The 115343-nt window shown below is 69.5% G+C and carries 89 protein-coding genes, 5 tRNA genes, 3 rRNA genes and 1 riboswitch (2 of these 98 cut by a window edge); of the genes, 44 read left to right on the forward strand and 53 right to left on the reverse strand.

Annotated features, from left to right (window positions below):
- From hrpA to OG787_RS25510, 4 genes are all read right to left on the reverse strand, one after another.
- A protein-coding gene (hrpA, locus tag OG787_RS25495) for an ATP-dependent RNA helicase HrpA (RefSeq protein ID WP_405536485.1) crosses the window boundary here: on the reverse strand, window positions 1-890 show its beginning. 3142 nt of this gene lie to the left of the window's left edge; 890 of the gene's 4032 nt are visible here — the first part of the coding sequence; its start codon is at window positions 888-890; its stop codon lies beyond the left edge, outside the window.
- A gap of 442 nt (window positions 891-1332) precedes the next feature.
- On the reverse strand, window positions 1333-1650 hold the full coding sequence (locus OG787_RS25500) for a hypothetical protein (protein WP_405536486.1): 318 nt from the start codon (window positions 1648-1650) through the stop codon (window positions 1333-1335).
- 127 nt (window positions 1651-1777) lie between these two features.
- Window positions 1778-1851, reverse strand: a tRNA-Phe gene (locus OG787_RS25505).
- Window positions 1852-1882: 31 nt separating this feature from the next.
- Window positions 1883-1957, reverse strand: a tRNA-Asp gene (locus OG787_RS25510).
- Between the two features lie 302 nt (window positions 1958-2259).
- Between OG787_RS25510 and OG787_RS25515 the strand changes: the two genes are divergently transcribed.
- Complete coding sequence (locus OG787_RS25515; RefSeq protein WP_369037251.1) at window positions 2260-2451, forward strand: CsbD family protein; 192 nt, start codon at window positions 2260-2262, stop codon at window positions 2449-2451.
- A gap of 260 nt (window positions 2452-2711) precedes the next feature.
- On the opposite strand, the gene OG787_RS25520 is transcribed toward OG787_RS25515, so the two are convergent.
- The gene (locus OG787_RS25520) at window positions 2712-3389 is read right to left on the reverse strand and encodes an ANTAR domain-containing protein (protein WP_405536487.1); all 678 of its coding nucleotides are present in this window, start codon (window positions 3387-3389) and stop codon (window positions 2712-2714) included.
- A gap of 133 nt (window positions 3390-3522) precedes the next feature.
- Between OG787_RS25520 and OG787_RS25525 the strand changes: the two genes are divergently transcribed.
- Window positions 3523-3894, forward strand: a complete 372-nt coding sequence (locus OG787_RS25525) for a helix-turn-helix transcriptional regulator (RefSeq protein ID WP_369037249.1) — start codon at window positions 3523-3525, stop codon at window positions 3892-3894.
- A 78-nt stretch (window positions 3895-3972) separates the two neighbouring features.
- Entirely contained in the window at window positions 3973-4236 is a 264-nt protein-coding gene (locus tag OG787_RS25530; protein WP_369037248.1) for a hypothetical protein, read from the forward strand.
- Between the two features lie 81 nt (window positions 4237-4317).
- Here the strand turns inward: OG787_RS25530 and OG787_RS25535 are convergent.
- Both OG787_RS25535 and OG787_RS25540 read right to left on the reverse strand, forming a co-directional pair.
- Window positions 4318-4390, reverse strand: a tRNA-Glu gene (locus tag OG787_RS25535).
- Between the two features lie 60 nt (window positions 4391-4450).
- Complete coding sequence (locus OG787_RS25540) at window positions 4451-6055, reverse strand: metallophosphoesterase (protein ID WP_405536488.1); 1605 nt, start codon at window positions 6053-6055, stop codon at window positions 4451-4453.
- Between the two features lie 127 nt (window positions 6056-6182).
- On the opposite strand from OG787_RS25540, the gene OG787_RS25545 reads away from it, so the two are divergent.
- The 10 genes from OG787_RS25545 (at window position 6183) to OG787_RS25590 (ending at window position 18358) form a co-directional block, all read left to right on the forward strand.
- Entirely contained in the window at window positions 6183-6533 is a 351-nt protein-coding gene (locus tag OG787_RS25545; RefSeq protein ID WP_369037246.1) for a metallopeptidase family protein, read from the forward strand.
- Window positions 6534-7117: 584 nt separating this feature from the next.
- Window positions 7118-7678, forward strand: a complete 561-nt coding sequence (locus tag OG787_RS25550; RefSeq protein WP_405536489.1) for a hypothetical protein — start codon at window positions 7118-7120, stop codon at window positions 7676-7678.
- Between the two features lie 231 nt (window positions 7679-7909).
- Complete coding sequence (locus tag OG787_RS25555) at window positions 7910-10168, forward strand: DEAD/DEAH box helicase (protein WP_369037244.1); 2259 nt, start codon at window positions 7910-7912, stop codon at window positions 10166-10168.
- 211 nt (window positions 10169-10379) lie between these two features.
- Complete coding sequence (locus OG787_RS25560) at window positions 10380-12464, forward strand: LamG domain-containing protein (protein ID WP_405536490.1); 2085 nt, start codon at window positions 10380-10382, stop codon at window positions 12462-12464.
- 88 nt (window positions 12465-12552) lie between these two features.
- Window positions 12553-14088: an amino acid permease gene (locus tag OG787_RS25565; RefSeq protein ID WP_369037242.1), complete on the forward strand. Its 1536-nt coding sequence runs from the start codon at window positions 12553-12555 to the stop codon at window positions 14086-14088.
- Window positions 14089-14208: 120 nt separating this feature from the next.
- Window positions 14209-14281: transfer RNA gene (locus OG787_RS25570), tRNA-Lys, on the forward strand.
- Between the two features lie 403 nt (window positions 14282-14684).
- Complete coding sequence (locus tag OG787_RS25575; RefSeq protein ID WP_369037241.1) at window positions 14685-14888, forward strand: cold-shock protein; 204 nt, start codon at window positions 14685-14687, stop codon at window positions 14886-14888.
- 292 nt (window positions 14889-15180) lie between these two features.
- On the forward strand, window positions 15181-16707 hold the full coding sequence (locus tag OG787_RS25580) for a DEAD/DEAH box helicase (RefSeq protein WP_369037240.1): 1527 nt from the start codon (window positions 15181-15183) through the stop codon (window positions 16705-16707).
- Window positions 16708-17017: 310 nt separating this feature from the next.
- Window positions 17018-17326: an SCO5918 family protein gene (locus OG787_RS25585; protein WP_405536491.1), complete on the forward strand. Its 309-nt coding sequence runs from the start codon at window positions 17018-17020 to the stop codon at window positions 17324-17326.
- Window positions 17327-18019: 693 nt separating this feature from the next.
- On the forward strand, window positions 18020-18358 hold the full coding sequence (locus OG787_RS25590) for a MerR family transcriptional regulator (protein ID WP_369037238.1): 339 nt from the start codon (window positions 18020-18022) through the stop codon (window positions 18356-18358).
- Window positions 18359-18393: 35 nt separating this feature from the next.
- On the opposite strand, the gene OG787_RS25595 is transcribed toward OG787_RS25590, so the two are convergent.
- From OG787_RS25595 to OG787_RS25620, 6 genes are all read right to left on the reverse strand, one after another.
- Entirely contained in the window at window positions 18394-18486 is a 93-nt protein-coding gene (locus tag OG787_RS25595) for a hypothetical protein (protein WP_405540587.1), read from the reverse strand.
- Window positions 18483-18644, reverse strand: a complete 162-nt coding sequence (locus OG787_RS25600) for a hypothetical protein (RefSeq protein WP_405540826.1) — start codon at window positions 18642-18644, stop codon at window positions 18483-18485. Before OG787_RS25600 ends, OG787_RS25595 begins: the two co-directional genes overlap by 4 nt.
- Before the next feature lie 32 nt (window positions 18645-18676).
- A complete protein-coding gene (locus OG787_RS25605; protein WP_405536492.1) occupies window positions 18677-19168 on the reverse strand; it encodes a hypothetical protein in 492 nt (163 codons plus the stop codon).
- A 104-nt stretch (window positions 19169-19272) separates the two neighbouring features.
- A complete protein-coding gene (locus OG787_RS25610; protein ID WP_405536493.1) occupies window positions 19273-20208 on the reverse strand; it encodes a YihY/virulence factor BrkB family protein in 936 nt (311 codons plus the stop codon).
- A gap of 60 nt (window positions 20209-20268) precedes the next feature.
- Window positions 20269-20919, reverse strand: a complete 651-nt coding sequence (gene ribA, locus OG787_RS25615) for a GTP cyclohydrolase II (RefSeq protein WP_369037234.1) — start codon at window positions 20917-20919, stop codon at window positions 20269-20271.
- A gap of 141 nt (window positions 20920-21060) precedes the next feature.
- Window positions 21061-21585, reverse strand: a complete 525-nt coding sequence (locus OG787_RS25620; RefSeq protein WP_369037233.1) for a MarR family winged helix-turn-helix transcriptional regulator — start codon at window positions 21583-21585, stop codon at window positions 21061-21063.
- Window positions 21586-21692: 107 nt separating this feature from the next.
- Here OG787_RS25620 and OG787_RS25625 point away from each other — a divergent pair, with 107 nt between their 5' ends.
- From OG787_RS25625 to OG787_RS25645, 5 genes are all read left to right on the forward strand, one after another.
- Window positions 21693-22832 carry a dihydrofolate reductase family protein gene (locus OG787_RS25625; RefSeq protein WP_405536494.1) on the forward strand — a complete coding sequence of 380 codons (1140 nt, stop codon included), beginning with the start codon at window positions 21693-21695 and terminating at the stop codon, window positions 22830-22832.
- A 67-nt stretch (window positions 22833-22899) separates the two neighbouring features.
- Window positions 22900-22973 (forward strand) — tRNA-Met (locus tag OG787_RS25630).
- 207 nt (window positions 22974-23180) lie between these two features.
- The gene (locus OG787_RS25635; RefSeq protein WP_405536495.1) at window positions 23181-24299 is read left to right on the forward strand and encodes a PP2C family protein-serine/threonine phosphatase; all 1119 of its coding nucleotides are present in this window, start codon (window positions 23181-23183) and stop codon (window positions 24297-24299) included.
- A 271-nt stretch (window positions 24300-24570) separates the two neighbouring features.
- A riboswitch (cyclic di-AMP (ydaO/yuaA leader) is annotated at window positions 24571-24728 on the forward strand.
- 11 nt (window positions 24729-24739) lie between these two features.
- Entirely contained in the window at window positions 24740-25810 is a 1071-nt protein-coding gene (locus OG787_RS25640; RefSeq protein WP_405536496.1) for a M23 family metallopeptidase, read from the forward strand.
- Window positions 25811-25925: 115 nt separating this feature from the next.
- Window positions 25926-26891 carry an aldo/keto reductase gene (locus OG787_RS25645; RefSeq protein ID WP_369037229.1) on the forward strand — a complete coding sequence of 322 codons (966 nt, stop codon included), beginning with the start codon at window positions 25926-25928 and terminating at the stop codon, window positions 26889-26891.
- Between the two features lie 726 nt (window positions 26892-27617).
- Here OG787_RS25645 and OG787_RS25650 read toward each other — a convergent pair.
- The 4 genes from OG787_RS25650 to OG787_RS25665 form a co-directional block, all read right to left on the reverse strand.
- Window positions 27618-28997 carry a PrsW family glutamic-type intramembrane protease gene (locus tag OG787_RS25650; protein ID WP_405536497.1) on the reverse strand — a complete coding sequence of 460 codons (1380 nt, stop codon included), beginning with the start codon at window positions 28995-28997 and terminating at the stop codon, window positions 27618-27620.
- 96 nt (window positions 28998-29093) lie between these two features.
- Complete coding sequence (trmB, locus tag OG787_RS25655) at window positions 29094-29849, reverse strand: tRNA (guanosine(46)-N7)-methyltransferase TrmB (RefSeq protein WP_405536498.1); 756 nt, start codon at window positions 29847-29849, stop codon at window positions 29094-29096.
- A 216-nt stretch (window positions 29850-30065) separates the two neighbouring features.
- Window positions 30066-31274 (reverse strand): L-2-hydroxyglutarate oxidase, encoded by a 1209-nt coding sequence (gene lhgO / locus OG787_RS25660; protein WP_405536499.1) that lies wholly within the window; start codon window positions 31272-31274, stop codon window positions 30066-30068.
- A 191-nt stretch (window positions 31275-31465) separates the two neighbouring features.
- Complete coding sequence (locus OG787_RS25665) at window positions 31466-32890, reverse strand: MFS transporter (RefSeq protein ID WP_235477049.1); 1425 nt, start codon at window positions 32888-32890, stop codon at window positions 31466-31468.
- Between the two features lie 881 nt (window positions 32891-33771).
- On the opposite strand from OG787_RS25665, the gene OG787_RS25670 reads away from it, so the two are divergent.
- A complete protein-coding gene (locus tag OG787_RS25670) occupies window positions 33772-35940 on the forward strand; it encodes an asparagine synthase-related protein (protein WP_369037921.1) in 2169 nt (722 codons plus the stop codon).
- 497 nt (window positions 35941-36437) lie between these two features.
- Window positions 36438-39815 (forward strand): AfsR/SARP family transcriptional regulator, encoded by a 3378-nt coding sequence (locus OG787_RS25675; RefSeq protein ID WP_405536500.1) that lies wholly within the window; start codon window positions 36438-36440, stop codon window positions 39813-39815.
- Window positions 39816-39831: 16 nt separating this feature from the next.
- On the opposite strand, the gene OG787_RS25680 is transcribed toward OG787_RS25675, so the two are convergent.
- Both OG787_RS25680 and OG787_RS25685 read right to left on the reverse strand, forming a co-directional pair.
- Entirely contained in the window at window positions 39832-41796 is a 1965-nt protein-coding gene (locus OG787_RS25680; protein ID WP_405536501.1) for a sigma-70 family RNA polymerase sigma factor, read from the reverse strand.
- Between the two features lie 187 nt (window positions 41797-41983).
- Window positions 41984-42775, reverse strand: coding sequence for a TetR/AcrR family transcriptional regulator (locus OG787_RS25685; protein ID WP_369037735.1), 792 nt, complete (start codon window positions 42773-42775; stop codon window positions 41984-41986).
- A 380-nt stretch (window positions 42776-43155) separates the two neighbouring features.
- Between OG787_RS25685 and OG787_RS25690 the strand changes: the two genes are divergently transcribed.
- From OG787_RS25690 to OG787_RS25700, 3 genes are all read left to right on the forward strand, one after another.
- Window positions 43156-44547 carry an NAD(P)/FAD-dependent oxidoreductase gene (locus OG787_RS25690; protein ID WP_405536502.1) on the forward strand — a complete coding sequence of 464 codons (1392 nt, stop codon included), beginning with the start codon at window positions 43156-43158 and terminating at the stop codon, window positions 44545-44547.
- 228 nt (window positions 44548-44775) lie between these two features.
- Window positions 44776-46455, forward strand: a complete 1680-nt coding sequence (locus OG787_RS25695) for a SpoIIE family protein phosphatase (protein ID WP_369037736.1) — start codon at window positions 44776-44778, stop codon at window positions 46453-46455.
- 62 nt (window positions 46456-46517) lie between these two features.
- A complete protein-coding gene (locus OG787_RS25700; RefSeq protein ID WP_405536503.1) occupies window positions 46518-47348 on the forward strand; it encodes a class I SAM-dependent methyltransferase in 831 nt (276 codons plus the stop codon).
- A gap of 31 nt (window positions 47349-47379) precedes the next feature.
- Here the strand turns inward: OG787_RS25700 and OG787_RS25705 are convergent, their stop codons facing one another.
- Complete coding sequence (locus OG787_RS25705; RefSeq protein ID WP_405540589.1) at window positions 47380-48654, reverse strand: MFS transporter; 1275 nt, start codon at window positions 48652-48654, stop codon at window positions 47380-47382.
- Window positions 48655-48801: 147 nt separating this feature from the next.
- Here OG787_RS25705 and OG787_RS25710 point away from each other — a divergent pair, with 147 nt between their 5' ends.
- The 5 genes from OG787_RS25710 (at window position 48802) to OG787_RS25730 (ending at window position 55833) form a co-directional block, all read left to right on the forward strand.
- A complete protein-coding gene (locus OG787_RS25710) occupies window positions 48802-49350 on the forward strand; it encodes a MarR family winged helix-turn-helix transcriptional regulator (RefSeq protein ID WP_369037739.1) in 549 nt (182 codons plus the stop codon).
- A 676-nt stretch (window positions 49351-50026) separates the two neighbouring features.
- A 16S ribosomal RNA gene (locus tag OG787_RS25715) occupies window positions 50027-51553 on the forward strand.
- 305 nt (window positions 51554-51858) lie between these two features.
- Window positions 51859-54981, forward strand: a 23S ribosomal RNA gene (locus tag OG787_RS25720).
- Window positions 54982-55070: 89 nt separating this feature from the next.
- Window positions 55071-55187 (forward strand): 5S ribosomal RNA (rrf, locus tag OG787_RS25725).
- The 16S, 23S and 5S rRNA genes sit together here, the layout of an rRNA operon.
- Before the next feature lie 88 nt (window positions 55188-55275).
- Window positions 55276-55833 (forward strand): GNAT family N-acetyltransferase, encoded by a 558-nt coding sequence (locus tag OG787_RS25730; protein ID WP_405536504.1) that lies wholly within the window; start codon window positions 55276-55278, stop codon window positions 55831-55833.
- Here the strand turns inward: OG787_RS25730 and OG787_RS25735 are convergent.
- The 7 genes from OG787_RS25735 to OG787_RS25765 all read right to left on the reverse strand — a co-directional run bounded on the left by OG787_RS25735 (window position 55822) and on the right by OG787_RS25765 (window position 64821).
- Window positions 55822-57282 carry a type IV secretory system conjugative DNA transfer family protein gene (locus OG787_RS25735; RefSeq protein ID WP_405540590.1) on the reverse strand — a complete coding sequence of 487 codons (1461 nt, stop codon included), beginning with the start codon at window positions 57280-57282 and terminating at the stop codon, window positions 55822-55824. The genes OG787_RS25730 and OG787_RS25735 overlap by 12 nt on opposite strands.
- Before the next feature lie 5 nt (window positions 57283-57287).
- On the reverse strand, window positions 57288-58721 hold the full coding sequence (locus OG787_RS25740; protein ID WP_369037431.1) for an ATP-binding protein: 1434 nt from the start codon (window positions 58719-58721) through the stop codon (window positions 57288-57290).
- A 13-nt stretch (window positions 58722-58734) separates the two neighbouring features.
- Window positions 58735-60294: an SCO6880 family protein gene (locus tag OG787_RS25745; protein ID WP_369037430.1), complete on the reverse strand. Its 1560-nt coding sequence runs from the start codon at window positions 60292-60294 to the stop codon at window positions 58735-58737.
- Window positions 60291-61625, reverse strand: coding sequence for a hypothetical protein (locus tag OG787_RS25750; protein ID WP_405536505.1), 1335 nt, complete (start codon window positions 61623-61625; stop codon window positions 60291-60293). Before OG787_RS25750 ends, OG787_RS25745 begins: the two co-directional genes overlap by 4 nt.
- Window positions 61615-62496, reverse strand: a complete 882-nt coding sequence (locus OG787_RS25755; protein ID WP_405536506.1) for a hypothetical protein — start codon at window positions 62494-62496, stop codon at window positions 61615-61617. The genes OG787_RS25750 and OG787_RS25755 overlap by 11 nt, the downstream gene beginning before the upstream one ends.
- Before the next feature lie 228 nt (window positions 62497-62724).
- Window positions 62725-63042 (reverse strand): hypothetical protein, encoded by a 318-nt coding sequence (locus OG787_RS25760; protein ID WP_235477065.1) that lies wholly within the window; start codon window positions 63040-63042, stop codon window positions 62725-62727.
- 405 nt (window positions 63043-63447) lie between these two features.
- On the reverse strand, window positions 63448-64821 hold the full coding sequence (locus OG787_RS25765; protein WP_405536507.1) for a peptidase S8: 1374 nt from the start codon (window positions 64819-64821) through the stop codon (window positions 63448-63450).
- Between the two features lie 446 nt (window positions 64822-65267).
- Between OG787_RS25765 and OG787_RS25770 the strand changes: the two genes are divergently transcribed.
- From OG787_RS25770 to OG787_RS25780, 3 genes are all read left to right on the forward strand, one after another.
- Window positions 65268-66053, forward strand: coding sequence for a trypsin-like serine peptidase (locus OG787_RS25770; protein WP_405536508.1), 786 nt, complete (start codon window positions 65268-65270; stop codon window positions 66051-66053).
- Window positions 66054-66140: 87 nt separating this feature from the next.
- Complete coding sequence (locus tag OG787_RS25775; RefSeq protein WP_369037425.1) at window positions 66141-67148, forward strand: NlpC/P60 family protein; 1008 nt, start codon at window positions 66141-66143, stop codon at window positions 67146-67148.
- A gap of 271 nt (window positions 67149-67419) precedes the next feature.
- Window positions 67420-68133, forward strand: coding sequence for a phosphatase PAP2 family protein (locus OG787_RS25780; protein ID WP_369037424.1), 714 nt, complete (start codon window positions 67420-67422; stop codon window positions 68131-68133).
- 140 nt (window positions 68134-68273) lie between these two features.
- On the opposite strand, the gene OG787_RS25785 is transcribed toward OG787_RS25780, so the two are convergent.
- The gene (locus tag OG787_RS25785; RefSeq protein ID WP_405536509.1) at window positions 68274-71474 is read right to left on the reverse strand and encodes an alpha-L-rhamnosidase; all 3201 of its coding nucleotides are present in this window, start codon (window positions 71472-71474) and stop codon (window positions 68274-68276) included.
- Window positions 71475-72004: 530 nt separating this feature from the next.
- Between OG787_RS25785 and OG787_RS25790 the strand changes: the two genes are divergently transcribed.
- Both OG787_RS25790 and OG787_RS25795 read left to right on the forward strand, forming a co-directional pair.
- Window positions 72005-72844 carry a CAP domain-containing protein gene (locus tag OG787_RS25790; RefSeq protein ID WP_369037422.1) on the forward strand — a complete coding sequence of 280 codons (840 nt, stop codon included), beginning with the start codon at window positions 72005-72007 and terminating at the stop codon, window positions 72842-72844.
- 83 nt (window positions 72845-72927) lie between these two features.
- On the forward strand, window positions 72928-73779 hold the full coding sequence (locus tag OG787_RS25795; protein ID WP_369037421.1) for a fructosamine kinase family protein: 852 nt from the start codon (window positions 72928-72930) through the stop codon (window positions 73777-73779).
- 58 nt (window positions 73780-73837) lie between these two features.
- Here OG787_RS25795 and OG787_RS25800 read toward each other — a convergent pair whose 3' ends face one another.
- Window positions 73838-75400, reverse strand: coding sequence for an FAD-binding oxidoreductase (locus OG787_RS25800; protein ID WP_405536510.1), 1563 nt, complete (start codon window positions 75398-75400; stop codon window positions 73838-73840).
- Between the two features lie 422 nt (window positions 75401-75822).
- Between OG787_RS25800 and pstS the strand changes: the two genes are divergently transcribed.
- The 4 genes from pstS to pstB all read left to right on the forward strand — a co-directional run bounded on the left by pstS (window position 75823) and on the right by pstB (window position 79971).
- Window positions 75823-76950: a phosphate ABC transporter substrate-binding protein PstS gene (pstS, locus tag OG787_RS25805; protein WP_405536511.1), complete on the forward strand. Its 1128-nt coding sequence runs from the start codon at window positions 75823-75825 to the stop codon at window positions 76948-76950.
- A 110-nt stretch (window positions 76951-77060) separates the two neighbouring features.
- Window positions 77061-78068: a phosphate ABC transporter permease subunit PstC gene (gene pstC / locus OG787_RS25810; protein WP_369037418.1), complete on the forward strand. Its 1008-nt coding sequence runs from the start codon at window positions 77061-77063 to the stop codon at window positions 78066-78068.
- Window positions 78065-79117 carry a phosphate ABC transporter permease PstA gene (gene pstA, locus OG787_RS25815; protein ID WP_369037417.1) on the forward strand — a complete coding sequence of 351 codons (1053 nt, stop codon included), beginning with the start codon at window positions 78065-78067 and terminating at the stop codon, window positions 79115-79117. Before pstC ends, pstA begins: the two co-directional genes overlap by 4 nt.
- Before the next feature lie 77 nt (window positions 79118-79194).
- Window positions 79195-79971: a phosphate ABC transporter ATP-binding protein PstB gene (pstB, locus tag OG787_RS25820; protein WP_369037416.1), complete on the forward strand. Its 777-nt coding sequence runs from the start codon at window positions 79195-79197 to the stop codon at window positions 79969-79971.
- A gap of 699 nt (window positions 79972-80670) precedes the next feature.
- On the opposite strand, the gene OG787_RS25825 is transcribed toward pstB, so the two are convergent.
- Both OG787_RS25825 and OG787_RS25830 read right to left on the reverse strand, forming a co-directional pair.
- A complete protein-coding gene (locus tag OG787_RS25825) occupies window positions 80671-81669 on the reverse strand; it encodes an anion permease (RefSeq protein ID WP_369036129.1) in 999 nt (332 codons plus the stop codon).
- 7 nt (window positions 81670-81676) lie between these two features.
- Window positions 81677-82297, reverse strand: coding sequence for a DUF47 domain-containing protein (locus tag OG787_RS25830; protein ID WP_235477082.1), 621 nt, complete (start codon window positions 82295-82297; stop codon window positions 81677-81679).
- 274 nt (window positions 82298-82571) lie between these two features.
- Between OG787_RS25830 and OG787_RS25835 the strand changes: the two genes are divergently transcribed.
- The gene (locus OG787_RS25835) at window positions 82572-82892 is read left to right on the forward strand and encodes a metal-sensitive transcriptional regulator (protein WP_235477083.1); all 321 of its coding nucleotides are present in this window, start codon (window positions 82572-82574) and stop codon (window positions 82890-82892) included.
- A 53-nt stretch (window positions 82893-82945) separates the two neighbouring features.
- Here OG787_RS25835 and OG787_RS25840 read toward each other — a convergent pair whose 3' ends face one another.
- The 11 genes from OG787_RS25840 to mshD all read right to left on the reverse strand — a co-directional run bounded on the left by OG787_RS25840 (window position 82946) and on the right by mshD (window position 93028).
- A complete protein-coding gene (locus tag OG787_RS25840; RefSeq protein WP_405536512.1) occupies window positions 82946-83134 on the reverse strand; it encodes a hypothetical protein in 189 nt (62 codons plus the stop codon).
- Window positions 83135-83303: 169 nt separating this feature from the next.
- Window positions 83304-84149, reverse strand: coding sequence for a hypothetical protein (locus OG787_RS25845; protein WP_405536513.1), 846 nt, complete (start codon window positions 84147-84149; stop codon window positions 83304-83306).
- A 393-nt stretch (window positions 84150-84542) separates the two neighbouring features.
- Complete coding sequence (locus tag OG787_RS25850) at window positions 84543-84965, reverse strand: NUDIX hydrolase (protein ID WP_369036131.1); 423 nt, start codon at window positions 84963-84965, stop codon at window positions 84543-84545.
- Entirely contained in the window at window positions 84962-86071 is a 1110-nt protein-coding gene (locus OG787_RS25855) for a CHAD domain-containing protein (protein ID WP_405536514.1), read from the reverse strand. The genes OG787_RS25850 and OG787_RS25855 overlap by 4 nt, the downstream gene beginning before the upstream one ends.
- Window positions 86052-88283, reverse strand: coding sequence for an RNA degradosome polyphosphate kinase (locus tag OG787_RS25860; protein ID WP_369036133.1), 2232 nt, complete (start codon window positions 88281-88283; stop codon window positions 86052-86054). The genes OG787_RS25855 and OG787_RS25860 overlap by 20 nt, the downstream gene beginning before the upstream one ends.
- Window positions 88284-88581: 298 nt before the next feature.
- Window positions 88582-89577, reverse strand: coding sequence for an ABC transporter permease (locus tag OG787_RS25865; protein ID WP_369036134.1), 996 nt, complete (start codon window positions 89575-89577; stop codon window positions 88582-88584).
- Window positions 89574-90578, reverse strand: coding sequence for an ABC transporter permease (locus tag OG787_RS25870; RefSeq protein ID WP_405536515.1), 1005 nt, complete (start codon window positions 90576-90578; stop codon window positions 89574-89576). The genes OG787_RS25865 and OG787_RS25870 overlap by 4 nt, the downstream gene beginning before the upstream one ends.
- Window positions 90575-90721 (reverse strand): hypothetical protein, encoded by a 147-nt coding sequence (locus tag OG787_RS25875; RefSeq protein ID WP_405536516.1) that lies wholly within the window; start codon window positions 90719-90721, stop codon window positions 90575-90577. The genes OG787_RS25870 and OG787_RS25875 overlap by 4 nt, the downstream gene beginning before the upstream one ends.
- Entirely contained in the window at window positions 90718-91617 is a 900-nt protein-coding gene (locus OG787_RS25880) for an ABC transporter ATP-binding protein (protein ID WP_405536517.1), read from the reverse strand. The genes OG787_RS25875 and OG787_RS25880 overlap by 4 nt, the downstream gene beginning before the upstream one ends.
- Window positions 91614-92000 (reverse strand): GntR family transcriptional regulator, encoded by a 387-nt coding sequence (locus tag OG787_RS25885; RefSeq protein WP_369036138.1) that lies wholly within the window; start codon window positions 91998-92000, stop codon window positions 91614-91616. The genes OG787_RS25880 and OG787_RS25885 overlap by 4 nt, the downstream gene beginning before the upstream one ends.
- Window positions 92001-92092: 92 nt before the next feature.
- Window positions 92093-93028 carry a mycothiol synthase gene (gene mshD, locus OG787_RS25890; RefSeq protein ID WP_369036139.1) on the reverse strand — a complete coding sequence of 312 codons (936 nt, stop codon included), beginning with the start codon at window positions 93026-93028 and terminating at the stop codon, window positions 92093-92095.
- A 190-nt stretch (window positions 93029-93218) separates the two neighbouring features.
- On the opposite strand from mshD, the gene OG787_RS25895 reads away from it, so the two are divergent.
- The 3 genes from OG787_RS25895 (at window position 93219) to OG787_RS25905 (ending at window position 97430) form a co-directional block, all read left to right on the forward strand.
- Window positions 93219-95033 (forward strand): bifunctional UDP-sugar hydrolase/5'-nucleotidase, encoded by a 1815-nt coding sequence (locus OG787_RS25895; protein WP_369036140.1) that lies wholly within the window; start codon window positions 93219-93221, stop codon window positions 95031-95033.
- A gap of 395 nt (window positions 95034-95428) precedes the next feature.
- Window positions 95429-95557 carry a hypothetical protein gene (locus OG787_RS25900; protein ID WP_369036141.1) on the forward strand — a complete coding sequence of 43 codons (129 nt, stop codon included), beginning with the start codon at window positions 95429-95431 and terminating at the stop codon, window positions 95555-95557.
- A 94-nt stretch (window positions 95558-95651) separates the two neighbouring features.
- Window positions 95652-97430, forward strand: coding sequence for an ABC transporter ATP-binding protein (locus OG787_RS25905; RefSeq protein ID WP_405536518.1), 1779 nt, complete (start codon window positions 95652-95654; stop codon window positions 97428-97430).
- Here OG787_RS25905 and OG787_RS25910 read toward each other — a convergent pair.
- Complete coding sequence (locus OG787_RS25910; RefSeq protein ID WP_369036143.1) at window positions 97388-98110, reverse strand: response regulator transcription factor; 723 nt, start codon at window positions 98108-98110, stop codon at window positions 97388-97390. The genes OG787_RS25905 and OG787_RS25910 overlap by 43 nt on opposite strands.
- A 172-nt stretch (window positions 98111-98282) precedes the next feature.
- Window positions 98283-100388, reverse strand: a complete 2106-nt coding sequence (locus OG787_RS25915; RefSeq protein WP_405536519.1) for a pectinesterase family protein — start codon at window positions 100386-100388, stop codon at window positions 98283-98285.
- A gap of 166 nt (window positions 100389-100554) precedes the next feature.
- On the opposite strand from OG787_RS25915, the gene OG787_RS25920 reads away from it, so the two are divergent.
- Entirely contained in the window at window positions 100555-101532 is a 978-nt protein-coding gene (locus OG787_RS25920) for an AraC family transcriptional regulator (protein WP_405536520.1), read from the forward strand.
- A gap of 174 nt (window positions 101533-101706) precedes the next feature.
- Here the strand turns inward: OG787_RS25920 and OG787_RS25925 are convergent, their stop codons facing one another.
- Window positions 101707-101907, reverse strand: a complete 201-nt coding sequence (locus OG787_RS25925; protein ID WP_405540827.1) for a hypothetical protein — start codon at window positions 101905-101907, stop codon at window positions 101707-101709.
- Here OG787_RS25925 and OG787_RS25930 point away from each other — a divergent pair.
- Window positions 101872-102108 carry a DUF397 domain-containing protein gene (locus OG787_RS25930; RefSeq protein WP_405536521.1) on the forward strand — a complete coding sequence of 79 codons (237 nt, stop codon included), beginning with the start codon at window positions 101872-101874 and terminating at the stop codon, window positions 102106-102108. The genes OG787_RS25925 and OG787_RS25930 overlap by 36 nt on opposite strands.
- Before the next feature lie 101 nt (window positions 102109-102209).
- Complete coding sequence (locus OG787_RS25935) at window positions 102210-103070, forward strand: alpha/beta fold hydrolase (RefSeq protein WP_405540591.1); 861 nt, start codon at window positions 102210-102212, stop codon at window positions 103068-103070.
- Between the two features lie 23 nt (window positions 103071-103093).
- On the opposite strand, the gene fxsT is transcribed toward OG787_RS25935, so the two are convergent.
- From fxsT to OG787_RS25975, 8 genes are all read right to left on the reverse strand, one after another.
- A complete protein-coding gene (fxsT, locus tag OG787_RS25940) occupies window positions 103094-107149 on the reverse strand; it encodes an FxSxx-COOH system tetratricopeptide repeat protein (protein WP_405536522.1) in 4056 nt (1351 codons plus the stop codon).
- The gene (locus OG787_RS25945) at window positions 107139-108446 is read right to left on the reverse strand and encodes a TIR-like protein FxsC (RefSeq protein WP_405536523.1); all 1308 of its coding nucleotides are present in this window, start codon (window positions 108444-108446) and stop codon (window positions 107139-107141) included. Before OG787_RS25945 ends, fxsT begins: the two co-directional genes overlap by 11 nt.
- Window positions 108447-108488: 42 nt before the next feature.
- Window positions 108489-109325 carry an aminoglycoside N(3)-acetyltransferase gene (locus tag OG787_RS25950; protein WP_405536524.1) on the reverse strand — a complete coding sequence of 279 codons (837 nt, stop codon included), beginning with the start codon at window positions 109323-109325 and terminating at the stop codon, window positions 108489-108491.
- Window positions 109322-111487, reverse strand: a complete 2166-nt coding sequence (locus OG787_RS25955; protein ID WP_405536525.1) for an FxsB family cyclophane-forming radical SAM/SPASM peptide maturase — start codon at window positions 111485-111487, stop codon at window positions 109322-109324. Before OG787_RS25955 ends, OG787_RS25950 begins: the two co-directional genes overlap by 4 nt.
- Window positions 111488-111865: 378 nt before the next feature.
- Window positions 111866-113311: a sensor histidine kinase gene (locus OG787_RS25960; protein WP_405536526.1), complete on the reverse strand. Its 1446-nt coding sequence runs from the start codon at window positions 113309-113311 to the stop codon at window positions 111866-111868.
- Entirely contained in the window at window positions 113308-114045 is a 738-nt protein-coding gene (locus tag OG787_RS25965) for a response regulator transcription factor (RefSeq protein ID WP_235477107.1), read from the reverse strand. The genes OG787_RS25960 and OG787_RS25965 overlap by 4 nt, the downstream gene beginning before the upstream one ends.
- Before the next feature lie 110 nt (window positions 114046-114155).
- Entirely contained in the window at window positions 114156-114353 is a 198-nt protein-coding gene (locus OG787_RS25970; RefSeq protein ID WP_389351330.1) for a hypothetical protein, read from the reverse strand.
- A 46-nt stretch (window positions 114354-114399) separates the two neighbouring features.
- A protein-coding gene (locus OG787_RS25975; protein WP_405536527.1) for a trypsin-like peptidase domain-containing protein crosses the window boundary here: on the reverse strand, window positions 114400-115343 show its 3' portion. The gene runs 253 nt beyond the window's last position; the window shows 944 of its 1197 coding nt (coding positions 254-1197); its start codon lies off the right edge, out of view; the stop codon is at window positions 114400-114402.

A 115343-nucleotide genomic window follows, 5' to 3' on the forward strand; every position in this document is an offset into this window, starting at 1 on the left:
TCGCCCTGAAGCTCCTCGACGGCGTCGCAGATGGCGGTGATCTGATCGCGGTCGGAGTCGTCGGAGTCCTCTTCGAGGAGGGGCCGGTAACGGACTTCGACGGGATAGGTCCGCCCGGAGACCTCGACGATGGGCGCATCCCCGAAATGCCGGGAGAAACGCTCGGGATCGATGGTCGCGGACGTGATGACGACTTTGAGGTCCGGCCGCTTGGGCAGCAGCTGGGCGAGATACCCGAGCAGGAAGTCGATGTTGAGGGACCGCTCGTGGGCCTCGTCGATGATGATCGTGTCGTAGGCGCGCAGCTCGCGGTCGGTCTGGATCTCGGCGAGCAGGATGCCGTCGGTCATCAGCTTGATGAAGGTGGCGTCCGGGTTCACCTGGTCGGTGAACCGCACTTTCCAGCCAACGGCTTCCCCGAGAGGCGTGTCCAGCTCGTCGGCGACGCGCTCGGCGACGGTACGGGCGGCGATACGACGGGGCTGGGTGTGCCCGATCATGCCGCGCACGCCACGCCCCAGCTCGACGCAGATCTTCGGGATCTGGGTGGTCTTGCCGGACCCGGTCTCACCGGCCACGATCACGACCTGGTGATCGCGGATGGCGTCCGCGATGACGTCCTTCTTCTGGCTGACGGGCAGTTGCTCGGGATAGCTGACGGAGGGCACACGGCTGCGCCGCTCGGCCATGCGCAACTCGCCCTTGGCGACCTCCGCCTCGATCTCGGCGACGACGGCGGCACGGGCTTCCGGCTTACGGATCTTGCGCGCACCTTCGAGCCTGCGCCCGAGCCGGTGCGCGTCGCGCAGGGACAGCTCGGTCAGGCGGGGGGCGAGATCACCGAGGGCGGAAGCGGCGGGGCCGGGGGCGGAGGCGGGATGCGTAGACATACGCGATCCAGGATCTCACCTCGGCCATTTTTCTGGCGAACCCTTTTGCCTCGCCCCCGCCGCCCCTACCCGTCCCATCCTTCTGGGGGCTGCGCCCCCAGACCCCCCTTTGTCGCGCTGAACGCGCTCGTCCTCAAACGCCGGACGGGCTGGGTGGTGCCGGGCCAGGGTGGAGGGCAAGGCGGGGGTGGGTGGATTGGTCGGCCTGAACGGCCTCGTCCTCAAACGCCGGACGGGCTGGAGATGCGGGCGGGCGTTCGAGGAAAAGCGCGCCCAGCCCACCCGCCCCCGCCGCACTTCAGCACCGGCCCGGGCATTTCAGCCCGTCCGGCGTTTGAGGACGAGGCCGTTCAGGCCGAAGCGGGGGTCTGGGGGCGCAGCCCCCAGAAGGATGGGACGGGTAGGGGCGGCGGGGGCGAAAAAACCAGGCCTCCCGCCCCGCTCACACCCCGGACGACCCAGTCACCGTCTCCACCGTCTCCGTACCCCGCCGCCCCGTATCCCCCAGCGCAATCGTCTTCGCGGTGTTGGACACCGCCTTGATGCTCAGATACGCGGTCGTCAGCGTGCTGACAGCCGTGAACGCCGCCGTCAGGATGCCGACGACAACCGCCGAATCCCCGTGCAGACGCCACACGCCGGCGATCGCGACCCCGGATATGGCGACGTTGCTGATGATCACAGCCAGCAGGCCGTACAGCGCCCGGCTCCTCTCCAGCGCGTCATGATCCTGCCTGCCTCTTGCCCCGCCCTGCACCATCGTCCCCGCCCCGCCTCACCACTCACCGCACTGTTCCGAACGGCCAGAACCTAGCGCCGCCCGCAACCCTCTGCCAACCGTGGACACGACAAAGGCCCCGTCCGTAACGGACGGGGCCTTCGGGTTGTGGCTGGGGCCGGGGTCGAACCGGCGACCTATCGCTTTTCAGGCGATCGCTCGTACCAACTGAGCTACCCAGCCACGAGGTTTCACGTGAAACATGTAACCTCAGCGGTCCTGACGGGATTTGAACCCGCGGCCTCCACCTTGACAGGGTGGCGAGCACTCCAAACTGCTCCACAGGACCTTGCTGTTGTGCTGCGACGTAAGTCTCGCACACCGTGTCGTGTGCTCCCAACGGGGTTTCCCGGCTGGCTGACGGGCTGAAGTCGCTGGAAAAGCGTATCAGACCACGGGCCATGCTCCGCGCACGCGAACACCGCGCAACAGCGCAGGTGGAAGGGCATGCCGTCCGGATTGGCGGTGTCCCGGAGCCTCGCGCGCCGCCGGGTTTGGCCGCAGCGGTGGTGGGGCACACGGCGATGAAGTCGACGGGCGTCAGGACGTTCACCGTCCCGTCCGCCCCCACCCTCATCCCCAGGAGGAGTCATGGTCGACAAGGGTCGCACCGACAAGATCAAGGGCAAGGCCAAGGAAATGACCGGCAAGGCCACCGGCGACCGCGAGCAGGAGATGGAAGGCAAGCTGGAGCAGGCTCGCGGTGAGGCCAAGAAGATCAGGGGCAAGGTCCAGGAGCGGGCCGAGAAGACCGCGCGCTCGGCGAGGCGGGACCGCGGCTGAGTCCGCCGCATCAATCCGCTGGAATCGCCGCGCGGTCCGTTTGCGCGAGGTGTGCCGGGTACTCGGAAGGCCATCCGAGAGCTTAGGAGGTGCCTCCCTCATGGAACCCGGCACCAGTACGGACACCCGGCCGACGACCGGGGACGACGAGCGTGAGCCGGAGAGCCCCGATCAGGAGAGCCACATCATCCGTGGCGAGGACTGAACAGGACTGAACAGGGCTGAAGAGGACTGATAAGGGCTTACGAGAACTGACACGGTCACCGGTCTTCCGGCACTGCCCGGAGCCTGGTGACCGTCTCGGCGATCTGGTCCTGGAACTGCTCGGGGAGGTCGTCGCCCGTGACGGCGCCGACCAGGCTGTCGGCCACCTCGTGCAGCTTGGTGTTGGTGTTCTGGGAGACCGAGACCAGCACCTGCCAGGCGTTGTCGGCACTCAGACCGAAGGACGCCATCAGGACGCCACGGGCCAGGTCGATGACCGGCCGCGTCTGCATGGCCCGCCGGAGCTGAACCACTTCGATCCGCAGATCCAGATCCAGGTCCGCCTCGCCGGGCGAGGTGATCTCCGCCCCGGGTTCGTCGGCCTCTCCGGTGGCGGTGAACAGTGGCAGCGTGCCGGTGAGAGACAGCAGCCGGAGGACCGCGGTGCCGGCCGCCCGTACGGTGATGATCTTGCCCTCGTCGAGGGCGCGCATACGGAGGCGCAGCAGGACGTTCAGGCCGGAGCAGTCGCAGAAGTCGACGCCCGTCAGATCGAGGTCGATGCCGCGGTCCGAGCGGGCCAGGGCCTGGCGCAGGCCGTTGTGCAGGGCCTGTTCCGTGACCAGGTCGATCGCTCCTGACACGACGACGAGTGTTCCGTGGTCCGAGGGGCGTGTCTCGATCCGCAGCAGCGGGGCCCCGGTGAGCTGCGTAGAAACTCCACGTTCTGACATCGCGGCCACTCCGTAGGCATCGGTCCGTGCCTGCTCAGTTCAGGTTCGGTCCGCAGGGTGTCATACGTCAAGAGATACATGAAACGAAGTTCGGCCTTTTGAATACGTGAATCGATCGGCCTATCCTGGCTGCATGCCTGAAGTACCCGAGTCACACACCGGTTGGACGTTCCTCACCAATCACTCCCGTGTGCTGGCCGCGATCGCGGAGGATCCCACCACCCGGATCCGCGACATCGCCGCACGTTGCAGGCTCACGGAGCGGGCCGTACAGAAGATCGTCTCGGATCTGGAGTCGGCCGGTTATCTCACCCACACCCGTCAGGGACGCTCCAACGCGTACCGCATCGAGGACGGGACCATCCTGCGGCACCCCGCCGACGAGGGGCTGACCGTGGCACGGCTGCTGGCCCTTCTCGCCCGGCACGACGCCGGGCACGGGGAGGGCCAACGCGAGCTTCAGTCGACGGCCCCGCACGCGCGAAGCTCCGACGACGACGCGTGACGCGTTGAGCGAGTCCCCCCTGGGTACCCGCGTCCCCGACCCGGTCTGACCGGGCCTTGCCGACGAAGGGACAGCGCTGTGAGCGACTACCGCACGGAAACCCCGGGGGAGGATGGGGACCAGGCGCGGCCCAAGCCTGTCCCTAGGGATCTGCCCGATCAGCAGGCCGGCGCCGACGGCGACCCCGACCCCTGGGAGCCGGCCGACGAGGACCCGGCGGCGGACGAGCGGCCCGACCCGGAGATCCCCGACACGGACGAGGCCGGTACGGGCAAGCGCGGCGCCCCGCACTCCGGCAGCGGGCGCCCAGAGCACCCCGTACCCGACGAGCCGTCCGCCTGACAGCCGGTCCCGCGGAGTCCCCAGAAGCACGAAATGGCGGCCACCCCACGAACTCGGGATGCCGCCAACCGTACTTACAAGTGCCCCCAACGGGATTCGAACCCGTGCTACCGCCTTGAAAGGGCGGCGTCCTAGGCCGCTAGACGATGAGGGCGGGGCCGCGAGAAGCATAGGTGATGGCGGGGAGGTTCGCCAAAACGGTTTACGTGCTCGTTCACGGGCTCGGGGTGGCGGACGGCGAGGGCGAAGGTGTGGGTGAGGGAACCGGTGTCGCGCCCGGCTGGTTCTCCTTCGGGAGATGGCGGCTCACCTCCGCCGTCGTCAGTCCGAGGCCGCCCAGTTTGATCTCGTCCCAGGCCTGGAGGCGACGCGTGTCGCGGTCGAAGTAGAGGACGGACGTCTCGATCTGGTCCGGGTTCCGCTTCTCCAGCGCGCGCAGCCCGCTGCCGCCCGTCGAGCCCTCGATGCGCAGCCTCGTGCCCTTCTCCATGACCTCCATCTCCGCGTGGTGGAGGTGTCCGGCCAGGACGAGCGGGACCACGCCGTCGGTCCGCCGGGCCGCGTCCGGCTCGTGGACCATCGCGATGTCGACCGGTGTGCCCAGGGTCCGCTGGTCGCGGATGGCCGAGGCCAGTTGGTCGCCCGCCACCACCTGGTCCTGGCCGCCGTCCTCCTCGCCCGCCGAGCGGTCCGGGGTGAACGCAGGGTCGCCGATGCCCGCGAAACGCAGCCCTCCGACGGTGACCGAGCGGCCCTCGTCCAGGACCCGCACGTTCTTCATGCGCTCCAGATAGCGCTGGGTGAGCTGTGAGTCGTGGTTGCCGCGGACCCAGACGTAGGGGGCCCCGAGATCCTTGATCGGGTCCAGGAAGGCGTTCTCGGCCGCCGTGCCGTGGTCCATGGTGTCGCCGGTGTCGACGATGACGTTGATCTTGTACTGCTCCACCAGCGACGCGATGATCTTCCAGCTCGCCGGGTTGAGATGGATGTCGGACACGTGCAGGACCCGGATCGTGGCGGGGTCCGGCTGGTAGGTCGGGAGCGTGGAGGTGACGTCGTACAGCTTCGTCATGTTCGTCACCAGACGCGCCAGCTCCTTCTGGTAGATGTCGAATTCGGTGACGATGCTGCGCGCGTTGCCGACCAGGGAGGGGGCGGAGGAGAGGAGCCCGGAGAACTTCGGTTCGAGGACCGATTTGGGGTTCCAGGTCGCGTACGCCGTCGCTCCCGACGCCATCAGGAGGGTGAGGGCGAGGCCGCCGGCCGCGAGGGCCCGGCGGGGGCGGCGGTAGACGACGAGGCCGAGGGCGGTGGCTCCGGAGACGACGGCCACGCAGGAGCGTACGGCCAGGTCGAGGGTGCCGTGGCCGACGTCCTGGGCCACCTCTTCCTGGAGGCCGGACAGGCGTTCGGGGTGGTCGACGAGGGCCTGGGCGCGGACCGGGTCCAGCTGGTCGACGTTGACGTCGAGGCGGACGGGCGCGGTGTGGCTGCTCAGTTCGAGGGCGCCCAGCGGGGAGACGTTGATCTTCGTGCCGCCGGTGAGGGAGGGACGAAGGGTCATCGTCGTGTTCATCGGGCCGACCGGCGCGCGTACGTTGCCGACGATCAGCAGCCCCAGCCAGGTACCCAGAAGGACCACCGCGACCAGGCCCAGCACGCGGGTCCAGGGGTGCGGCTGATGGACCAGCTCGGCGGCCGGATGCGCGCGGCGGGCGCGGTATCGGCCGGTGAGAGCGGTCAGCGGGCGGGTGAGGGAGCGGGGGTCGGTGAGGCGGGTGCTTCGGGGGTGCGGGGTGTTGGCTCGTACGCGTGCCATTGGTCCCGTATGCCCAAGGCGCGGCACGGCTAAGCGGGGCAGTGCCCCTCGTGCTGCCGAGGCGGTGACTCTCGTACGGCCCGGTCCGTAGCCCCCGTACGGCCGGCTCGTACCGGACAATGGGCGTGTGCTGGAGATGACGCGCGAGGAGTTCGAGGAACTGGTCGCCCAGGCGCTGGACCGCATTCCGCCTGAGCTGACGCGGCTGATGGACAACGTCGCGGTGTTCGTCGAGGACGAGCCACCGGCGGACGATCCCGAGCTGCTCGGGCTCTACGAGGGGACGCCGTTGACCGATCGCGGGGAGTGGTACGCGGGGGTGCTGCCCGACCGGATCACGATCTACCGGGGGCCGACCCTGCGCATGTGCGAGACCCGGGACGACGTGGTCGCGGAGACCGAGGTGACCGTCGTGCACGAGATCGCCCACCACTTCGGGATCGACGACGAGCGGCTGCATGCCCTGGGGTACGGCTGAGGGGAGGGGCTGAGGGGGCCGAGGCCCGGGAGGTCGGTGGGCGGGGCGCCCCGCCGCTCGGCCGGCACCGCCCGCCGCATTCGCTCGGGGGACGTCAGCTGTGGCCGGTCCGGGCCCGCACGGGCCGCCTGCTCATCGCGGCCGGGCGGTGTCTGGTACCCGTACCCGGGCGTCAGGTTCGCCCGGTGGCAGGGGTGGGGGGTTCGCCTGTCAGGGGCACGGTCGGTGGGGCGGGGCGTTGGATGTGGCCCGTTCCGGGTGGTGTTGACGGGCTGCGCATCGCGGAACGGGCGGTGTCTGATACCTGTACCCGGGCGTCAGGTTCGCCTGGTGGCAGGGGTGGGGGGTTCGCCTGTCGGGGGCACGGTCGGTGGGCCGGGGGGCGTTGGATGCGGCCCGGTCCTGGTGGTGTTGCCCGGCTGCGCCATCGCGGCCGGGCGGGGTGTCGGCCGATGCCGGGATGCCGTGTTCGCCCGGCGGCTGCGGCCGGGGCGTGCAGAGGCTCTTGTGGGGCGCGTGTCTTCTTGTGGGCGACGGGAGTTGAGCACGTTGACTCCTCGACTCTCCACCGGAGGTGGCTGCCCGTGCGCCCCTTGCATGTACCTGTCCGACTGGCCGCCACCGTCGTGGCCGTCGCAGCCGCAGCCGGCTGTATGAGCGTGGGTGACGACGACGGCGGCCGGGTCAAGCCTTCCCACTCCGCGGGGCAGAAGGGCGGCGAGGCGCCCGACGGGGGTACGGCGGTGACCGGTGGTGGTGGTTCCGGGTGGGCCGGCGGGTCCGGCGGCGGCAGGCACGGGCACGGGAAGGGCAAGGGGGACGCGAAGGGGGCCAGTGGGGCGCCCGTCTCTCCCGGTGCCTCGCCCTCCGCCGGGCACAGCGTGCCCGCGTCGGCGCCCGCCAAGCCGGGTGGTGGTGGCAGTGCCGGGCCAGTGGTTCCTGGGGCTCCTACGCCGACCAAGGCGCAGCCGACGCCGACGAAGACCGCCGAGCCGGAACCTGAGCCGCCTGTGGAATCGCCCACACCGCCGCCGCCCTCGCCGGAGCCGACGGTCGCCGAACCGTCGTCCTCGGTGCAGCCGCAGCAGGCCCAGCCGCAGCTCCTGACACGGGAGCCGGCGCCGGAGGCCGGGACCCCCGCCTAGGCGGGTCGGACCGGTGCTGACCTGCGAGGACGGTACCCAGTTTGCCTAAGGGGGTGGTGGGTGCGTATGGTGGTAGATCGTTTGATCCCATTGCCTGGCGCCTTGAATAGACGCGCCGCGTGTGGCGCGTACTCTCCCTTGCCGTGGCTGACCGCATTGAGGCGGTCGAATTGCGAAAACACGGAGTTGACGGGCGCGTGCCGACGAGACTCCGGAAGGTTTCGCATTCGCATGTCCATTTCCAGTACTGATCACATCGTCGTGCCCGAGAACGACGAGGTCATCGACCTCGACGCCGTCGAGACGACCGACTCCGCCGCCGACGTCACCGACGTCGAGGCCGGCGAGCCGCAGGTCACCTTCAGTGACCTCGGTCTCCCCGAGAACGTCGTGCGCAAGCTCGCGCAGAACGGTGTGACCAGCCCCTTCCCGATCCAGGCGGCGACCATCCCGGACGCCCTGGCCGGCAAGGACATCCTCGGTCGGGGCCGTACCGGCTCCGGCAAGACCCTCTCGTTCGGTCTGCCCGTGCTGGCGCGTCTCACCGGCGGCCAGACCGAGAAGAAGAAGCCCCGCGCGATCATCCTCACGCCGACGCGTGAACTCGCGATGCAGGTCGCGGACGCGCTCCAGCCCTACGGCGACGTCGTCGGCCTCAAGATGAAGGTCGTCTGCGGCGGTACGTCGATGGGCAACCAGATCTACGCCCTGGAGCGCGGCGTCGACATCCTCGTCGCCACGCCCGGTCGCCTCCGCGACATCATCAACCGCGGCGCCTGCTCCCTCGCGAACGTCGAGGTCGCCGTCCTCGACGAGGCCGACCAGATGTCCGACCTGGGCTTCCTGCCCGAGGTCACCGAGCTGCTCGACCAGATCCCCGGCGGCGGCCAGCGCATGCTGTTCTCGGCCACGATGGAGAACGAGATCTCCACGCTGGTCAAGCGCTACCTGACCAACCCGGTCACGCACGAGGTCGACAGCGCCCAGGGCAACGTCACGACGATGTCCCACCACATCCTCATCGTGAAGCCCAAGGACAAGGCGCCGGTCACGGCCGCGATCGCCTCCCGCAAGGGCCGCACGATCATCTTCGTCCGTACGCAGCTCGGCGCCGACCGTGTCGCCGAGCAGCTCATCGAGTCGGGCGTCAAGGCCGACGCCCTGCACGGCGGTATGACCCAGGGCGCCCGCACCCGGACCCTGGCCGACTTCAAGGACGGTTACGTCAACGTCCTCGTCGCCACCGACGTCGCCGCGCGCGGTATCCACGTCGACGGCATCGACCTGGTCCTGAACGTGGACCCGGCCGGCGACCACAAGGACTACCTGCACCGCGCGGGCCGCACGGCGCGTGCCGGCCGCACGGGCACGGTCGTCTCCCTGTCCCTGCCGCACCAGCGGCGCCAGATCTTCCGGCTGATGGAGGACGCGGGCGTCGACGCCGGGCGTCACATCATCCAGGGCGGCGCGGCCTTCGAGCCGGACGTGGCCGAGATCACCGGTGCCCGTTCGATGACCGAGGTCCAGGCGGAGTCCGCGGGCAACGCCGCCCAGCAGGCCGAGCGTGAGGTCTCGCAGCTCACCAAGGAGCTGGAGCGTGCCACGCGCCGCGCCGCCGAACTCCGCGAGGAGGCCGACCGCCTGACGGCGCGTGCGGCCCGCGAGCGGGGCGAGGACCCGGAGGCGGCCGTTGCCGCGGTCGCGGCTGTGGCCGAGGCCGCCGCTGTCGAGGCCGCCGCCGCTGCGGAGGCTCCGGTGCGCGAGGAGCCGCGTCAGCAGCGTGACGAGCGGGGCAACTACGAGCGCCGCGACCGGTCGTCGGGCTCGGGTGGCTTCAACCGTGACCGTGACGGCGACCGTGGCGGCCGTTCCTTCGAGCGTCGCGACGAGCGCCCCTCGGGTGGCTTCCGCCGGGACGACCGTCGTGACGGTGGCGGCGACCGTGGTGGCTTCCGCCGCGACGACCGCCCGTCGGGTGGCTTCAACCGTGACCGTGACGGCGACCGTGGCGGCCGTTCGTTCGACCGCCGTGACGAGCGTCCCGCGGGCGGTGGCTTCCGCCGCGACAACGACCGCCCCACCGGCGGTGACCGTGGCGGGTTCCGTCGCGACGAGCGCCCCTCGGGTGGCTTCCGCCGCGACGACCGTCGTGACGGCGGTGGCGACCGTGGTGGCCGCTCCTTCGAGCGCCGTGACGAGCGTCCCGCCGGTGGCGGTTTCCGCCGCGACAACGACCGTCCGGCCAGTGGTGACCGTGGTGGCTTCCGCCGCGACGACCGCCCGGCCACCGGTCACCGTGGCAGCGACCGCCCCTTCAACCGCGACCGTCAGGGCGACCGCCCCACGGGCGGCGGCTTCCGCTCCGGCGGCCACGACCGCCCGTACGGCCGCCGCGACGACCACCGTGGCACGGGTTCGGGCTCCGGCTCGGGCACCGGTTCCTCCTTCGGCCGCCGCGACGAGAAGCCGCGCTGGAAGCGCAACGGCTGATCATCACCGGGTGATCGCTGACTGATCACCGACTGATCGCCGACTGACTGTTGAAGGGCCCGTACGACTTCGGTCGTACGGGCCCTTCGGCGTTGCCGCGCCCCTCCCTGCGGGCCGATAAATCCCAACTCGCTTGTCAGCGGCGGCTGTTACGATCCGGCGCGGAATCGGACGATCTGGCGTGGAGCCGGATCATGGGGGAGGGAATCCGTTGAATCCGTTATCTCGTCATGCCTTCGCTCGCTGCGGCATCGCCGTGGCGCTCGCGTCGTCGGCCGTCGTCGCCACGCCATGGGTGGCCTCCGCCGCCGAGAACAGACCGCCGTCCCAGCCCGCGCTGTCCGAACTGACCACCGGGGGCAAGGCGTGCGTGGACGGTGCGGACCGGCCGTACGTCGGTACGCGGCCGACCCTTGAGGCGGTTCTCCGCGACCCTGACGGGGGCCGCGTGAGCGCCGAGTTCGAGGTGTCCTGGACGGACGCCTCCGGTGCGGGGCAGGTGCGCAGTACGGTCCAGACGACCGCCAAGTCCAGTGGTTCGACGTTCAGTTGGACCGTGCCGACCGACGTGCCCGCGTTCACCGACGTGAGTTGGCGGGTGCGGGCGAACGACGGCACGCTGTGGGGGCCGTGGAGTTCCGACGGCGGCAGTGGGGCCTGCGAGTTCGTGTACGACACCGAGGCGCCCGCGAAGCCCTCGGTCTCGTCGCCCGAGTACCCGGACGACAACGAGGGCTGGCACGACGGGGTGGGCGTGTACGGCACCTTCACCGTCGACTCCACGTCGGACGACACGGTGTCGTACGTCTACGACTTCCTCGGCGGGTCGCAGCAGAGAGCCGTACCGGACGAGCCCGGCGGGCCCGTGGAACTGCGCTGGCTGCCGCAGTCGGCAGGTCGGCACGTGTTGTCCGTCCAGGCTGTCGACCGAGCGGGCAACGCGAGCACGCCCGCCACCTACTCGTTCCGGGTGGGTGAGGGCCGTACGCCCGTCGCCGCCTGGACGCTCGCCGACGCGGCTGGGTCCAGCGAGGCCTCGGCGGAAGCGGGTGGCAGGCCTGCCGTGTCGGGCGGCGGGGTCGTGTTCGGGGCGGCGGGTCCCGCGCGGACCTCGGTGACGGGGGCCGTCGGCCTCGACGGGTCGGACTCCGCGTATCTGACGAGCGGCGCGCCCGCCGTCGACACCGGCGAGGCCTTCTCCGTGAGCGCCTGGGTGCGGCCGGACTCCGTCGACGCGGACATGACGGCCGTAAGCCAAGGCAGCGGCGAGACGGCCGGGTTCGGGCTCGGGACCGAGGACGGCGCCTGGTCGTTCAGGGTCGGCGGCTCGGTCGTACGGGGCGGGCTGCCGGAGGCGGGTGACTGGGCGCATCTCACCGGGGTGTACGACCCGGTGGCCGGCACGGCCCGGCTGTATGTGAACGGGCGGGAGGCGGGTACGACGGAGGACGTCTCCGCCTCCTCGGCGCCCGGGGACCTCCAGATCGGCCGCACGCCGACCGGTGGGGCGGGGAACTGGCGCGGGGAGCTGGCCGGCGTCCGGGTGTGGGACCGCATCGTCGTCGGCGCCGAGGCGGCCGACGCGGCGAAGCGGGCCACCGTGAGCGAGGGGTACTGGGCCCTCGACGAGGCGGCCGACGGCAGCAGCCCGGAGCGGGACGGCGGGCAGCCGCTGACGCTCGGCGGGGACGCGACGATCTACCGCGACGACGAGCCCTGCGACTGGCTGGACCCGGACTGCCTGCCGAGCCAGTCCCCGATCTTCGGCGCCGGACACCTCCTGCTGGACGGCGACGGGGACTTCGCCGCGACCGACGGCCAGGGCATCGCCGCCGGGGAGAGCTTCTCGGTCGCCGCGCACGTACGGATCGACGCGGCGGCGCAGGACCGGCCGATGACGGTGCTGTCGGTGCGGGGCGCGGACAACTCCCTTGCCGAGGTGCGCTATTCGGGGGCCTCGCAGCAGTGGGAGGTGGCTCTGACGGACGCGAGCGGGGAGCCGCTCACGCTCACCGCGCAGGGTGCGTGGGCATCCCCGGACGACGTCCACCACCTCGCGCTCGTGTACGACGACGAGGCCGACGAGATCCTGCTCTACGCCGACGGGCAGCTGTCGGCGAGGACGTCGTACCGGCCCGGCTGGACGGCGACGGGTGATCTACAGATCGGCCGGTCGCAGGGCACGGAGGGCTGGGGCGGCTACCTGCGGGGAGCGGTCGACGAGGTGCACGCCTATGCGGGCGCACTCACCGCGACGCAGGTGACTCGACTGGCTATCGGCGCGACGGACGTCTGACAGCTGGGCGGAGACAGAGACGTGTTTCCGGCCAACTGAATCCCGATGTGGCGCATGTCATACCCCCGGCAAGGGAATTGCTGGGGGCATGACAGATGACGCCACAACGACTGGGCTGTCGGACGAGGAACGGCTTGCCCAGCTCGGTTACACCCAGGTCCTCGCCCGCCGTATGTCGGCGTTCTCCAACTACGCGGTCTCCTTCACGATCATCTCGGTCCTGTCGGGCTGCCTGACCCTCTACCTCTTCGGCATGAACACGGGCGGCCCGGCCGTGATCACGTGGGGCTGGGTCGCCGTAGGCCTCATGACCCTCTTCGTGGGTCTGGCGATGGCCGAGATCTGTTCGGCCTATCCGACCTCCGCGGGCCTCTACTTCTGGGCCCACCGGCTCGCCCCGCCCCGCACGGCTGCCGCCTGGGCCTGGTTCACGGGGTGGTTCAACGTCCTCGGCCAGGTCGCCGTGACCGCCGGGATCGACTTCGGGGCGGCTTCCTTCCTGGGCGCCTACCTGAACCTCCAGTTCGACTTCGAGGTCACTCCGGGCAGCACGATCCTGCTCTTCGCCGGCATCCTCGTCCTGCACGGCCTCCTGAACACCTTCGGCGTCCGCATCGTGGGTCTGCTGAACAGCGTCAGCGTGTGGTGGCACGTGGTGGGTGTGATCGTCATCGTCGGCGCGCTGACCTTCGTACCGGACGAACACCAGTCCGCATCCTTCGTCTTCACCGAGTTCGTGAACAACACGGGCTGGGGGAGCGGTGTGTACGTCGTCGCGCTTGGGCTGCTGATGGCCCAATACACCTTCACTGGCTACGACGCCTCCGCACACATGACCGAGGAGACCCACGACGCCTCCACGGCCGGCCCGAAGGGCATCGTCCGCTCGATCTGGACGTCGTGGATAGCGGGTTTCGTGCTGCTCCTGGGCTTCACCTTCGCCATCCAGTCGTACGACGACACGCTCGCGTCCCCGACCGGCGTGCCGCCCGCCCAGATCCTCCTCGACGCGCTCGGCGCGACCGCGGGCAAGCTGTTCCTGCTGGTGGTGATCGGGGCACAGCTGTTCTGCGGCATGGCGTCGGTCACGGCGAACTCCCGCATGATCTACGCCTTCTCCCGCGACGGCGCCCTGCCCTACTCGCACATATGGCACACGGTCAGCCCCCGCACCCGTACCCCCGTCGCGGCGGTCTGGCTGGCGGCTTTCGGCGCACTGGTCCTCGGGCTTCCCTACCTGATCAACGTGACGGCGTATGCGGCCGTGACGTCGATCGCCGTGATCGGTCTCTACATCGCCTACGTCATCCCGACGCTGCTGCGGCTGCGCAAGGGCGAGGCGTTCGAGCGGGGGCCGTGGCATCTGGGCCGTTGGTCGCGCGTGATCGGCGTGGTGTCGGTGGCGTGGGTGGCCGTGATCACGGTGCTGTTCATGCTGCCCCAGGTCGCACCGGTGACCTGGGAGACCTTCAACTACGCCCCGATCGCCGTCCTGGTGGTACTGGGCTTCGCGGCGGCGTGGTGGGTGGCCTCGGCGCGCTACTGGTTCCTGAATCCGGAACACGAACGGACCAGGGCGCGGGAGGCGGCCCGCAAGGGGGCGGTCGAACCGGTCGATCTGTAGCGAGGGCACCCATTTCTCCGCATGGGCCGCCACCCTGTGGTGGACCGACCCGGCCGTGTCTCCGATACCCGATCGGAGTCCTGGCCGGGTCCGGCTATGCTCGGGGGTGCAACATCGCTGGGACCCTTAGCTCAATTGGCAGAGCAGTGGACTTTTAATCCATTGGTTGTGGGTTCGAGTCCCACAGGGTCTACCGTGCGACCCCAGGCCGGGAGGTAACCGGCCTGGGGTCTACGTGTGTTCGGAGGGCTGGCCCTCCGGGTGTTCACGGGGGCACGGGGCAGTGCGCATGTCGTGCAGTGGTCCAGGAGCGCCCAGGTGACTCCCTCCGTCGGGCGGACCCCGATATCTGTGGTCGCGAGCTGAGATGTTGGTGCAACGCGCGAGCAGGTTATTTGCCGCAATGAATAGTGGGAAATTTCTTGGCGGACCCGGGCCGTTGCGGTGTGCTACTGTCGATAAAAGTTGCAGTTGCAGTTGTGGTTCCCGAAATTTAGACTTCCGGATTTCTTCTCCGGGCGGGGCAATCATCGCGGCGACACGGAGTCCGCACGGTGCGGATCCCGTTATGCACTGCCCCCCGAAGGAGATATGACATGCCCGCAGGCACCGTGAAGTGGTTCAACGCGGAAAAGGGTTTCGGCTTCATCGAGCAGGACGGTGGCGGCCCGGACGTGTTCGCCCACTACTCGAACATCGCCGCCCAGGGCTTCCGTGAGCTGCTCGAAGGCCAGAAGGTGACCTTCGACATCGCGCAGGGCCAGAAGGGCCCGACGGCTGAGAACATCGTTCTCGCCTGACGCTGACGCGTACTGTGCAGCTGGGGCCCGCATCCCTCGGGGTGCGGGCCCCAGCTGCATGCATTTCTCGCAGTGGGTTCACCTGCGAGACGGCGGCTTCGAGGAGTCCGTGGGCGGAGAATATGCCCTGGATATCGTATCCGCCTCTGGTGACTGTTTTACCGGCTGCGTCGCGCTGATCGACTGCCGGCCAGATTCGCTTTCGCATTCCATCGGCCCATTCTTGCAATTGTCCGCGCCGCTCGTTGCTGCGGAAATTCCTAGATGTGAGCCGCATCGAGGAAGGTTCCGCATGAACCGCACACGTACGAACGACCGCTCCGCCCGCACCCGCAACGGCAGTGCCGCTGCCGGACGAAGGGGCGGCGGCCGAGTCGGCTCGCCGGCCGCGAGCCGGTCCGGGAGGCCGAGCCGTTCCGGCGGTCACGGCGGTTCCGGCCGCCGATCCGCCGCGGTCCAGGGGGAGTTCGCCCTCCCCGAGACGATCACCCCGGCTCTTCCCGCCGTGGAGGGCTTCGCCGATCTCGACATGCCCAAGGCACTGCTGGCCGCGCTCGGCTCGCAGGGCGTGACCGTCCCCTTCCCGATCCAGGCCGCGACCCTGCCGAACTCCCTGGCCGGCCGGGACGTACTGGGCCGCGGGCGCACCGGCTCCGGCAAGACGCTCGCCTTCGGGCTGGCGCTGCTGGCCCGTACGGTCGGGCGGCGCGCCGAGGCCAGGCAGCCGCTGGGGCTGGTCCTCGTACCGACGCGTGAGCTGGCGCAGCAGGTCACCGACGCGCTCACCCCGTACGCCCGTGCCGTGCGGCTACGGCTGGCCACGGTGGTGGGCGGGATGCCGATCGGCAGGCAGGCCAGCGCGTTGCGCGGCGGTGCCGAGATCGTCGTCGCCACGCCCGGACGCCTCAAGGACCTCATCGACCGCGGCGACTGCCGGCTGGACCAGGTCTCCATCACCGTCCTCGACGAGGCCGACCAGATGGCCGACATGGGTTTCATGCCGCAGGTCACCGCCCTGCTCGACCAGGTCCGCCCCGAGGGCCAGCGCATGCTGTTCTCCGCCACCCTCGACCGGAACGTCGACCTGCTCGTGCGCCGCTACCTCACGGACCCCGTCGTGCACTCCGTCGACCCCTCGGCCGGCGCGGTCACGACGATGGAGCACCACGTGCTGCACGTCCACGGCGCCGACAAGCACTCGGCCACCGTCGAGATCGCCGCCCGTGACGGCCGCGTGATCATGTTCCTCGACACCAAGCACGCCGTCGACCGCCTCACCGAGCAGCTCCTGAACAGCGGGGTACGGGCCGCCGCGCTGCACGGCGGGAAGTCGCAGCCGCAGCGCACCCGCACGCTGGCGCAGTTCAAGACCGGGCACGTCAACGTGCTGGTGGCGACCAACGTCGCGGCGCGCGGCATCCACGTCGACAATCTCGACCTCGTCGTCAACGTCGACCCGCCGACCGACCACAAGGACTACCTCCACCGCGGCGGCAGGACCGCCCGTGCCGGTGAGTCCGGCAGCGTCGTCACCCTGGTCACCCCGAACCAGCGCCGCGACATGACTCGCCTCATGGCAGCGGCCGGCATCGTCCCGCAGACCGCCCAGATCCGTGTCGGCGACGAGGCACTGCACCGCATCACCGGCGCCCAGGCCCCCTCGGGCATCCCGGTCGTCATCACCACGCCGGTGGCCGAACGCCCCAAGAGGCGCGGCGACGCCTCGAAGCGCAACGCCGCCTCACGCGGCCGACGCCGCCCCGCCCCGGCGGCCCGCCGCGCGTCCGCACGGCAGTCCACCGTCGGCGCGGCGGCGTAGCACCGAGGCACAGCACGACGATGCGGAACCCTCGTGATCAGTCGGCCCGGTCACCCGGGCCCGGCTTGCCGCCGTCCGGGACAGCCGCAGCCGCACGGACCGGATCCGTCCGAGTGACATCACCGACGGCGGCGGGCTCTTCGCCTCACCGCGGACCACGGGGGCCGCAGCCGAGGACGCGCTGTCCTACGGGCGGCTCGGGCGCCTGCCCGTGGTCGGTGAGCACGGCAGCGCCCCGGGCGTCCTCGCCCTCCCCCCGTCTCCCCCGTCTCCCCCGTCTCCCTCTGTCCCCTTCTCTCTGTGAGGCATCATGCGCTGTGTCATCGCACGCTTCCCCTTCGACCTGACCAAGAGCGGCGTGCTGGAGTCGATGAAGGGTGTCAAGCCCGAGCCGATCACCGGCGAGTCCGTGATCATCGGACGACGCCACTACCCCGTCAAGCAGGTCGGCCAGGTCGTCACCCGCCAGGACCCCCGCGATTTCAGCGCCGGGGAAGTCGTGCGGGCCATGGCCAGGCTCGGCTTCACCTGCGGCACCGTGCCCGAGGCCGCCCCCGTGCGTGACGACAGCCCGTTCGAGCGGGCTTCCGCGCTGCTCGGCACCCCCGTGTCCGTCTGACCGACCGGATCGGCGCGAGCCGAACAGCATCCGAACAGCAGTGAGGGCCCGACCGGCACACGCCGGTCGGGCCCTCACTGCGTGCGCAGCTGGCCGAGGTGATTACCTCATCGCCAAGTCCACCAAAATCTATTCTTGCCAGAGTAGACATTGGGAACTCGGGTGGTTACTGTTTCTCTCGTAGCCGAGATCGAGCGAGGCCCGACAGACACGAACTGCCGGGCAGCAGTACACGCATGACGGTGCGGTGGTGGAGTTTCGAAGCCTGGTGGTTGCACAACGGCGACGGGACTGGCGACCGGACCGGGTGGCCCGCGGTGATCAGGGGCCGTCGTGAGCAGGACCGCGGTTGACGCGGTGGCAGTACCAGCAGTTCGCAGTACAGCAGTACAAGCAGTACGTACGCAGTTTCCGTTCGACGAGTGATTGCTTCAGAGGGAAGAACGGAGGAGTCGAGCGCCATCAGGATCGCCCGGGCCGAAGAGCTGGACCCGGGTACCGCAGGACATCGTTAGGCAGGTGGTCTCCGGTCATACATCCGCGATCCCCGCACCCCGTCGGTTTGCCCGGCGGCTGTGCGGAAACATAGGGCCGGTGCAGCAGTAGGGCCGGCAGATGGTGTTTGGTAGTTCCTTCGGGGCCTTGGTGCCGTACGGCACCAAGGCCCCTCGACGCGTTCCACAGAGAGGTGAGATGACAGCAGACGAGTCGCTGGGCCGTCTCGACGACGACGACTACCCCGCCTACACGATGGGCCGGGCCGCCGAGATGCTCGGCACCACTCCCGGTTTCCTCCGGTCCCTCGGCGAAGCAAGGCTGATCACGCCACTGCGCTCCGAGGGTGGACACCGCCGCTACTCGCGCTATCAACTGCGTATCGCGGCCCGTGCGCGTGAACTCGTCGACCGCGGCACCCCGATCGAGGCGGCATGCCGGATCATCATCCTCGAAGACCAGCTTGAGGAAGCCCAGCGCATCAACGCCGAGTACCGCCGCGCCGAGGGATCGTCCCATCCTCCGGCTGAGTCCTGAAGCGGGCGGGCCCGCCGGGAGCGATCACCGGAGGCTCAGCCCGGCCAGGTGCCCGTCAAGCTCCGGACGGCCGTGGCGCCGCCGCGGTCGACGGCTGCCTTGACGCCGGCGAGGATCGCGCCCTTCAGGACGGCCGCCGGCCGGACCTCGCGCCGGCCGCAGTGCTCGCCCGTGGAGCCGGTGGAGTCGGGGAGTCGGGGGCATACTCCTCGTGCGCGAGCCGGTGTCCGGTCTTCTCGACGACCGCGTAGGCCCGGACGCCGCCGTCGAGGGCGCCCATGGCCATGCCGACCGGCTTGCACGCGGTCGTCGGGGCTCTCAGCGGTGCTTCCTCGACCGTCGGATGAGCAGCAGCGCCACCACCGCGCCGGCGGCGAGCAGCGGGGCGCGGTTGGCGCGGGCCGCCTGCATCCCCTGGCCTGCCTTCTCGCGTACCGGTTCCGGGGCCTTGTCCCGGGCCAGTTCGGCGACGTGTGCGGCCTTGTCGCGGACTTGCCCGGTGGCTGTGGCGGCCTTCTCCCGGACCTGCTCGGTCGCCGCCGCGGCCTTGGCGCGTACCGGCTCGGGGGTTCTGTCCTGTACTGCGTGGGCCGCCTGTGCGGCCTTGTCCCGGAGTTGGGTCGTGAGCTGGGTGGTCTTCTCGGTGGCCTGTTGCCTGACGGTCGCCGACCTCTCCTGGGCCCGGGTCTTCTCCTCGGGCGCCTCGGCGGTGTCGTCGGGGGTCTCGGGGGTCGCCTCCACCCGTATACGCAGTTCCTCCAGGGAAGGCGTCGCCGTCCCGTCGTCCGGCTGGGGCTTGTCCTCGGTCATCGCTGTGCCCTCTCGTTGGTCGCGGCCGCATCGACCCTGACGCTGTCCACGGTCCGTTCGGGCGCCGCCGGGGAATCCCTGGCTCATCAGCGCGGTGACGGTCGTCAGGACACGGGTGCGTTCAGCGGATCGGGGGTGCGAGTACCCCCGTATCCCCGCCTCACCCCGCCGCGTTGGCGGGTCAGTTCCGCGTCGCACTCCAGGCCCAGCAGGATCGCCAGATTGGTGATCCAGAGCCAGATCAGGAAGATGATCACGCCGGCGAAGGTGCCGTAAGTCCTGTTGTACGAGGCGAAGTTCGCCAGGTACACCGCGAAGCCTCCGGAGGCGGCCATCCAGATCGCCAGTGCCAGGAAGCTGCCCGGTGTGATCCAGCGGAAGCCGCGGCCCTTCGGGTGCGGGGCCGCCCAGTACAGGATCGCGATCATGACCGTGACCACCACCGCGAGCCCCGGCCACTTCGCGACCGACCACACCGCGAGGGCCGTGTCGCCGAACCCCAGTGCGGTGCCTACCTGTTGGGCCAGGTCGCCGGTGAACACGACGGTCACCGCGCTGACCACGGCCAGGACCATCAGAGCCAGCGTCACGCCGACACGGACCGGGAGTACCTTCCACACCGGACGGCCCTTCGGGACGTCGTAGATCGTGTCGGCGATCCTGATGAACGCGGCGACATAGCCCGAGGCCGACCACACCGCGACAAGCAGGCTGAAGGCCGCCATGGCCGAGCCGATTCCCGTGGTGCCCTCCATCTGCGACACCGCGTCGTGCAGGACCTCCCGGGCCGAACCCGGGGCCAGGCTCTGGATGTTGTCCAGCACCCGTTGCGACGCCGACCGGCCCATGAGCCCGAGCACGGAGACCAGCAGCATCAGCGCCGGGAACAGCGCCAGGATGCCGTAGTAGGTCAACGCCGCGGCACGGTCGGCCAGTTCGTCCTTGCCGAACTCCTTCGCGGTCCCTTTCAGCACCGCCCACCAGGAGGGCCCGGCCTCGGGCGTCCCGTCGTGCCCGTCGTATCCGTGCTGCTTCAGCATCCGTGGCATTCCGTACGGATATCCGCCTGAGCGGCAGTCATACCCGTACGCCGGCGGCTGTCAGCCCACGCTCAACTCCGCGACCCCGCCCAACTCGCCCAGCGGCAGCGTGTGTTGGGTCTGTAGGACCTTCGCGCGGAGGTAGCGGACGTTCGCCGGAGTGGTGAACACGCCTGTGGGGACACGGTCCTGGACGTCCATGCCCAGGGCGCGGAGCTGGTTCGCCTTGTCCGGGTTGTTGGAGAGGAGGTCCAGCGACCTGATGTCCAGGGCCTGGAGCATCTGGGCCGCCGCCGTGTAGTCGCGGGCGTCCTCCGGGAGGCCCAGCGCGGCGTTCGCTGCGTAGGTGTCGAGGCCCTCGTCCTGGAGGGCGTACGCGTCGAGCTTGTTGTAGAGGCCGATGCCCCGGCCCTCCTGGCGGAGGTAGAGCAGCACGCCGCCGTGCTCGGCTATGCGCTCGACCGCCTCGCGCAGCTGTGGGCCGCAGTCGCAGCGGGCCGAGCCGAAGACGTCGCCCGTGAGGCACTCGGAGTGCAGCCGGACCAGCGGGGTGGTGCCGGGCGCCGGTTCGCCGAGGACCATCGCCACGTGCTCCAGGCCGTCGGCCAGGCCGTGGAAGGTGACCAGTTCGGTGTCGACGCTGTAGCCGTCGTGGAAGCGCAGCGGCACCCGGACGCGGGAGCGCTGGGTGGCGGCGGGGAAGTCGGGCATGCGGGTCTCCCGGGTGGTTCTTGGTCCTCTGGTCCTCTGATCCTCAGAGAACCGATCTGCTTCAGTTTTGAAGCATATCCTCACTCGAATGGTGACCCTACCTCATGTTTCAAAGTTAAAGCAATGAGTTTCCGGTGTGGCTCACGACCCGCACGACGGCGCCGACCGGCGCAGCCACGGCAACCCCTCCGGCGACGGCGCCGACTCCGTCCCGTCCCCCTGGAGCGCCCGCTCCACGCCCGCGCAGATCTCCTCCAGCTGGCCCACCTGCTCGGGAGTCAGATGGTCGAAGAGGGACGCGCGGACCGTGGCGACATGCCCCGGCGCGGTGCGCTCCAGCACCGCCATGCCCTCGTCGGTCAGCGCGGCGACGGTCCCCCGCTTGTCCCACTTGCAGGCCTCACGCCGTACATGGCCGTCCTTCTCCAGCCGTGCCACCGCATACGTCAGCCGGCTGCGCGTGATCTTCAGCTTCTCGGCGAGATCGGTCATCCGCAGCCGCCGCTCGGGCGTCTCGGAGAGGTAGGCCAGGATCGTGTAATAGAGGTGCGGCATCCCGGCGTCCTGCTGGAGCTGCCGGTCGAGCGCGTCCTCCAGGAGCAGGGAGGCCCCGACGTACGCGCGCCACGCGCGCTGCTCCTCGGGGGTGAGCCAGCGGGTCGTCATGCGACCAGTGTAGGTTTGTTTAAACTTTGAACCAACCGGTACTGGAAGACGTACTCGAAGAATCGCTCGACGAACCGCTCGAAGCACTACTCGAAGAAAGTGCGCCCATGCCCCTCCCCTACGTCCTGTTGTCCGCCGCCGTCTCCCTCGACGGCCACCTGGACGACACCGGCCCCGATCGGCTGCTGCTCTCCAGCCCCGCCGACTTCGACCGGGTCGACGAGGTACGGGCGTCCAGCGACGCGATCCTCATCGGCGCCGGCACCATCCGCGCCGACAACCCCCGCCTGCTGGTCAACTCGCCCGAGCGGCGGGCCGCGCGAGTGGCGGCCGGGAAGCCGGAGTATCCCCTCAAGGTGACCGTCAGCGGCTCGGGGGAGCTGGACCCGGCCGCCAACTTCTGGCACACGGGCGGCGAGAAGGTCGTCTACACGACGGAGAAGGGTGCCGAGCGGGCCGGGCGCGCGGGTCTCCCCGTCGGTGTGGACGTCGTCTCCCTGGGCCCGGGACCCCTCGACTGGCGAGCCCTTCTCGAACACCTGCACGACATTCGCGGCGTGCGGCGCCTCATGGTCGAGGGCGGCGGCACCGTCCACACCCAGCTCCTCCAGCAGGGCCTCGCCGACGAACTCCAGCTCGTCCTCGCACCCCTCTTCGTCGGCGACCCCGACGCCCCCCGGCTCTTCGGCCCCGGCGCCTACCAGGGCGGCCGGCTCCGGCTCGTGGAGACGCGGCGGATCGAGGACGTCGTGCTCATGCGGTACGAGCCCACCGCGCCCGGCACCGGCCCGCTCCCCGTCGCCGCCGACCGGCACTGGCTTGCACTGGCGTGCGAACTGGCCGAGCTGTGTCCGCCCTCGCGCACGGCGTTCAGCGTCGGCGCGGTGATCGTGGCCGCCGACGGTACGGAGCTGGCGCGCGGGCACTCCCGGGAGGGCGGCGATCTTGTCGTGCACGCCGAGGAGGCGGCCCTCGCCAAGCTCGACCCGGCCGACCCCCGGCTCCCGACGGCCACCGTCTACAGCAGCCTCGAACCCTGTGCCCGCCGCGCCTCCCGCCCCGCGCCCTGCGCCCGGCTGATCCTCGACGCGGGCGTCCGCCGGGTGGTGACCGCCTGGCGTGAGCCGGACACCTTCGTGGTCGCGGCCGACGGAAACGCCCTGCTCACGGGCGAGGGCGTCGAGGTCGTCGTCCTCCCCGAGTACGAGGAGCGGGCCAAGGCCCCCAACGCCCACCTGCCCGACTGACGATCAAGCGTGGTGATCAAACGTGGTGATGAGGGTCCCGCAGATGGCGTATAGTTGTGTTCAGCGGCGCGGGGTGGAGCAGCTCGGTAGCTCGCTGGGCTCATAACCCAGAGGTCGCAGGTTCAAATCCTGTCCCCGCTACTGAAGGCCCAGGGCCGGAAACCAAGAAATTGGTTTCCGGCCCTGAGTCGTTTCCGGGACCGTCCTCTTTCTTCCTCCTCCTCCTTCTTCGTCCGCCCCCACTCTTCTTCTTAGCCCGGTCGGTCCACCCCGCTCGCTCTCCCCGGCCGCTCCCGAAAACCTGGACCGACGGGACGGGTGATCGGCGGGAAGCGGGAGACGAGACGAGTGGCGCGGTCGGGAGAGCCGGGATCGCCGGACGAGGCGCTGGTGGTCTCCCGGGTGCGGACCCTCGTCCGCGTCCTGCCCGCGATCCTGATCGTCACCGGGATCATCTACGACGTCGCCACCCCGCGCGCCTTCACCGCGGTCCCCTTCTTCACGGCCGCCCCCCTCATCGCCGCCCCGCTCTCCTCGCTGCGCACCACGACGGTCACCGGCGCCGCCGCGCTCCTTGCCGAGTTCCTGGTCCACCTCCGCTTCGGGTTCTCCCTGGACGCCGACACGATCACCGAGACGATCACCGTGGCCACGGTCGCCGTCCTGGCCGTCGTCATCAACCGGGTCGTACGCAGGGGCGACCGCCGCCTCGCCACCGCCCACGAGATCGCCGAGGCCGCGCAACGCGCCGTACTGCCCGAACCGGACGCCCGCATCGGCGGCTTCGAGATCGCCGCCCGGTACGAGGCCGCCCAGGCGGGTGCCTTCATCGGCGGCGACCTGTACGCCGTGCAGGACACCCCGTACGGCCTGCGGCTCGTCCTCGGGGACGTGCGGGGCAAGGGGATGGGGGCCGTGGCGGCCGTCGCCGTCGTCATCGGGGCGTTCCGGGAGGCCGCCGAGCAGGAGGCGACCCTGGAGGCGGTCGCCCAGCGGCTGGAGCGGGCCCTCGCCCGTGAGGGCGCCCGGCGGGGCGGTCTGGAGGCCAGTGAGGGCTTCGCCACCGCCGTACTCGCCGAACTCCCGCACGGCGACGGGATCGTACGCGTGGTCAACCGCGGTCACCCCCCGCCCCTGCTCCTCGACACCGACGGCACCCTGCGCGTCCTCACCCCGGCCGAACCCGCGCTGCCGCTCGGTATGGGCGACCTCGGCGGCGGGCCCGACCGCGCCGAGACGACGCCCTTTCCCGGCGGCGCGATCCTGCTCCTGCACACCGACGGGCTGTCCGAGGCCCGCGACGGACACGGCGTCTTCTTCGACCCGGCCGACCGGCTCGCGGGCCGGGTCTTCCGCGCCCCGGCCACTCTCCTCGCCGCCCTCGCCGACGAGGTGCGCCGGCACTCGGGCGGCGGCACGACGGACGACATGGCGCTGCTCGCCGTACGCCGTCCCATCAGCTCTTAGGGCTCTTCCTGGTGCTCTCACGTTCTCGAATTCTCATCGGTTGTCACCAAGGGTGAGTGAACGATCCCGCTCCGCATAACATCTGACACACAGTCAAAACTCAGCAGTCACTTAGAACACGGCCAACTCGCCCGATTTTCACCGGTGGTGACCCGGAACGTCCTCGGGAAAAGCGTTAACGATCAACGGGAACAGCTTGGAATACGGGGCCCTGGTCTATTAACGTTCGATAACGCAGCGCGGTCGTCCCAGCCGTCACAAGAGTCGGCTCCGTGCGCACGCGCCGAATCCCGCAAGGGAACCGGGGAACCACCAACTTGGGGTGAATCGCTCGTCCGCCGCCGTGGCGACACGGCAGGTATACGCGCGTAGGAGACCTTCCTGCTCCGAACCCGTCAGCTAACCCGGTAGGCGAGAAGGAAGGAAAGGAGCACGCCCACGTGGCGTCAAACCCGGCCGCCCCAGAGGCCCCGTTCGTACCGAGTCAGCGCAGCAGCGAGACCGAGGACGGGAAGATCCCGACCTTCGGCTTCGGCAGCCGTCGCACCGACGAGGGCCCCTGGGAGGAGTGGAATCCCAGCGCGGACACCACTCGTCCGGTTCGCGGCCGGCACCGCGTCGGCAAGCAGCGCGGCGGCGGAGGACTTGCCCGCAGCTCCACCGTTCTCGGCGTCGGCGTCATAGCCGCTGTCGGCGGGGCCGGCATGGCCACCGCGCAGACCGGCAAGCCGCCGGTCTCCATCTCCATCCCCGACCTGCCGTCCGTCGGCTCGCCCTTCGCGGGCGACGACGACTCGGACGCCGAGCCCCAGGGCTCCCCCAACGCGCTCAGCAGCGTCGGGGTCACCTCCGAGGAGACCGAGCAGGGCACCAGCGACGCGGGTGAGGCCCTGCGCGCCCGCATCATCCTCCAGGCCGAGCAGCAGAAGGACCAGGCCGAGGCCAAGGTCCAGCAGGCCGCCCAGGACGCCGCCGCGAAGAAGGCCGCCGCCGAGGCCGCCCAGGTGAAGCGCGAGGCCGCCGCGAAGGCCGCCGCCGCGAAGAAGAAGGCGGCAGAGGAAGCCGCGGCGAAGCTGGAGGCCGCGCGGCTCGCCGAGCTGGCCAAGCAGTACACGCTGCCCACCTCCTCGTACACGATCACCTCGACGTTCGGCCAGGCCGGCTCGCTGTGGTCCTCCGGCTACCACACCGGCCTCGACTTCGCTGCTCCCACCGGTACCCCGCTCAAGGCGGTCCACACCGGCACGATCACCGAGGCGGGCTGGAGCGGCTCGTACGGCTACCGCACGATCCTCACCCTCGAGGACGGCACCGAGATCTGGTACGCCCACCAGTCCTCGATCAACGTCAGCGTCGGCCAGAAGGTCAACACGGGTGACGTGATCGGCCGCGTCGGCGCCACCGGCAACGTCACCGGGGCCCACCTTCACATGGAGGTCCACACCAGCAGCTCGGACACCGCGGGGATCGACCCGATGGCGTGGCTGCGGAGCATGGGCCTCAACCCGTAAGCCGTACGTTGCTAGATTCCGACTGACTCTGGCTGATTCCGACTGATTCCGGCGTTCACGCGATGTTCGTGAACAGCCGGAATCAGTGCGTCCGGGGCGGGCGTTGACGTTGAGCATGACTGCTACGGCTCTTCGCAAGCTCGGATCATCGGACCTAGAGGTCTTCCCGCTCGCCCTCGGCGGCAACGTCTTCGGCTGGACCGCCGACGAGAAGGCGTCCTTCGAGGTGCTCGACGCCTACGCCGCCGCCGGCGGCAACTTCCTCGACACCGCCGACTCCTACTCGGCCTGGATCGACGGCAACCAGGGCGGCGAGTCCGAGACCATCATCGGCAAGTGGATCAAGTCGCGCGGCAACCGCGCGGACATCGTCGTCGCGACGAAGGTCAGCCAGCATCCCGACTTCCCCGGCCTCTCGGGCGCCAACATCAAGGCCGCCGCCGACGCCTCGCTCCGCCGCCTCGACACCGACTACATCGACCTCTACTTCACGCACTTCGACCGGCCCGAGGTGCCCGTCGAGGAGATCATCGGCGCCCTCGACGAACTCGTCACCGCGGGCAAGGTGCGGCACATCGCCGTCTCCAACATCTCGCCGGAACGGCTCCAGGACTCCCTGGACTTCTCCGACCGCGAGGGCCTGGCCAAGTACGTGGCCATCCAGCCGCACTACAACCTGGTCTCCCGCGACACGTACGAGGGTGCGCGACAGGACATCGCCTCCCGTACGGGCCTCGCCGCCGTCCCGTACTTCGCGCTGGCCTCCGGCTTCCTCACCGGCAAGTACCGGCCCGGTGCGACGGTCGACGGCGCGCGTGCGGCGGCCGGCGCCGGCAAGCACGGGGAGACGGAACGCGGCCGCAGGATCCTGGCCGCCCTGGACGAGGTCGCCGAGGCCCGCGGGGTGGCCGTCGCCACGGTCGCCCTGGCCTGGCTCACCGCCCAGCCGACGGTCACGGCCCCGATCGCCTCCGCCCGCACGGCGGAGCAACTTCCGCCACTGGTCGCGCTGGCAGAACTGGAACTGACGGAGACGGAGGTTGCGGGTCTTACGGCGGCTTCGGCTTCGGTTTCGGCTTGAGCGGCGTGTGATGGCTGACGCGCGGCGACTGGCCGTTGACGGCTGGTGGCTGGTGGCTGGTGGCTGGTGGCTGGTGGTTGACGGCTGACGCGTGACGGTTGGGGTCTGTCGTGTGGGGCGCGGCGGCTTTGGGGGTGCCCTCGTCTGCGGGTGGGGGCGCGGGGCTGGCTGAGTGGCGGAGGTGGGCGTCGGGGTGGGCACCGGCCTGTGGTGGGGCGGGTCTTGATGGCGGGGGCCCGTCCCGTGGGTCGCGTCGGCCTGGGAGTCCGGCGTACCCGGCTGTTGTGCGTGGCTGGGTGCGCGGTGGGGGAGGGCGTCGGGTGGTTCCGGCCTGTGGTGGGGCGGGTCTTGATGGCGGGCGCCCGCCGCGTGGGTCGCGCCGGCTTGGGGGTGTGGCGTGCCCGGCTGCTGCGTGTGGCTCGGTGCGCGGCGGGGGAGGGCGTCGGGGTGGCTTCGGGCTGTGGTGGGGTGGGGCCCGTCGTGTGGGGTGGGGCGGCTTGGGGCGCTGTGTATCCGGCTGCTGTGTGCGGCTGGGGGCACGGTAGGAGAGAGCGTCGGGGTGCCCCGCTCTGCGGCCGGAGCGTGGCCTGTCGCTCGGATCGCGTCGGCCCCCCGTCCGTCGGTCGGGGGTGTGGTGCCTGCGGCCGGCCGGCCGCACGGCGGGGACGGGGGCGGGGCGGCGTCGTCCCCGCCCCCGTGGCCCGCGTGTGATCTGGACGGCAGGGTCTAGGAGCGGTACGGGTTGTACGTCGCCGGGTACGGGGTCGTCGGTCCGTACCCCTGCTGGCCGTACGGCTGGTGCGTGTACGGCTGCTGGGCGTACGGCTGTTGCCCGTACGTCGGCCAGATGACCGGCGGTGGTACCAGTACCGGGGCCGGGGCGATGGTGCGGGCCGCGTGGTCCAGGGCCGGGCGGGCCACCGCCCTGCGTTCCCACAGGGCGCCCAGCAGTTCCTGCTCCCGGACGACGAAGTCGGCGCGCGCCCGGCCGAGGCGCCCCCGGTGGCGCAGGAACGCCAGCGAGGTGGCGTACGCCTCGTACTGCGCCACCGCACGCGCCGCGGGCCGGCCCAGATGGTGGCGGGCGTACTCCCGGGCGAGGCGGCGGGCGCGCATCGAGCCGAGGGCGTACGGCTCGGCCGGGGCCAGCCAGCCGGCCTGCGCGTACGCCGGCAACTCGGCGCGGACGGTGCGCAGCTCGCGCTGTCGGGTCCAGATGACCAGCCAGGTCAGCAGTCCGAACGCGGGCACCATGAACGCGGCGTACACCGCGAAGAACCCGTACTGCCCGAAGGACGACGAGCCGTTCCAGAGGGCGTGCATGCTCATCGCGAGCAGCAGCCCGGACAGCGGCAGCAGCACCCGGCGGACGTGCTGGCGCTCGCCCGACAGCGCGGAGATCCCGAAACCGATGCCGGTGAGGACCGTGAACAGGGGGTGCGCGAACGGCGACATGACGATGCGCACGAAGAAGGTCGCCGCGGTGACCGAGGCGATACCGCTGTCCCCGGTCAGCTGGTCGGTGCCGAAGGCGGTGCCGAGATAGAGGATGTTCTCGGTGAAGGCGAAGCCGGTCGCGGTCACCCCGGCGATGACGACCCCGTCGACGATCCCGGTGAAGTCGCGCCGCCGGAAGAGAAAGATGAGCAGTACGGCGGCTGCCTTGGCCGACTCCTCGACGATGGGCGCTATGACGGTCGCGCCGAGGGTGTCCGCGCTGGACGGGTCGGCGGTGGCGGTCGCTATCCATCTCGTCGCGAAGCTGTTGGCGACGATCGCTATCAGGGCCGCCGCGCAGGCGCCCCAGGCGAACGAGAAGACCAGGTTCCGCCAGGGCCCCGGCTCGACCCGGTCCAGCCACCGGAACGCGGCCACGAGCAACGGCACGGGGAACACGGCGAGCCCGAGCCCGACCAGGAACCCCTCGGTGCCGGTCTGTTCGCGGACGAGGGCGAGGATGACGAGCCCGGAGAGCGCGAGCAGGCTGCTCAGGGCGCCGTACCGCACCCACTTCCGCTGCCACCAGTGAGCGTGCCGCAGCGTCCCGCCGACGGGGCCGTCGGTGGGGCCGCTGGGGTGCGTCGGGTACGGGGGAAAGGTGGCCACGGCATTGACCCTAACGGCCGGTGCGTTACGAGCGCTGGGGCTCGTGGTTCTACGAGCACTGGGGCTCGTGCTCTGCGAGTTGCTGGGGCTCGTGCTCTACGAGTGCTGTACGCGGCGGAACAGCAGGTCGTTCACGACATGTCCCTTCTCCAGTCCCTGGCCCTCGAAACGGGTCAGCGGCCGGAACTCCGGACGTGGCGCGTAACCGCCCCCGGGCAGGGTGTTCTCGAACTCCGGGTGCGCGTCCAGCACTTCGAGCATCTGCTCGGCGTACGGCTCCCAGTCGGTGGCGCAGTGCACGAGCGCGCCGGCGCGCAGCCGCGCGGCCACGAGATCGAGGAACTCGGCCTGAATCAGCCGCCGCTTGTGGTGGCGCTTCTTGGGCCAGGGGTCGGGGAAGTAGACGCGCAGGCCGTCGAGGGAGTCGGGGGCGAGCATCTCGCGGAGCAGGATGATGGCGTCCCCGTTGGCGACGCGGATGTTGGTCAGGCCCTGCTGGTCGGCGAGGTTGAGCAGGTTGCCCTGGCCAGGGGTGTGCACGTCGACGGCGAGAACGTTGGTGCCGGGATCGGCGGCGGCCATCTGCGCGGTGGCCTCGCCCATCCCGAACCCGATCTCGAGTACGACGGGCAGGTCGTTCCCGAACAGTTCGTCGAGCCGGAGGGCGTGGCCGTCGATGTCGAGGCCCCACTTGGGCCACAGCCGCCGCAGGGCGTCACCCTGCCCGGCGGTGACCCGGCTGCGACGGGGCTGAAAGCTTCTGATCCGCCGCTCGAAATGCGACCCGGCGGGATCGGCCTGCGGCCCACCGGGAAACCTGGGGGTGCCCTTGGGGCGAGAAGAGTCAGACACAGTGACCCCAATTTACTCGCCCCCGCCGCCCCTACCCATTCCCGTCCCCTGGGGGCTGCCGCCCCCAGACCCCCGCTGTCGGCCTGAACGGCCTCGTCCTCAAACGCCGGACGGGCTGGTAGTCAGCCCCTCCGGCGTTTGAGGAGCGGGGGTTCGGGGGCGGAGCCCCCGAGGATGGGACGGGTAGGGGCGGCGGGGGCGAAGAAAAGTCCCGTCTCACCCGCCCAGCACGGCCAACGCCCGCCGAGCCACCTCCCGCCCGATCGGCAGCGACGCCGTAGCCGCAGGTGACGGCGCGTTCAGCACATGTACCGCCCGCGCCCCCTCCCTGATCAAGAAGTCATCCACCAGCGTCCCGTCCCGCAGCACCGCCTGCGCCCGAACCCCCGCCGCCGCAGGCACCAGATCCCCCTCCGACACCACCGGCAACAACCTCCGCACCGCCCGCGCGAACGCCCTCTTCGACACCGACCGCCGCAGCTCCCCACCCCCGTACCGCCAGTGCCGAGCCGCTATCCGCCACGTCCCGGGCCACGCCACCGTCGCCCCCAGCTCCCGCACCCGCACGGTCCCCCACCCGTACCCCTCCCGCGCCAGCGCCGGCACGGCATTGGGCCCGATGTGGACACCCCCGTCGATCCCCCGCGTCAGATGCACCCCGAGGAACGGGAACGCCGGATCCGGCACCGGATACACCAGCCCCCGCACCAGCTCGGGCCGCGCCAGCGTGAAGTACTCGCCCCGGAACGGCACGATCCGCATCCCGGGATCGTCACCGGTCAGCCGCGCCATCTCGTCGCAGTACAGCCCGGCGCAGTTGACGAGCACCCGCCCCCGCACGACCTCGCCGCCCCCGGGCCCCGCCGTCCGCACGGCCACCCCGAGATCCGGCCGCCGGTCGACGCGGACGACCCGGGCGCCGTACCGGATCTCCGCCCCCGAGGACTCGGCCAGCTGCCGGGCGACCGCGACGTAGTCGCAGATCCCCGTCGTCCCCACGTGTATGCCGGCGAGGCCGCGCACCTCCGGCTCGTACTCCCCGATCTGGGCGGGCCCCAGTTCCCGTACCGGAATGCCGTTCTCCCGGCCGCGCTGGACGAGGGCGTGCAGCCGGGGCAGTTCGTCCCGCTCCGTCGCGACGATCAGCTTGCCGGTGACGGCGTGCGGGATGCCGTACTCCGCGCAGAACTTGACCATCTCGGCGGCGCCCCGCACCGCGTACCGCGCCTTGAACGACCCCGGCCGGTAGTAGATCCCGCTGTGGATGACACCGCTGTTGCGCCCCGTCTGGTGCCGGGCCGGCCCCGACTCCTTCTCCAGCACCGTCACGCGCGTACCCGGCGCGGCACGCGTGATCGCATACGCCGTCGACAGCCCGACGATCCCCCCACCGACCACGAGCACATCACAGTCGTACGCCACCATCGGCACCACCTCCCACCCCGATAGTGCACTGCACCACTGACAGTCACTTCAAACACAGGGCGAGCGGACCCACCTCAGGGGCGCGGGGCTGTGTCCGATATGCGGCTCCGCCGCGTGGGCGCGACCAGCCACACACAGCCCGCACCCCCAAGATCACCGAAACCAGGCAGACGGGAAAGGACCCGAACCCCCTACGCCGGAGTCATCAACAACGGCCGAGCCCGCTCCCGCAACTCCACCACCCGGGGTTCATCCCCGTACGGCTCCAACCGATGCAGAAGATCCTTCACGTACTCGGTGGTGCGCGCCGAGGAAATGCGCCCCGCAACCTCCACCGCCCGCACCCCCTGCTCGCACGCCGCATCGAGATTGCCCGACTCGAGCTCGGCGACCGCCGAGACGACGAGCCGCAGCCCGTGCGAGCGCACGAACTCCTCCGTCGGCTTCGACAGCGCCTGCTCCGTGAAACGGCGGACCTGACGCGGTGCCTTCAGATCGCGGTAGCACTCGGCGGCGTCGGCGGCGAAACGGTCGTACGAGTAGAAGCCGAGCCAGGACGGGTCGTTGTCGCCGTCGCGGGCCCGCTCCAGCCACCCCTCCGCGGAGCGCAGCGCCGCGCCGGCCGCGTGGGCGTCACTCGCGCGCGCGTGGGCCCGTGCCTCGACCAGCCGGAAGAAACTCATCGTGCGGGCCGTCGCGAGGCCCCTGTTGCGCTCCAGGGCGGCCTGCGCGAGGTCGACGCCCTCGTCGCCGAAGCCCCGGTAGGTCGCCTGCAACGACATCGAGGCCAGGACGTAGCCCCCCAGCGGTACGTCCGCCGCTGCCCGCGCCAGCCGCAGCGCCTGGATGTAGTACCGCTGCGCCGCCTCCTGTTGACCCGTGTCGAAGGCCATCCACCCGGCGAGGCGCGTGAGTTCGGCGGACGCCCCGAACAGGGCGCGTCCCACCTCGTCCGAGTACGAACCCAGCAGCAGAGGCGCCGCCTCCACCCGCAGGCACTCGGGCACCATGGACGAACGCCAGTCGCCGCCGCCGTACTTGGAGTCCCAGCGCCGGGCGTCCTCCGCGGCCTCCCGCAGTTTCTGCACATCGCTGTGGCCGACTTTCAGCGGTGCCCCGGAGCCCTCGGAGGGGCTCGCGTCGCGTGCCACCGAGCTGTCGGCCGGGGTTATCAGCCACCGTGAGGCAGGCGTTGCGTATGCGCTCACTGCGAACGATCCGGCGAGCGACTGCCAGATGCCGCCGGAGCCGGCGCGGCGGCCGGCGAGGTCGAGACGGTAGAGGTCGGTGGCGGAGCGGACCGCCTGTCCGACGTCCCGGGGGAAGGCGAGGCCCACCTCGGGTGCGGGATCCGCGTCCGCCAGGCCGATCTCGTGCAGCGGCACGGGACGGCCGAGCTTCTGGCCGATGGCGGCCGCGATGAGGTGCGGCGCGGCGCCCTGCGGCACCATGCCCTTCGACACCCAGCGCGCCACCGACGTCTTGTCGTAGCGAAGAGTCAACCCGCGTTGAGCGCCAAGGTCGTTGACGCGACGCGCGAGTCCTGCGTTGCTGATTCCCGCGAGGGCGAGAACGGCGCCGAGTTTGTCGTTCGGCCCGCGTTGCTCCCTGGACATGCGCCACCCCTCGACACAGACGGCTGCCACGCTGGCATAACCATGCGGCATTCGTAAACCCAGCGTAGTTCGCCGCATCCCAAGCGTTAAGAGGCATTGTTCCGGATGGCGGGATTGTGGTCCGTACGGAAGTTCTGGGGATGTACGCACCGTTGCGACGTGCCCCCGCTGTGTGGCCGTGCGCCCGCCCGTGCGCTCTTCTCCGGCCATGCCCGGAGCCGCTTCCATGGATCCTGCGTGGGTCGGCCCGCTGTACTGGATCCAGTGGGCTGGGGGACACCGCCGCCTACATCCCCGCGGGCGGCGGACCGGTCCGGGAGGCGAACTCCGCCTCCCGGACTGTGCGTGTGCTCTGCGCTCCGCAGAGCCTGTACGGAGCGTGCGCGAGCCTGTCCCCGCTTCGCCAACTTGGCCGAAAATCGACCCCGTTCTCCCGGGCCGATTACCCCTCCCACCATGGAAATTGAGGGCGCGTGGGGCGTCTTGGGGGAGCGTAACGGGGGCGCATTCAGGTCGCGACGTCGGGGGCGAACTCCCTGGTCGACGGGTGTCGACGGGTGTCGACGGGTGGCGACGGGTCGTGAACTTCCCGTCGGGGTCGGGTGATCACCAATGTCCCCGTACCAATATCCCCGCGCCGAAGCCGCCCGATCCCCTCATCGCCCCCTCATCGGAATTCCTTGATCCAAACCTTGAAGTCCCTTGAACCACGCGTGCGTTCGCAGCCGCGCGGGCATGTTCCAGGGGGTGCACAGGAGTTCGCAGGGGCGCACTTCGGGGAGCGCGAGCGGCTCTGCCGTCCCTCTCAGGCGCTTCCTTCATGGCAGCATGGTGCCGAGTTCGTACGGTGCACTGGTTGTCCACAGCCTGTGGAGGCGTCGATGCGGTGGTTGGTGGGATGGAGCAGCACCGCAGCTGTGGCCGCCAAATACGCGACCGGGCCTGCGGGCTACGCGGCCGACGGAGTCGGGAACGGCACCGGGGTCGGAGCCGGATACGCGGCGGGCGCGACCGGCTACGACGGTGAGACGGTCCACCCGGTCGGCTCCCAACTCCTGTGGGGAGACCCCGATCCGCTCTGGGCGGTCGGCGACTGGCGTCCCGACGAGGTCCGCGTCGTGCGGGCCGACGAACAGACGCGCATAGCGGTGCTCGGCACCTGCGGCGCCACCGACGAACAACTCCGGGTGGCCCTGTTCGCCGCGCGCGGAGGGGCACTTCGTCATCTGACGGCCTGGCCGGGCAGCTACACGGCCATCGTCCAGGTGGGGCGTCGGCTCATGGTCTGCGGCGATCTGGCGGGCGCGCGCCCGGTGTTCTACACCCCCTGGGCGGGCGGCACGGCCTATGCGACGGCGGCCCTCCCCCTCGCCGACCTCATCGAGGCCAACCTCGACTTCGGTCACCTCGCCGCTCTCCTGGCCGCCCCCGACGTACCGGCCGCGTTGCACGACTCGACTCCTTACGACGGCGTGCGGCGCATTCCGCCGGGGCATGCGCTGATCCTGCGTGCCGGGGCGCGTGAGATCGCCGGGTACGAGCCGGTGGCCTCCCTCGCGGTCGCGGCGGCCTCCGTGGACCCCGACAGCGCGGTCGACGGCGTACGGGACGCGCTGGTCGAGGCGGTACGCGCCCGGCTGTCCGCCCCTCGCCATGTGCCCGACGCCAACATGGACCCCGGTCCGGTGCCCGGGATGGGCCCGGCGGAACGGCGTGCCGCGCGCGGGATGCCCGTACCGGGGATAGGAGCGGACCTCTCCGGCGGCCCGGCCTCAGGAACTCTGGCCCTCCTCGCGGCGGGCCTCCCGGGCATGCCCGGGACGGTCCTCGGACACGGCACGGGCGCGGGGGAGCGGCTGCTGGCGGTGACCTTCAACGACCTGGCGGTGGGCGGACGCGAGGCGGAACTGGAGCGGGCGGGGACGCTGGCGGCGAACCCGCGCCTGCACCACGTGGTGGTGACAGGCGAAGAGGACGTCCTGCCGTACGCCGACCTGGAGGGCCCGTTGACGGACGAACCGGGCCCGAGCCTGGTGACGGCGGCCAGGCACAGGGCGAGATTGGCCTCGGGCAGCGCGGACCACTTCACGGGCTACGGCGCCCGCCAGGTCCTGGACGCTCACCCCGCCCGGCTCGCCGACCTCCTCATGGACCGCAAACGACGCCACCTGGTCAGGCCGGTGGCCGCGCTCGCGAAGGCCGACGGCTCGGTGATGGTCCCCGCGCGCGTGTACGGCGCCGCCCGCAAGCTCGCCCGCACGCCCTACAAGGCAGGCATAGAGAACCTCGCCGACCGCCTGATGCAGCGCCGCTTCGACGAGCCGGGGGGCGCGGTCGGGGCCTCACTGGCAGCGCTCACCTGGGCCAGACCGGGCCCTGCCGCGCGCTGGCTGACCGGCGAGGCGCTGGCTGAAGTATCGGTTCGCCTGAACTGGGCGACGGACCGGGCGGGCGCCGGCGTCGGCCCCGGCCAACGCCCCGGAGACTTCCGCGCGCGGGCGGCACTGGCCCGCCAGGCGGCGGACGTACGGGTCCTGGAACAGGCGGCGGAGATCCGCTTCCAGCGGCTGCACACCCCGTTCCTGGACAACCAGGTGGTGCGAGCCTGCCGAGCCCTCCCGGAGGCTCTACGGGTCCAGCCAGGCGCCAGGGCATCCATCCTCCGTACGGTCCTGGAAGGCGCCGGCGTGGCGGACCTGCCCCCCGGCTGGGGCGCACCGTCGCACGCATCGGCCGCAGCGGCGTCGCGAACGGGCCTGCGGGTGTCGGTGGACCACCTGATGACCCTGTTCGACACACCGCTGCTGGCGGAGGCGGGCCTGGTGGAGGCAAGGGTGGTCCGCAAGGCCCTGCGCGCCGCCGCAGAGGGCGAACCCCTCCCCCTGGACGGCCTCGCGGACCTGGTCTCCCTGGAGGTCTGGCTACGCCGCCTCCTCTCCCGCCGAGGCACCTGCTGGACCGGCACCCCGGCCCGCCAACGAGCCGTACCGGCGGGAATCACCCCCCAAAGGGGGGCGTTGGGAGCGGGCGCGGGAGCCCACAGAGGGTGAGCCCGCCAAGCTTTCCTTCGCCCCCGCCGCCCCTACCCGTCCCATCCTCGGGGACTCCGCCCCCGAACCCCCTTGTCCTCAAACGCCGGACGGGCTGACTACCCAGCCCGTCCGGCATTTGAGGACGAGGCCGTTCAGGCCGATGTCCCACCCCCGCCCCCAGTCACATCCAGCCCGTCCGGCGTTTGAGGACGAGCACGTTCAGCCCATTGCTCCCCACCCACCCCGCCGCACCACCCACTCAGCCTCTCCGGTGTCTGAGGACGAGCGCGTTCAGCGCGACTTTCCCACCCACCCGGCCGCCACCACCCACTCAGCCCGTCCGGCGTTTGAGGACGAGGCCGTTCAGGCCGATTCCCCACCCCCACCCCCACCCCCACCACATCCAGCCTGTCCGGCGTTTGAGGACGAGCGCGTTCAGCGCGACAAAGGGGGTCTGGGGGGCGCAGCCCCCAGGGATGGGAACGGGTAGGGGCGGCGGGGGCGAGAATAGGCCCGTGCGGTACAGAATCCTGGGTGTCACCCAGGCCCAGGACGACCACGGCACCGCCATACCCCTGGGCGGCCCCCGAGTACGAGCCCTCCTCACCGCCCTCGCCCTCCGCCCGGACCACACCACCACCCCCGAAACCCTGATAGACGAGGTCTGGGCGGACACCCCGCCCAAGGACGCCCCCGCCGCCCTCCAGGCCCTCATCGGCCGCCTACGCCGCACCCTCGGCAAAGACACCATCACCTCGGCCCCCGGCGGCTACCGCCTCGCAGCGACCCGGGACGACATAGACCTCCACGTCTTCGAACACCTCGTACGACAGGGCAAGGCGGCCCTGGACCACGCCGACCCCACGACCGCCGCGCGCACCCTCTCCGAGGCCCTCGCCCTGTGGCACGGCCCAGCCCTCGCCGACCTCCCCGACCGCACCGCCGCAACTCGCCCGGAGGCCCTGCGCCGCGAGGCGACACACGCGCGCGTGGAGGCGAACCTGAGACTCGGCCGGGCAGCCGACGCCGTACCGGAGCTGCAAGAACTGACGCAGGCCCACCCGTACGACGAACCCCTGCACGCCCTCCTCATCCGCGCCCTGCGCGACACGGGCCGCAGCGCGGACGCCCTGGCCGCGTACGAGACGGCCCGCCGAACCCTGGCGGACGGCCTCGGCACGGACCCGGGCCCGGAACTACGAACCCTGCACAAGGAGTTGCTGGCCCAATCACCCCAACCATCCCAATCACCCCAACCATCCCAACCACCTCAGTCACCCCAACCACCCCAGTGGGCCGCCTCCACCCCCGCCCAACACCCCCACCGCAACAGCAACATTCGCCCCCGTCTGACATCTTTCGTCGGTCGGGAACCCGAGATCGAGGCCATCCGTTCGGATGTGCACAGGACCCGTCTCGTCACCCTCATCGGACCGGGCGGTTCCGGAAAGACCCGTCTCGCCGAGGAGGCCGCCGCCGGCCTCCCCCAGGCGTGGCTCGTCGAGCTGGCCCCGCTCGACCGGCCGGAGGCGGTCCCAGGCGCGGTGGTCAGCGCGCTCGGTCTGCGCGAGACCGTGCTCATGACCACCGAGCTGACGACCCCGCAGGACGACCCGCTCGCCCTGCTCATCGAGTACTGCGCCCCGCGCAGCCAACTCCTGATCCTTGACAACTGCGAACACGTCATCGACGCGGCGGCCGAACTCGCCGAAACCCTGCTCACCCACTGCCCCGGGCTCACGATCCTCGCCACCAGCCGTGAACCCCTGGGCGTGCCCGGCGAGTCGGTGCGCCCGGTGGAGCCCCTGCTCCCCGACCCGGCCCGCCGCCTCTTCGAGGAGCGCGCCGCCGCAGTACGCCCCGACGCGGACACCGCCCTCCGCGACACGGAGGCGGTCGCGGAGATCTGCCGCCGGCTCGACGGACTGCCCCTGGCCATCGAGCTGGCCGCCGCTCGCCTCCGCCTGCTCACCCCTCGTCAGATCGCCGACCGCCTGGACGACCGCTTCCGCCTCCTCACCTCCGGAAGCCGCACGGTACTGCCCCGCCAGCAGACCCTGCGCGCGGTCGTCGACTGGTCCTGGGACCTGCTCGACGAGCGGGAGCGTACGGTCCTGCGCGAGGTCTCCGTCTTCGCGGGAGGCTGGGACCTCACCGCCGCGGAGGCGGTGTGCGGCGGCCAGGCGGCCGACCTCATGGGCGCCCTCGTGGACAAGTCCCTGATAGTCGCGACCCCGCACGGACCCGATGAACGCGAACCCCATGAACGCGAACCCCATGAAGGCGACGCACCCGGCACCGAGTCCCCCGGCATGCGCTACCGCCTCCTGGAGACCATCCACGAGTACGCCACCGAGCGCGCCGCCGAGGCCCCAGAGCAGCGCGCCGCCGTCGAGCGCCGCCACCGCGCGTGGGTGCGCGCGCTGGTGGAGAAGGCCGAACCACTGCTCCGCTCCGCCGAGCAACTCCCGTGGATCGCCCGCCTGGAGACGGAGCTGGACAACATCCGGGCGGCCCTCGACCGCTCGATCAGGGACGGCGACGAGGAGGAGGCCGCCGCCCTGGCCCTCGCGATGGGCTGGTTCTGGTGGCTGCGCAACTTCCGCCGGGAGGCCATGGAATGGCTGACGCGGATAGTGAGCCTGGGGACTTCCGCAGACGCGGCGGACACCCAGCCCCGACACACAAGCCTCCACACGAACCTTCGAATGAACGTCCGCATGTTCCACATCTTCCTGGCCGTCGACGCGGACCCGATCGCCGCACCCCGAGGCGAGAACTGGCACCAGCGCGTCGCCGAGGTCCGCGCCCACTTCGAGCGCGGCGGCCCGGAAGCGGCCCGCCTGCCGGGTCTCGCCTGGCCGCTCACCATCCTCGCCGACGCCGACGCCGACGGACCCGGTTCCCCGCCCCCCGACGGCACCGGCACACCCCGCCCCAGCCTCCCGGACGTGGCCGCCGCCCTGGACACGGTGATCGCCAACTGCCGTACGTACAGCGGCGACTGGGAGGTCGCCGCGAGCCTGATGTTCCGGACGCACATGGTCGTCGACTCGCCCGGCGGCCTGCTCGGCCGGGGTGTGGACGACGACCTCGCGGAACTGCGCGTGCTCAGCCGCCGGGTCGGCGACCGCTGGCTGCGGGCCCAGGTGTGCAGCGCGGCCGGTGAGGCAGCCATGGCGCGTGGCGTCTTCGAGGAGGCCGCAGGAGAGTACGAGGAGGCGCTGCGGCTCGCCCACGAGGTGGGCGCCCACGCCGAGGCACCGTTTCTGATCGCGCGGCTCGCCGAGATCGCCTACCGCGAGGGCGACCGCGTCAGGGCGCTGGCCGCGCTGGACGAGGCGAGTGCGGCGGCCGACCGTTCCGGGGTGGCGGACTCCCGGGCGTTCGTCCTGCTGCTACGGGCGCAGCTGGCGCTGGACGACCAGGATGTCGCCGGCGCGCGGGCGATGTGCGAGCAGTCCCGCGCGGAGATCGCCCGGGGCACACCGCCGCCGCAGTTCATGGCGGGGCTGAACGCGATGGACGCCCTTGTCATGGCCGAGGAGCACGGTCCGGAGCGGGGAGCGGCGAAACTGACCGCCACCCTGCGCGAGGCCGTGGCGCGGGGCTGCGCCGAGGTGGTCACGGCGGCGATCGTGGACGCCCTGGCGGGACTGCTGGCCCGCCTCGACGACCTGCCGCGCGCGGTCCGCCTGCTGGCCGCCTCCGACAGCTGGCGGGGTGGCCGCCCGCGCCCGATGCCGGAGCGCGCGCGAGCGGAGGAGACGCAGAGCAGGGCCCGCACCGCCCTGGGAGCGGAACGCTACGAGTCCGAACGTACGACCGGATCGGCACTCACCCTGGACGACGTCCTCCACGAACTCGCCCAGCTGGACACGCCGGCCACCTGAGCGCCTGCCACCCCCGTCACCGGCACATGAACCTGGACTCCGCCCAGTCCGCGAGCGCCACCGAGTCGAGCGCCGAGTGGGGCTCCACGACCAGGCGGATCGTCTTGCGCCCGGTGAGGTCGACATGGACGGGCACGGCCGCCTGGCCGCCCTGGATCAGCTCGGACCGCCACATGCGCTCCCCGTCGGCGAACACCGAGAAGCGGACCTGGCCGAGGCCCAGCGTCATGTCGTCGACACCGACCAGGGCGTCGTACGAGGCACAGTCGCGGTTGAGATCGATGGTGACCGAGGACTCCCCGTGGACGGTCACCCCGTGCTCGTACTGCTTGTCCGCGATCGACACCCCCCACCGCTGCCACACCCAACTGCTCTCGCCGAGCCGCATCTCGGGCTTGGTGCCGTCCCCGAAGACGCCGTACTCCAGCTCGTTCCACTGGTAGTCGGCCGGGGCGGGCGGCGGCGGGGGAGCGGGCGGCGGCGGGGTGGGAGTGGGCGTCGGAGTCGGCGTCGGGCTGGGCGTCGGAGTCGGCGTGGATGTGGGCGTGGGACTCGGGGTGGGCGTCGGGGACGGAGTCGGTGTGGGGGTCGGGGTGGGCTTGGGCGCGGCGGCCGGTACCAGGGCCGGCGGCGCCGGATCAGGCGTCGTGGGCGTAGGGCTCGGGCTCGGTGTCGGCGCCGCCGGCTGGGCCACCGGAGCGGACGAGGGCGGCCGGTCCACCGCCTGGTCCTTCTCCTCCGGAACGTTCTTGTTGGCCAGCGCGAACACCACCGCCACCGCGACCCCGACGGCGACCACGCCCGCCGCGATCCCCGCCTTCACCGGCGCGCCCAGCCCCTCCGAGGCCGCCGCGCCACCACCGGCCCCGCCGGACGACGAACCGCTCGCCGCGGCCGCCGCGCCCCCGACACCCACCGCACCCGCTCCGGCGCCCCCGGCGACCAGCGCGGCCACCTTGGCGTACCCGGCGGCGCCGAACCAGCCGATGACCGCGATCGGTACGACGGCGGGGATGCCGCTCGCGACCTCCTTGATCTGGCCCGCGGCCAGCCGGCACTTGGTGCACTCCTCCAGATGCTTGCGCAGCCCCCGTTCGGCACGGGTGCGCAGGCCCCCGCGCGCGTAGGCGCCGAGCCGGTCGGCGTAGCGGGAGCACTCCTCGTCGGTGGCGAGGGTGGCGCTGACATGGGCCTGGAGGTAGGCCTGCTTGAGCCCTTCACGGGCCCGGCTGGCAAGCACGCGCGTGCCGTTGGCGTCCAGCCCGAAGAGGGTGGCGACCTCGCTCGGCGACTCGTCCTCGACCTCGGTGTGCCACAGCACGGCCTGCCACCGCTCGGGCAGCGACCGGAACGCCTGCATGGCCATGGACTGCTCGGCCTCGTGCATCGCGCGGACGTCCGCGCCCAGGTCCAGAGTGTCGTTGTCGGACATCGTGGACAGCTCGGAGCCGCGCGAGGCCTGCGCCGCGAACACCGCGAAGTCGTCGACCAGCTGCTCGCGCTTCGCCGACGTCGTCCAGTTCGCGGCGACCCGGCGGACGCTGGTGAGCAGATAGGCGCGTACGGCGTACTCGGGCCCCGAGCCGCCGCGCACCGCCTGGAGCATGCGGGCGAAGACCTCGGCGGTGAGGTCGTCGGCGGTGTGGCCGTCGCGGCAGCAGGTGCGCGCGTACCGGCGTACGGCGTCGGCGTGACGCCGGTACAGCTCCTCGTAAGCCGTGTCGTCGCCCGAGCGCATCCGCCCGATCAGGTCGGTGTCGGACGGCGGCAGTTCGATGGGCGGCGGCAGCACACTGTCCGCGCGGGGCGGCAGCACGCTGCCCCCGCGCTGCGCCGGGACGCTGTTCTCGGCCGGGTCGTCCAGGTACTCCGGGTATCCGGATGAGGGCCCGCCCTGGCTCGGCACCTGGTGCGAGGTCAGCTCGCCGCCGGTCTCCGGGTCACCGTCACCGAATGACTCGTCCCGCCCGTCAACGCTCATCGCGGAAAGCCCCCGCCGCCTGCACAGCTGCCTGTGCATCGAGTCCCGAACACCGGGCCAGAGTGCCATATTGGCTTTTGTTCAGGACCCCCTGGGACGGACCAACCACTCGTCCGTGGGGACTTCCCGCAATGAGGTACTAGCGTTCACCCGAACGGGAGCCGCTCGGCCGACACATGCCTGGACGTCACAGGGGCCGCGACCGCAACCCCTCCAGCAGGATGTCCAGCAGCCGAGAAGAGGCAGCCGCCTGCTGCGCGGCGTCCGGCAGCGAGGGCGCGGCCGTCGCGATCACCAGCAGTACGTCCGACACCGACACGTCCGGCCGCAGCTCGCCGGCCTCGCGCGCCCGCTCCACGAGCCGGCCCACCACGTCGAGCAGCGCCGCCGCACCGGCGTCGTCCGCCAGAGCGGCAGCCGCGGCGTCCTCGGAGACCAGCCGCAGCTCCCCGGAACCGGAACCCATGTGCTGGGACCGCTGCTGCGGCACCCGAGCCTCGTCGAAGCCGAGGTCACCGGAGTCGGAGCCGGATCCGTCGTCGTCCGCGACGCCCACCCGCAGTATCTGCGGCGGCAGCAGCCGCCCCGCGCCGGAGGCAACCGACGTCCGCAGGAAGCGCGACAGCGCCGACCACGGCTCGTCCTCCTGCCCGAGCGCCGCACGGGCCTGGTCGGTCAGCCGGGAGGTCTCCTCCTCGGCTATCCGCCGGACCAGGACGTCCTTGCTCGGGAAGCGCCGGTACACCGTGCCGACACCCACGCGCGCGCGCCGCGCCACGTCCTCCATCGGCGCGCCGTATCCCAGCTCGCCGAAGACCTCACGTGCCGCGCGCAGCACGTGCTCCAGATTGCGCTGTGCGTCCACGCGCAGCGGCGCCGAACGCGATCCCTCACCGCGTCCGTTGCCTCCCGCCGCGCTGATCGGTCCGCCTGGTGCGATGGCGGACGCGCTTGTCCAACGAGAATCCTGAATGTGCATAACGTTCCCCCGGTAATGACGTCTCCCCCCGGAGACTCCCCGCCATTGGCAGCCGGAGCGTGCGGAACAAGCACTGAACCACGGGCCCACCCGTCGCGGAACGGACCCGAAAGAGCGCATCCCCCTACACCCCGTCGACCTACGAACATAGTTGAGCGAGGGTCAATTCAGAAGGGGCACGTTCCGCACGGGGTGGCGCCCGATCGGAGTACGGGTCGGATACGTCCCGGTTGCGCCCCTTCCTGTCACCCGGCTCACACCCGCTGACCTGCACTCCTGCCCCGCACGCCGGCGATTCGGGCAAGGTTGCGATCGACCTCTCGCCGGTCACACAAATTGTCGGGCCTGTGGACAAACGCCAGCGCTGGGTGCGTCATGGGATGGTGAAGGAACGCGCGCGCATTCTCGTTGTCGGCGGTGGCTACGTCGGGATGTACACGGCCCTGCGCCTCCAGCGGAAGCTCCAGCAGGAGCTGAAACGGGGCCAGGTCGACATCACCGTCGTGACTCCAGCCCCGTACATGACCTATCAGCCGTTCCTCCCCGAGGCGGCCGCGGGCAACATCTCGCCACGCCATGTCGTCGTACCACTCCGCCGGGTGCTCGACCGGTGCCGGATCATCGTCGGCGAGGTCACCGCGATCGACCACGCCAAACGCACCGCGACCGTGACCACCCTCGCCACCACGGAAGAGGGAACGGGCGCCGAGCAACTGACGTACGACGAACTCGTCCTCGCGCCCGGCTCGGTCTCCCGCACCCTGCCGATCCCCGGCCTCGCCGAACACGCCATCGGCTTCAAGACGGTCGAGGAGGCCATCGGCCTGCGCAACCACGTCATCGAACAGATGGACATCGCCTCCTCCACCCGCGACCCCGCGGTCCGCGACGCGGCCCTGACCTTCGTCTTCGTCGGCGGCGGCTACGCCGGCGTCGAGGCGCTCGCCGAGCTGGAGGACATGGCCCGCTACGCCGCCCGCTACTACCACAACGTCCAGCCCGAGGACATGAAGTGGATCCTCGTCGAGGCATCGGGCCGCATCCTGCCCGAGGTCGGCGAGGAGATGGGCAAGTACACCGTCACCCAGCTGCGCCGGCGCAACATCGACGTACGCCTGGAGACCCGCCTCGACTCCTGCGCGGACCGGATCGCCGTCCTCAGCGACGGCGCCCGCTTCCCCACCCGTACGGTCGTGTGGACCGCCGGCGTCAAACCCCACCCGCTCCTCGCCGCCACCGACCTCCCCCTGAACGAGCGCGGACGCCTGAAGTGCACCGCCGAGCTGAGCATCGAGGGCACCACGCACGCGTGGGCCGCGGGAGACGCGGCAGCCGTCCCCGACGTCACCGCCACGGAACCCGGCAAGGAGACGGCCCCCAACGCCCAGCACGCGGTACGCCAGGCCAAGGTCCTCGGCGACAACATCGCCCACTCCCTGCGGGGCGAACCGCTCGAAACGTACTCCCACAAGTACGTCGGTTCAGTAGCCTCCCTGGGACTCCACAAGGGCGTGGCACACGTCTACGGGCGCAAGCTGAAGGGCTACCCTGCCTGGTTCATGCACCGCGTCTACCACCTGAGCAGGGTCCCCACCTTCAACCGCAAGGCCCGGGTGCTCGCCGAATGGACCCTGTCGGGGCTCTTCAAGAGGGAGATCGTCTCCCTCGGTTCGCTCGAACATCCCCGCGCGGAGTTCGAACTCGCGGCCGGTGGGAAGTCTTCTCAGAACCCGAACCAGAACCCGAATCAGGACCCGAAGGGGTCGTCCTGACCGGATCCAGGAACTCCACGGACCCGGCCGGCGTCTGAAGGATGTCGGCCCGGGCCGGCCCCACTGCCAGACTGGCTCCACACCTCGCCGCACATCCCGTCCCGCCCCCTCTCCACCCTCCTTCTCTCCACGAGGCTTTCCGTAAGTGCTGTATCTCCCGGGGGACGCCCCCCGTACCTCCGGCCGACCCGCTGCCGGCCTGTGCCGACAAACCCGAGGCAAGGATTCGTGAACTTCACGCGCTGGAGCGCCCGCCTTCCCGGAACGCAGCGCCGCGCCGCAGCGCGGACCGATCACACGATCACTCCGGACCGGCTGCCGGACCGGCTCGGCGAGGGCTCCGGCCCCGGCTCCGTCCCCGCCGCCCGTGCCGAGCAGCTCACCGACGAGGCGCCCTGCCTCCCCGCCGTCGACGACCTCCCCACGCGCGAGGTCCTCGACCGCATCCCGGCCCTGGTGGCCCTGGTCCACGGCCCCGACCACCGCATCGCGTACGTCAACGACGCCTATGCGGCGGCCTTCGGCGTACGCCCCGAGGGCGCCCCCGCGCGCGAGGCGGCCCCCGAACTCGACGAACTGGGCCTGCTGCCCCTCCTGGACCAGGTCCTGCGCAGCTCCAAGCCCCGCACGGTCAAGTCCCGCAAGGCCCACAGCGGACGCTCGTACACGATCACATGCACCCCGGTCGACGTGACGGCCACTCCCGAAGGGAGTGGCGGTGTCCTCATCTTCGCCGCCGACGTCACCGACCACGCCGAGGCCGCCGAACGCCTGCGCGCCAGCGAACGCAGCCAGCGCCAGACCGCGGTCACCCTCCAGCGCTCCCTCCTCCCCCAGGAACTGGAGGAACCGGACGACCTCCGCGTCGCCGCCGTCTACCAGCCCGGCGGCACGGAGGCGGCGGTGGGCGGCGACTGGTACGACGTCATCACCCTCGGCGGCGGCCGCACGGCCCTCGTCATCGGCGACGTCATGGGCCGAGGCGTCCGCGCGGCGGCGATCATGGGCCAGCTCCGTACGGCGGTCCGCGCGTACGCCCGCCTCGACCTCCCCCCGCACGAGGTCCTCCAGCTCCTCGACGGCCTCGCCACGGAGATCGACGCCAACCAGATCGCCACCTGCGCGTACGCCGTCCACGACCCGAACGAGGGCAAGCTGGTGTACGCCTCCGCGGGCCACCTGCCGATCCTGGTCCGTGACGAGAGCGGCGCCGTCCAGCGCGCCGACGAGCCCACGGGCCCGCCGCTGGGCACCGGCGGCTGGATGCACGCCTCGGGCTCGATCCCCCTCACTCCCGGTTCCACGGCGGTGCTCTACACCGACGGCCTGGTGGAACGCCGTAACGAGGACCTGGACGAGGGCATCGCCGCCCTGGAGCGGGCCCTGTCGGGCGCCACGGGCAGCCCCCAGGTCGTCTGCGACCGCCTGGTCCGCTCGGCGGGCGTCACCGCCGACCACGACGACGACGTGGCCGTCCTGGTCCTCCAGCACCCCGCCCGCACCGGCCCCGACAGCGACCTGTTCCGCAACGCGGCCCTGGAACTCCTCGGCGGCATCGAAGCGGCCCCACGCGCGCGTGCGTTCGCCTCCGGCGTCCTGACGAGCTGGCGCTTCCCCACCGAACTGCACGACGTGGGCGTCCTCGCGGCCAGCGAACTGGTCGCGAACTCCCTCCAGCACGGCACACCCCCGATGCGCCTGCGCCTGCGCCGCACCGACCGCCGCCTCATCGTCGAGGTCACGGACGGCGACGACCACCTCCCCCTGCGCCGCACGGCGGAACCCGGCGACGAATCGGGCCGGGGCATCGCCATCGTCGCGACCATCGCCACGAGCTGGGGCTCACGCCGGACACCGGGGGGCGGAAAGGCGGTGTGGTGCGAGTTCGTGCTGCCGGGGAGCAAGTAGGCCGTAGAGAGGGCCCGCGCGTCCCCTAGGCGAACCCACGACCACCTGCTAGTAGCTCCTGCATGGCAGATCCCAAAGGTTTCCCCCTCAAAGACAACGCCACACACGACGCCACGGAGCACTACGAGCGCTACAGCGCCCCCCTGATGGCGCCCTTCGTCACCGCGGTCGTCGAGGCCGCCGACCTCTTCCCGGGCGCCCAGGTCCTCGACCTGGCCTGCGGCACGGGCTTCGTCGCCCGCGCGGCCGCCGCCCAGGTCGGCCCCACGGGCCACGTGGCCGCCGCCGACCTCCTGGAGGGCATGCTCAGGACCGCCGCCCGCCACGCGCCCCGGATGTACCCGGACATCGAGTTCACCCTGGCCCCGGCCGACAAACTCCCGTACCCGGACGACTCGTTCGACGCGGTCCTCTGCCAACAGGGCATGCAGTTCTTCCCCGACCTGGAGGCCGCACTCACCGAGGCGGCCCGCGTCACCCGCCCGGGCGGCCGATTCACGGCCACCGCCTGGACCCCGCCCGCGGACCGCTCCCCGTACTTCGCGGCCCAGCTCAGGGCGGTCACCGAACACGGCACCAAGGAAGCGGAGGCACGTTTCGCCACCTCGCTCTCCTGCCCCGCCGACCGCGTCACCGCCGCCCTGACCAAGGCCGGCTTCCACGACATCACGACCCGCGAAGTCACCTTCACGATCGCCTTCCCCGACCTCGCGGACTTCGCCGCGGGCCACCTCGCGGCCGTCCCCTGGGGCCAGTCGATCGAGGAGACGGGCGGCGCGGCAGCCTTCACCGAGGCAGCGGAAACGATCCGCAGAACCCTGACCGCCCACACGGCCCCCGACGGCTCGGCAACGCTCCCTTTCACCGCGACCCTGACCACAGCAACCCGCTGAACCGGAGGAGGCCCGAGGCCAGTGCCTACTACTACGTAGTAGGCACACCGGCCCCCACCGGAGCCCCGCCCTGCGCGACCACCCGACTCCGCCGCGCCAGAGACGGCTGATTCTGTACGGGGGTCAGCAGCCGCCCCAGCCGTACGGCGAGGATGCTGATCCCCAGCGAGAACAGCAGGAACATCACGATGTACGGCGCATGCAGCGAGGCCCCGAGCGGCCCGCCCACCGCCGGACCGACAGCCAGCGCGAGCTGCTTCACCAGGGCGAACGCCGAGTTGTACTGCCCGGCAAGCCCGGCCGGCGCCAGATCGGCCACCAGAGGCGCGACGGTCGGCGACAGCATCGCCTCCCCGAGCCCGAACAGCGCGTACGTCGACACGAACGCCGCGGTCGCCATGGCCTGGCTGCCGTGCCCGAGCCCCGCATACCCGGCCACACCCCACGCGACGGCCCAGAGAATCCCCACGGCCGCGATCACCCGGGACCGCTTCTGCCGCTCGACAAACTTGAGCACCGCGAACTGCGCGACCACGATCACCGCGGTGTTCGCCGCCAGCGCCGACCCGAGCGTGGACGTCGAGATCCCGGCCGCCTCGACCCCGTACGCACTCAGCCCCGACTCGAACTGCCCGTAACAAGCGAAGAAAAGAACAAACCCCAGCACACACAGCTGCACCATCGCCCGGTTCCCGAGCAGCTGCTTCCAGCTGCCCTTGGCCTGAGCCGGGGCACCGTCGATCCGCGCCGAACGAGGCATCCGTACGGTCGCCATGATCACGGCGAGCAGCAGGAACATCGCCGCCTCGATCGAGAACAGCAGGGTGAACGACCCGGCCCGCGTCGTGTCCACGAGGTGTCCGCCGATGAGCCCACCGACGCCGAGCCCGAGGTTCTGCAGAAAGAACTGCGTCGCGAAGGCCCGCGACCGCGTCTCCGCCGACGAGAAGTCCACGATCATCGTCGCGAGCGCCGGCTGCATCACGGCCTGCCCGGCCCCCAGCGCCACCGCGGCGAGGAGTACGGCGGTCGCGTTGGCGGCGAGCCCGAGGCTCAGCGCGCCGACGGCGGCGGTGACCAGGGCGACGAGCAGCACCGGCAGCGGGCCGCGCCGGACGATGGCCCGCCCGGCGAACGGCAGCACGACCAGCGCGGCCACGGCAAAGACGGCGAGTACGAGACCCGCCGTCATGGCTCCCAGTCCCCGCACCTGCGCCACATAGACGTACAGATAGGGGACGGTGAAGCCGAGCCCGAACGCGCTGAGTGCGTTGCCCACATGGATCCGGCGCATCGCTGCGCCCATCGCCCTGGTCACTTTCACCTGCCTTGATCGTGAAGTCGTACGCCTACCGAAGGGGTTAGGTGTGAAGACTTCGAAGCTAAAGTTAAGAATTGAACAGTACACCTCGAAGGACTTCAACACCAAGCGCGTACATGGGACACTGCTCCCATGGGTGACACCCCCGCCGTCGGCGAGCCGACGCTCGATGAGCAGATCGCCGCCTACCAGCGCGAGTTCAGGGACCTGGACCCCCAGGTCGAGAAGATCGTCTCGGCCCTGGGCCGGCTGAACCGGCGTATGAACGTGGCGTACGGCCGCCAGACCGCGACCCTCGGCATCAGCAACGCCGAGTGGGAGGTGCTCAAGGCGCTGGTACTGGCCGGTGCCCCGTACCGCCTGGGCCCGAGCGATCTGGCGAAGCGGCTGGGCCTGACACCGGCCGCGATGACCCACCGGATCGACCGGATGGTGACGGAGGGGCTGGTCACCAGGGAGCGCGACGAGTCCAACCGGGTCCGCGTGATCGTGGAGCTGACGGACGAGGGCCGGGAGAAGTGGCTGGAGGCGATGCGCATGGCCACGGTCTTCGAGGAGGACCTCCTCCAGGACCTCTCCCAGGACGAGCGCACGAGGCTCGGCGACGTCCTGACCCGTCTCCTGCGCCGCGTGGAGCACGCCCAGCCGGACGCCGGCGGACGACTCAGCGACCTCGACTAAAGATCTTGACAGGGGCGGGCAGGGGATGACATGGGGGCGCTTGACATCCCCCTCCCCGATCCGTAAAGTTCTCCGGGTTGCCACGGGGCCGTAACGGTTCTGCGGCAGCACCTCCGCCGCAACAGCGGCAACCCAAACCATCAGCATGGTCTCCCAGCCGGGATGATTTCGGCGTGCCCGAATTCAATTCGAATGGGGCTCGATGGAGTTCGATCAGCTCGACGGCCCGATTGGGAATCGCCGAGAGGATCCGCTAGGGTTTGAGACGTCGGAACGGCCCAACGGCCGGGAAGACAAGCCCCACTGACTGGGAATCAGGCCCGAAAGGATCTGATAGAGTCGGAACCGCCGGAAAGGGAAACGCGAAAGCGAAAACCTGGAAAGCACCGAGGAAATCGGATCCGGAAACGGTCTGATAGAGTCGGAAACGCAAGACCGAAGGGAAACTGCCCGGAGGAAAGCCCGAGAGGGTGAGTACGAAGGAAGCGTCCGTTCCTTGAGAACTCAACAGCGTGCCAAAAATCAACGCCAGATATGTTGATACCCCGTCCATCACATTCGTGGTGGTCGAGGTTCCTTTGAAGTAACACAACACAGCGAGGACGCTGTGAACGGTCGGGCTTATTCCGCCTGACTGTTCCGCTCTCGTGTGTGTGGTCCCGATTACGGGAAAACATTCACGGAGAGTTTGATCCTGGCTCAGGACGAACGCTGGCGGCGTGCTTAACACATGCAAGTCGAACGATGAACCACTTCGGCGGGGATTAGTGGCGAACGGGTGAGTAACACGTGGGCAATCTGCCCTGCACTCTGGGACAAGCCCTGGAAACGGGGTCTAATACCGGATGATACTTCTGCTCGCATGGGTGGGGGTTGAAAGCTCCGGCGGTGCAGGATGAGCCCGCGGCCTATCAGCTTGTTGGTGAGGTAGTGGCTCACCAAGGCGACGACGGGTAGCCGGCCTGAGAGGGCGACCGGCCACACTGGGACTGAGACACGGCCCAGACTCCTACGGGAGGCAGCAGTGGGGAATATTGCACAATGGGCGCAAGCCTGATGCAGCGACGCCGCGTGAGGGATGACGGCCTTCGGGTTGTAAACCTCTTTCAGCAGGGAAGAAGCGCAAGTGACGGTACCTGCAGAAGAAGCGCCGGCTAACTACGTGCCAGCAGCCGCGGTAATACGTAGGGCGCAAGCGTTGTCCGGAATTATTGGGCGTAAAGAGCTCGTAGGCGGTCTGTCGCGTCGGATGTGAAAGCCCGGGGCTTAACCCCGGGTCTGCATTCGATACGGGCAGACTAGAGTGTGGTAGGGGAGATCGGAATTCCTGGTGTAGCGGTGAAATGCGCAGATATCAGGAGGAACACCGGTGGCGAAGGCGGATCTCTGGGCCATTACTGACGCTGAGGAGCGAAAGCGTGGGGAGCGAACAGGATTAGATACCCTGGTAGTCCACGCCGTAAACGGTGGGAACTAGGTGTTGGCGACATTCCACGTCGTCGGTGCCGCAGCTAACGCATTAAGTTCCCCGCCTGGGGAGTACGGCCGCAAGGCTAAAACTCAAAGGAATTGACGGGGGCCCGCACAAGCAGCGGAGCATGTGGCTTAATTCGACGCAACGCGAAGAACCTTACCAAGGCTTGACATACACCGGAAACGGCCAGAGATGGTCGCCCCCTTGTGGTCGGTGTACAGGTGGTGCATGGCTGTCGTCAGCTCGTGTCGTGAGATGTTGGGTTAAGTCCCGCAACGAGCGCAACCCTTGTTCTGTGTTGCCAGCAACCTCTTCGGAGGGTTGGGGACTCACAGGAGACTGCCGGGGTCAACTCGGAGGAAGGTGGGGACGACGTCAAGTCATCATGCCCCTTATGTCTTGGGCTGCACACGTGCTACAATGGCCGGTACAATGAGCTGCGATGCCGTGAGGCGGAGCGAATCTCAAAAAGCCGGTCTCAGTTCGGATTGGGGTCTGCAACTCGACCCCATGAAGTCGGAGTTGCTAGTAATCGCAGATCAGCATTGCTGCGGTGAATACGTTCCCGGGCCTTGTACACACCGCCCGTCACGTCACGAAAGTCGGTAACACCCGAAGCCGGTGGCCCAACCCCTTACGGGGAGGGAGCTGTCGAAGGTGGGACTGGCGATTGGGACGAAGTCGTAACAAGGTAGCCGTACCGGAAGGTGCGGCTGGATCACCTCCTTTCTAAGGAGCATCTAGGCCGCCAGGTTTCACCTGGTGGTCCAGGGCCATTACGTCGGCACACGTTCGACGGTGGTTGCTCATGGGTGGAACGTTGATTATTCGGCACACTTGATCGTCTTCTCCTTCCAGTACTGTCCTTCGGGGCGTGGAACGAATGAGGGAAGCGGCGAGTGGGCCGGGCACGCTGTTGGGTGTCTGAGGGAATGAACCCCCTCGACGCCGACCCCGGTGCAGCATCACGTAAGTGGTGTGTGACGGGTGGTTGGTCGTTGTTTGAGAACTGCACAGTGGACGCGAGCATCTGTGGCCAAGTTTTTAAGGGCGCACGGTGGATGCCTTGGCACCAGGAACCGATGAAGGACGTGGGAGGCCACGATAGTCCCCGGGGAGTCGTCAACCAGGCTTTGATCCGGGGGTTTCCGAATGGGGAAACCCGGCAGTCGTCATGGGCTGTCACCCACATCTGAACACATAGGGTGTGTGGAGGGAACGCGGGGAAGTGAAACATCTCAGTACCCGCAGGAAGAGAAAACAACCGTGATTCCGGGAGTAGTGGCGAGCGAAACCGGATGAGGCCAAACCGTTTACGTGTGAGACCCGGCAGGGGTTGCGTATGCGGGGTTGTGGGATCTCTCTTTCACAGTCTGCCGGCTGTGAGACGAGTCAGAAACCGTTGATGTAGGCGAAGGACATGCGAAAGGTCCGGCGTAGAGGGTAAGACCCCCGTAGTCGAAACATTGACGGCTCGTTTGAGAGACACCCAAGTAGCACGGGGCCCGAGAAATCCCGTGTGAATCTGGCGGGACCACCCGTTAAGCCTAAATATTCCCTGGTGACCGATAGCGGATAGTACCGTGAGGGAATGGTGAAAAGTACCGCGGGAGCGGAGTGAAATAGTACCTGAAACCGTGTGCCTACAAGCCGTGGGAGCGTCGGACATCAAGCTTGCTTGGTGTCTCGTGACTGCGTGCCTTTTGAAGAATGAGCCTGCGAGTTTGCGGTGTGTTGCGAGGTTAACCCGTGTGGGGAAGCCGTAGCGAAAGCGAGTCCGAATAGGGCGTTTTAGTAGCGCGCTCAAGACCCGAAGCGGAGTGATCTAGCCATGGGCAGGTTGAAGCGGAGGTAAGACTTCGTGGAGGACCGAACCCACCAGGGTTGAAAACCTGGGGGATGACCTGTGGTTAGGGGTGAAAGGCCAATCAAACTCCGTGATAGCTGGTTCTCCCCGAAATGCATTTAGGTGCAGCGTCGTGTGTTTCTTGCCGGAGGTAGAGCACTGGATAGGCGATGGGCCCTACCGGGTTACTGACCTTAGCCAAACTCCGAATGCCGGTAAGTGAGAGCGCGGCAGTGAGACTGTGGGGGATAAGCTCCATGGTCGAGAGGGAAACAGCCCAGAGCATCGACTAAGGCCCCTAAGCGTACGCTAAGTGGGAAAGGATGTGGAGTCGCAGAGACAACCAGGAGGTTGGCTTAGAAGCAGCCACCCTTGAAAGAGTGCGTAATAGCTCACTGGTCTAGTGATTCCGCGCCGACAATGTAGCGGGGCTCAAGCGTACCGCCGAAGTCGTGTCATTCATACAACAGCCCCAACGGGTGTGTGGATGGGTAGGGGAGCGTCGTATGCCGGGTGAAGCGGCGGCGGAAGCCAGTCGTGGACGGTTTACGAGTGAGAATGCAGGCATGAGTAGCGATACACACGTGGGAAACGTGTGCGCCGATTGACTAAGGGTTCCTGGGTCAAGCTGATCTGCCCAGGGTAAGTCGGGACCTAAGGCGAGGCCGACAGGCGTAGTCGATGGATAACCGGTTGATATTCCGGTACCCGCTGTGAAGCGTCAAACATCGAACCAGGCGATGCTAAGTCCGTGAAGCCGTTCCGGACCCTTCGGGGAATGGAAAGTGGTGGAGCCGGCGAACCAGATCTGTAGTAGGTGAGTGATGGGGTGACGCAGGAAGGTAGTCCATCCCGGGCGGTGGTTGTCCCGGGGTAAGGGTGTAGGCCGTGCGATAGGCAAATCCGTCGCACATTAAGACTGAGACCTGATGCCGAGCCGATTGTGGTGAAGTGGATGATCCTATGCTGTCGAGAAAAGCCTCTAGCGAGTTTCATGGCGGCCCGTACCCTAAACCGACTCAGGTGGTCAGGTAGAGAATACCGAGGCGTTCGGGTGAACTATGGTTAAGGAACTCGGCAAAATGCCCCCGTAACTTCGGGAGAAGGGGGGCCATCACCGGTGATCCGTTTTACACGGTGAGCTGGGGGTGGCCGCAGAGACCAGCGAGAAGCGACTGTTTACTAAAAACACAGGTCCGTGCGAAGCCGTAAGGCGATGTATACGGACTGACGCCTGCCCGGTGCTGGAACGTTAAGGGGACCGGTTAGTCACTCTTCGGGGTGGCGAAGCTGAGAACTTAAGCGCCAGTAAACGGCGGTGGTAACTATAACCATCCTAAGGTAGCGAAATTCCTTGTCGGGTAAGTTCCGACCTGCACGAATGGCGTAACGACTTCTCGACTGTCTCAACCATAGGCCCGGTGAAATTGCACTACGAGTAAAGATGCTCGTTTCGCGCAGCAGGACGGAAAGACCCCGGGACCTTTACTACAGTTTGATATTGGTGTTCGGTTCGGCTTGTGTAGGATAGCTGGGAGACTTTGATCATCGGACGCCAGTTCGGTGGGAGTCGTCGTTGAAATACCAGTCTGGTCGTGCTGGATGTCTAACCTGGGTCCGTGATCCGGATCAGGGACAGTGTCTGATGGGTAGTTTAACTGGGGCGGTTGCCTCCTAAAGAGTAACGGAGGCGCCCAAAGGTTCCCTCAGCCTGGTTGGCAATCAGGTGTTGAGTGTAAGTGCACAAGGGAGCTTGACTGTGAGACCGACGGGTCGAGCAGGGACGAAAGTCGGGACTAGTGATCCGGCGGTGGCTTGTGGAAGCGCCGTCGCTCAACGGATAAAAGGTACCCCGGGGATAACAGGCTGATCTTCCCCAAGAGTCCATATCGACGGGATGGTTTGGCACCTCGATGTCGGCTCGTCGCATCCTGGGGCTGGAGTCGGTCCCAAGGGTTGGGCTGTTCGCCCATTAAAGCGGTACGCGAGCTGGGTTTAGAACGTCGTGAGACAGTTCGGTCCCTATCCGCTGCGCGCGCAGGAACATTGTGAAGGGCTGTCCCTAGTACGAGAGGACCGGGACGGACGAACCTCTGGTGTGCCAGTTGTTCTGCCAAGGGCATGGCTGGTTGGCTACGTTCGGGAGGGATAACCGCTGAAAGCATCTAAGCGGGAAGCCTGCTTCGAGATGAGTGTTCCCACCCACTAGATGGGTTAAGGCTCCCAGTAGACGACTGGGTTGATAGGCCAGATCTGGAAGCCCGGTAACGGGTGGAGGTGACTGGTACTAATAGGCCGAGGGCTTGTCCTCAGTTGCTCGCGTCCACTGTGTTGGTTCTGAAACCACGAACAACCCCGCCCAGGGCCACTGGGTGGTGCGGTTGATGTGTTTCACCGTGTTTCGGTGGTCATAGCGTGAGGGAAACGCCCGGTTACATTCCGAACCCGGAAGCTAAGCCTTACAGCGCCGATGGTACTGCAGGGGGGACCCTGTGGGAGAGTAGGACACCGCCGAACAAATATTGAGAAAAGCCCCGTACCGGGGATACCGGTACGGGGCTTTTTTTGTTTTCCGGAATGCTGTCGGGGGACTACCGTGATCCCCATGAGCAGCTTTGTGATTCGCTCCGTGCGGGCAGATGAGTGGCGTGCCGCCAAAGAGCTTCGGCTGGCTGCCTTGCAGGATCCCGTCGCGCATCTCGCCTTCCTGGAGACGTACGAGGAGGTCGTGGGCCGGCCAGACGCCTTCTGGCAGGAGCGGGTTCAGCGCGGGGCCGAGGGGCAGACCGGTGCTCAGCAGATCATTGCCGAGGGTCCCGACGGGGAGTGGGTCGGGGGACTTGTCGTGCTTGTCGAGGAGCCCGGGGCTGTCGACTGGGCCGGGCTCGTCGTCGAGGAGAAGCAGGGGCACATCGTCGGGGTGTTCATGCTGCCCGAGCACCGGGGGTGCGGGCTGACCGATGTGCTCTTCGACGCGGCCCTGGAGTGGGCCTGGGAGGCCGCCGACGTCGAGCGGGTGCGGTTGATCGTCCATCAGGACAACGCGCGGGCACAGCGGTTCTATCGGCGCGTGGGATTCGTACCCAGTGGCGTCACCGTGCCCCTGAGCGGCTCTGACGACTCCGAGCTCGAGTTCGTGCTGGAGCGTGAGCTACACCCGTAGGTCGTGGTGGGGCCATCTTGCTCGGAGTTGTTCTCTTGAGCGGAGCAGGGCCAGGGTCGGCATGCCGCGGTCCGCTCCGGTGGTGAGCAGTTCCGGGAGCTGGGGCAGGGGAGCGACCGCCGCGACATCGTCCAGGACGAGTGTCATTGGTGGGTCGAGGCGACCGGAGGATGACCGTTCGGCCATGCGCCGGCCGCGCTCGACCACGCTTGCGGCCAGTGCCGTCAGGAGGGGCATCGCGCCCGGGTTCGTCCTGGGGTCCTCGATCGGTTCACCGACCACATAAAGCGTGCCCCCTTCGGCGATGAAGGAATCCAGCGAGAGGGCGTCACTTCGGTTGGCCGTGCACGCCTCGCGGATGTTCACCGTCGAGAGTGCGGCGAGGGCTCGGCTCGTCAACTCCTGTGCGATGTCCCGGCGTTCGGGGTGCGCGGTGAGGGCGGCTTCGAGTTCGCCGGCGGCGCCGGGGGCGGCCTTGGGGTTGGTGCGGAGGATGCGTACGGCTTCCTGGACGTTGGTGCCCTGCGCCCAGCGGTGTACGTGGCGGATCGTGCGGGCGTCTATGGCGGCGGCGTGCAGGTAGCTGCGGAGGAGTGTTTCCGCGGTCTCCGCTGTTGTCTGGTCGATCTTTGCCGTGGGGCGGACCGGTGCGAGGAGCGCGGTTGCTCTTGCGGCTGCCGTGGGTCTGTCCTCGCAGCCGGTGGTGGGGGGCCAGTGGAGGCGGGCCGGGGTGTCGCAGAGGTGGGTGGGGTCGTAGAGGAGGGTGGGGCCGAGTTTGGCTCGGGCGTCCTTCGTCTCCTGCCAGAGGGCGGGGTTGGAGGTGAGGACGACGGCGGGGCCCTCCGCGTCCTGGACGGCTCGGGTCGCGGGGGCGGTGCGGGTGTCCTGGGTGCCGTAGAAGACGGTTTCCCGTACGCCCACCCGTTCAACGTCCGGTGCCACGGCAGGCGTTGGGGGTGTCTCGGTCGGCGGAGTTTCTTCGGGGGCCTTCTCCGCCTCGTCTTCTGCCTTCTTCTCCATCTCGACCGGCGGTTCCGTGCGCTGCACCGGTACCTCGTGCTGAGTCGGCGCCGGCGTCGGAGCCGCCTTCCGTGCCGCCCGTACCGCCTTCCAGCGGGCCAGTGTGCCCAGTACGAAGATCGTCAGGACGAACAGGACCATCAGCTGGCCGATGAAGAGGCCCCAGAACAGGCCCCATCCCGAGAGCTGGTCCGCCGGGGTCTCCGGCCAGGCGCCCGGGACGTCACGTGGGTCCGTGATCAGGTGGCGTAGTGCCGCCGGGGTGCGGGTGAAGGTGACGCCCTCTGGCCAGGCGGCGTGGGAGAGCAGGCCCGCCAGGCCTGTTGCCGTCCACACCAGGACCGTCAGGCCCAGCAGGAAGGCGATCAGGCCGACCAACAGGCCGTCGGAGACGCCGCGTTCGGCCTGTTGGCGTTCGTCCGGTCTCATCGTCGTCACGCCACCGTGGACTCGGAGGAGTCGTCGAGGTCGCTGAGGTGCTGTTCCACGAAGGCCGCCGCGCGTTCCTCCGCCTCCAACTCCGCGGCTCTCAGGGCGTCGTCGGTCAGCTGGAGGTCGCGGTCGCGGGACGACTCCGTCATCGCCCGGTCGGTGAAGACGAGGGCGCGTTCCGTCTCCGTGACCAGGTGTTTGACGACCTGGACGTTGCCGTTGACGTCCCAGACCGCGATACCGGGTGTCAGGGTTGGGATGATCTCCACCGCCCAGCGTGGGAGGCCGATCACCCTGCCTGTTGCCCTTGCTTCGTCGGCTTTCTGGGCGTAGATCGTTCGTGTCGAGGCCATTTTGAGGATCGCCGACGCTTCCTTCGCCGCCGCTCCGTCCACGACGTCACTCAGGTGGTGGACGACCGCCACGAAGGACAGGCCCAGGCGGCGGCCGAACTTCAGCAGGCGCTGGAAGAGTTGGGCCACGAACGGGCTGCTGATGATGTGCCAGGCCTCCTCGACCAGGAAGATGCGCTTCTTCCGGTCGGGGCGGATCCAGGTGTGCTCCAGCCAGACACCGATGATCGCCATCAGGATCGGCATGGCGATCGAGTTGCGGTCGATGTGGGACAGGTCGAAGACGATCAGCGGGGCGTCCAGGTCGATGCCGACCGTCGTCGGGCCGTCGAACATGCCTCGCAGGTCACCGTCGACGAGGCGGTCGATGACCAGGGCCACGTCGAGACCCCAGGCGCGTACGTCGTCTATGGCGACGTTCATCGCCTCCGCCGACTCCGGTTCGGGGTGGCGGAGTTGCTCGACGATGTCCGTCAGGACGGGCTGGCGTTCGACGATCGTCTCGTTGACGTAGGCGTGCGCGACCTTCAGCGCGAAGCCGGAGCGTTCGTCGAGGCCGTGGCCCATCGCCACTTCGATGATCGTGCGGAGCAGGGCGAGTTGGCCCGTCGTCGTGATCGCGGGGTCGAGCGGGTTGAGGCGGATTCCCATGTCCAGGGCGGCCATCGGGTCCAGGCGGACTGGAGTTATCCCCAACTCCTCCGCGATGAGGTTCCATTCGCCGACGCCGTCCTCGCCCTGCGCGTCCAGGACGACCACCTGGCGGTCCCGGAAGCGGAGTTGGCGTAGGACGTACGTCTTCTCCAGGGCCGACTTGCCGTTGCCGGACTCGCCGAGCACCAGCCAGTGCGGGGCGGGGAGTTGCTGGCCGTACAGCTGGAAGGGGTCGTAGATGTACCCCTTTCCGGAGTACACCTCGCGGCCGATGATGACGCCGGAGTCGCCGAGGCCGGGGGCGGCGGTGGGGAGGTAGACGGCCTGGGCCTGGCCCGTGGAGGTGCGGACGGGCAGGCGGGTCGTCTCGATCTTGCCGAAGAGGAAGGACGTGAAGGTGTCGGTGAGGGCGGTCAGCGGGTCCCGCATCAGCGCATCAGCCCTACCTTCGGATTCCGGTGGCGAACGGGAGTGTGTTGACGAACGCGCGATGGTGCTCGCGGTCGCACCATTCGAGCTTCAGATACGACTTGCCCGCCGACGCCCTTATCGTGCGCTTGTCGCGCGCCAGGGCCTCGGGCGATCGGGAGGAGACGGTGATGTAGCCGACCAGGTTGACGCCGGCCGCGCCGCTCGCGAGGTCCTCGCCGCGCTGGTCGATGCGGTTGTGGGAGGCCACGTCGCGGGGGTCGACCGTGCGGTTCATCTTGGCGGCGCGGCTCGCTTCCGCGTCGTCGTTCGTCTTCTCGGTGAGCATGCGCTCGATGGCGACCTCGGTGGGTTCCAGGTCCATCGTGACCGCCACCGTGCGGATGACGTCCGGGGTGTGGACGAGGAGCGGGGCCAGGAAGTTGACGCCGACCGGGGTCATCGGCCATTCCTTCACCCAGGCCGTGGAGTGGCACCAGGGGGCGCGGGTCGACGACTCGCGGGTCTTCGCCTGGAGGTACGTCGCCTCCATGGCGTCCAGTTCGGCCGGCCAGGCGTTGCGCTTCGTCATCGCCTGGATGTGGTCGATCGGGTGGTCCGGGTCGTACATGGAGTGGATGAGGGAGGCCAGCCTGCCCTGGCCCAGGGGCTGGCGGACGCGGATGTCCGCCTCCTGGAGGCGGGAGCAGATGTCCGTCAGCTCGCGGGCCATGACGACCGCCAGGCCCGCGTCCCGGTCGACCTTCTTGCCGCCCTGGGGGCGGGCCGCGCGGGCCATCGCGTGGGCCTCGGCGGCCAGTTCACGGTTGAAGTGCATACAGGCGACCAGATACGCGCGGTGCTGTTCGCTGCTCGTCGACACCATCGACTGGAGCTGCTCGTACGAGTGCTGTAGCCACGGAGGTGACTTCTCGTCGCCGCGTACGGACACGTCCTTGGCGTGGGCGTCCGGGTCGGCGGGGAGGGTGCGGGCGAGCATCTGGAGGCGGGTGACGAAGCCGTCGCCGTTCGCCACGTGCTTCAGGAGGGTGCCGAAGCGGTCGACCAGGGCCTCCTGGTCCTCGCTGTCGCGCAGGCCGACGCCCGGGCCCTCGATCTCGATCGCCGCCGTCACCGTACGGCGGTCCGCGTGGAGGAGTACGGCGATCTCGTCCGGGCCGAACGGGGCCGCGAGCCAGTTGATGCGGCCGATGCCCGGGGGTGGGCCGATCTCGACCTCGCGGCCGTCGATCTGGGTGCCGGCCTCCATGACGGAGCTGCGGTACGCCGTGCCCTGGCGGAGCGACCGCTTGTAACTGCGGTTGATCTCGAACCACTTGTAGAACGTGCGGCGCTTGTACGGGACGTACACCACCGCGAGTGCCAGCATCGGGAAGCCGGTCAGCAGCACGATGCGCAGGGCCAGCACGGGGACGACCAGGCCGCACACCATGCCGAGGAAGGCGCCCACGATGATGAGCGCGATCTCGCCGGACTCGCGGTTGCGGCCGACGATCGCGTTCGGGCGGGCGCGGCCGATGAGATACGTACGGCGGGGCGAGACCACGTGGGACACATGGGACTCGGTCGTCAACGCCCGTCACCTCCAGGGCGGTTGGATCGGTTGCTGTTGCCGGCGGGGCCGCTGCGCGGCGGGGGTGCGGCGGAGGGGACAGATCCGCCGCCGCCCGAGGGCCGTGAGCTGTGCGCGGCCACGCCGCCGGACGCGGGGTTGGCCGGGCGCGGGGTGGACGACTGGCCGCCGCCTCCACCGCCCCCGTTGTTGTCCGCCCGGCTGCTGTGGGTCTTGATGCCCTGGGCGACGAGGGTCGCCGGGGAGCTGATGACAGCGGCGGCCTTGCCTTCGGCGCCCTGCATGATGCGGTTGTTGCGGGAGTTGGCGACCTCGTCGCCGAAGCCCGGGACGAAGCGGTAGATCATCGCGCTCGCGAAGATGGCGAGGAGGATGATGGAGAGGCCGGAGACGACCGCCGAGAAGGCGTCCGGGCCGTTGTCGTCCGTGGCCAGCGCGCCCGCGAGGCCGAGCACGATGGCGATCACCGGTTTGACCAGGATGACCGCGATCATGATGCCGGCCCAGCGGCGGACGTGCCCCCACAGGTTCTTGTCGACCAGCCCCGCGTACACGACCGTGCCGAGCAGAGCGCCGACGTACAGCAGGGCGGCCCGGATGACCAGTTCCAGCCAGAGGACGCCGGCCGCGAGGATCGACACCATGGACACCACGATCAGCATGATCGGGCCGCCGCCGATGTCCTCGCCCTTGGCCAGGGCTCCGGAGAAGGTGCCGAAGAACGTGTCGGTCTGGTCGCCGGTCGCGCTCGCGAGAACCTCGGTGACGCCGTCGGTCGCCGAGACGACGGTGTAGAGGATGAGGGGCGTGAAGGCGGAGGCCAGGACGGTCAGCCAGAGGAAGCCGATCGCCTCGGAGATGGCTGTGGTGAGGGGGACGCCACGCATGGCCCGCTTGGCGACCGCGAGCAGCCACAGCACCAGGGTCAGGACGGTGGACGCGGCGAACACGACCGCGTACTGCTGGAGGAACTTGGTGTTGGTGAAGTCGACGTTGGCGGTGTCCTTCACGGCCTCGCTGAGCTTGTCGACCGTCCAGGAGGCGGCGTCGGCACACCCCTTGGCGAGGGAGGACAGCGGGTCGAGGGTGGAGGCGGGGTTCGTGACCGATCCCGAGCCGGCGCCCTGCTGCCCTTCGCAGACCTCCTTGGCCGCGTCGGGGAGCAGCGCGCAGTCAGGGTTGCCGGCCGTGGACGAGGCCGACGGCGAGGGGGACGGTGTCGGGGCCGCGTACGCCTGGGACGCCAGGAGTACGGCCGCCGTCTGTACGGCTGTCAGCGCGCCGGCGAGCTTGAGCACGAGGTAGGGCCTACCTGGCGTGTTACCGGGCATAGGTGAACCCTCCGTACTCGTCGATGGCCTTGCTGATCTCGTCGGAGGCGGCGGCCCTGTCGTCACCCGGGACGGGGGTGGGGCCGTCCTTCTCCGTGTAGGAGACGACCTTCCAGTCGTCGCCCGACCAACGCATGTCGTAGGTCCAGGTGTTCCAGGACGAGGTGACCGGGCTGGTGGAGGTCTCCCCGGCGATGCCGCTCAGGCCGACGTACCAGACCTCGACCGTGGCGGTGGTGTCGCCGTACGCCACGGTCTTCGTGCCGACCGGGGTCACGCGCGAGACGAACGTGCTGCCCTCGGGGGCGTTGCCGTCCGCGTCGAGGCCGAGTCTGGCGAGGAGGCTCGCGGAGTAGGCCTTGTCCAGGGATGCCTTGAGTTCGGCGGCGGCCTCGGTGGTGAAGAGGGCGTCGACGATCTTGTCGCGGCTGTCCTTGCGGAACATGCCGGTCGAGCCCAGGGACACCGCGTAGTTGGCCGCCGCGGACTGGACGCCCTCTCGGTCGTGTGCGAACCCGGCCGGGATGCCCGCCGCCTTCTTCGTGACCGGCTGCTCGCCGGAGGCCGCGGTGGCCGCCGTGTCGGGCCGGTTCGCGCTGCCGGAGCCGCTGCCGCTGGTGGAGCTGGTTCCGGTGGCAGAGGAATCGTCTCCTCCACGGTTCGCGAAGGCGATCGCCGCGATCAGCAGGACGACCACGCCGACCGCCGTCACCATGCCCCGCGACGACTTGGTGCGGCGCGCGCCGCCGTAGACGCCGCCGTTTCCCTGGTCGTGGTAGCGGGTCCGGGTCTGGCCGGAGCCGCCGTACCCGCCGTCGTCGGGGCGCGCGGAATCGCCGTTGCTCTGGCTCTGCCCGTCACCGAGACTCATCCGGCGTCCGTCCCCTCGACCTTGTGTCGAATCCACGTGTACGGGAACACGAACACGTGACAGTACGACGGTAGCCGTGCTGGTTCCCGCGCGGGCGCGGTGTGGTGACTCGACATCAGGGAGACGCAACCTCAGTCGGTGGGCACGACGGGTGGGTGGTGGTGGGAGGGGAGAACCGGGTTCGCCCGGCGGTCCGACTGGAGATGCGCCGCGCGCGGGTGGCGCCGGCTACACGGCCATGCCGTACACGATGGTGAAGAGGGTGCCGAGCGAGCCGATGATGAACACGCCCGTCAGGCCCGCGATGATGAGGCCCTTGCCCTGTTCCGCGCTGAAGGTGTCGCGCAGGGCGGTCGCGCCGATGCGCTGTTTCGCCGCACCCCAGATGGCGATGCCGAGGCACATCAGGATGGCCACGGCCATCACGACCTGGACCATCGTCTTCGCCTCGGTGCCCAGGCTGCCGAACGGGCCCCAGTCCGGAGCGATCCCGCCGATGATGGTGTTGATGTCGCCCTTTTCGGCCGCAAGCCACTTGTAAGTCACCTAAGTCACCGCCCCTGTCGGGTAGTTCCGCGCGCCCCTGCCGCAGCGCAGAGGTCAGGCCCATTCTCGCCGACAATGACACTGTCGTATGTCGACTTGGAGTCATTGATTGGCGGGTTTCGTACGAATACCTTTATCGTCACTCTGTGTATCACGGCTGGTTACGCCGGGCAATGAAGTGTGAGCGAAACCTGTGGTGTGGTTCCGTCGTTGTCCACCCCTGGCCACCAGGGTGGTCACGGGCCGTTTCTGACGGTCCGTCTCCAGGTGTAGGCCAGGCTATCGCGGACCTCGGACATGGCGACGGGCCGCGGCTGGTAGCCGCGGCCCGTTCCCCAGTGCCCGCCGGTGGTCCCCACGACCTCCGGTGGCGTTTTGTGTATTGGCTGGATCTGGTTGTTCAGGTCAGCCGGTGAAGGCGTCCAGGCCCTCCGGGGTGCCCCAGCCGGTCGGGCCGTCGTAGCCGGACTTGGCGGTGCAGTAGTAGCTCGTGGTGCAGGTGCCGTTGTTGCCGGACGTGACGTCGTTGAGGGCTGAGGTGCCGGCCGCCGCGTAGGGGTACGAGGCGGGGTAGTCGCTGCTGCCGGGGGTGCCGGCGAGGGCGTAGACGCCCGCGATGATCGGGGAGGAGGCGCTGGTGCCGCCGTAGGTGACCCAGCCGGACTCGCCGTAGGTGTCGTAGACCGAGACGCCGGTCGCGGGGTCGGCCACGGCGGAGACGTCGGAGATCATGCGCTTGGTGCAGGTCGCGTCGGTCTGCCAGGTCGGCTTCGCGTCGTACGAGGAGCAGCCGGAGCCGGTGCCCTCGGTGCTGCTGGTCTTCCACACGCTCTCGGTCCAGCCGCGGCTGTTGGAGGAGGTGGACAGCTTGGTGCCGCCGACGGAGGTGACGTAGCGGGAGGCCGCCGGGTACTCGGCGCCGTAGCCCTCGTCGCCCGCGCTGACCGTGATGGCGACGCCGGCGTGCTTGAAGTACGAGGTGTCGTAGGTGGTGTCGGAGGAGGACTCCGAGCCGCCGTAGCTGTTGGAGACGTACTTCGCGCCCAGGGTGACCGCGCGGTTCACGGCCGTACCGAGGTTGGCCATCGAGGACGACTTGGCCTCGACCAGCAGGATGTTGCAGTTCGGGCAGATCGCGCTGGCCATGTCGAGGTCGAGGGAGATCTCACCGGCCCAGCCGCTGTCGGCGGTGGGGAGCGAGGTCGTCGAGCCGGTCTGGCTGACCTTGGTGAAGCAGCCGTTGTCGGTGGTGCAGTCCGAGAGGCCGTAGTACGAGCGGTACTCGGCGAGGTCGGACTCGGCGTTCGGGTCGTCGTACGCGTCGACGATCGCGATGGTCTCGCCGGAGCCGTTGGAGGCGGAGGCGTCGGTCAGGCCGTAGGCGTCCTGGAGGTCGCTGGGGCCGTAGCCGGTGGGGGTGGCGGAGGCGGCGTTCGGCTTGATGGTCGCGGGGGTCGTCAGACCCTTCTTGGCGGCCTGCTCCTCCTGGAAGGCGGTGGTGCCGCCGGTGACGCGGAGGGCGTTGCAGGAGGCGAAGCCCTTGGCGGGGGTCGCGTCACACTGGTTGGTGTAGCTCACATGGGCCTTGGCGACCTGTGCGGCGATGGTCTTGGCGGTGACCTTCTGGGGTGCGGGTGCCGCACTGGCGTGGGCCGCGGTGCCGAGTCCGGCGAGGGCGAGCGCGGCGGTGGCGACGGCTGCGGTGCCTATGCGGCGCCAGCTGCCGTGTCTGCCGTATCTGCCTTGTGCGGACTGACTGTTGGGGGGTGTCGTACGCAACGTACAGCCTCCTGGTAGGGGGGTGGTCAGGGGCAGTGCGGGTGGTGCTTGCCGCCGGTGCGGTGTCCCCGGCGGCGGGTTGGCGGCCCGCCGATGACCTTCGCTTGTTGAGTACGTGACAACAAGATGGGTTGCGGAATCCTGACTTCCGCGTGACTGAAGAGGGTTGGGGGGTTACTGGTCCCTTACGGGGTGATGGGTGGGGGGTGGGGGTGGCTTGACTGGGGGCACAGGGGGTTCACAGGGAGGGCGTGGGTGGTGCGTGGGTGGGTGTGGGGGTTTTGACAGGGGGTCACTGGGCGTATGGGGCGTGGGTGTTCCCGTGTACGGCGCGGCTCCACGGTCGACCCGCAGGTCCGGGGGGTGACCCTTTTTTACGGCTTCACGCGAGATTCTCAGCGAGGAGCCGTACCCGTTCTTGATTTCGCGCGTCAGAGTTGCCCCTGATGAAGCGGATCACTCGGACCCCTGGCAACCGGCGGTACGCGCTGCTTTCCGTTGGTGTGCTGCTCGCCGTCACCTCTGTCTCCGGGGCCGCCCCCGGGAGTGCCGCCTCCGGTTCTCCCGGTGTTGCCGCCGTGGCCCGTGCGGTTCCGCCGCGTAGTGCTCGCGTCGGGGCCCTGTTCAACGGGGATCTGGAGGGTGGGCATTTCTGTACCGCGTCCGTTGTGCGTAGTGGTGGGCGGGATCTGATTCTTACCGCCGCGCACTGTCTGAGTGGGGACGGGGACACCGACGTCGTCTTCGTGCCGGGGTATCGGGACGGGCGGGCGCCGTACGGGGTGTGGCGGGTGGTCAAGACCTTTGTGCCGAGGGCCTGGAGTGATCGGTCCGACGAGGACAGTGACTTCGCCTTTGCCGTTGTCGCCCCGAATGCCTCCAAGGGCGGGCGGGAGCTGGAGGACGTGGTCGGGGCGAATGCCTTTGTCTCCGGGCGGGCCACCGGGGTCAGTGATGTCGTCGTCACCGGGTATCCCAATGTGCTGGACGTACCTGTCAGCTGTACCAATCGGCCTACCGTGCACAGTTCTACGCAGCAGCGCATCGAGTGTCCCGACTTCACCGACGGGACCAGCGGGAGTCCCTGGGTGGACGGGGAGGGGGAGGTGGTGGGGGTGCTTGGCGGGTTCGAGCAGGGGGGCTCGACCGATGACGTGTCCTACAGCGCTGTGCTGGGGGGTGCGGCTGCCGCTCTGTATCGGGAGGCCGCCCGGTTCGGCGGCTCCTCCTGATCGGCGGCGCGAATCGTCATGATCACCCACATGAGTGGGTAGCGCCTCTACACTGACGTGGGCGTAATCCCGGGCGGTGAGGGGCGGTTGACGGTGCGTAAGGCATGGATCGTGGCGAGTGTCGCCGTCGGGGGCGCCCTCAGCTTCGTGATGCTGCTCGTCGTGGGCGTCTACCTCGTCGCCGGGAACGTCGCCGGCGGGGTCGGCAGCGGGAGCGTCGCGCTCGCCAAGGGGGCCGTGCCGGCCGCGTATTCGGCACTCGTGCAGAAGTGGGGCAATCTGTGCCCCGCCATCAATCCCGCGCTGCTCGCCGCACAGCTGTACCAGGAGAGCGGATTCAATCCGAATGCGAAGAGTCCGGCAAAGGCGGAAGGGATAGCGCAATTCATCCCCGGCACCTGGGCCACGCACGGAATCGACGGCGACGGTGACGGCGACCGGGATGTGTGGGATCCGAATGACGCGATTCCGTCGGCCGCGTCGTACGACTGCGAGCTCGCCTCGTACGTGAAGGACGCGCCCGGAGACCCGACGCACAACATGCTCGCCGCTTACAACGCGGGGGCGTACGCCGTCATCAAATACGGGGGTGTGCCGCCGTATGCGGAGACCCAGAACTATGTGAAGACCATCACCACGCTACAGGCCAGCTTTGCGGCCCCTGTGGGGCGTGTCGACCCCTCCGAGCAGGCCGCCGCCGCGATCACCTACGCCCAGGGGAAGCTCGGCACGCCCTATCTCTGGGGTGGCACCGGTACCGCTGAGCAGGGCGGACGCTTCGACTGCTCCGGGCTCACACAGGCCGCGTACGAGAGTGTGGGCGTCGAGCTTCCGCGGGTCGCCAATGATCAGTACAACGCCGGTCCGCATCCCTCGCGGGACGAGCTGCTGCCGGGCGACCTCGTGTTCTTCTCCGACGACCTCACCAACTCGCGGGCGATCCGGCATGTCGGGATTTATGTGGGTGGCGGTTACATGATTGACGCCCCCCGGACCGGTGCGGTCATTCGGTTCGATCCGATCGACACCCCCGATTACTTCGGGGCGACCCGGGTGACCGAAGATGGCGCGAAAGCGTTGCCCACCGCGGTGTGAGCGCAGCGTGAAACCATCCCCTGAGCTGCGTGTATCTGTCTCTCTTCGATAACGTCTGCGTGATCATTCGGTGGAGAGTGGAACGTATTAACGGAGACCGTGCGTTCCTGTTCCAGTAGTGGATTCGCTGTCGGCGGTCGCTCCTGCTTGCTCGTGTCATGTCACGTGTCAGGCGGTGGCGGCGGGGCGGGGGTTCCTACGTCACGGGGTGAGCAGGAACGGCGCACGAACCAGTGCGCTCTGGAGATGACGACGAAGGGGCCGCAGCACCATGGCTGGACTCGCCGAATCCGGGTCGAACCCCGACGTCGACCTGCTCTATGACATCAATGGCCTGGCCAAGGACGCGCCTCGGTGGTTCGACCGGGGGGTCGAGGTCGTGGGGGAGTACGGGCTGCTGGCCGTGATGGTGGTGCTGGTGGTGTGGTGCTGGTGGGGTGTGCGGCGGCGGGGTGGGGATGACGCGGCTGTGTCTGTCGCCGCGTTGATCTGGGCGCCGCTTGCCGCGGCGATCGCCGTGCTCGTGAACATCCCCATACGGGGGTTCGTGGAGCGGCCCCGTCCCTTCCTGGACCATCAGGGGCTTGAGGTTCTGGTCTCCGGGAAGACCGACTACTCGTTCGTGAGCGATCACGCGACGATCACCATGGCCATGGGGGTCGGGCTGTTCGTGGCGAACCGGCGGTTCGGGCTGGTGGGGATAGGGATCGCGTTGGTGGAGGGGTTCTGTCGGGTGTACATGGGGGTGCATTACCCGACGGATGTGGTGGGTGGGTTCGCGCTGGGGACTGCGGTTGCGTTGTTGTTGTCGCCGGTGGCTATGGCTTTGCTTACTCCGGTTACCCGGGCTGTTGAGGGGTCTGGGTGGGGTGGGGTGTTGATTCGGGCTCGGGGGGCTGGGTCTGGGGCTGGTTCGGGTGCGGGGCGGGGGGCTGTGGTGCCGGGGGCTCGGGCTGAGGCGGGGGAGCGGGATTTGGCGGCGTAGCCGCCGGGTTTTTCGCCCCCGCCGCCCCTACCCGTCCCATCCCGTTCCTGGGGGCTGCGCCCCCAGACCCCCCTTTCGGCCTGAACGGCCTCGTCCTCAAACGCCGGACGGGCTGAAGATCAGTGCGGCTGTCCGTCTGATCAGGTCGTGAAGCGGTGGGTGCCCGAACCCACCCGGTAGATCGTGCAGCCCTCCTCCTGGCGTAGGAACGTTCCTTGGGGGTGGGTGGAGGTGGGGATCCATACCTCGGCGGTTGTGTTGGGGGGCACCTTGCACGTCAGGGTGAAGTGGTCGGGGTGTTGGTGCCAGTGGGTGGAGACGGGGCCGTAGGGCGAGGTGAACGTGGCTCGGGCGGTGGTTACCGTTCCGCCGGGGCGGGGGCGGATGATGATTTCGCGGTAACCCGGGCGGCCTGGTGCGATGCCGGCGATGTTCGTGTACATCCATTCGCCGACCGAGCCGTAGGCGTAGTGGTTGAAGGAGTTCATGTCCGGGGTCTGGAAGCTGCCGTCGGGGCGGATGGAGTCCCAGCGTTCCCACATCGTGGTCGCGCCCCGGTCGATCTGGTAGCCCCAGCTGGGGAAGGAGCGTTGCTCCAGCAGGCGGTAGGCGATGTCGGTGTGGCCCGTGTCCGTGAGGACGGGTAGGAGGCGGGGAGTGCCCAGGAAGCCCGTCGACAGGTGCCAGTCCTTTGCCTTGAGCAGGGCGACCAGTCGGTCTGCCGCCGTTGTTCGTAGTGGCTCCGGCAGTAGGTCCATCGACAGGGCCAGGACGTACGCCGTCTGTGTGTCGCCCTTGATGCGGGCGTCGGACGTGACGTAGGCGTTCTGGAAGGCCGTGCGTATGCGGGTGAAGAGGTCGCTGTACGGGGTGGCGTCCTCGCCCAACTCCCTTGCTGTGCGGGCCGCCAGGTCGGCGCTGTGTGCGAAGTACGCGGTCGCGATGACGTCCTTGGGGGTCTCGTCGTCGACGTTCAGCCAGTCGCCGTATCCCTGTGCGGGGCGGAGCAGACCGTCGCTGTTCCTTTCCAGGTACGTCAGCCAGGTCTTGATGGATGGCCAGGCGTCCGTCAGGATCTGGCGGTCGCCGTATGCCTGGTAGAGGGCCCAGGGGACCGTGACGCCCGCGTCACCCCAGCCTGCCGTGCCGTCGCCGAGGGTGCCGACCACCGGTGCCACGTCCGTGAACGCGCCCTCGGCGGTCCGGGAGTCCCGGAGGTCGACGAGCCACTTGGACAGGAAGCGGGCCGACTCCATCGTGTACGCGGCCGTGGGCGCGAAGACGTTGATGTCGCCCGTCCAGCCGAGGCGCTCGTCGCGCGCGGGGGTGTCCGTCGGGACGGAGAGGAAGTTGCCGCGCTGGCCCCAAGTGATGTTGTGGTGCAGCTGGTTGAGCATCGGTACGTCGGTCTCGAAGTCGAGGGTGAGGGGGGCCGAGGTGTGCATGACCCGGCCGGTGACCGCCTTGGCGGTGGGCGTACCAGGGAAACCGGTCACCTCCACGTAGCGGAAGCCGTGGAAGGTGAAGCGGGGTTCGTAACTCTCCTCCTTCCCCTGCCCTTTCAGGGTGTACGTGTCCGTCGCCGCCGCGCTTCGCAGGTTCGCGGTGTAGAGGGTGCCGTCGGGGTTGAGCACCTCGGCGTGTCTGAGGCGGACCGTCGTCCCCGCGCCGCCCGACACACGCAGGCGTACCGAGCCGACCATGTTCTGGCCGAGGTCGAACACATAGACGCCGGGCTTGGGTTGGGTCACGTCTGTTGGCGTCAGTTCTTGTTCTACGCGTACCGGGCCGTCCACCTGCGCGACGATCAGGCCGGGGCCGACGTCCCCCGCATCGCGTACGCCGAGCCAACTCCCGTCGTCGAAGCCGGGCGAGGTCCAGCCGGGGGTCTCCTTGCGGGCGTCGTACGTCTCGCCGTTGAGGAGGTCGGCGGCGACGATCGGGCCTGCTGTCGCCCGCCAGTCGGTGCCCGAGGTGATGCGTTCGGTCGTGCCGTCCTTGTACTCCACCTCCAACTGGGTGAGGAGGGACGGGTGTCGGCCGTACTGGCCGGGACCGAACATGCCGACGTTGCCCGCGTACCAGCCGGGTGCCAGGTAGGCGCCGATGGCGTTGGCGCCGGGGCGGAGGAGCTTGGTGACGTCGTACGTCTGGTACTGGACGCGGGTGCGGTAGTCCGTCCAGCCGGGGGCGAGCTGGTCGGTGCCCACCCTGCTGCCGTTGAGATGGGCCTCGTACAGGCCGAGTGCCGTGGCGTACAGGCGCGCGCGTGCCACCTTTCGGCGCGGGAGGCGGAATTCGTGCCGCAGTTGGGTGACGGCGTACGAGACCGGGACGACCCTTCCCCACGGCCCGCCGCCCCACGCGGCAGCCACCCTGGCCGTCGGCCAGCCGCCGTCGTCGAAGCCGAACTCGCGCCAGTCCGCAGGGGGTTCCTGGTTCGTGGCCTTCCAGGAGCCGTCGGTGAACACCTTCTGCTCACCGGCGGCGGTACGGACGACGAGGACCGCGATGAGTCCGGCCGGGCCCACGGTCGCGTTGGTGGCGGAGACGGCGATAACGTTGTCACCGGTCCGCACCTGGTCCAGTACGTCGATCACGGCCGGGCGGCGCCAGTCCTCGTGGTCCGTGTCGAGGTCCGTGTGGGCCACCTCGACGCCGTTCACGGAGACGGCGTACACGTTGTCGGCCGTGATGGCGAGGGTCGCCGACGTGATCCCGTCGGGGAGTTGGGCCCTGCCGCGGAACCAACGGGTCGCCGCCGGGACGCTGTTGGTCGGGTCGCCCTCGGGGAACCAGATCCAGGAACCGCCCTCGAAGGACGGCGCGTCCGTGAGGTCCGCCGGTGCGGAGATCCAGTCGGCGGTCCACCGGCCGGTGTCCATGAGCCCGGTCTCCCACCAGGAGGGCGTGCTCCAGCCGGAGACCTGTCCGTCGGTGTCCCAGACGCGTACGGACCAGTGGTAGCGCGTCCGTGGTGTGAGTGCCGGCCCTGCATAGGGCACGAGGGCGGACTCGGCGGACGTGACCTTTCCGCTGTCCCAGACGTCGGGGTGGGAGAGGAGTCGGGGGCTTGTGGCCACCCGGATCTGGTACGCGCTCTGCCGTACGCCGGTCCTCTCTGAGGTCAACGGCCAGCTCAGTCTGGGGTGTTGGGCGTCCAGGCCGAGGGGGTGGCGGACGTATTCCACAGTCGGGGCGGTGACGCGGACGCGGGCCTGTCCGGACGCCGGTGCGGTCGTGGTGCCGGGCGCCGTCGCGGCCGTCGCGGGTCCGCCGTCGACGGTTGCCGCCACGACCGTGGCGGTCGCGGCCACGAGAATGTTCCTCCTGCTGATCATTACGACTCCTCACTCGCGACTTGCACGGAATGGTTGAATCGATTCAAAACGGGGAGGCGTGGGTAACGTAGAGCCGCGTGAGGCCGGGGTCAATCGTTGTGACGGACTTCCCCTCCTACAGTTGCCGCCCGTCGCTGTCAGGTTGCCGCCGTGAGGCCGATGATTCGGAACTCGTGAGAGCGGTGTAATTCCGTACACCTCGAATTGAAGTGATGTGCGTCACGTCGGAATTGTGTGTGATGACGTTGATCGGCTGATTGCCGAAGGCCGTAATTATGTTCTTTTGAAGGCCAATCGGGTGCTTGTTGTCGCAGGTGGGGTAATTCCACTGATCCTTCAGGCCGGTGGGTGTGGCTGCGGGGGAGCGTCTTCGGCCTGGTCACAAGTGTGTGCGGGTGTTCAAGGGAGTGTGAAGACGGCCGGATCCGCACAGACCTGTGTTCTGGGGGCGGCGGCGCGTGTGTTCGTTGCCCGGTGTGCTCGGCGATCCCCATAATGACCGGGCTCGCGACCAGTGAATGAGGCCAGGTATGACCAAGCACCGCCTGAAATCGAAACGCCAGGAATCGAAGCACCCGAAATCGAAGCGCCGGAAAATGGCCGGTGCCGCAGTTGTCGTGGTGGCTGTGGGAGCGGTGGGCGTTCCCTCGGCCGCCCAGGCGAGCGGCAACGGGCTGGGCGACTGGAGCGTCGTCTCGTTCTCCTGGTGGGGTTGGGGCACGTCGGATCCGGTGGCCCGCCCGAAGCCCTCCCGGTCGCCTGTCGCGTCCGCCTCCGCGTCGGCCTCCGTCTCGGCCACCCCCGCCTCCGCCACTCCGTCCGGCACCCCGAGCGCCTCTCCCGCCAGTGCCTCCCCGAGCGCGTCGCCTTCGGCGGCCGACAGCCCGACTGCCACGCCCACCGCCGGCACGCTCGAGTCCAGCTCCCCGTCGAGCACTCCGGAGGCGGCCACGAGCACCAGCAGTACTCCCACCGCCTCCGCCAGTGCGCAGTCCGGTCCCACGGACCGTGTGCTGGTTCTGGTCAACGCCGAACGCGCGAAGGCGGGTTGTGCGCCGCTGACCGAGAACGCCAAGCTCACCAAGGCCGCTCAGGACCACAGCCAGGACATGGCCGACCACCAGAACATGTCGCACACCGGTTCCGACGGTTCGTCCATGAGCGACCGGCTCTCCCGGGTCGGATACGCGTTCAGGTCGGCGGGCGAGAACGTCGCCGCCGGTTACACCTCTCCCGAGAGCGTCATGGACGGCTGGATGAACAGCGCCGGCCACAAGGCCAACATCCTGAACTGCGGCTTCAAGGAGATCGGCATCGGCCTGGCGCAGCCGGGCTACTACTGGACCCAGGACTTCGGGTCGACCTCGTAGCGGGACTCCGCAGACGACAGGATCATGTACGCCATGTTCCACTCCGCCCGCACCCTGTGGGACGCCCTGTCAGGGCCGGCCCCGTGAACGCACGCTGGAAGAGCCTGCCCAGCGAGGTCGTCCCGCGGGTGGCCGACGCCGAGCCGCTCTCCGGCGGCGCGGTGAACGACGTCTGGCGGCTGACCCTCGACGACGGAACGGCGTACGTCCTCAAGGGGTCCCTCGACGCGCCGGCCGACCTGTTCCCGCTGGAGGCGGCGGGCCTCAGGGCGCTCCAGGAGCGGGCGGGCATCCGGATTCCCCGGCTGTTCGAGGTGAGCGCGCACCACGTCCTCATGGAGGCGCTGCGACCACGGCCCGACACCGACGGGTTCTGGGAGGCGGCGGGCCGGACCTTCGCCACGCTGCACGCGGTGCGCGGTGACCGGTTCGGCTGGGACACCGACGGCCGGCTGGGCCTGCTGCCCCAGGAGAACGGCTGGACCGACGACGGGCACGAGTTCTTCGCCGAGCGCAGGATCCGGCGCTACCTGCGCGAGCCCGAGGTCCGCCAGGCCCTCGACGCGGCCGACCTCTCGGGCCTGGAGCGGATCTGCGAACGCCTTCCACGGCTCGTCCCGGCGGCCCCGAGCGTGCTCAACCACGGCGACCTCTGGCGCGGCAACATCGTCGCGGACCCGGCCGGTGAACCCGTGTTCATCGACCCGGCGGTGTGCTGGATGTGGGCCGAGTCCGACCTCAGCATGATCTACTGCTGCGACCCTCCGCCGGACGGTTTCTTCCGCGCGTACGAGGAACTCTCCCCCCTGGCCGACGGCTGGCGGGACCGCATGCCGCTGCTGCACCTGCGCGAACACCTCAGTGTGCTGGCCCACTTCGGGGCGTACGGCGACACAGTGGCGCGGGTCCGGGACGTCGTCCGCACCTTCTCCTGAACGTCCGGACGCCTGTGCCGCGCGTCGCCGGACTCGTGTGACGCGTGGGAAAGGGCCCCTACAGCGCCTGCGGATACGTGAACACGCGGTCCGGGTCGTACTGGTGCTTGAGCTTTGTCAGGCGGGTCGCCGCGTCCCCGTAGTACGCCTTGCGCCAGTTCTTCAGGGTGGGGTCCGTGTAGTTCTGGTAGGCGGCGCCCGAGGCGTACGGGGACATCGACTGGTGGGCCTTCGTCAGCCAGGACTGGGCCGTGCCGCCCGTCGTGCCCGCGCGCCAGGACACGATGTACTGGGCCAGCATCCTGGAGCGGCGGTGGACGAATGCCGTCGCCGTCGGGGAGACCCGGTTCACCGCGCCGCCCAGTGCCGTGAACGCGATGCTGCCCGAGCCGCCCCTCACCGAGGTCATCTGGGTGAGGAGGGTCTGGATGCCCGTGGCGGACAGTGAGCGGTCGTAGAAGTCCGAGCGGGCCGCGTATGTCTCCCGGCCGAGGGCGCCCTGCGGGGAGCGGCCAGGTGTCGAGCCCGGGAGGTGGCACTGGGCGTCCGTAGCGAAGGACGAGCAGCCCGCGTACACCTCCATCGACTCCTCGTACGAGCGCCGCTTCAGGGAGACGCTCGCGGCCGGAGAACCGATTCTGTCCGCCAGGCGGTCCACCGCGTTCTGGAGGTCCGTGTAGCCGCCCAGCGAGAACGCCGTGACCGAGATCGTCGGGGTGCCGCCGGCCGTGTTCGCCACGTGCAGGGACGACCAGATCTCGTCCGGCTGGGTCGGGCCCCACTCCTGCCAGGCCTTCATCACCGCCGCCGCCTTCCGCCACGGCCAGGACATGTACGCAGACACCGCCTGCGGTGCCGGGTGGGTGCGGAAGTGCAGTTCCGTGACCACGCCGAAGTTGCCGTTGCCCGCGCCTCGCAACGCCCAGAACAGGTCCTTGTTCTCGCTCGCGTTCGCCGTCAGTTCGCGGCCGTCCGCCGTGATCAGCGTCGCCTGGGTCAGGCTGTCGCAGGTCAGGCCGTACGCCCTCGACACCACCCCGTGGCCGCCGCCCAGCGTCAGGCCCGAGACCCCGACCGTCGGGCACGAGCCCGCCGGGATCGTGACGCCCTTCGCCGTCAGGGCGCGGTAGACGTCGATCAGTTTCGAGCCCGCTCCCACTACCGCTGCGCCGCCGGACGCGCGGACGCGGTTCAGTTCGGACACGTCGATGATCAGGCGGCCGTTGCCCGAGGACCAACCCGCGTACGAGTGGCCGCCGTTGCGGATCGTGACGGGGACCGAGTGGGCGCGGGCGTACGACAGTGCCGTACGGATGTCGTCCGTGTGGGAGACGTACGCCACCGCGGCTGGTTTCAGTCCGTCGAAGCGGGTGTTGTAGAGCTGTCGGGCCGCCGCCCAGGAGGCGTCACCGGGGCGGACGAGCGGGCCGTCGAGGTCGCGGCCGAGGGCCGTCCAGTTGGCGGGGGCCGAGGCGCTCGTGGAGGTGAGGGGAGTCGTGCGGGTCCCGCCTCCCGTGTTCCCCTGCGAGTCCGCGGCCGCGTTTCCCTTCGCGCCCGTGCACGCCGTCGTCATCGCGGCCAGGGCGGCCACGCCGCCTCCCATGAACGTACGCCGCTGCATGGTGCTCCTCGGGTTCTCGGTTCCTCCGTTTGAGCCCGCGTTGGCTCCCGTCGAACGAGACGGGTTCCATGGATCGTGGGTTCCATCATCGGACGTGTTCACGGGAGGAAGTGGAAGGATGGGTTCCGTGAGGTTTCCGTCCGGCTTCGTGGCTTGTACCGCACGAGCCGGCTCGTCGGGGATGTTCCTCCGGTCGGGACCCACACGTGTTCTCCCCGTGAGCATTCCGTGACCTCACCGCACCGACCGCAGGGGTTCACCCTCCGTTTACCTGCGCCCGTAGGTGGCTTCACCTGATCTGCCTAATTTCGGCCCTACCCGGTGCTCGGTGTGCCTCTTGGACGCCAGTGCGCCGCCCATTCTTCGTTACCTCGCACGCCGCCGGAATTCAGGACGGCGGCTCCTGGAAGGAACACCCGAAAGTGAAGCTTCAGCGCATGAACCGGCGGGCCCTCACCCTCGGTGCTCTCGCCGTCTCCGGCGCCCTGGCCCTCACGGCGTGCGGCTCCGACGACACCGGCACGGGCACGGACGCCAGCGGCGGCGCCTCCACCGCCGCCAACAGCTCGATCAAGTGCGACGACGCCAAGGGCCAGCTCCTCGCCGACGGGTCCTCCGCGCAGAAGAACGCGATCGACGCCTGGGTCAAGGCCTTCACGGCTACCTGCTCCGGCGTGCAGATCAACTACAAGGGCGGCGGCTCCGGCGCCGGTGTCACCGCGTTCACGCAGGGCACGGTCGCCTTCGCCGGCTCCGACTCCGCGCTGAAGCCCGACGAGGTCACCGCCTCCAAGTCGGTCTGCACCGGCGGCACCGCGATCGACCTCCCGGCCGTCGGCGGCGCCATCGCGCTCGCCTACAACCTCCCGGGTGTCGACAACCTGGTCCTGGACGCGCCCACCCTCGCCAAGATCTTCGACAGCAAGATCAAGACCTGGGACGACGCCGCCATCAAGGCGCTGAACCCGGACGCGACGCTGCCGAGCACCAAGATCCAGCCCTTCCACCGCTCCGAGGACTCCGGCACCACGGACAACCTCACCAAGTACCTGATCGCCACCACCCCCGAGAACTGGAAGTACGAGGGCGGCAAGGCCTGGCAGGCCGAGGGCGGCCAGGCGGCCTCCGGTTCCGCCGGCATCGCGGCGGGGGTCAAGCAGACCGAGGGCGCGATCGGCTACATGGAGCAGTCGTACGCCAAGGACCTGTCCACGGTCGCCATCGACACGGGCGCCAGCGCCCCGGTCAAGCCCTCCTCGGACGGCGCCACCAAGGCCATCGCGGCCGCCCAGGTCGTCGGCACCGGCAACGACTACTCGCTGAAGCTGGACTACAAGACCAAGGCGGACGGCGCGTACCCGATCACCCTGGTCACGTACGAGATCGTCTGCGACAAGGGCAACAAGTCGGACACCCTGCCCGCCACCAAGGCCTTCCTCCGCTACATCACCAGCGAAGAGGGCCAGGGCATCCTGAGCGGTATCGACTACGCGCCGATCCCGGCCGACATCATCGCCAAGGTTCGCACCACCGTGGAGAGCCTGGCCTGACCTGAGTGTGTGGTCGGGACCCGCTGCCGAGCGGGTCCCGACCACACCGTCCGGTGCACCGCCGCCAGGAGCCGCATCCCCGGGTGCGGCCCCGCAGACCGGAGAACCCGATGGACATAACCACCAAGAACTCAGACACCTCACCCCCCGCCTCTCCGCCGACCCCGGTCGAGCAGAAGCGCGCGGCCCGTGGCGCCACCCGACCCGGTGACCGGATCTTCCTCGGTCTCTCCCGCGGCTCGGGCATCCTGCTGCTGGCGATCATGGCAGCGATCGCGATCTTCCTGACCTATCGCGCGACCCTCGCGATCAGCAAGGACGACGGCAACTTCCTCACCACCTTCGAGTGGAACACCAACGTCGACCCGCCGAAGTTCGGCATCGCCGTCCTGGCCTTCGGCACGGTGGTCTCCTCGATCATCGCCATGGTCATCGCGGTCCCGGTGGCCGTCGCCATCGCCCTGTTCCTCACGCACTACGCGCCGCGCAAGCTGAGCGGTCCCATCGCGTACGTGATCGACCTGCTCGCCGCCGTACCGTCCATCGTGTACGGCCTGTGGGGCGCCCTGATCCTCGTACCGAACATGAACGGGCTCTTCGGCTGGCTGAACGACTACTTCGGCTGGACCGGGATCTTCTCCTGGGAAGAGGGCGCGCCCCGCTCGATGCTGACCGTGGGCATCCTGCTCGCGATCATGATCCTGCCGGTCATCACCAACGTCAGCCGTGAGGTCTTCAAGCAGACGCCCCGGATGAACGAGGAGGCCGCGCTGGCCCTCGGCGCCACGCGCTGGGAGGTCGTCCGCATGGCGGTGCTGCCCTTCGGGCGCTCCGGTGTGATCTCCGCGTCGATGCTCGGCCTCGGTCGCGCGCTGGGCGAGACGATGGCCGTCGCCACCGTCCTCTCCCCGAGCTTCCTCATCGAGACCAGCCTGCTCGACCCGGGCGGCGGCACCTTCGCCCAGAACATCGCCGCCAAGTTCGGTGAGGCGAACGAGTTCGGCCGTGACGCGCTCATCGCCTCCGGTCTCGTCCTGTTCGTCATCACCTTGCTGGTCAACGGCGCCGCCCGCGCGATCATCGCCCGCCGCGCCGAGTACTCGGGGGCCAACGCATGAGCACCGTCGTAGCCGAGAAGCCGACCGGCTCCCTCCAGGGCGCCCGGCTCCCCAAGTGGTTCCCGTACGCCTTGGCCGCCGGGTCCGTCGCCCTCGGGGTCGGCATCAGCTTCGCCGCCGGGCTGGACAGCAGCATCCAGTGGGGCCTGATCGCCGCGATCCTCTTCGTCGTCGGTACGTACGTCATCGCCTCGATCGTCGAGGGCAAGCGTCAGGCCAAGGACCGCATCGCGACCTCGCTGGTCTGGGTCGCCTTCCTGCTCGCCGTCGTGCCGCTGGTCTCCCTGGTCTGGACGACCGTCGTCCGCGGTGTGAAGGTCCTCGACGTCTACTTCCTGTCCCACTCGATGGGCGTGGTCGGCGACTCCGAGACGGGCGGTGGCATCTACCACGCCATCATCGGCAGCCTGGAGCAGGTCGGTCTGGCCACGCTGATGGGTGCGCCGATCGGTGTCCTCACCGCGATCTACCTGGTGGAGTACGGGCGCGGCAAGCTCGCCAAGGCCGTCACGTTCTTCGTGGACGTCATGACGGGCATCCCGTCGATCGTCGCGGGCCTCTTCATCCTCAGCATCATGCTGCAGTTCGAGATGCAGCCGTTCGGCTTCGCCGGTTCGCTGGCCCTGGCCATCCTGATGATGCCGGTGGTCGTCCGTTCGACCGAGGAGATGCTGAAGCTCGTACCGAACGAGCTGCGTGAGGCGTCCCTGGCACTCGGCATCCCGAAGTGGCGCACGATCCTGAAGGTGGTCCTGCCGACCGCCATCGGCGGTATCACCACCGGCATCATGCTGGCGGTGGCCCGTATCGCCGGTGAGACGGCGCCGGTGCTGCTGCTGGTCTTCGGCAACCCTTTCATCAACAACAACCCCTTCGAGGGTGCGCAGGCCTCGCTTCCGTTGTACATCTATCAGCAGTACAGCGGTGGCACGGACGCTTCGTACGACCGAGCCTGGGCGGCGTCGCTGACGCTGATCGCCTTCGTGATGATCCTCAACCTCGGTGCACGCGGTATCGCCCGCTGGAAGGCACCGAAGACAGGTCGCTGACGCGGCCATACGACAGCGACCTGTAGCTAGCCAGCCGGTTCGACGGCCGGCTGACCTCGAAAGAAGCAGTGATATCCATGGCCAAGCGAATCGACGTAAGCGGCCTCAGCGCCTACTACGGATCCTTCCGCGCGATCGAGGACATCTCGATGACGGTCGAGCCCCGCTCGGTGACGGCCTTCATCGGCCCCTCCGGCTGCGGCAAGTCCACCTTCCTGCGCACCCTGAACCGCATGCACGAGGTCACGCCCGGCGGGCGGGTCGACGGCAAGGTCATGCTCGACGACGAGAACCTGTACGGCGCCGGGGTCGACCCGGTGTCGGTACGGCGTGAGGTCGGCATGGTCTTCCAGCGTCCGAACCCCTTCCCGACGATGTCGGTGTTCGACAACGTGGCGGCGGGGCTGCGGCTGAACGGCTCGTACAAGAAGTCCGAGCTGAGCGATGTCGTGGAGAAGTCGCTGAAGGGCGCGAACCTCTGGAACGAGGTCAAGGACCGGCTGAACAAGCCCGGTTCGGGGCTGTCGGGCGGTCAGCAGCAGCGGCTGTGCATCGCCCGTGCCATCGCGGTGGAACCGAAGGTCCTGCTCATGGACGAGCCGTGCTCGGCCCTCGACCCGATCTCGACGCTCGCGATCGAGGACCTGATCGGTGAGCTGAAGGAACGGTTCACGATCGTCATCGTGACGCACAACATGCAGCAGGCGGCGCGTGTGTCGGACAAGACGGCGTTCTTCAACCTCGCGGCGGTCGGGCAGCCCGGCAAGCTGATCGAGATAGACGACACGGAGCGCATCTTCTCCAACCCGTCGGTCCAGGCGACCGAGGACTACATCTCGGGCCGCTTCGGCTGAGCAGGCCTTTGCCGGCTCGCCGGCTCGCTTCAAGACCCCTCGCGGTGCTGCATGGCGGTGCCACCGCGAGGTCGAATAGGGCCCGCCCCTGGAGCATTCCTCCGGGGCGGGCCCGTTCGTGTTTTTCCTCGCCCCCGCCGCCCCTACCCGTCCCATCCTTCTGGGGGCTGCGCCCCCAGACCCCCGCTGTCGGCCTGAACGGCCTCGTCCTCAATCGCCGGACGGGCTGGAGGGTGGTGGTGGTCGTCGGGTGGGTGGGGAGGTCGCGCTGGACGGTCTGGTCTTCGAATGCTGGGCGGGCTGGAGGGTGGTGGTCGTCGGGTGGGTGGGATGGTCGCGCTGGACGGTCTGGTCTTCGAATGCTGGGCGGGCTGGAGGGTGGTGGTGGTCGTCGGGTGGGTGGGGAGGTCGCGCTGGACGGTCTGGTCTTCAAACGCTGGGCGGGCTGGGTGGGTGGGAAGAAGGTCGCGCTGAACGGGCCTGGTCCTCGAACGCCGGACGGGCTGGAATGCTCCGGCCCGTGCTGAAGTGCGGCGGGGTGGGCGGGGAAAAGGGTGGGCTGGGCGGGGTTGTCCTCGAACGCCGGCCGGGGCTTGCTCTTTCAGCGCCGGCCAGCATCTCCAGCCCGTCCGGCGTTTGAGGACCAGGCCCGTTCAGGGCCGTAGAGGGGGTCTGGGGGCGCAGCCCCCAGGTCCGCGGCTACAGGAACGCCAACCACACGACCCCGTACCCCGCCGCAGCCACCAGCCCCGCTGCCGGCATCGTGATGAACCAGCCCAGGACGATGTTCTTGGCGATGCCCCACCGCACCGCCTTCACCCGCTTCGTCGCGCCCACGCCCATGATCGCCGAGGTGATGACGTGGGTCGTGGAGACCGGGGCCTTGAAGAGGTAGGCCGTGGCGAACATGATCGACGCGCCTGTGGTTTCCGCTGCGAAGCCCTGGGGTGGGTCCAGTTCGATGATCTTGCGGCCGAGGGTGCGCATGATGCGCCAGCCGCCCGCGTACGTGCCCAGGGACAGGGTCACCGCGCAGGCGATCTTGACCCAGACCGGGATCGGGTCGCCGTAGTCCTCGACGTCCGCGATGACCAGGGCCATCACCACGATGCCCATCGTCTTCTGGGCGTCCTGGAGGCCGTGGCCCAGGGCCATGCCCGCCGCAGACACCGTCTGGGCGATGCGGAAGCCTCGTTTCGCCTTCGACGGGTTCGCTCGGCGGAAGATCCACATGATGGCCGTCATCACCAGGTAGCCGGCCAGCAGGCCTACCAGTGGGGAGACGAACATCGGGATGACTACCTTGTCCAGGACTCCGGACCAGTAGACCTTCGTACCGCCCGCCAGGGCCGCTCCCACCATGCCGCCGAACAGGGCGTGGGAGGAGGACGACGGGAGGCCGAAGTACCAGGTGATCAGGTTCCAGGTGATCGCGCCCACCAGGGCGGCGAAGAGGATCGCCATGCCCGAGGAGCCCTCGGGCGTCTCGATCAGACCCTCGCTGACCGTCTTCGCGACCCCGCTGCCCAGGAACGCCCCGGCCAGGTTCATCACCGCGGCCATCGCCAGGGCCGCCCGGGGTGTCAGGGCACGGGTCGACACGGACGTCGCGATCGCGTTCGCCGAGTCGTGGAAGCCGTTCGTGTACGTGAATCCGAGCGCGACCCCGATGGTCACGATCAGTGCGAAGGTGTCCATGTAAGGGTCAGGACTCCTTGACCGCGATGGTCTCCACCGTGTTCGCCACGTGCTCGAAGGCGTCTGCAGCCTCCTCCAGCACATCCACGATCTGCTTGAGCTTCAGCACCTCGATCGCGTCGTACTTGCCGTTGAACAGGTGTGCAAGAAGCTTTCTGTGGATCTGGTCGGCCTGGTTCTCCAGGCGGTTGACCTCGATCCAGTACTCCGTGAGGTTCTCCATCGTGCGGAGGTTCGGCATGGCCTCCGCCGTCAGCTCCGCCGCCCGCGCCAGTACCTCGATCTGCTGCTCGACGCCCTTGGGCAGTTCCTCCACGTTGTAGAGGACGACCAGGTCGACGGCCTCCTCCATGAAGTCCATGATGTCGTCGAGGGACGATGCGAGCGCGTAGATGTCCTCGCGGTCGAACGGTGTGATGAACGAGGAGTTCAGCTGGTGGAAGATCGCGTGTGTGGCGTCGTCACCGGCGTGTTCCGCGGCCCGCATACGCTCTGCGATCTCGGCCCGGCCGGAGGCGTCCGCCCCGAGCAGTTCCATGAGGAGTCGCGAGCCCGTGACGATGTTGTCCGCGGACGCGGCGAACATGTCGTAGAAGCTCGTCTCCCTGGGGGTCAGACGAAATCGCACTTGGGGTCCTCGGAGTCCTTCGGGTTCGGTCAGGCTGATGCTAGGCGCAACATCCGGCCACGGCTAACGGGTCGTCCCCCAGTGTCGCCCATCGGACAGCGTGGGCTGCACAGTGGTCTACACCTGGGTGAAACGACGTCCGGGCCGCCTGATCGGCACCGGGCAAGGGCCCTATACCCAGCAAAGTTGGTTACCATATACCCGGCAGGGGTATATGGGCGCTTTTGTGTCTCATGTTTGTTCGACGGTGCTTGTTCAACGGGAGGACCACGCGATGACGACCACCGAGGCCGGCGCGGAGACGCACGACGTCGTGCACGGCTATCACAAGCAGAAGGACGAGCACCTGAAGCGGCTGCGCCGGATCGAGGGACAGATCCGCGGGCTCCAGCGGATGGTCGACGAGGACGTCTACTGCATCGACATACTCACCCAGGTCTCCGCCTCCACCAAGGCCCTCCAGTCCTTCGCCCTCCAGCTCCTGGAGGAGCACCTGCGCCACTGCGTCGCCGACGCGGCCCTCAAGGGCGGTACGGAGATCGACGCGAAGGTGGAGGAGGCGACCAAGGCGATCGGTCGTCTGCTGCGTACCTGAGCCACCAGGCGTCCAGGCCCGGGGCCGTCCATGCCCGGGGCGCCCGTCGCTTTTCAGCCAGGCGACGGGACCTTGCGTCCCTCGCGCTCCTCCGCCACCTTCAGCACCTCGTCGATGCTCTCCAGACTGAGCCGTTCCTCCTCGGCCGCCGAGGCCGCGATGATCAGCTCTCCGCACAGCTCGATCTCGGCGAGGGCCACGTGGTCCTGAACTGCCGTACCGCCGACCGGAGCCACGTGCATCACCTCTTCTCTGCCGTCACCGCTTCCTAGAGTAGGGAGTGGTCTACACACCGCGCATGGCACGGACGGGCTAGTCCTTGCGCTACGGCGGACGCAGCACGGGCGGGCCGGGTTGCTCCGCCCGGCTCACCTTCCCTCATTTCCGGACGGCAGTCCCACTGTGACCGTCTCACTGCTCGGCGATCCGGCCCGCGTAGATGTCCGCGGGCCGCGGCAGCCGTACGCGCACGGGGGCCCCGAAGTCGTACAGCAGCGTCGTCGAGGCGACCGCGACCGTGCCCTTGTGCTGTCCGTTGACGAAGCTGAACCGGTGCAGGAGCTTGCGGATACGGCCCTCGTCGTCGAGGTAGGCCTCGAAGGGGACCTCGGCGGTGGCGAACCCTTTCGCCGCCGCTCCCAGCGGGCCCCGGTTGCCCGGTGAGGCGCTCTTCGCGGCCTTGGCGAGGTCGGCCGTGCCCTTGTAGTGCCGCACCTCGGTGCCGCCGACCCGGGTCCGGCCGACGTAGGTCGCCTCACGTGTCCCGCGCAGGACCTCGGCGGCGGCGAAGGGGTCCGTGGCGCCGCCCGTCACCAGGTTGCCGTCGGACAGGGTCGCCGTGTCCACCCGTACCCATTTGTCGGCGGGGACGCCCGCGCCCCGGTTCTTCATGAACAGGGCGCCCGGGGCGAGGAGTTCGGTGATCGGGCGGTGCGGGCTGGCGCCGGCCGGGTCCTGGGGGAGCAGCACCTTGAGGCGGCCGAGCTGCTTGCCGTAGTCGTAGACGCCCTCGCCCCGGATGGTGACCCGGGTGCCGCCGGTGGCCATCTCCATGGAGGTGGTGGTCCGGGAGGTGCCCGCGTCGACCAGGGTCGCGGCGGCGCCGTGCAGGACGCGGACCGCGTCGGTGGCCGGGCGCGCGTCCCCGGCGGCGGCCTCGCCGTTGCCCGTGCAGCCGGTGGCGCAGAGCAGGAGACCCGTTGTCACGGCGGCCGTCGCGACCGCCCCGTTCGCTCGCCAGTGCCGCCGCCGGTCCATCGCCGCCCACCCCCAAGCCGGGCCGTCGGTCCACGGCCCCTGTCGTTCCGCTTAACGAGGGGTGGGGGAGGTTGTCACGCCCTCGGGTTTGCCTCGCCTCGTCCGCGCCGGTTCTGCCGGCTGACCTGCTTGTCTGCTTGTCTGCTGGGGGTCCGGGGGTTATCCCCCGGGAAGATGCAGCACCTGGCCGTGGGTACCGTGATGGGTGTGGCGCAGCAGGATCGAAGCGAGTCCGCTCAGTTTCCCGAAGAACACTCCGTTTCCATGGTGGAACACGGGCCTTTCTGCTTCGCGAGATGCAGCTGCGGCTGGCGCGGACCGGCCCGGCGGGCCCGCAGCATGGCCCGCACGGACGGCAAGGGCCACCAGGGGGACATGCTCTAGCCGCCCCGGCTAGTGGCTCCGCCGCAGGGCCACTGCCTCGTCGACCAGGTCCCTGTCGCGGGGCTGGGTCAGGCGTTCGCGGGCCGCCGCCGGGGGCAGCCAGAGAATGAGGTCGACCTCGTCGTTCGGGGCGAAGGCGCCCGAGACTGCCTCCGCCTCCCAGTAACTCACCTGCTTGGGGCGGCCGTTGACCTCGTAGTGGGTGGTCGTGAGCGGGGCGCCGGGGGCGGCCTCGTAGCCCGTCTCCTCCTCGACCTCGCGCAGGGCGGCGGCGAGGGTCTCCTCGTCGTGCTTCAGCCGGCCCTTGGGGTGCGACCAGTCGTCGTACTTCGGGCGGTGGACCAGGCAGATCTCCAGGCCGCCGTCCACCGGCGAGCGGCGCCACAGGACGCAGCCCGCCGCGAGTACGGGGCGTTCGTCGGCGGACGTCACCTCGTGCTCATCGCCTTCTTCTCCCAGGACTGCTGGAACGCGAACCGGGCCGCCTCGACCTCGTGGCGCTGGTCGGCGTGGAGCACGCCGAGGGCGTACGCGGTCGCCGGGGCGATACGGGGGGTGCGGGCCGCCGCTGCCGCTGCGGCTGCGGCCTCGGAGGCGTCGCGGTGGCGGTTGAGCGCCGTGCCGGCCGTCAGCATGCGTACGTCCACGCGGGCCTCGTCGCCGTCCAGGACCTCGTGGGCGTAGCGGCGCAGGCGTAGGAGGAGGCGTACGTGGTGCCAGGGGGCGTCCTGGGGGTGGGGGGCCGGGTCGGGGGAGAGGCCGTGGATGAGGGCCTCGGCGTTGTAGGGGTGGCCGGCGGTGAGGAGGGGGAGGGCGTTGACCGCGTCGCAGAGGCGTTCGTCCGCTGCGGTGGCGAGGGGGCGTAGGTCGGTGGGGGTGGCGGTGGCTGCGGGGGTCAGGGGGACCTCGCTGGCCAGGACCGCTACGTTGTCCGCGACCGCGTGGAAGCGGGAGGAACCCAGGGCTTGTAGGGCTGCCGAGTGGGATCGGGTGCGGGCGAGGGTCAGCTGGCGTTCGAGCAGGGCGCCTGCTTTTGCGGCGCCTACTGTCAGGTTGCTGCGGTCTGGGGTTGCGGGGTGGGACTGGGCACCGGCGGTGCTGGGAGCCGTTGTGCCCACCCGTTCCGCCCCAGCGGAACGACTGCCCACAACGGTGCTCGCCTGGGCCGGGAGGACGACCGCCCCCGACAAGCGCTGAAGCGCCAGCAGCAGGCGTTCCAAGCGGGCCGCGTATGCGTGCTCCCTTGCCAGCGTGCCTGACAGCCACGCCAGTTCGGGGTGCATTGCCTCAGACCAGGTGGGGTCTAGGAGCGGGCGGAAGGTGTGGAGGGTGCCCGTGATGCGGCGGGCCGCGTGGCGCAGGGCGCGGGCCGCGTCCACGGGCTCCTCCGTCGAGGAGGAGCCCGTGCCTGTCTCCCTGTGGAGGCGCAGGGCGCGGAGGAACTCCGTCGCCTGCGCCCTCAGGTAGTCCGCGAGCGCGTCGGCGCTCACGGGTCCGGCCGTCGTGGGGTCGGTCGGTTCAAGGTGTTGCTGTGCCACGCCTACGCCTCCGGGCGTCTATGAGCATCTCCTGGACGTTCCGCAGGGGGTGGCCCTCGGGGTCCGTCGCGTGCCGGGTCCACTCGCCGTCCGGGCCCAGGTGCCAGGACTGCGTGGTGTCGGACATCCCGGTTTCGAGCATCCGGTTGAGCGCGGCCCGGTGGGCCGGGTCCGTGACCCTGACGAGTGCCTCGATGCGGCGGTCGAGGTTGCGGTGCATCATGTCGGCGCTGCCGAACCACACCTCGGGCTCGCCGCCGTTGCCGAAGGCGAAGACCCGGGAGTGTTCGAGGAAGCGGCCGAGGACGGAACGGACCCGTATGTTCTCGGAGAGACCCGGGACCCCGGGCCGTACGGCGCAGATGCCGCGTACCCAGACGTCGCACGGGACGCCTGCCTGGGAGGCGCGGTACAGCGCGTCGATGATCGCCTCGTCCACCATCGAGTTGACCTTGATGCGGACATACGCGGGACGCCCGGCACGATGGTGCTGGACCTCCTTGTTGATCCGCGCGATCAGGCCGTCGCGAAGGGACTTGGGGGCGACGAGGAGGCGGCGGTACGTCTCTCGGCGGGAGTAGCCGGACAGGCGGTTGAACAGGTCCGAGAGGTCCGCGCCGACCTGCTGGTCGGCCGTCAGGAGGCCCAGGTCCTCGTACAGGCGGGCCGTCTTCGGGTGGTAGTTGCCGGTGCCGACGTGGGAGTAGCGGCGCAGCGTGTCGCCCTCCTGGCGGACCACCAGGGACAGCTTGCAGTGGGTCTTCAGGCCGACGAGGCCGTAGACGACGTGGCAGCCGGACTCCTCCAGCTTGCGCGCCCACTTGATGTTGGCCTGCTCGTCGAAGCGGGCCTTGATCTCGACGAGGACGAGGACCTGCTTGCCCGCCTCGGCGGCCTCGATCAGGGCGTCCACGATCGGGGAGTCGCCCGAGGTCCGGTACAGGGTCTGCTTGATGGCGAGGACGTCGTCGTCGCCGGCCGCCTGCTCCAGGAACGCCTGGACGGAGGTCGAGAAGCTGTCGTACGGGTGGTGCAGCAGCACGTCCCGTTCGCGCAGGGCCGCGAAGATGTCCGGGGCCGACGCCGACTCCACCTCGGCCAGGTCGCGGTGGGTGCCCGCGATGAACTTGGGGTACTTCAGCTCGGGCCGGTCGAGGGAGGAGATGCCGAAGAGGCCGGTGAGGTCGAGGGGACCCGGCAGCGGGTACACCTCCGCCTCCGTGATCTTCAACTCCCGTACCAGCAGGTCGAGGACGTACCGGTCGATCGACTCCTCGACCTCCAGGCGCACCGGCGGGCCGAAGCGGCGCCGCATCAGTTCCTTCTCCAGGGCCTGGAGGAGGTTCTCGGCGTCGTCCTCCTCGACCTCCAGGTCCTCGTTGCGCGTGAGGCGGAAGGCGTGGTGCTCCAGGACCTCCATGCCGGGGAACAGCTCTTCGAGGTGCGCGGCGATGACGTCCTCGATGGGCACGTACCGGCTCGGCGAGGCCTCCAGGAAGCGGGACAGCAGCGGCGGCACCTTGACGCGCGCGAAGTGGCGGTGTCCGCTCACCGGGTTCCGTACGACCACCGCGAGGTTCAGGGAGAGACCCGAGATGTACGGGAAGGGGTGCGCGGGGTCGACGGCCAGCGGGGTGAGGACCGGGAAGATCTGGTGGCGGAAGAGGGTGAACAGGCGGGCCTGCTCCTTCTCCGTCAGCTCGGCCCAGCGGACCAGGTGCACGCCCTCCTCGGCGAGCGCCGGGGCGACGTCCTCCTGGTAGCAGGCGGCGTGCCGGGCCATCAGCTCGCGGGACCGGGCCCAGATCATCTCCAGGACCTCGCGCGGCTGGAGACCGGAGGCGGAGCGGGTGGCGACGCCGGTGGCTATGCGGCGCTTGAGACCGGCCACCCGGACCATGAAGAACTCGTCCAGGTTGCTCGCGAAGATCGCGAGGAAATTAGCCCGTTCGAGGAGCGGCGTATTGGGATCCTCGGCCAGTTCGAGCACCCGCTCGTTGAACGCGAGCCAGCTGCGCTCCCGGTCGAGGAAGCGGCCCTGCGGCAGCAGCTCCCCGTCGTAGGGCGCCTCCTCGTACTCGTCGAGGTCGGCGTCGATGTCCGGCTCCAGGTCGGAGACCACGGCCGACACCGTGTGCGGCCGGTGGGAGGTCAGGGAACCGACGGACGGCTGGGCGTGCTGTACCTGCGACTGGGCGTTTGGCTGGCTCATGACCCCATTGTTCCGCGCCGCGGCCGGGACGGGCGCGTCGGAACGCGCGGGCGGGAGCGCGGCCGGCACCGTCTGGGCGGCTCCGGTCCCGTGGGTGCCCTCTGCGGGCGGTGAATGCTCAGGCACGGCGGGCGTCATTGGGTGAGCCTCGCAAGCCTGGCTGAATCACTGGTTACGAGGACATGACGTGCGGGATATCGGGGGGCGGCTCGCAGGTGTGATCACCGGTACCGGCGGGGTGCGCGTATGCCCCTCCTCCCCGGTGGAAGGGGCATACGCGGACAGCTCCCGGGCGCCCTCAGGCTGTACGGCGGCGCAGCAGCCAGAAGGCGGCGGCCGTCGCGGCGGCGACGAGGGCGAGGACGATGCCGGTCTCCATGAGCTGGAGGGGCCAGAAGTGGGCGGACGGGTGGTAGTCGCGGTAGTAGCCGACGATGTCGTGGCGGGCGAGGCACTGGGCGTTGCTCACGCAGATCGGATCGGCGACGTGCTGTCCGGCGGAGGTCAGGGCGCCGTCGTCGACGACCATGCCGATGTAGTCCGGGTAGCCGTCCTTGCTGGTCAGGGTCTCGACCGGCCACAGGTGCGGACGCAGTGACGTGATCACGTAATCAAGGGTGAGGAAGGCGAAGAAGGCGGTGCCCATGGCGGCGAGCGACCGCCGCACGACCAGTGCCGTCAGCGCGCCGACGGCCAGGCCGAGCAGCGTGTACGCGGGGGCGAGGGTGCCGTTCGCGACGTAGGTGCCCTCGTCGTGCCACTGCCGGGTGCCCATCCCGCGGAACAGCTCGGTGTGCGCGCCCCACGCCAGGCGGTGCAGGAGGACCAGGAGAAGGGTGCCTGCGGTCAGCAGGGCGGCCGGTACGGCGAGCTTGGCGGCGAGCCAGCGCGCCGGGGACACGGACTGCGTCCAGGCCAGCTGCGCGGTGCCGTTCTCCAGTTCGCGGCCGATGAGCGCGGCGCCCGCCCAGACGGCGGCGAGCAGCGGTACGAGGTTGATGAGGCCGCCGCTGACGGTCTCGGCGGTGTCGTAGCGGGTGTAGGCCGGGCCTATGTAGTCGCAGCCGTCGTTCAGCACCCCGTCCACGCAGCCCCTGCGGAAGAACTCGGCGAAGGCGGCGTCGGCGCCCCATCCGTACATCCACAGCAGCGCCCCGGCGGCCACGGCGACCAGCAGCAGCCAGAACCAGAGGGCCGAGCGGTGCAGGACCAGCAGCGCCCCGGGCAGGCCGTGGAGGCGCAGGCGGGTGCGCTGCGGTCCTGCGGGGGCCGCGAGGGTGGTGGTGGCGGTCATACGGCGGCTCCCGTGCGGCGTCGGATGAGGGCGAACGCGATCAGCGTGACCACCGTCGCGAGGGCGAGGAGGATGCCCGTCTCCATGAGCTGGAGGGGCCAGAAGTGCGAGGCCGGGTGGTAGTCGCGGTAGACGCCGGCGACGTCGTAACGGGCGACGCACGGGGTTTTGTCGTCGCAGAACAGGTCGGGGATGCGGGCGCCGGTGGAGGTGTACGAGCCCTTGTCGACCGTCATGCTGCCGTCGTCCTCGAACCCGACGGTGCTCGTCCGGGTCACGGCCGGCCACAGGTGCGGACGCAGGGACTGGAGTTGCTGTACGACGATTCCCATGCCGACGATCCCGATGCCGAGCGCGGGCAGCGAGCGGCGCGCGACCAGGCCCGCGAGGACGCCGAGGGCCAGGCCCAGCAGGGCGTAGGCGGTGGCGAGGGTGCCGTTGGGCTCGAAGACCTGGCTGTCGTACCAGTTGTAGTTGCCCTGCCGCAGTTCGCCGGTGGCCTCCCACATCAGGCGGTGCAGGACGGTGAGCAGGAGCATGCCCGCGGTGATCAGTACGGCGGGCAGGGCGAGCTTCGCGGCCAGCCAGCGGACCGGGGACACGGACTGAGTCCAGGCCAGCTGGGCCGTGTGGTCCTCCAGCTCACGGCCGATGAGCGAGCCGCCCGCCCAGGCCGCGATCAGGAACGGGGCGAAGAAGACGAGGAGGCTGCCGAGGACGACGCCCGAGTCCCAGCGGTTCCCGGCCGGTCCGAGCATGTCGCAGCCGAGGTTGGGCACGCCGCCGTCACGGCAGCCCGAGGCCGCCAGTTCGTCCATGGCGGCGGTCGCGCCCGGCCCGTACGCCCACAGGAGCACGCCGGCGGCCACGGCGACGTACAGCAGCCAGAACCAGAGGGCGGAGCGGTGGACGCGCAGGAGGGCCCAGGTGAGGCCGTGGGGGCGGTACAGGCTGCGGGACCGCTTTCGCGCCGGGGCCTCGGCGGAGGCGAGGGTGGTCATACGGCGGCCTCCACAGAGGCGGCCGAGGCGGCCGTGCCGGGCTTCTGTGCCGGGGTCTCGGCGGCAGTGGGGGCGGCCGAGGTCTCCGCGTCTTCTGGGCTGAGCTTCCGTGCCGGGGTCTCGGCGGCGGGCAGGGTGGTCATACGGTGGCCTCCACCGACTCGGTCGGGTCTTCGGCGCTGAGCTGTAGCGACGGGGCCTCGGGGGAGCGGAGGTGCGCCAGGACCAGTTCCTCCAGGGTGGGGGGCGCGCTCTGCCAGGTGCCGGCCAGGCGGCCCCCGGGGCGTATCAAGGCCGTGGTCTGGCGGCCCGTCGTGCGGGACTCGATGACCGTGTGTCCGTCGAGGTCGGCGGCCGGGCCGCTGACCAGGGTGTGGGCGGCGATCAGGCCGTCCAGCTCGCCGGCGAGGCGGACCCGGCCTGCGCCGATGAGGAGGAGGTGGTCGCAGGAGCCCTCCAGCTCCGCGACGACGTGCGAGGACATGACAACCGTGGTGCCGTTGTCGGCGGCGTCGGCCATCAGCGTGCCCATCAGCTCGTGCCGGGCGAGCGGGTCGAGGTCGGCCATCGGCTCGTCCAGGAGCAGCAGTTCGGGGCGCTTGCCGAGGGCGAGGGCGAGCGCGACCCGGGTGCGCTGACCGCCGGAGAGGGTGCGGATCTTGGCGGACGGGTCGAGGGCGCCGTCGGCGACGATCCGCTCGGCGACGGTCCTGTCCCAGCGCCGGGGGTTCAGCTCCTGGCCGTAGCGGAGCGTGTCCTCGACGGTGAGCTGGGGATGCAGGGGCTTGTCCTGGGCGACGTACGCGACGCGCTCGCGGGCCGCCGCCGGGCTGGTGCCGAGGACGGTGAGCGTGCCCTCGGTGGGCCTGAGCAGACCGGCCGCGTGGGCCAGCAGCGTCGACTTGCCGGCGCCGTTGGGCCCGACGACCGCGCAGACGCGGCCGGCCGGCAGCCGGAACGCGCACTCGCGCAGCGCCCAGCCCTTCCGCACGCCGAACCGCTTGCCCAGCCCGGCCGCCTCCATGGCGGTGTCGCTCATCCCTGGTCCCCCTTGAAATGTGTGTCGAGTACGGAGTTGAACAGCGCCGCCACGTCGTCCCGTTCGAGCCCTGCCGCGCGGGCCCGGTTGGCCCAGTCGTCGAGTTCGGCGCCGAACGGGGAGTCCGCCGGGGCCGCCCCCAGCGACTTCCGGACGAACGTGCCGAGGCCCCGGCGGGCCTCGACCAGACCTTCGCGTTCCAGTTCGCGGTAGGCCTTCAGGACGGTGTTCGGGTTGATGGCGGTGGCCTCCACGACCTCACGGGCCGTGGGCAGCTTGTCGCCGGGTTCCAACAGGCCGAGGCGCAGGGCCTGTTTGGTCTGCTGGACGATCTGGAGATAGGTGGAGACGCCGGTGCGCCTGTCGATGCGGTACTCGACCACGCGTACAACCACCCTTTCACTAGTTGAGTAGTGAAAGGGTGGTGCAAGGAAGGGGGCGGTGTCAAGATCACCGCCCCCTGTGCGTGATGACGTTATGACTCCGTGCGGTACATGAGGTCCGTCTCGTGGGTCGCGAAGCCCAGCCGCTCGTACAGCCGCACGGCTGCCGTGTTGTCCGCGTCGACGTACAGCATCGCCGTCGGCAGCCCGCGCTCCGCGAGGTGGCGCAGGCCGATCGTCGTCAGCGCCCGGCCGAGGCCGCCGCCCTGGGCTCCCGGGCGCAGGCCGATGACGTACACCTCGCCGAGGCCCTCCGCCGTGTGCTCCTTCGTCCAGTGGAAGCCGATGAGTTCGCCCTCGCGGAAGGCGAGGAAGAAGCCCTCCGGGTCGAACCAGGCCTCCGCCTTGCGGTCGTCGAGGTCGCGCTGGGTCAGCGAGCCCTGTTCGGGGTGGTGGGCGAAGGCGGCGGCGTTCACGGCGAGCCAGGCGGCGTCGTCCTCGCCGGGCACGAAGGTCCGTACCGTCACGTCCGCCGGGAGCTTGGGCTCGGGCAGGTCCAGGTCGGTCAGCGGCCGCCGCAGCTGGCGCAGTTCACGGAACAGGGTGAGGCCGAGGACCTGGGCGAGATGCCGGGCGGCGGAGTGGCCGCCGTGCGCCCAGACGCGCAGCCGCTTGCCGGAGGCGGCCAGCAGCGCCGAGCCGAGGGCGCGGCCGTGGCCGTGCCCGCGGTGGGCCGGGTGGACGACCAGTTCGGCGGCCGGGGCCTCGACCGGGTCGGTGTCCTCCAGCTGTGCGTAGCCGACGAGTTGGCCGCCGACGGAGAGCAGGAAGTGCGACACGCCCTCGCGGGCGCCCCCGCGCAGCTGGAGCCGCCCCTGCTCGGACACCGCCTGCTGGCCGTCGGTCCGGGCGGCCTCCGCGAGCAGCGTGAGAACGGCGTCGGCCTGCCCGGGGGCGAGGGCGGCCAGGGTGTCGATGGAGCGGGACAGGACGGGGGGGCCGGAGGGCGCGGTGTCGTCGCTGGTCATGGCTACGAGGGTAAGGCCTGCCCGATTCGTGGTGAATCTCCCGAGGCGGCAACCGTTCCGTAACCCTGAACCCCTGTCGCGCTACGCGCGTTGACCCTAGGCTGCGCCGGGACGGGACCGAATTCTCACGCAGTTCTTACGTCCGTTTCGGGCGTCCCTTCCTCTCCTCTTACGAACTTCAGGGGGGCACATGCCAGCCACACCCCAGCCGTACCACCGCCGCAGACGCGCACGTCTGCTGATCGCGGGCGCCGCCGGTATCGCCACGGTCGGCGCGCTCGCCGCCGCGCTCCCGGCCAGCGCCGGCGAGACGACGTACAAGCCCGGGCACGGCCACAGCAAGCCGAGCCGCTACCAGGACGTGCAGCTGCTGTCCTTCAACGACCTGCACGGCAACCTGGAGCCGCCGTCCGGCTCCTCCGGCCGGGTCACCGAACTCCAGGCCGACGGCACGACGAAGACGATCGACGCGGGCGGTGTCGAGTACCTCGCCACGCATCTGCGCGAGGCCCGCAAGGACAACCCGTACTCGATCACGGCGGCCGGCGGCGACATGGTCGGTGCCTCCCCGCTGATCTCGGGCCTCTTCCACGACGAGCCCACCATCGACGCGCTCAACGGCCTGGAGCTGGACGTCACCTCGGTCGGCAACCACGAGTTCGACGAGGGCGCCAAGGAACTGGCCCGGCTTCAGAACGGCGGCTGCCACCCGGTCGACGGCTGCTACGTCGAGGGCGAGAAGTTCTCGGGGGCGGACTTCCCCTACCTCGCCGCGAACGTGCTGGGCGAGAAGACCAACAAGCCGATCCTCAAGCCCTACTGGGTGTGGAAGAAGAACGGCGTCAAGATCGGCTTCATCGGCGTGACGCTCGAGGACACCCCCGGTGTCGTCTCCGCCGAGGGCGTGAAGGGCCTCAAGTTCAAGGACGAGGTCGAGACGATCAACAAGTACGCCAAGGAGCTGGAGAAGCAGGGCGTCAAGTCGGTCGTCGCGCTGATCCACGAGGGCGGTCTGCCGGCCTCCGGTTCGTACAACTACGACTGTGACGCGGCGGGCGACGGCTCCGGGATCTCCGGCCCGATCGTCGACATCGCGAAGAACATCACCCCGAAGGTCGACGCGCTGGTCACCGGGCACACGCACGCCGCGTACGCCTGCACCATCCCGGACCCGTCGGGCAAGCCGCGCACGGTCACCTCGGCCGCGTCCTTCGGCCGCCTCTACACGGACACCACGCTGACGTACGACCGCTGGACGGGTGACATCGCCCGTACGGCCGTCTCCTCCGCGAACCACGTGGTCACCCGGACCGTCGCCAAGGCCGCGGACATGACCGAGCTGATCGCCAAGTGGAACACCCTGGCGGCGCCGATCGGCAACCGCGCGATCGGCTACATCTCGGGCGACATCACCAACGTCGGCACCGAGTCCCCGATGGGCGACCTCATCGCCGACGCGCAACTGGCGTACGGCAAGGGGCTGGACCCGGAGACCGACCTCGCGCTGATGAACCCGGGCGGTATCCGCGCGGGCCTGACCTACGCGGCCAAGGGCACCGAGGGCGACGGGGTCGTCACCTACGCCGAGGGCTTCACGGTCCAGCCGTTCTCCAACACGGTCAACCTCCAGGACTTCACCGGCGCGCAGCTGATCTCCGTACTCCAGGAGCAGGTGAGCGGCACCAACGCGGCCTCGCCGAAGGTGCTCCAGGTGTCCTCGGGGCTCACCTACACGCTCGACCTGACGAAGACGGGCGCGGCTCGCGTGGTCGCCGACTCGGTCAAGCTGAACGGTGCGGCGATCGACCCGGCCGCCACCTACCGTGTCGCGACGAACAGCTTCCTCGCGGGCGGCGGCGACGGCTTCACCACGCTGGGCCAGGGCACGAACGACCTGGTCGGCACGGACGACCTCGCGGCACTGGCGGACTACCTGACCGCCAACTCCACGGCCACGACGCCGATCGCGCCGCCGGCGGCGAACCGGATCACGATCGTGCAGTAGTAGTTGCCGGTTGCTTCTCGAAGGGCCCAGGGCTTGTCGCCCTGGGCCCTTTGTAATGCCCGTAATAAGTCCTGTGTGAATTGCGGATCGGTTCCCCGGGTGTCCTGAAAATCGGTCTCAGCTGCAATTAACCGAGGTCTAAGCGGAATTGGCTTTTTTCGCTTCTCGGGTCCCGTAATGTTTTCCATGTCGAAAGCAAACAGCAACGGCAGAAGGAGCAAACCATGAGCTTCAAGAAGATCGCCCCGGTCAAGAAGGCCCGCAAGGCCGTCCCGGCGCCCAAGAAGGCCGCTCCGAAGAAGGTCGCTCCGAAGCGTCGCCCGGTCGCCCATAAGGACTGACACAGCTAAGAGCAAACCGCAAACAGCCAATTCACAACCCGGGAGGGAATTCCTATGAGCTTCCACAAGATCGCCCCCGTCAAGAAGGCCGCCAAGCCCGCCGCCCCCGCGCCGAAGAAGAAGGTCCTGAAGAAGGCCGCGCCGAAGAAGGTCCAGCGCCGTCCGGTCGGGCACCAGGGCTGAGGCCCGCTGTGAGGCGGGGCCATCGGAGGGCGAGTGCGCTCGTCCCGGTGGCCCCGCCTCAGCCATGTCCGGTGTACGGAAGGGAGTTGTGACCATGAGGGAAGTCCGCGAGGCCTTCCGCCGGTTCTGGCCGTTGACGCGGGGTGACCGGAAGTGGCTGGTGGCGATCGTCGCGTGCGTGGTGGTGTCCGCGCTGGCCGAGACCGCCGCGATCCTGCTGTTCGCGGAGCTGACGGACAACGCCCTGGAGGCCGGTTCCCTCTCCGCCTTCTGGGGTCCGGCCGGTGCCTGGCTGGCCGTCGCCGTGCTCGGCGCGCTCGTCGGCTACGCCGGCAACTCGCTCGCGACCTGGACCGCCGAGAGATTCGTGCTGCGGCTCCGGGCGGGCGTCTTCCGGCATGTCCAGGATCTGCCGCCCGACTTCTTCCAGAAGCACCGCCAGGGCGACCTGGTGGAGCGTCTGACGGGAGACGTCGAGGCCATCGAGCAGATGGTCGTGTCGGGCGTTGTCGGTACCGTCTCCGCCGCCTTCTCGGCGGTCTTCTACTCCGCCGCCGCCCTCTGGCTGCGCTGGGACCTGGCCCTCGTCACCTTCTTCCTGGCCCCCCTCTTCCTCCTCGCCGCCCGCCGCTTCGCCGGCCGCATCAGGACCGCGAGCCAGGACGAGCGGGTCGCCGACGGCGCGATCACCTCGGTGGTCGAGGAGTCGCTCGGCAACATCGTCCTCACCCAGGCCTACAACCGCCGCCGCGACGAGGAGAAGCGCCTCGACCGCGAGGCCCGCGCCTGGATGCGGGCGAGTGTGCGCGGGGCGCGGCTGAGCGAGATGTACGAGCAGTTCGTCGAGGTCGTCGAGACGCTGTGCGTGCTGACGGTGATCGGGCTCGGTGTGTGGGAGATCTCCGCCGGGCGTATGTCCCTGGGCGCGCTGCTCGCCTTCGCGGCCTTCGTCGGCTACCTCTACCCGCCGATCCGCAGTCTCGGCCAGCTCGGTCTGACCCTGACGGCGGCGACCGCGGGCGCGGAACGCCTCGGCGAGCTGCTCGACGCCGAACCGGCGGTCGCAGACCCGGCCCACCCGGTCGACGCGTGGCCGGTACGCGGCTGGGTCAGCGTCCATGGGGCCTCCTTCACCTACCCCGGCACGGACCAGGAGTCCCTCAGGGACGTGACCTTCACGGCCGCCCCCGGCGAGCTGGTCCTGATCACCGGAGCGAGCGGCGCCGGAAAATCGACCCTGTCGAAACTCCTCACCCGCTTCTACGACCCCTCGTCCGGCGTGATCTGCCTGGACGGCGTCCCGCTGACCGAGGTACCCCTCGCCTTCCTGCGCGAGAACGTGGCGCTGCTGCCGCAGGAGACGCTGATCCTGCACGGTTCGATCCGCGAGAACATCGAGTGCGGGCGCCCCGGCGCGAGCGACGCGGAGATCGAGGCGGCGGCGCGGGCGGCCGACGCCCACGACTTCGTCGCGGCGCTCCCGGAGGGGTACGGCACGCGGATCGCGCCCGGCACGGCCACGCTCTCCGGCGGGCAGCTGCAACGGATCGCGATCGCGCGGGCCATGCTGCGCGCCGCGCCCGTACTGGTCCTCGACGAGCCGACGGCAGGGCTGGACTCGATCGCCGCCCGCCGGATCGTCCCGGCGCTGCGCCGGCTGATGACGGGCCGTACGACCATCATGATCACCCACGATCTGAGCCTGGCCCCGGACGCGGACCGCATCCTGGTCGTCGACGGGGGCCGCCTCGCGGAGACGGGCACGCACGAGGAGTTGATGGCGCGTGGCGGGGTGTACGCGAGGCTGGCCTCGCCATTGGGCGGGGCGCCCTACCGTCCGGAGGAGACGTTGACGTTGGCCCTGAGGGTGTAGCCCAGCCCGCGTACCGTGTGGATGAGCCGGGGTTCGCCCCGGCTCTCCAGTTTGCGGCGCAGGTACATGACGTACACGTCGAGGGTGTTGGAGGTGGGCTCGAAGTCGAAGCCCCAGACGTCCTTGAGGATCTGGGCGCGGTCCAGGACCAGGCCGGGCCGTCGCAGCAGGTATTCGAGGAGGGCGAACTCGGTCTTGGTGAGGTCGAGCCGGCGGTCCGCGCGGGTGACGGTACGGGTCCGCGGGTCCAGGTGGACGTCCTCGAAGGTCAGGCCCGCGAGTGGTGAGGGCGGGGGGACGCGTTGTGGGCTGCGGCGCAGTAACGCCCGTACCCGCGCGAGGAGTTCCTCGATGGCGAAGGGCTTCATCAGGTAGTCGTCGGCGCCGTTGTCGAGCGCGACGATCCGGTCCCCGACGGCGTTCCGTCCGGTGATCATCAGGATCGGGATCGTGCACCCGGAGGCCCGTAGCCGCCGGGTCGCGGCGAGCCCGTCGAGGCCCGGCATGGTGACGTCCATGAGCACGAGGTCGGGTGCGGTGTCCGGTGCGGACACATAGGCGAGGGCCGCGCGGCCGTCCCCGGCGAGGACGGTCTCGTAACCCTCGAACCGGAGCACCCGGTCGAGCCCTTCACGTACGGCCGAGTCGTCATCGGCCAACAGGATCTTCCGCGCAACCATCCGTCCAACGTGGTGCTACGGGCTGTGGTGGGCCTGGGAAAGGGGTGTGGAGGGGCTGGGGAGGTGGGGCGTGCGTGGTGTGGTGGTGGGGCCGGGGAGCGGGGCACCGACGTGCGCTCCCTTGGGCGTCGGTGCCCCGCTCCCCGGCCGGTCTTCAAGGGGTGTACGTCGGTCAGCCGGCCGTCGGCGTCCAGTCGCCCAGCCAGTCGGCGACCTCCTGGCCGGTGGCCTGGGCGTCGGTCAGCTGCGGGCGGTTGCCGCTCGCGGCGCCCGAGCCCGCGCCGGTGTTCTTGTACTCGGCGAAGCGGTCGTCCTTCCAGGAGAAGCCGCCCATGTCGGACCAGGGGGTCGCGGTCTTGATCGCGGCGCTGAGGCTGGAGTTGCGGACCGTGGTCTGCGGGTCGAGGGCGGCGTCGCCGCCGGCGTGCCAGTTGCGGCCGAGGAAGAAGCTGCCCGAGGCCACGTCACCGTTGACGGTGGTGCTGTTGATCAGGATGCCCTTGCGGTCGGCCGGGGTGCTCGGGGCGGTGATGTAGCCGGCCGAGGTGCCGTCCCAGCGCTTCTTCAGCGTGATGACGGACTTGTCGACGACGACCGTGGCCCGCCCGAAGATGAAGTCGACGTTGCCGGTGACATAGGAGTTGGTGATGTAGACGCGGCCGAGCTTGTCCTTGGCGGCGGTCTCCAGCTCCAGGGTGTCCTGGTCGCCGTTGACGATGAGACTGTCGAGGACGACCTTGTCGGCGCCGGTGCGCAGGGCGACGGCCTGGTGACCGGCCTGGCTCTGGTTCTTGGCCTCGTCGAAGTCGTTGGTGACGGTGAGATTGCGGACCTGGGAGTCGTCCGACTCGACGGCGAGGGTCGCGCTGCCCGGGGTGCCGTAGGTGCCCGACCCGTCGGGCTTCTGGGTGCCGGCCGAGTTGCCGTACACGATGACGGTGTCCTTGCGGCTGCCGCCGGTGCCCTGGATGGTGACGTGCGGCTTGTTCGACGGCACCTTCACGACCTCGCGGTACGTGCCCGGCTTGACGGAGATCACCACGCGGGAGGCGTTGTTGGCGGGTACGGCGTTCACGGCGGCCTGCACCGTCTTGTACTGGCCGGAGCCGTCGGCGGCGACGGTGAGCGTGGTCGCGGCAGCGGCGGTTGTCGTTGCGGCGGTCGCCTTGGCAACGGAACTGCGGGGCCCCACACCGGACTTGAGGAGCGCGGGCACGTCGGCGGCCTTGTCCAGGGTGTAGCTGTAGAACTTCTTGGGGTCCCAGGCGGCGCCGGAACCCCCGCTCTCGTTCTTGCCGGTGGTCCCCGAGAAGACGTTGCCGCGCTGGACGACGGTGGCGGTCGCGTCGCGGACGACGGGGTTGGTCATGCCCTGGAAGTAGGAGTTCTCCAGCACCATGTTGGTCTTGCCGCGGGAGTAGTTCCCGTACGAGGACTTGATGGTGGTGCCCGCCTCGTCCTCCAGGTAGTTGTTGTAGAGGTGCGCGTGGGCCACGTTGTCGGTGGACGGGTTGCGCTGCTCGGTCTCACGGATCCAGTTGTGGTGGATGGTGATGTCGGCGGTGGTGTTCTCGGTCCAGCCGATGCCGAAGGCCTTGTTCTCCTGGCTCAGCTTGTTCCAGGAGACGGTGAGGTAGGTGGTGTCCTTGCGGCTGTCGATGAGCCCGTCGGCCATGTGACGAAGGTCGTTGTGATCGATCCACACATGGTGGGCGCCGTCCATCTGGATGGCGTCGAAGTCGTGCTCCTTGTCGTTCCAGACACCCTGGTACGCGTCCCGGATCGTCAGGTTCCGGATAATGACGTTGTGGACACCCTGCCCGAGGAAGAAGCCACCGCCGACGATCTGGCCCGAGGTCCCCGCCCCGATGATGGTCTTGTCGGACTGGACCTTGATCTCTTTCCCGACGGGGTCCATGGTGATGGTCGCGGCGACGACGATGATGTACGGCTCGGCCGCGGTCGCGTACTTCTCCAGGTCGGCGAGCGTCTTCACAGTGACGGTCTGGCCGTCCCGGCCACCGTAAGTCCCGTTCTGCCCAAGGGCGTTGACCGAGGCGAAGCCGTTGGCGACGTCGGTGACACCGGCGAGCGCGGAGCCGGCGGCGGTCGCGGCGGAGGCCTTCGGCTGCGCGTCCGCACCGAACACACCGAAGACGCCGCCGTAGGCCATGGCTCCGGCGGAGGCCAGGGCCAGCGGTACGCCGAGGACCAGGGCGGATCTGCGCCGACGGTGACGGCTGCGACTGCGGGGCGGCTTGCTGCGGGTTTCGCTCACGACGGCTTCCGATCGAGTGAGGAGTTAACTGGAGGGGGCATGACGTCACTTGGCTGTCGCAGCCGAGGGCGGAAAGGTTGCCGCACTTCGGCAACGAAGATCGGGACCGGAGGCCGGAGGCCGGGGACCGGAGACCGGGGACGGAGATCGGGCGGAGGGAAGCGGAATGATCGGGACGGTGTTCCGTACGGACGACGTACCTGCGGGGGACAGGTTCGACTACTGGCAGGAACTGGTCGGCCGGACGCGCTCCAGCGCACTCGTCAGCGCCCACGCCGCCGAATTCTGGGCGGAACAGCGGCTGTTGGAGCTGGGCCCGGTGGTCGTGAGCCAGATGTCGTTCAAGCCGACGCGTTACCGACGGACCCCGAAACTGGTACGCCAGTCCGACCCCGAGCTGTACCACCTGACGCTGCTGATCGACGGCGGCCTGGCCCTCGACCACGCCGGGCGCGAAAGCACGTACACATCACGTGACCTGCACCTGGCCGACAGTTCGCAGCCGTACGACGTCAGGTCGGCGGACGACCGGCAGGGCGGTGTCGTCACGGGCATGGCCGTGGACTTCCCCAAGGCGCTGCTGCCCCTGCCGCCGCACCGGGTACGGGAGTTGCTGGGCCGGAACCTGCCGGGGCGGGAGGGGGTCGGTGCGCTGCTCGCGGACTTCGTCGTCGGCCTGGACCGCCAGGCCGACACGCTCCAGCAGTCCGACGCGCCGCGCCTGGGCACGGTGGTCCTCGACCTGCTGTCGGCATGGTTCGCGCAACTCCTGGAGGCGGAGGGTGAGTTGTCGCCGGAGACGCGGGGCCGGGCAACGGCGAAACGAGTCATGGGATTCATCCGGCAGAACCTCCACGACCCGGAACTGACCCCGCCGGTGATAGCGGCCGCCCACAACATCTCGCTCAGCTACCTCCACCGCATCTTCCAGCAACAGGCGGGCGGCGAGACGGTGGCGGGGTGGATCCGGCGCCGACGCCTGGAGAACGCACACAAGGACTTGGCGGAGGCCTCACTGCGCGGCACGCCGATCCATGTGATCGCGGCCCGCTGGGGATACCAGCGCCCGTCGGACTTCACAAGGGCGTTCCGCGCCGAGTACGGAATGTCACCCAGAGAACACAGACAACAGAGGCTGTCCTGAGGGGAGTAGACGCAGGGCCAAGAAAGTGTGCACCGCCTGCGAACGACAAGGGCAAGCCACCCAGGCATTGTTGATCTCGCAACGGGGGAAAATCTCGGTCGCGGAGCGGAACCTCTGCTCGGCTCCGCGACCGAGGAACCCGGCACCCGGCACCCGGCACCCGGCACCCGGGTATCACCGCTCCGCCGGGATCCGCCCACCCCGGCTGACCGCGATCCGCAGGACGTCAGCGAGTGACTCGGCGGCCCGCGTGAGCCCGAAACGTACGGCCCGCTCCCCCGCTTTGGGGTCATCGAGCAAGGCCCGCGCCCCCATCAAGACCTGCTCCCCGGAGTCCAGTTGGGCTGCCTCGATGTCATCGGCGAGGAGACGCATGATCGCCGGTGGCCCTTCAGGTCGAGCTACAGCGGAGGAGGTGCCAACGACTGCGTCGAGGTCGCCGACGGCTACGCGGACCTCGTTCCGGTGCGGGACAGCAAGGCCCCGCACTCCCGCCCGCTGATCTTCTCGGCGGCCTCCTGGGCCGCGTTCATAGCTTGCGCCGATCACAACGGAAGCCCCAAAACCCCCGCATGACGGGATGATCTGGGCCACCATGGGGAATGCCCCGTGGCACAGCCGCGCGGCGCACGTTCGCGAGCGGGGCGCGAGGGGAGGCACACGGGGTGCGGAGCGAGGTGCGCACGGGGGACGGGCGCCGATTAGCCGTCGAGGTCAGCGGCGATCCGAGTGGCTTACCGGTCTTTCTGCTGCACGGCACACCTGGCAGCAGACTCGGCCCGGCTCCCCGGCCGATGCTGCTGTACCACCAGCAGGTCCGCATGATCACCTACGACCGTCCTGGTTACGGCCCCTCCGATCCGCTTCCGGGACGCCTCGTCGCCCATGTCGCCGCCGACGTCGCGGCGATCGCGGACGACCTCGGCATCGCGCGGTTCGCGGTCGTCGGCCGTTCCGGCGGCGGCCCGCACGCCCTGGCCTGTGCCGCGCTGCTGCCCGACCGGGTGACTCGGGTCGCCGTGCTGGTGAGTCTGGCGCCGCACGACGCGGACGGACTGGACTGGTTCGACGGTATGGCCGCCTCCAACGTCAGCGAGTACACCAAGGCCCTGGCCCGCCCGGACCGGCTGGCCGCCAGTCTGCGCAAGCGGTCCGTCGCCATCCGCAAGGATCCGTTTCAGCTGCTGATGCAACTGCGCCGGGAACTCACCGAGTCCGATCTGCGCGTGGTCGCCGACGCGGGCATCAGGGCCATGCTGCTGCGCAACTACCGGGAGGCGCTGCGGGTGTCGGCCGACGGCTGGGTGGACGACGCCCTGTCCTTCTGTAGTCCCTGGGGCTTCTCCGTGACCGACATCTCCGTACCCGTGCTGCTGTGGCACGGCGAGCAGGACTCGTTCTCCCCGGTCGGCCACACCCGCTGGCTGGCCACCCGGATCCCCAGCGTGACCGCGATCCTCCAGCCCGCCGCCGCGCACTTCGCGTCGCTGCGGGTGCTGCCGGACATCGTGACCTGGCTGCTGGCCGACCGGTCCTGAACTCTCGTACAGAGCAAAGGTGTTCAGACCGGCAGGGGCTCCAGGTCCCGGTGGATGCGCTTGTTCGCGATGACGCTCACGGTGTGCGGGTGGTCCTTGCCGAGCAGTCGCTTCAGGTCTTCCCGAGCCCCGTCCTGCAACTGCTTGGCCTCGGCCTTCCGGCCCAGGGCCCGCACGGTGAGGGCCAGGTTGGCCCGGCACACGACGGTGTCCGGGTGGTTCTGGCCGAGGCTGGGCTGGAACCCGGTGACGGCCAGCCGCTCCAACTTCTCCGCCCGCTCCAACTCCCCGTCCTCCGCCAGCACGTTGGCGAGGTTGACCGCGCAGGAGAGGCTGTACGGGTGGGCCTCGCCGAGTACGTCCCGCAAGGTGGCGAGGGTGTCCTCCAGGAGGATCCGGGCGTTCTCCCGGTCGCCCGAACCCCGCAGGAAGATACCGAGGTTGTTGAGGGCGGCCAGGGTCGCCGGATGGCGCGTACCGGGTGCCTGCTGGTACTGCGGGACGATCTCCTGGGCCAGGACGAGTGCCTCGTCGCGGTTGCCGGTCGCGTAGAGGTCGGTGGCGTAGTTGAGGGTGCAGTCCAGTACATCGGGTGTGGAGGCCGGGATCTCGCGGGCGCGGTAGTGCTCATGGGTCTGCTGGGTGATCAGACGCGCCTCGTCGACCTGTCCGGCCTTGCGCAGGGACACGGCGAGGCTCTTCGCGGTGCGCAGGGTCTCCGGATAGGTGTCGCCGAACAGCTGCTGATAGGCCGCGTAACTGCTGCGCAGCAGGGAGATCGACGTGGCGTAGTCGCCCACCTCGCGCAGGTCGCGGCAGAGGTTGGTGGCGGTGGCCAGGGTCGCCGGATGGTCGGTGCCCAGGTCGTTGCGCCGTCGGTCGTAGACCTCCTGGTCGACGTCGAGGGCCTCGCTGTAGCGGCCGAGCAGACGCAGGCACAGCGCGCGGTTGCTGTTGGCGTTGAGGGTGTTCGGGTGGTCCTCGCCGAAGCTCTCCTTGAAGCCGTTGTACGCCTCGATGGCCAGGTCCAGGGCCTCCGTGAAGCGGCCGACGCTGCCGAGGTCCGTGGCCAGCCCGGTGGTGGTCATCAGGACGTACGGGTTGGTGGCGGGAAGCAGGACGCGCTGCTGGGCCAGGGTGTCCGCGCCGAGTCGCTCCGCCTCCACGTACTTGCCCAGCGAGCGAAGCACATTGGCGATCTGGGAGCACAGGTGGAGGATCTGGGAGTGGAGGTTGGTGACGTAGCGCTTCTCCACGGCCAGTGCCGACAGGTCGTTCTCGTCCGCCCGGCCGGCCGGGGTCTCCGCCTCGGCGATCCGCCTCTCCAGCCCGGCGAGCTGGCCGCGACGCTCGGTCAGCTGAGTCTCCCATGCCGAGCGGAGTTCCTGGCCGAGGGCGAGAGCGGCGCCCAGATCACCGCGCTTCCACTGGTAGCGCACCCGGTCGATGAGCAGCTGCCGGGTCTCCGGCTCGTCGCACCTGCTGGCCTCGGACGCTTCCAGGTGGGGCCAGATCGTGGCGAAGGCGGCGCGGTTCTTGGGATCGTCGATCGGCTGCTCGCCGGGTGGCCGGGCGCCGGTCAGGATGCGGTGCACGACATGCTTGGCGTCCTCCTGCTCCTGCACGGTGAGCTGGGAGCGGATCACGGCCTGGACCAGACGGTGGACCTGGATGGAGTTGGTGGCCCGGTCCACCTTGGCCAGGGCGAAGCGGCCGATCTCCCGGATCACCTGTCCCACGACCATGTTCTGCGTCAGCCCGGGTTCCTCGCGGGGCAGGAACCGGATCATCTCGTCGCCGTAGAGGAGATCCATGGAGATCGGCTCCGCGGCGAAGAACGCGCACAGCTGGAGCATGCGTACGGCGGCCGGTGACCGTTCCTTGAGGCGCTCGATGGAGACGTTCCACGTGGCGGCGACGGGCTTGGGATAGTTGGCGGGCTGGCTGAACGACAGGACCTGCTCGGCCTGTTGGTCCAGCTGCGTCAGATAGGTGTCGACGGGCATGTTGGTCGCCGCCAGCCAGGCGCCGGCCTGGTCCAGGGCGAGCGGCAGGTCGCCGACGGCCGCCGCGACCCGGTCGGCCTCCTCCTCGCTGAGGCCGGCGGCGCGGCGCAGCAGGTGCTCGACGCTCTCCTCACGCAGGAACGGGTCGACCTCCAGCGCCTTGGCTTCCTGGAGCCAGGTCTGGTTGCGGGAGGTGACCAGGACGTGGCCGTTGCCGCCGGGGAAGTGCCGGCTGACGTCCTGCGGTTCGTCGGCGTTGTCGAAGACCAGCAGCCAGCGCAGTGTCGAACCGGTCTGCCGCAGATGGTCCCGCGCCGCCTGGGCCGCCTGCGCGGCGTCCTCGCCGATGCGCAGGCCCAGTCTGCCCGCGAGTTCGGCCAGCGAGGAGATGATCAGCTCGTTCTGCTCGGAGGGTATCCACCAGACCAGGTCGTAGTCGGTGCCGAAGCGGTGGACGTACTCCAGCGCGATCTGGGTCTTGCCGACCCCGCCGAGGCCGTACAGGGCGTACGGCCCGGGGGAGACACCGCCTGAGCTGTTGCCGAGGCTGTTCCGCAGCCGCTCCAGCAGGGCGCTGCGGCCGGTGAAGGCGGTGTTGCGCGGTGACACGCTCCAGAACTTGGGTGCGGTGCCGGGGAAACGGGCTTCCATGGCCGGGCCGTCGACGGTGTTCTCCGTGGGCACGATCGGTTTGCCCAGGGCGCGCAGCAGCGCCGAGGCGGCGTTGCGCTCGTCCAGCCGGACCAGGTCGACCGAGGGCCACTCGCTGAACGACGGTGACGGCCGGATGTCGCCGACCCGGACGGCGACCACCTGGCGGCGGCCGACGGGGAGTCCCCCGGTGGCCTTCTCCCACACCTGGCGGGCACGCGCCGAACGCTCGTACGAGGGGGAGAGCACGACGACGGTGCGGTCCGCGGGCTGCTCCGCGCCGTCGCCCTCACCACCGACGTAGTGGAGCGCGACCCGGAAGCCGGCTCCGCGCAGCAGGGCGTAGATCCAGTCGGCCCACATCCGGTCCTCGGCGACATAGCTCAGGTGCAGATCGTCGGGAAGGGCGGTCGGTGCGCGGGTGAACTCCTTCTTGTAGCGCAGCCGCAGTTCCTCGTCCATGCGCGGCAGCGCCGTGACTTCCTGGTCGCTGATGACCGCCGTGAGCCGTTCGAACGCCGACAGCAGCGAGCCGGCGTTGCCCGCCTCGTCGCCGAAGGTGGCCAGCGTTTCCTCGTAGGCGTAGAACGGCCGGTAGGGAATCTCCACCGAGCCCCAGTAGCCGGCGAGTTCGGCAGCGGTCATGCCACTGGGAAGCTGGTCGAACTTGGCGCGGGCCAGGGACCGGCCGGCGTCGGCCTTCTCCTTCTCGCCCTCGTCGATCCGCATCGGGACGGGCAGGATGCGGATACGGCGGCGGTGGGGGGCGTGCCTGGCGATGTAACGGGCGACGTTCGCGGCGCCGTCGATGCTCTGGTTGCTCAGGGTGAAGCAGTCGACGAGGACGTCCGGTAAGTGGGCCGTGCAGATGTCGGCGATGTCGGACAGCCCGGTGCGGCTGTCGATGAGGACGTAGTCGTAGTTCTGCCGCATGTCGTCGCGCAGGGCGTCGAAGAAGAGGCCGCCGCCCAACTGGCTGTAGAAGTTGTCCCAGTCGAAGCCGCCCGCGGTCGCCGAGTAGTCGCGGTTCTGCCGGCCGGCCTGGACCAGGTCCAGCGTGCCCGAACCGGGGAACGGCCAGTCGAGGGAGACCGCGTGCCGCTGGATACGGGCGAACTCCCGGTGCCAGTCGGCCGGTCGGGGCTCCGGCAGCGCCGGGTCGGCCGCGGCCCAGGCGTACTCGGCGAGCAGGTCGATGACACCGGTGGTGGCGCCGGAGGCGTCCGGATCGAGGAAGGGCTCGAAGAAGCGGTGCAGACCGGGCGCCTCCAGGTCCCAGTCGACGGCGAGGACGCGCTTGCCGTTGGCGGCCAGGATCCAGGCGGTGTTGGCCAGGGTCATCGTCCGGCCGGTGCCGCCCTTGTACGAGTAGAACGTGATGATGCGGCCGGCCTGGCCCTCACGTTCGTCATCACTGGTCATCGCGGTCCTCCTCCTCTTCGTCGGGCGGGCGGTGCTCCTGTGTGCGCGCGTCGTCGTCCAGGTGGTCACGCAGCCGGAAACGCGGTGTGCCCTGGTCGGGCGACCGGCGGACGGGCGGGTTCCTGAGGTGCTGGGTCGCCGCCCACTCCAGGACGTAAGGGAGCAACTCGCCGAACGACTCGTGGTCCGGGATGCCCTCGACGGCACGCCGGGAGGCCTGCCGACCCTGGCTGATCTTGCGCGGCAGGGTGGCCGCGGTCTCGGCCGCCAGCTCGGTCCCGGTGTCCTCGCTGTCGGGATCGGCGGCGTTCCACGGCACCATGAGGCCGGTCGCGGGGCGGTGGCCCTTGTCGAACCTGCGCAGCTGCTCGCGGTGTTCGGCGTCGAGCAGCAGCCAGCGGTCGAGGAGCATCACCTCGGGTCCCTGGAAGTCACCGATGTCGTCCGAGGCGCCGGAGCGGTGCGGGAACTCCGCCACCTCCGGCCGGTAGCCGAGGCGTTCGGCGATCTCGGCGGTCGCCCGGGCGATCGACGCCGGGGACTCCGGGGCGAACGGGTCCCACTCCAGGCAGGAGTCGCCGTAGTAGTCGCTGCCGCGCCCCTCCGGCACGCAGTCGGACGTGCACGCGGCGACGGTGATCCGCAGCGTCTTCTGCGGTCTCGCGTGGGACGGCGGAGTGAAGGCGTCGGGCACGGTGTCCAGGGGCGTGCGCGGACCGGGTTCCACCAGGACGTTGTTGCCGACGTCCACGATGCGCCGGGCCAGCTCCAGTACCGCACGCTGATAGTCCCTGCGGTATGCGGAGAGCTTGATCAGTCCGTAGAGCCCGTAGTCGGGGTAACGGGACCCCATTTCGGGATGCGCGTATTGCACACTCCCTATTCCCGAGGGGAGTTGATGGGACGGCACCGGCGACCACAGTGCCGGGACCACCGCACTGGGGCTGCCCGGTTCGCCGGAGCGGTGCCGGGTGGCGCGTCGGTTGAAGACGGTCCATTCCCGGCCGCACCAGGTGCTGCGGAAGAAACGGGGTGAGTACAGCGGTACGAACACCCGGCAGCGGGCCAGTGAGTGGGAGAGTTCCTCCGACCAGGCCTCACCGGCCCGTATTCGGCGGTCCATGAACCCCGGCGGGCCGATGGTGTCGGCCATCTCGCTGATGTGTTCGCACAGTTCGCGGAAGAGCCGGTGGACCCACATGTCCCGGTCGACGCCGTCGGAACCATTGCGCGGGGCGTGCGCGTAACTGAGAAAGAAATAAGGCGCGGAGGCATCCGCCTGCCATGGTTCCGGCACCACGCAATCCCCCGATCGCCCGATCCCCCCGGGTGTGGACACTCAGTGTAGGAAGTCGGCAGCGATTTGTGACTGGTTCGTCGTACGGCGGGGGTGGCGATTTCCGGTCAGCCAGCCGGTGGCGAAGTCCACGGCCGCCGGCAGGGACAGCAACCGGCAGGCAGCGGTGCCCAGTTGACCGCGCCGCACGGTCGGCCCGGGGAGCGTCGCGTCGTGTGCTTCGAAAGCCGCGCCCAGGGCCCCGAAGTCGCTGTCGTCCAGATCGACGTCCTTGTACGAGATCCAGCGGCGTACCCCGTCACGCAGCACCACGCAGCGGTACTCCCGCCAGGGCGCGCCGGAGATCCGGTACTCCGCGAGATGCAGGGCGCTGCACACCTCGTAGCCGACCCCGATGAGCAGCACCCGCGTCCCGGCCGCGTACAGCCGGGCGAGTGGCGAGCGTTCGCCCAGGTGGCAGTCCTCGTCGTGGTCCGCCAGCAACTCCGCCGCCCGGGCCCCCACGGCCGCGAACGAGGTCTGTGGATGCGCGCTGCGCACCGCGTCCCGCTCGCACCGGACCGCCTCGGCCAGCAGCCCCATGCCCTGCGACGGGCTGTGTGCCGGGTCGAAGGGCGGCATGGCGGCGTGGTGGGCGGCCCGCTGCCGGTCCGTCATGTCCCGGGTGCGCTCGCGGTACGCCGGAGAGGTGTCGGAGTTTCCCGCGGTGAACGCCGGGACGACCAGGGTTCCGTCGGGGCCGAGCGCCTCGCGCAACGCGCCCAGGACGGTGGCGGCCGGCAGACCGGTCCGGCGCAGCGAGGCATGCACCAGCAGCGTGGACCCGGTCCGTACGCCCAGGTCGGCCAGTGCGGCGGCCGGCGGCCGGGCCCCGGTCACAGTGCCCGCCGCATGCCCTCGGTGAACCGCAGCCCGAGCGCGGTCAGCGTGCCGCGCCCGGACAACTCGTCCAGTTGCCCACGGAGTTGCCGGACCGACTCCGCCTCCGGCAGCAGAGCGAGGGTCGCAGAGCGCGCGTAGGCGTCGGCCAGCAGCCCGCCGGTACGCGCGTCGGCCTCGTCGTACAGGTCGCACACGTCCAGCAGCGCGTCCAGTACCCCGAGCCGGAACTCACGCACCAGGGCGACGGCGAGCCGCACGGGATCCGGGTCCAGGGTGATCCCCAGGGCCGCGAACCCACCGGGGGCGCCGGCCGCCGCCGGTGCCGCGGGCGGGCCCGCCGGGCCGGTCAGGGGGGTCACGACGCGCAGGCCGGCCGCCATGCCGGCCGCCACCGAGGGCAGCGCCTCGCGAATCAACTCCCAGGCCCGCGACAGGACTTCCCGCCACCGCCCGGCCTCCTCGTCCGTCAGCCGGTCCATGGCGGGCCGGCCGAAGCAGTCGCGGTACGGATCGAGGTCGTCCAGGGCGACCTCCAGCCCGTTCGTCCGCACCCACCGCATCGGCTCCCAGCCGGGTGCACCCGCGGTCCGGAGCAGCTCCACCGCCAACTCGACTGTTTCCGCGTCGACTTCGCCGACCCGCAGCCGGCCCGTCCCTTGCAGGTGCGCGAAACCGTCGGTCACCGGCACGGAAATCCGGTCGGCGGTGCCGCGGTGCGGCAGGGCGGAGGCGACGAGCGAGGCGAGATGCGCGGCCGGAGCGGCGCCGGAGCGGCCCGCGAGACAGCGCATGGCCCAGGTACGGGTGTAGGGGTGGGCCAGCACGGGCGCCAGCGGGGAGTCGTCACGCCGGTCGAGGTCCAGTGCCAGCCGCCAGGAACGGTCCCACGCCTCGTCGCCCCGCCCGCCCAGTTCCTGCCCGACGAGCATCAGCAGGTTCCGGGTGACCGCCTGCCGGGCTCGGGCCAGTTCTCGTACCGCGGTGCCGTCGTCCGTACCGTCCGCCAGTGCGTCGAAACCCTCGACCGGGCGGTCGGCGCCCGCTTCGGTGCGGTTGTCGATCGAGCGGATCAGCGTTTCCAGGTCGGCGCAGTACACGGACGGATTGTCGAAGCCGCTGCCGTCGCCCCGGTAGCGGTGGGCGTACAGACCTCCGCCGCAGGACCGCACCACCGGGCAGGACCGGCACTGCTCGCTCAGTCCCGCCAGCCCCTGCTGCCTGGCGGTGATGCCGGGGTGGGCGGCGACCTGGTCGAGGGTGTGGTGGAAGACGTCCTCGCCCGTGGCCGGGGCGCCGTCGTACGCGGTCTTGAGCGAATCGGCCTGTTCGAACGTTCCGTCGGTCTCGATCACCAGTACGTCCGCGGGTGCCAGCCCCATCGACTCGGTCAGACCGGGGCCGCCGCCCAGTGTGCTGATCACCGAGTCGAACAGCCGTACGGGCACTGGGCGTCCCCGCGCGTCCCAGCGGTCGTACACCGCCATCAGCCAGTCCGCGTAGGGGGCCGGAACATCCGCCGGACGCGGCGGTGGCTCGTCCCAGGTGGCGTGCGGCAGCAGGAAGTCGATGCGCGGCGGATCGAGGGCGGCCAGCGCGTCGTAGGCGGCGACGGGGTCGTTGCGCAGGTCGATCGTGCACAACAGCCCCGCGAACAGATGGCGGTAGCGCTCCTGCTGGAGCAGCCGGACCGCTGCCAGCACTTTGCCGTGGCTGCTGCGCCCGTCGGCGAAGCGCCGGTGGAGATCGTTGGCGGCCTTGTCACCGTCCAGCGAGATACCCACGAGGACGCCGAACTCGTCGAAGAGGTCGAGATAACGCTCGCTGAGCTGCACGCCGTTGGTGTGGATCCGTAAGTCGAGTTCGCACACGCCACCCAGGGCCGTGCGCAGCTCCTCACAGACGCGCCGCAGCTGCTTCGGACCTGCCAGCAGTGGCTCCCCTCCGTGCAGGATGACCTGCACGGAGGACAACGCGTGGTCCTTCGCGTGCTCTGCCAGACGCAGAGCGGTCCAGGAAATGACCTCGTCAGAGATTATTTTCGGCCGCGAACTCCAGCTTTGATCGGCATGCTCGTACACATAACAGTGATCACAGGCGAGATCGCATCGGCTGTGCACCTTGAGAACAAGCTGTCGAAAGGGAATCAGCGGACCGGTCATTCGAGGGTTACTCGGGTTCGTCAGATGGAAGACTGGAATGTAGGGCCTGAGGCCTTCCGGCTCTCCAAGGAGGAGAGGGCACGGCGCACCCCGCGGGCGCTCTTGGGGTCGTACGGGGCGTCGAGCAGAGGCTTGGGCGCACGACCGTCGGCGACGGCAAAAGACTGCGATGCGGTTGTTGCTCTAGAGTTCACGACGTTCCCTACCATGCCGACGAGAGTTTTGGCAGAAACCTACCGCGTAAGCGCTGCAAGTGCAGCGGAAGAGCAGGAGAGGCTTCCCTGTGAGGGGTATCCCTCCGCAGGTCAGGGCGTTGTTGCCAAATCTTTTCTAACCGGACGGATGAGGATCCTCCGCCTTTTGCCGTGCCTATGACCCCTACGCCGTTTCCGGCGGCGGAGTAGCCGCCCCCGGCAACCGCACCGTAGCCACCGTCCCCCCGCCCACCGCCCGGGCCAACGTCACCTCGCCCCCCGCCTGCTGCACCGTACGCGCCACGATCGACAGGCCCAGGCCCGAGCCCGGCAGGGCGCGCGCTGAAGGTGAGCGCCAGAAGCGGTCGAAGACGTGGGGGATCTCGTCGGCCGGGATGCCGGGGCCGTGGTCTCGGACCGTGAGTACACCGGACGCGAGCTGGACCTCGATCGTGCCGCCCTCGGGGCTGAACTTCACCGCGTTGTCCAGGATGTTGACCACCGCCCGTTCCAGGGCCGAGGGTTCCGCGCGGACGAACCAGGGCTGGATGTCCGCCGTGATCGTCAGTTCCGGGCCGCGCAGGCGGGCTCGGCGCAGGGCGGATTCGACCGTGTCCTCCAGGGCGACCACCTGGACGCGTTCGCCTCGCTGGCCCTCCGAGCGGGACAGTTCCTGCAAGTCGCCTATCAGGGCGGCCAGTTCGGTCATCTGGGCCTTCACCGAGGCGAGGAGTGCCTTGCGGTCGGCCTCGGGGATGGGGCGGCCCGTCTCCTCGCTGCGGGTCAGCAGCTCGATGTTCGTGCGCAACGAAGTGAGCGGCGTGCGTAGTTCGTGGCCCGCGTCCGCGATCAACTGCTGTTGCAGCTCTCGGGAGTTGGCAAGCGACGACGTCATCGAGTTGAAGGAGCGGGACAGCCGGGCGATCTCGTCCTCGCTGTCGTCCTCCACCGGGATGCGGATGCTCAAGTCCTCTGTACGCGCGACGTGTTCGACGGCCTCGGTGAGCTTGTCGACAGGGCGCAGGCCCGCTCGGGCGACCGCCAGGCCGGCGGCTCCGGCGCCGATGACTCCGATGCCGGAGACGAGGAGGAGGACCAGGGCGAGGTCGTTGAGGGTGTTCTGGGTGCCCTTCAGGGGTACGGCGACGACCAGCCCGACATGGGGCCCGGTCTCCCCGGTGACTGTGGTGGTGGCACCCAGCGGCCGGATCATCACCCGCACCTCGGTGCCGTCCTCGTCGGTACCGTTGCGGAAGTGGACCTGGCTGGTGTCCCCGTCCTTGATCGCGTCCTTGTCGGACTGTGTGACCTTGACCGTGCCCGTGGAGTCGTCGAAGACGCAGACCTTTCCGCTCTCCGTGACCAGTTGGGAGTAGTTGTTCTGGAAGAAGCCGTTGCCCTCAGGGGTCTTGGAGCAGGCGTTCAGGGCGAGCTGGGCCTGCTGGATCTGTCCGGGCCCCCTCATTCCCCTCTGGAGGTCGGTGTTGAGCTGGTCGTACAGCTTCCCCTGCACGATGAACCAGCACGTCACCGACACCGCCGCCACCGCGAACGCCACCGCCGCGGCGACCAGCATCGACAGCCGGGCCCGGATCGGCAGCGAGCGGAACCGGCGTACGACTCTGCTCATTCCGCGCCGCCCTGGCGCAGCACATACCCCACGCCCCGCACCGTGTGGACGAGGCGGGGCTCGCCGCCCGCCTCCGTCTTGCGGCGGAGGTACATGACGTACACGTCGAGGGAGTTGGAGGAGGGCTCGAAGTCGAAGCCCCAGACCGCCTTCAGGATCTGTTCGCGGGTGAGGACCTGGCGGGGGTGGGCCAGGAACATCTCCAGGAGGGTGAACTCCGTGCGGGTCAGTTCCACCGCCCGGCCGCCGCGGGTCACCTCGCGCGTCGCGAGGTCCATGCGCAGGTCGGCGAAGGTCAGCGCCTCGTCCTCCGGGATGCTGCCCGCCACCGCGGCGGCTGCATATGAGCTGCGGCGCAACAACGCCCGTACGCGGGCGAACAACTCGTCCAGCTCGAAGGGCTTGACCAGGTAGTCGTCCGCTCCCGCGTCCAGGCCGGTCACCCGGTCGCCGACCGTGTCACGGGCCGTCAGCATCAGGATGGGCGTGGTCGTGCCCGCGCCGCGCATCCTGCGGGCCGCCGTCAGGCCGTCCATCCTCGGCATCTGGATGTCCAGGACGACCAGGTCGGGCTGGTACGCGGTCGCCTTCTCCAGGGCGTCCGCGCCGTCGACCGCGACCTCCGTGTCGTACCCCTCGAAGGCGAGGCTGCGCTGGAGTGCTTCTCGCACGGCCGGCTCGTCGTCGACGATCAGGATGCGCTGGGTGTCACGGTCGCCTTCGGCGGGGCTCATGGTCGTGGATTCCTCGGGTGCGGTGGGACGTGGCGGGCGCCTTCAGCCTCGCACGTTTCCGGTCTGCTGCGGAAAGCAAGGGCAGCGGAAAGGACCAGCTGTGGCAAGGATCAGCTGAGTGCGGGGCGGCGGCTGCGCGTCGTCGCCCTGCGGGCCGCCGCCGTACGCGTGACCGTCGCCACCTCCGGGGCCCGGACCGCCGCCGTCGGCGGGTGCAGGGCGAAGGCCACGCCGAGGGCGAGGTCCAGGGCGGCCGGGCCGGTGGCCGCCGTACCGGCGGTCAGCTTGTGCGAAACCTGCTTGATCATGACGTACCCCTCATCCATCTGTTGCTGAGACGCTGTTGCCGAGACTTCAGGTGGTCGAGCCGGAGCGCAGCGTCGCCAGGTCGGACTTGACCGTGTTGATCGGGATGGCGAAGCCCAGACCCGCGCTGCCCGCGTCCGACGAGGACGAACTCGCCGAGTACATCGCGGAGTTGATGCCGATGATGTTGCCGTTCATGTCGATGAGCGCGCCGCCGGAGTTGCCCGGGTTGAGGGACGCGTCCGTCTGGATGGCCTTGTACGTCGTCGTGGACGTACCGGTGTCGCCGTTGAACTCCTGGCCGCCGAACTCGAACGGCCAGCCGCCACCGCTGCCGCCGCCCTGCTGTTGCTGCTGATCCTGGCTCTGGCTCTCCTCGGTCGCGACGGTGACGTCACGGTTGAGGGCGGACACGATGCCGCTGGTGACCGTGCCGGTCAGGCCCTCGGGGGAGCCGATCGCCACGACCTCGTCGCCGACCTGGACGCCGGCGGAGTCGCCGAGGGTCGCCGTCTTCAGACCGGAGGCGTTCTCCAGCTTGATGAGGGCCAGGTCCTTCTTGCTGTCGGTGCCGACGACCTTCGCGGTGTACGACTTGCCGTCGCTCGTCGACACCTTGATCGACGAGGCGCCGGAGATGACGTGGTTGTTGGTGATGATCTCGCCGTCGGACGTGATGATCACGCCTGAGCCGGTCGACGAGCCCGCGTTCGAGGTCGCGTTGATCTCGACGATGCTCGGGCTGACCGCCGCGGCGACCCCGGAGACCGTGCCCTTCGCGCTCGACGGCACCACGTTGGTGCTGGTGCTGCTGGAGGTCACGGCGGAGTCCGAGTTGGTCAGCTCCTGGATGCCGTACGCCGTGCCGCCACCGATGGCCGCGGCGACGATCGCCACGGCGGCGAGGAGGGCGAAGGGGCCCTTCGCGCGCTTCTTGCGGGCCGGGGCGGCCTCGGGGGCGTCGGCCGGGGCCTCGGCGAGCAGGGTGGCGG

This window comes from Streptomyces sp. NBC_00075 (assembly GCF_045041225.1).
Lineage (GTDB): Bacteria > Actinomycetota > Actinomycetes > Streptomycetales > Streptomycetaceae > Streptomyces > Streptomyces adonidis.

Bases quoted from the DNA above. Each gene is read 5' to 3' on its own strand.
- OG787_RS25920 (WP_405536520.1), top strand. From the start codon at position 100,555: ATGATCGGGACGGTGTTCCGTACGGACGACGTACCTGCGGGGGACAGG.
- OG787_RS25900 (WP_369036141.1), top strand. From the start codon at position 95,429: ATGAGCTTCCACAAGATCGCCCCCGTCAAGAAGGCCGCCAAGCCCGCC.
- OG787_RS25735 (WP_405540590.1), bottom strand. From the start codon at position 57,282: ATGAGACCGGACGAACGCCAACAGGCCGAACGCGGCGTCTCCGACGGC.
- OG787_RS25515 (WP_369037251.1), top strand. From the start codon at position 2,260: ATGGTCGACAAGGGTCGCACCGACAAGATCAAGGGCAAGGCCAAGGAA.
- OG787_RS25770 (WP_405536508.1), top strand. From the start codon at position 65,268: ATGAAGCGGATCACTCGGACCCCTGGCAACCGGCGGTACGCGCTGCTT.
- OG787_RS25800 (WP_405536510.1), bottom strand. From the start codon at position 75,400: ATGCAGCGGCGTACGTTCATGGGAGGCGGCGTGGCCGCCCTGGCCGCG.
- OG787_RS25620 (WP_369037233.1), bottom strand. From the start codon at position 21,585: ATGACGACCCGCTGGCTCACCCCCGAGGAGCAGCGCGCGTGGCGCGCG.
- OG787_RS25740 (WP_369037431.1), bottom strand. From the start codon at position 58,721: ATGCGGGACCCGCTGACCGCCCTCACCGACACCTTCACGTCCTTCCTC.
- OG787_RS25600 (WP_405540826.1), bottom strand. From the start codon at position 18,644: ATGGCCATGGGCGCCCTCGACGGCGGCGTCCGGGCCTACGCGGTCGTC.
- OG787_RS25575 (WP_369037241.1), top strand. From the start codon at position 14,685: ATGCCCGCAGGCACCGTGAAGTGGTTCAACGCGGAAAAGGGTTTCGGC.
- OG787_RS25685 (WP_369037735.1), bottom strand. From the start codon at position 42,775: ATGCACATTCAGGATTCTCGTTGGACAAGCGCGTCCGCCATCGCACCA.
- OG787_RS25610 (WP_405536493.1), bottom strand. From the start codon at position 20,208: ATGCTGAAGCAGCACGGATACGACGGGCACGACGGGACGCCCGAGGCC.
- OG787_RS25645 (WP_369037229.1), top strand. From the start codon at position 25,926: ATGACTGCTACGGCTCTTCGCAAGCTCGGATCATCGGACCTAGAGGTC.
- OG787_RS25845 (WP_405536513.1), bottom strand. From the start codon at position 84,149: ATGGACCGGCGGCGGCACTGGCGAGCGAACGGGGCGGTCGCGACGGCC.
- OG787_RS25755 (WP_405536506.1), bottom strand. From the start codon at position 62,496: ATGAGTCTCGGTGACGGGCAGAGCCAGAGCAACGGCGATTCCGCGCGC.
- OG787_RS25625 (WP_405536494.1), top strand. From the start codon at position 21,693: ATGCCCCTCCCCTACGTCCTGTTGTCCGCCGCCGTCTCCCTCGACGGC.
- OG787_RS25785 (WP_405536509.1), bottom strand. From the start codon at position 71,474: ATGATCAGCAGGAGGAACATTCTCGTGGCCGCGACCGCCACGGTCGTG.
- OG787_RS25780 (WP_369037424.1), top strand. From the start codon at position 67,420: ATGGCTGGACTCGCCGAATCCGGGTCGAACCCCGACGTCGACCTGCTC.
- OG787_RS25790 (WP_369037422.1), top strand. From the start codon at position 72,005: ATGACCAAGCACCGCCTGAAATCGAAACGCCAGGAATCGAAGCACCCG.
- OG787_RS25825 (WP_369036129.1), bottom strand. From the start codon at position 81,669: ATGGACACCTTCGCACTGATCGTGACCATCGGGGTCGCGCTCGGATTC.
- OG787_RS25960 (WP_405536526.1), bottom strand. From the start codon at position 113,311: ATGAGCAGAGTCGTACGCCGGTTCCGCTCGCTGCCGATCCGGGCCCGG.
- OG787_RS25865 (WP_369036134.1), bottom strand. From the start codon at position 89,577: ATGACCGCCACCACCACCCTCGCGGCCCCCGCAGGACCGCAGCGCACC.
- OG787_RS25705 (WP_405540589.1), bottom strand. From the start codon at position 48,654: ATGGGCGCAGCGATGCGCCGGATCCATGTGGGCAACGCACTCAGCGCG.
- OG787_RS25525 (WP_369037249.1), top strand. From the start codon at position 3,523: ATGCCTGAAGTACCCGAGTCACACACCGGTTGGACGTTCCTCACCAAT.
- OG787_RS25880 (WP_405536517.1), bottom strand. From the start codon at position 91,617: ATGAGCGACACCGCCATGGAGGCGGCCGGGCTGGGCAAGCGGTTCGGC.
- ribA (WP_369037234.1), bottom strand. From the start codon at position 20,919: ATGCCCGACTTCCCCGCCGCCACCCAGCGCTCCCGCGTCCGGGTGCCG.
- OG787_RS25585 (WP_405536491.1), top strand. From the start codon at position 17,018: ATGCGCTGTGTCATCGCACGCTTCCCCTTCGACCTGACCAAGAGCGGC.
- OG787_RS25700 (WP_405536503.1), top strand. From the start codon at position 46,518: ATGGCAGATCCCAAAGGTTTCCCCCTCAAAGACAACGCCACACACGAC.
- OG787_RS25580 (WP_369037240.1), top strand. From the start codon at position 15,181: ATGAACCGCACACGTACGAACGACCGCTCCGCCCGCACCCGCAACGGC.
- OG787_RS25680 (WP_405536501.1), bottom strand. From the start codon at position 41,796: ATGAGCGTTGACGGGCGGGACGAGTCATTCGGTGACGGTGACCCGGAG.
- OG787_RS25905 (WP_405536518.1), top strand. From the start codon at position 95,652: ATGAGGGAAGTCCGCGAGGCCTTCCGCCGGTTCTGGCCGTTGACGCGG.
- OG787_RS25910 (WP_369036143.1), bottom strand. From the start codon at position 98,110: ATGGTTGCGCGGAAGATCCTGTTGGCCGATGACGACTCGGCCGTACGT.
- OG787_RS25520 (WP_405536487.1), bottom strand. From the start codon at position 3,389: ATGTCAGAACGTGGAGTTTCTACGCAGCTCACCGGGGCCCCGCTGCTG.
- pstB (WP_369037416.1), top strand. From the start codon at position 79,195: ATGGCCAAGCGAATCGACGTAAGCGGCCTCAGCGCCTACTACGGATCC.
- OG787_RS25860 (WP_369036133.1), bottom strand. From the start codon at position 88,283: ATGAGCCAGCCAAACGCCCAGTCGCAGGTACAGCACGCCCAGCCGTCC.
- mshD (WP_369036139.1), bottom strand. From the start codon at position 93,028: ATGACCAGCGACGACACCGCGCCCTCCGGCCCCCCCGTCCTGTCCCGC.
- OG787_RS25565 (WP_369037242.1), top strand. From the start codon at position 12,553: ATGACAGATGACGCCACAACGACTGGGCTGTCGGACGAGGAACGGCTT.
- OG787_RS25605 (WP_405536492.1), bottom strand. From the start codon at position 19,168: ATGACCGAGGACAAGCCCCAGCCGGACGACGGGACGGCGACGCCTTCC.
- OG787_RS25500 (WP_405536486.1), bottom strand. From the start codon at position 1,650: ATGGTGCAGGGCGGGGCAAGAGGCAGGCAGGATCATGACGCGCTGGAG.
- OG787_RS25750 (WP_405536505.1), bottom strand. From the start codon at position 61,625: ATGCCCGGTAACACGCCAGGTAGGCCCTACCTCGTGCTCAAGCTCGCC.
- OG787_RS25875 (WP_405536516.1), bottom strand. From the start codon at position 90,721: ATGACCACCCTGCCCGCCGCCGAGACCCCGGCACGGAAGCTCAGCCCA.
- OG787_RS25590 (WP_369037238.1), top strand. From the start codon at position 18,020: ATGACAGCAGACGAGTCGCTGGGCCGTCTCGACGACGACGACTACCCC.
- OG787_RS25840 (WP_405536512.1), bottom strand. From the start codon at position 83,134: ATGCACGTGGCTCCGGTCGGCGGTACGGCAGTTCAGGACCACGTGGCC.
- OG787_RS25925 (WP_405540827.1), bottom strand. From the start codon at position 101,907: ATGCGTCTCCTCGCCGATGACATCGAGGCAGCCCAACTGGACTCCGGG.
- OG787_RS25665 (WP_235477049.1), bottom strand. From the start codon at position 32,890: ATGTCCAGGGAGCAACGCGGGCCGAACGACAAACTCGGCGCCGTTCTC.
- OG787_RS25670 (WP_369037921.1), top strand. From the start codon at position 33,772: ATGCGGTGGTTGGTGGGATGGAGCAGCACCGCAGCTGTGGCCGCCAAA.
- OG787_RS25970 (WP_389351330.1), bottom strand. From the start codon at position 114,353: ATGATCAAGCAGGTTTCGCACAAGCTGACCGCCGGTACGGCGGCCACC.
- OG787_RS25955 (WP_405536525.1), bottom strand. From the start codon at position 111,487: ATGACCGGTCCGCTGATTCCCTTTCGACAGCTTGTTCTCAAGGTGCAC.
- OG787_RS25690 (WP_405536502.1), top strand. From the start codon at position 43,156: ATGGTGAAGGAACGCGCGCGCATTCTCGTTGTCGGCGGTGGCTACGTC.
- lhgO (WP_405536499.1), bottom strand. From the start codon at position 31,274: ATGGTGGCGTACGACTGTGATGTGCTCGTGGTCGGTGGGGGGATCGTC.
- OG787_RS25895 (WP_369036140.1), top strand. From the start codon at position 93,219: ATGCCAGCCACACCCCAGCCGTACCACCGCCGCAGACGCGCACGTCTG.
- OG787_RS25835 (WP_235477083.1), top strand. From the start codon at position 82,572: ATGACGACCACCGAGGCCGGCGCGGAGACGCACGACGTCGTGCACGGC.
- OG787_RS25555 (WP_369037244.1), top strand. From the start codon at position 7,910: ATGTCCATTTCCAGTACTGATCACATCGTCGTGCCCGAGAACGACGAG.
- OG787_RS25965 (WP_235477107.1), bottom strand. From the start codon at position 114,045: ATGAGCCCCGCCGAAGGCGACCGTGACACCCAGCGCATCCTGATCGTC.
- fxsT (WP_405536522.1), bottom strand. From the start codon at position 107,149: ATGACCAGTGATGACGAACGTGAGGGCCAGGCCGGCCGCATCATCACG.
- pstC (WP_369037418.1), top strand. From the start codon at position 77,061: ATGGACATAACCACCAAGAACTCAGACACCTCACCCCCCGCCTCTCCG.
- OG787_RS25710 (WP_369037739.1), top strand. From the start codon at position 48,802: ATGGGTGACACCCCCGCCGTCGGCGAGCCGACGCTCGATGAGCAGATC.
- OG787_RS25870 (WP_405536515.1), bottom strand. From the start codon at position 90,578: ATGACCACCCTCGCCTCCGCCGAGGCCCCGGCGCGAAAGCGGTCCCGC.
- OG787_RS25730 (WP_405536504.1), top strand. From the start codon at position 55,276: ATGAGCAGCTTTGTGATTCGCTCCGTGCGGGCAGATGAGTGGCGTGCC.
- pstA (WP_369037417.1), top strand. From the start codon at position 78,065: ATGAGCACCGTCGTAGCCGAGAAGCCGACCGGCTCCCTCCAGGGCGCC.
- OG787_RS25540 (WP_405536488.1), bottom strand. From the start codon at position 6,055: ATGGCACGCGTACGAGCCAACACCCCGCACCCCCGAAGCACCCGCCTC.